105 protein-coding genes, 2 other RNA genes and 3 pseudogenes (1 of these 110 cut by a window edge) are annotated in these 113,095 nt (G+C 64.1%); 71 read left to right on the forward strand and 39 right to left on the reverse strand.

What is annotated here, in order from left to right:
* A pseudogene (locus tag DPM33_RS23790) lies at positions 1-721 on the forward strand (IS630 family transposase); the annotation flags it as partial.
* Positions 722-752: 31 nt separating this feature from the next.
* On the opposite strand, the gene DPM33_RS23795 reads toward DPM33_RS23790, so the two are convergent.
* The 3 genes from DPM33_RS23795 to DPM33_RS23805 all read right to left on the reverse strand — a co-directional run bounded on the left by DPM33_RS23795 (position 753) and on the right by DPM33_RS23805 (position 3,299).
* Positions 753-1,133, reverse strand: a complete 381-nt coding sequence (locus DPM33_RS23795; protein ID WP_112099854.1) for a hypothetical protein — start codon at positions 1,131-1,133, stop codon at positions 753-755.
* A 13-nt stretch (positions 1,134-1,146) separates the two neighbouring features.
* The gene (locus DPM33_RS23800; RefSeq protein WP_112099855.1) at positions 1,147-2,325 is read right to left on the reverse strand and encodes a lytic murein transglycosylase; all 1,179 of its coding nucleotides are present in this window, start codon (positions 2,323-2,325) and stop codon (positions 1,147-1,149) included.
* 182 nt (positions 2,326-2,507) lie between these two features.
* Positions 2,508-3,299 carry a glycoside hydrolase family 25 protein gene (locus DPM33_RS23805; protein ID WP_112100031.1) on the reverse strand — a complete coding sequence of 264 codons (792 nt, stop codon included), beginning with the start codon at positions 3,297-3,299 and terminating at the stop codon, positions 2,508-2,510.
* A gap of 288 nt (positions 3,300-3,587) precedes the next feature.
* Between DPM33_RS23805 and DPM33_RS23810 the strand changes: the two genes are divergently transcribed.
* Positions 3,588-4,970, forward strand: coding sequence for a serine hydrolase domain-containing protein (locus DPM33_RS23810; protein WP_112100032.1), 1,383 nt, complete (start codon positions 3,588-3,590; stop codon positions 4,968-4,970).
* A 31-nt stretch (positions 4,971-5,001) separates the two neighbouring features.
* On the opposite strand, the gene DPM33_RS23815 is transcribed toward DPM33_RS23810, so the two are convergent.
* From DPM33_RS23815 to DPM33_RS23835, 5 genes are all read right to left on the reverse strand, one after another.
* Positions 5,002-5,310, reverse strand: coding sequence for a HigA family addiction module antitoxin (locus DPM33_RS23815; protein ID WP_112099856.1), 309 nt, complete (start codon positions 5,308-5,310; stop codon positions 5,002-5,004).
* Positions 5,311-5,318: 8 nt separating this feature from the next.
* Complete coding sequence (locus DPM33_RS23820) at positions 5,319-5,615, reverse strand: type II toxin-antitoxin system RelE/ParE family toxin (RefSeq protein WP_112099857.1); 297 nt, start codon at positions 5,613-5,615, stop codon at positions 5,319-5,321.
* A 136-nt stretch (positions 5,616-5,751) separates the two neighbouring features.
* Complete coding sequence (locus DPM33_RS23825; protein WP_112099858.1) at positions 5,752-6,414, reverse strand: class I SAM-dependent methyltransferase; 663 nt, start codon at positions 6,412-6,414, stop codon at positions 5,752-5,754.
* Entirely contained in the window at positions 6,411-7,709 is a 1,299-nt protein-coding gene (locus DPM33_RS23830) for a BtaA family protein (protein ID WP_112099859.1), read from the reverse strand. The genes DPM33_RS23825 and DPM33_RS23830 overlap by 4 nt, the downstream gene beginning before the upstream one ends.
* Positions 7,710-7,752: 43 nt before the next feature.
* Positions 7,753-11,385: a hydantoinase B/oxoprolinase family protein gene (locus tag DPM33_RS23835; RefSeq protein WP_112099860.1), complete on the reverse strand. Its 3,633-nt coding sequence runs from the start codon at positions 11,383-11,385 to the stop codon at positions 7,753-7,755.
* Positions 11,386-11,562: 177 nt separating this feature from the next.
* Between DPM33_RS23835 and DPM33_RS23840 the strand changes: the two genes are divergently transcribed.
* From DPM33_RS23840 to DPM33_RS23870, 7 genes are all read left to right on the forward strand, one after another.
* Positions 11,563-11,769: a hypothetical protein gene (locus DPM33_RS23840; RefSeq protein ID WP_112099861.1), complete on the forward strand. Its 207-nt coding sequence runs from the start codon at positions 11,563-11,565 to the stop codon at positions 11,767-11,769.
* Positions 11,770-11,899: 130 nt separating this feature from the next.
* Positions 11,900-12,619, forward strand: coding sequence for a J domain-containing protein (locus tag DPM33_RS23845; protein WP_112099862.1), 720 nt, complete (start codon positions 11,900-11,902; stop codon positions 12,617-12,619).
* Positions 12,616-13,383, forward strand: a complete 768-nt coding sequence (locus tag DPM33_RS23850) for a peptidoglycan recognition protein family protein (RefSeq protein ID WP_112099863.1) — start codon at positions 12,616-12,618, stop codon at positions 13,381-13,383. Before DPM33_RS23845 ends, DPM33_RS23850 begins: the two co-directional genes overlap by 4 nt.
* Positions 13,384-13,568: 185 nt before the next feature.
* The gene (locus DPM33_RS23855) at positions 13,569-14,270 is read left to right on the forward strand and encodes a lytic transglycosylase domain-containing protein (protein WP_112099864.1); all 702 of its coding nucleotides are present in this window, start codon (positions 13,569-13,571) and stop codon (positions 14,268-14,270) included.
* A gap of 158 nt (positions 14,271-14,428) precedes the next feature.
* Positions 14,429-14,825, forward strand: an RNA gene (gene rnpB, locus DPM33_RS23860) — RNase P RNA component class A.
* 157 nt (positions 14,826-14,982) lie between these two features.
* Complete coding sequence (locus DPM33_RS23865; RefSeq protein ID WP_112099865.1) at positions 14,983-15,267, forward strand: type II toxin-antitoxin system ParD family antitoxin; 285 nt, start codon at positions 14,983-14,985, stop codon at positions 15,265-15,267.
* On the forward strand, positions 15,264-15,545 hold the full coding sequence (locus tag DPM33_RS23870; RefSeq protein WP_245442346.1) for a type II toxin-antitoxin system RelE/ParE family toxin: 282 nt from the start codon (positions 15,264-15,266) through the stop codon (positions 15,543-15,545). The genes DPM33_RS23865 and DPM33_RS23870 overlap by 4 nt, the downstream gene beginning before the upstream one ends.
* 22 nt (positions 15,546-15,567) lie before the next feature.
* On the opposite strand, the gene DPM33_RS23875 is transcribed toward DPM33_RS23870, so the two are convergent.
* Complete coding sequence (locus DPM33_RS23875; protein WP_112099866.1) at positions 15,568-16,683, reverse strand: cystathionine gamma-lyase; 1,116 nt, start codon at positions 16,681-16,683, stop codon at positions 15,568-15,570.
* A 392-nt stretch (positions 16,684-17,075) separates the two neighbouring features.
* Here DPM33_RS23875 and mraZ point away from each other — a divergent pair, with 392 nt between their 5' ends.
* From mraZ to DPM33_RS23980, 21 genes are all read left to right on the forward strand, one after another.
* Complete coding sequence (gene mraZ, locus DPM33_RS23880; protein WP_112099867.1) at positions 17,076-17,534, forward strand: division/cell wall cluster transcriptional repressor MraZ; 459 nt, start codon at positions 17,076-17,078, stop codon at positions 17,532-17,534.
* Positions 17,531-18,547, forward strand: a complete 1,017-nt coding sequence (gene rsmH / locus DPM33_RS23885) for a 16S rRNA (cytosine(1402)-N(4))-methyltransferase RsmH (RefSeq protein ID WP_112099868.1) — start codon at positions 17,531-17,533, stop codon at positions 18,545-18,547. Before mraZ ends, rsmH begins: the two co-directional genes overlap by 4 nt.
* 4 nt (positions 18,548-18,551) lie before the next feature.
* A complete protein-coding gene (gene ftsL / locus DPM33_RS23890) occupies positions 18,552-18,947 on the forward strand; it encodes a cell division protein FtsL (protein ID WP_112099869.1) in 396 nt (131 codons plus the stop codon).
* Positions 18,944-20,668: a peptidoglycan D,D-transpeptidase FtsI family protein gene (locus DPM33_RS23895; RefSeq protein WP_112099870.1), complete on the forward strand. Its 1,725-nt coding sequence runs from the start codon at positions 18,944-18,946 to the stop codon at positions 20,666-20,668. The genes ftsL and DPM33_RS23895 overlap by 4 nt, the downstream gene beginning before the upstream one ends.
* 54 nt (positions 20,669-20,722) lie before the next feature.
* Entirely contained in the window at positions 20,723-22,177 is a 1,455-nt protein-coding gene (locus DPM33_RS23900; protein WP_112099871.1) for a UDP-N-acetylmuramoyl-L-alanyl-D-glutamate--2,6-diaminopimelate ligase, read from the forward strand.
* Positions 22,174-23,607, forward strand: a complete 1,434-nt coding sequence (locus tag DPM33_RS23905) for a UDP-N-acetylmuramoylalanyl-D-glutamyl-2,6-diaminopimelate--D-alanyl-D-alanine ligase (protein WP_112099872.1) — start codon at positions 22,174-22,176, stop codon at positions 23,605-23,607. Before DPM33_RS23900 ends, DPM33_RS23905 begins: the two co-directional genes overlap by 4 nt.
* 26 nt (positions 23,608-23,633) lie before the next feature.
* Complete coding sequence (mraY, locus tag DPM33_RS23910; protein ID WP_112099873.1) at positions 23,634-24,716, forward strand: phospho-N-acetylmuramoyl-pentapeptide-transferase; 1,083 nt, start codon at positions 23,634-23,636, stop codon at positions 24,714-24,716.
* An 11-nt stretch (positions 24,717-24,727) separates the two neighbouring features.
* Positions 24,728-26,131, forward strand: a complete 1,404-nt coding sequence (gene murD / locus DPM33_RS23915; RefSeq protein WP_112099874.1) for a UDP-N-acetylmuramoyl-L-alanine--D-glutamate ligase — start codon at positions 24,728-24,730, stop codon at positions 26,129-26,131.
* Positions 26,131-27,282, forward strand: a complete 1,152-nt coding sequence (ftsW, locus tag DPM33_RS23920; protein WP_112099875.1) for a putative lipid II flippase FtsW — start codon at positions 26,131-26,133, stop codon at positions 27,280-27,282. The genes murD and ftsW overlap by 1 nt, the downstream gene beginning before the upstream one ends.
* 6 nt (positions 27,283-27,288) lie before the next feature.
* Positions 27,289-28,413 carry an undecaprenyldiphospho-muramoylpentapeptide beta-N-acetylglucosaminyltransferase gene (gene murG / locus DPM33_RS23925; RefSeq protein WP_112099876.1) on the forward strand — a complete coding sequence of 375 codons (1,125 nt, stop codon included), beginning with the start codon at positions 27,289-27,291 and terminating at the stop codon, positions 28,411-28,413.
* Positions 28,410-29,816 (forward strand): UDP-N-acetylmuramate--L-alanine ligase, encoded by a 1,407-nt coding sequence (gene murC, locus DPM33_RS23930; protein ID WP_112099877.1) that lies wholly within the window; start codon positions 28,410-28,412, stop codon positions 29,814-29,816. Before murG ends, murC begins: the two co-directional genes overlap by 4 nt.
* The gene (murB, locus tag DPM33_RS23935; protein ID WP_112099878.1) at positions 29,813-30,778 is read left to right on the forward strand and encodes a UDP-N-acetylmuramate dehydrogenase; all 966 of its coding nucleotides are present in this window, start codon (positions 29,813-29,815) and stop codon (positions 30,776-30,778) included. The genes murC and murB overlap by 4 nt, the downstream gene beginning before the upstream one ends.
* Before the next feature lie 455 nt (positions 30,779-31,233).
* Entirely contained in the window at positions 31,234-32,160 is a 927-nt protein-coding gene (locus tag DPM33_RS23940) for a D-alanine--D-alanine ligase (protein WP_112099879.1), read from the forward strand.
* Positions 32,148-33,092, forward strand: coding sequence for a cell division protein FtsQ/DivIB (locus DPM33_RS23945; RefSeq protein WP_112099880.1), 945 nt, complete (start codon positions 32,148-32,150; stop codon positions 33,090-33,092). Before DPM33_RS23940 ends, DPM33_RS23945 begins: the two co-directional genes overlap by 13 nt.
* Positions 33,089-34,396 (forward strand): cell division protein FtsA, encoded by a 1,308-nt coding sequence (gene ftsA, locus DPM33_RS23950; RefSeq protein ID WP_112099881.1) that lies wholly within the window; start codon positions 33,089-33,091, stop codon positions 34,394-34,396. The genes DPM33_RS23945 and ftsA overlap by 4 nt, the downstream gene beginning before the upstream one ends.
* A gap of 67 nt (positions 34,397-34,463) precedes the next feature.
* Positions 34,464-36,137, forward strand: coding sequence for a cell division protein FtsZ (ftsZ, locus tag DPM33_RS23955; RefSeq protein WP_112099882.1), 1,674 nt, complete (start codon positions 34,464-34,466; stop codon positions 36,135-36,137).
* 400 nt (positions 36,138-36,537) lie between these two features.
* Positions 36,538-37,485, forward strand: coding sequence for a UDP-3-O-acyl-N-acetylglucosamine deacetylase (gene lpxC / locus DPM33_RS23960; protein ID WP_112099883.1), 948 nt, complete (start codon positions 36,538-36,540; stop codon positions 37,483-37,485).
* A 302-nt stretch (positions 37,486-37,787) separates the two neighbouring features.
* Positions 37,788-38,657: an outer membrane protein assembly factor BamD gene (locus tag DPM33_RS23965; protein ID WP_112100033.1), complete on the forward strand. Its 870-nt coding sequence runs from the start codon at positions 37,788-37,790 to the stop codon at positions 38,655-38,657.
* 219 nt (positions 38,658-38,876) lie between these two features.
* A complete protein-coding gene (recN, locus tag DPM33_RS23970) occupies positions 38,877-40,550 on the forward strand; it encodes a DNA repair protein RecN (protein WP_112099884.1) in 1,674 nt (557 codons plus the stop codon).
* A gap of 134 nt (positions 40,551-40,684) precedes the next feature.
* Positions 40,685-42,889: an NAD-dependent DNA ligase LigA gene (ligA, locus tag DPM33_RS23975; protein WP_112099885.1), complete on the forward strand. Its 2,205-nt coding sequence runs from the start codon at positions 40,685-40,687 to the stop codon at positions 42,887-42,889.
* Positions 42,889-43,581: a DUF2461 domain-containing protein gene (locus DPM33_RS23980; RefSeq protein ID WP_112099886.1), complete on the forward strand. Its 693-nt coding sequence runs from the start codon at positions 42,889-42,891 to the stop codon at positions 43,579-43,581. The genes ligA and DPM33_RS23980 overlap by 1 nt, the downstream gene beginning before the upstream one ends.
* A 28-nt stretch (positions 43,582-43,609) precedes the next feature.
* Here DPM33_RS23980 and DPM33_RS23985 read toward each other — a convergent pair whose 3' ends face one another.
* Positions 43,610-44,368 carry an SDR family NAD(P)-dependent oxidoreductase gene (locus tag DPM33_RS23985; protein WP_112099887.1) on the reverse strand — a complete coding sequence of 253 codons (759 nt, stop codon included), beginning with the start codon at positions 44,366-44,368 and terminating at the stop codon, positions 43,610-43,612.
* 330 nt (positions 44,369-44,698) lie between these two features.
* Here DPM33_RS23985 and DPM33_RS23990 point away from each other — a divergent pair, with 330 nt between their 5' ends.
* Both DPM33_RS23990 and DPM33_RS23995 read left to right on the forward strand, forming a co-directional pair.
* Positions 44,699-45,427 (forward strand): AzlC family ABC transporter permease, encoded by a 729-nt coding sequence (locus tag DPM33_RS23990; RefSeq protein ID WP_112100034.1) that lies wholly within the window; start codon positions 44,699-44,701, stop codon positions 45,425-45,427.
* Entirely contained in the window at positions 45,424-45,720 is a 297-nt protein-coding gene (locus DPM33_RS23995; protein WP_112099888.1) for an AzlD family protein, read from the forward strand. Before DPM33_RS23990 ends, DPM33_RS23995 begins: the two co-directional genes overlap by 4 nt.
* A 303-nt stretch (positions 45,721-46,023) precedes the next feature.
* Here DPM33_RS23995 and DPM33_RS24000 read toward each other — a convergent pair whose 3' ends face one another.
* From DPM33_RS24000 to DPM33_RS24010, 3 genes are all read right to left on the reverse strand, one after another.
* Complete coding sequence (locus DPM33_RS24000; protein WP_112099889.1) at positions 46,024-47,868, reverse strand: aminopeptidase P family protein; 1,845 nt, start codon at positions 47,866-47,868, stop codon at positions 46,024-46,026.
* A 103-nt stretch (positions 47,869-47,971) separates the two neighbouring features.
* Positions 47,972-48,844, reverse strand: coding sequence for a 50S ribosomal protein L11 methyltransferase (locus DPM33_RS24005; RefSeq protein ID WP_112099890.1), 873 nt, complete (start codon positions 48,842-48,844; stop codon positions 47,972-47,974).
* The gene (locus tag DPM33_RS24010) at positions 48,844-49,428 is read right to left on the reverse strand and encodes an SCO family protein (RefSeq protein ID WP_112100035.1); all 585 of its coding nucleotides are present in this window, start codon (positions 49,426-49,428) and stop codon (positions 48,844-48,846) included. Before DPM33_RS24010 ends, DPM33_RS24005 begins: the two co-directional genes overlap by 1 nt.
* A gap of 207 nt (positions 49,429-49,635) precedes the next feature.
* On the opposite strand from DPM33_RS24010, the gene DPM33_RS24015 reads away from it, so the two are divergent.
* From DPM33_RS24015 to DPM33_RS24030, 4 genes are all read left to right on the forward strand, one after another.
* Positions 49,636-50,142 carry a cytochrome b gene (locus DPM33_RS24015; protein WP_112099891.1) on the forward strand — a complete coding sequence of 169 codons (507 nt, stop codon included), beginning with the start codon at positions 49,636-49,638 and terminating at the stop codon, positions 50,140-50,142.
* Between the two features lie 141 nt (positions 50,143-50,283).
* A complete protein-coding gene (locus DPM33_RS24020; protein WP_112100036.1) occupies positions 50,284-50,712 on the forward strand; it encodes a CreA family protein in 429 nt (142 codons plus the stop codon).
* 59 nt (positions 50,713-50,771) lie between these two features.
* Complete coding sequence (locus DPM33_RS24025; RefSeq protein ID WP_112099892.1) at positions 50,772-51,413, forward strand: DapH/DapD/GlmU-related protein; 642 nt, start codon at positions 50,772-50,774, stop codon at positions 51,411-51,413.
* A 328-nt stretch (positions 51,414-51,741) separates the two neighbouring features.
* Positions 51,742-52,236 carry a low affinity iron permease family protein gene (locus DPM33_RS24030; RefSeq protein WP_167449197.1) on the forward strand — a complete coding sequence of 165 codons (495 nt, stop codon included), beginning with the start codon at positions 51,742-51,744 and terminating at the stop codon, positions 52,234-52,236.
* A 7-nt stretch (positions 52,237-52,243) separates the two neighbouring features.
* Here DPM33_RS24030 and DPM33_RS24035 read toward each other — a convergent pair whose 3' ends face one another.
* A complete protein-coding gene (locus DPM33_RS24035) occupies positions 52,244-53,110 on the reverse strand; it encodes an SDR family NAD(P)-dependent oxidoreductase (protein ID WP_112099893.1) in 867 nt (288 codons plus the stop codon).
* 174 nt (positions 53,111-53,284) lie between these two features.
* On the opposite strand from DPM33_RS24035, the gene DPM33_RS24040 reads away from it, so the two are divergent.
* Entirely contained in the window at positions 53,285-53,566 is a 282-nt protein-coding gene (locus DPM33_RS24040) for a hypothetical protein (protein WP_112099894.1), read from the forward strand.
* A gap of 4 nt (positions 53,567-53,570) precedes the next feature.
* Here the strand turns inward: DPM33_RS24040 and DPM33_RS24045 are convergent, their stop codons facing one another.
* Positions 53,571-54,146, reverse strand: coding sequence for a TMEM175 family protein (locus DPM33_RS24045; RefSeq protein WP_112099895.1), 576 nt, complete (start codon positions 54,144-54,146; stop codon positions 53,571-53,573).
* A 137-nt stretch (positions 54,147-54,283) separates the two neighbouring features.
* On the opposite strand from DPM33_RS24045, the gene DPM33_RS24050 reads away from it, so the two are divergent.
* The gene (locus DPM33_RS24050) at positions 54,284-55,492 is read left to right on the forward strand and encodes an MFS transporter (RefSeq protein ID WP_112099896.1); all 1,209 of its coding nucleotides are present in this window, start codon (positions 54,284-54,286) and stop codon (positions 55,490-55,492) included.
* Between the two features lie 3 nt (positions 55,493-55,495).
* Here DPM33_RS24050 and DPM33_RS24055 read toward each other — a convergent pair whose 3' ends face one another.
* The 3 genes from DPM33_RS24055 to DPM33_RS24065 form a co-directional block, all read right to left on the reverse strand.
* Positions 55,496-56,968, reverse strand: coding sequence for an MATE family efflux transporter (locus DPM33_RS24055; protein WP_112099897.1), 1,473 nt, complete (start codon positions 56,966-56,968; stop codon positions 55,496-55,498).
* Positions 56,969-57,059: 91 nt separating this feature from the next.
* On the reverse strand, positions 57,060-58,478 hold the full coding sequence (locus DPM33_RS24060; RefSeq protein ID WP_245442357.1) for an esterase-like activity of phytase family protein: 1,419 nt from the start codon (positions 58,476-58,478) through the stop codon (positions 57,060-57,062).
* A 334-nt stretch (positions 58,479-58,812) separates the two neighbouring features.
* Positions 58,813-59,838 carry a LacI family DNA-binding transcriptional regulator gene (locus tag DPM33_RS24065; protein ID WP_112099899.1) on the reverse strand — a complete coding sequence of 342 codons (1,026 nt, stop codon included), beginning with the start codon at positions 59,836-59,838 and terminating at the stop codon, positions 58,813-58,815.
* A 195-nt stretch (positions 59,839-60,033) separates the two neighbouring features.
* Between DPM33_RS24065 and DPM33_RS24070 the strand changes: the two genes are divergently transcribed.
* The 5 genes from DPM33_RS24070 (at position 60,034) to DPM33_RS24090 (ending at position 64,979) form a co-directional block, all read left to right on the forward strand.
* A complete protein-coding gene (locus DPM33_RS24070) occupies positions 60,034-61,065 on the forward strand; it encodes a Gfo/Idh/MocA family protein (protein WP_112099900.1) in 1,032 nt (343 codons plus the stop codon).
* Complete coding sequence (locus DPM33_RS24075; RefSeq protein WP_112099901.1) at positions 61,062-61,970, forward strand: sugar phosphate isomerase/epimerase family protein; 909 nt, start codon at positions 61,062-61,064, stop codon at positions 61,968-61,970. The genes DPM33_RS24070 and DPM33_RS24075 overlap by 4 nt, the downstream gene beginning before the upstream one ends.
* An 83-nt stretch (positions 61,971-62,053) precedes the next feature.
* Positions 62,054-63,061 carry a substrate-binding domain-containing protein gene (locus tag DPM33_RS24080; RefSeq protein ID WP_112099902.1) on the forward strand — a complete coding sequence of 336 codons (1,008 nt, stop codon included), beginning with the start codon at positions 62,054-62,056 and terminating at the stop codon, positions 63,059-63,061.
* 83 nt (positions 63,062-63,144) lie between these two features.
* Complete coding sequence (locus tag DPM33_RS24085; protein WP_112099903.1) at positions 63,145-63,933, forward strand: ATP-binding cassette domain-containing protein; 789 nt, start codon at positions 63,145-63,147, stop codon at positions 63,931-63,933.
* Complete coding sequence (locus DPM33_RS24090) at positions 63,933-64,979, forward strand: ABC transporter permease (RefSeq protein ID WP_112099904.1); 1,047 nt, start codon at positions 63,933-63,935, stop codon at positions 64,977-64,979. Before DPM33_RS24085 ends, DPM33_RS24090 begins: the two co-directional genes overlap by 1 nt.
* A 6-nt stretch (positions 64,980-64,985) precedes the next feature.
* Here DPM33_RS24090 and DPM33_RS24095 read toward each other — a convergent pair whose 3' ends face one another.
* Positions 64,986-67,643 (reverse strand): ATP-dependent helicase, encoded by a 2,658-nt coding sequence (locus DPM33_RS24095; protein ID WP_112099905.1) that lies wholly within the window; start codon positions 67,641-67,643, stop codon positions 64,986-64,988.
* Positions 67,644-67,848: 205 nt separating this feature from the next.
* On the opposite strand from DPM33_RS24095, the gene DPM33_RS24100 reads away from it, so the two are divergent.
* Positions 67,849-70,164, forward strand: coding sequence for a glucose/quinate/shikimate family membrane-bound PQQ-dependent dehydrogenase (locus tag DPM33_RS24100; protein ID WP_112099906.1), 2,316 nt, complete (start codon positions 67,849-67,851; stop codon positions 70,162-70,164).
* 1 nt (position 70,165) lies between these two features.
* On the opposite strand, the gene DPM33_RS24105 is transcribed toward DPM33_RS24100, so the two are convergent.
* Positions 70,166-70,600, reverse strand: a complete 435-nt coding sequence (locus DPM33_RS24105; RefSeq protein WP_112099907.1) for a hypothetical protein — start codon at positions 70,598-70,600, stop codon at positions 70,166-70,168.
* A gap of 200 nt (positions 70,601-70,800) precedes the next feature.
* Here DPM33_RS24105 and DPM33_RS24110 point away from each other — a divergent pair, with 200 nt between their 5' ends.
* Positions 70,801-71,688: a dienelactone hydrolase family protein gene (locus DPM33_RS24110; protein ID WP_112099908.1), complete on the forward strand. Its 888-nt coding sequence runs from the start codon at positions 70,801-70,803 to the stop codon at positions 71,686-71,688.
* Positions 71,689-71,696: 8 nt separating this feature from the next.
* On the opposite strand, the gene DPM33_RS24115 is transcribed toward DPM33_RS24110, so the two are convergent.
* The 3 genes from DPM33_RS24115 to DPM33_RS24125 form a co-directional block, all read right to left on the reverse strand.
* Complete coding sequence (locus DPM33_RS24115) at positions 71,697-72,140, reverse strand: response regulator (protein WP_112099909.1); 444 nt, start codon at positions 72,138-72,140, stop codon at positions 71,697-71,699.
* A complete protein-coding gene (locus tag DPM33_RS24120) occupies positions 72,137-73,276 on the reverse strand; it encodes a sensor histidine kinase (protein WP_112099910.1) in 1,140 nt (379 codons plus the stop codon). The genes DPM33_RS24115 and DPM33_RS24120 overlap by 4 nt, the downstream gene beginning before the upstream one ends.
* 144 nt (positions 73,277-73,420) lie before the next feature.
* Positions 73,421-74,344, reverse strand: coding sequence for an EamA family transporter (locus DPM33_RS24125; RefSeq protein WP_112099911.1), 924 nt, complete (start codon positions 74,342-74,344; stop codon positions 73,421-73,423).
* An 88-nt stretch (positions 74,345-74,432) separates the two neighbouring features.
* Between DPM33_RS24125 and DPM33_RS24130 the strand changes: the two genes are divergently transcribed.
* Positions 74,433-74,909: an Lrp/AsnC family transcriptional regulator gene (locus DPM33_RS24130; RefSeq protein ID WP_112099912.1), complete on the forward strand. Its 477-nt coding sequence runs from the start codon at positions 74,433-74,435 to the stop codon at positions 74,907-74,909.
* A 27-nt stretch (positions 74,910-74,936) separates the two neighbouring features.
* Here DPM33_RS24130 and DPM33_RS24135 read toward each other — a convergent pair whose 3' ends face one another.
* Positions 74,937-75,134 carry a hypothetical protein gene (locus DPM33_RS24135; protein ID WP_095815615.1) on the reverse strand — a complete coding sequence of 66 codons (198 nt, stop codon included), beginning with the start codon at positions 75,132-75,134 and terminating at the stop codon, positions 74,937-74,939.
* 144 nt (positions 75,135-75,278) lie between these two features.
* Positions 75,279-75,764, reverse strand: coding sequence for a thioesterase family protein (locus DPM33_RS24140; RefSeq protein WP_112100038.1), 486 nt, complete (start codon positions 75,762-75,764; stop codon positions 75,279-75,281).
* Positions 75,765-75,925: 161 nt separating this feature from the next.
* On the opposite strand from DPM33_RS24140, the gene DPM33_RS24145 reads away from it, so the two are divergent.
* Both DPM33_RS24145 and DPM33_RS24150 read left to right on the forward strand, forming a co-directional pair.
* The gene (locus DPM33_RS24145; RefSeq protein ID WP_112099913.1) at positions 75,926-77,344 is read left to right on the forward strand and encodes an FAD-binding oxidoreductase; all 1,419 of its coding nucleotides are present in this window, start codon (positions 75,926-75,928) and stop codon (positions 77,342-77,344) included.
* A gap of 2 nt (positions 77,345-77,346) precedes the next feature.
* Positions 77,347-77,844, forward strand: coding sequence for a hypothetical protein (locus tag DPM33_RS24150; protein ID WP_167449198.1), 498 nt, complete (start codon positions 77,347-77,349; stop codon positions 77,842-77,844).
* A gap of 29 nt (positions 77,845-77,873) precedes the next feature.
* On the opposite strand, the gene DPM33_RS24155 is transcribed toward DPM33_RS24150, so the two are convergent.
* A complete protein-coding gene (locus tag DPM33_RS24155) occupies positions 77,874-78,842 on the reverse strand; it encodes a Dyp-type peroxidase (RefSeq protein ID WP_112099915.1) in 969 nt (322 codons plus the stop codon).
* A gap of 204 nt (positions 78,843-79,046) precedes the next feature.
* Here DPM33_RS24155 and DPM33_RS24160 point away from each other — a divergent pair, with 204 nt between their 5' ends.
* Positions 79,047-82,973, forward strand: coding sequence for an AsmA family protein (locus DPM33_RS24160; RefSeq protein WP_112099916.1), 3,927 nt, complete (start codon positions 79,047-79,049; stop codon positions 82,971-82,973).
* A gap of 18 nt (positions 82,974-82,991) precedes the next feature.
* On the opposite strand, the gene DPM33_RS24165 is transcribed toward DPM33_RS24160, so the two are convergent.
* A complete protein-coding gene (locus DPM33_RS24165) occupies positions 82,992-83,426 on the reverse strand; it encodes a MarR family winged helix-turn-helix transcriptional regulator (protein ID WP_112099917.1) in 435 nt (144 codons plus the stop codon).
* Between the two features lie 200 nt (positions 83,427-83,626).
* On the opposite strand from DPM33_RS24165, the gene DPM33_RS24170 reads away from it, so the two are divergent.
* Positions 83,627-85,429, forward strand: a complete 1,803-nt coding sequence (locus DPM33_RS24170; protein WP_112099918.1) for a chloride channel protein — start codon at positions 83,627-83,629, stop codon at positions 85,427-85,429.
* 9 nt (positions 85,430-85,438) lie between these two features.
* On the opposite strand, the gene DPM33_RS24175 is transcribed toward DPM33_RS24170, so the two are convergent.
* The 4 genes from DPM33_RS24175 to DPM33_RS24190 form a co-directional block, all read right to left on the reverse strand.
* Positions 85,439-85,666: a ribbon-helix-helix domain-containing protein gene (locus DPM33_RS24175; protein ID WP_112099919.1), complete on the reverse strand. Its 228-nt coding sequence runs from the start codon at positions 85,664-85,666 to the stop codon at positions 85,439-85,441.
* A gap of 8 nt (positions 85,667-85,674) precedes the next feature.
* Positions 85,675-85,872 (reverse strand): DUF4169 family protein, encoded by a 198-nt coding sequence (locus DPM33_RS24180; RefSeq protein WP_112099920.1) that lies wholly within the window; start codon positions 85,870-85,872, stop codon positions 85,675-85,677.
* 8 nt (positions 85,873-85,880) lie between these two features.
* Complete coding sequence (locus DPM33_RS24185; protein WP_112100039.1) at positions 85,881-86,411, reverse strand: SspB family protein; 531 nt, start codon at positions 86,409-86,411, stop codon at positions 85,881-85,883.
* A gap of 116 nt (positions 86,412-86,527) precedes the next feature.
* Positions 86,528-87,211, reverse strand: a complete 684-nt coding sequence (locus DPM33_RS24190; protein WP_112099921.1) for a TetR/AcrR family transcriptional regulator — start codon at positions 87,209-87,211, stop codon at positions 86,528-86,530.
* Positions 87,212-87,423: 212 nt separating this feature from the next.
* On the opposite strand from DPM33_RS24190, the gene DPM33_RS24195 reads away from it, so the two are divergent.
* The gene (locus DPM33_RS24195) at positions 87,424-88,629 is read left to right on the forward strand and encodes a multidrug effflux MFS transporter (RefSeq protein ID WP_112099922.1); all 1,206 of its coding nucleotides are present in this window, start codon (positions 87,424-87,426) and stop codon (positions 88,627-88,629) included.
* 222 nt (positions 88,630-88,851) lie between these two features.
* Here DPM33_RS24195 and ssrA read toward each other — a convergent pair.
* Positions 88,852-89,212, reverse strand: a transfer-messenger RNA (tmRNA) gene (ssrA, locus tag DPM33_RS24200).
* A gap of 168 nt (positions 89,213-89,380) precedes the next feature.
* Here ssrA and DPM33_RS24205 point away from each other — a divergent pair.
* Both DPM33_RS24205 and DPM33_RS24210 read left to right on the forward strand, forming a co-directional pair.
* Entirely contained in the window at positions 89,381-89,692 is a 312-nt protein-coding gene (locus DPM33_RS24205) for a DUF2853 family protein (RefSeq protein ID WP_112099923.1), read from the forward strand.
* 144 nt (positions 89,693-89,836) lie between these two features.
* Complete coding sequence (locus DPM33_RS24210; RefSeq protein WP_112099924.1) at positions 89,837-90,631, forward strand: thymidylate synthase; 795 nt, start codon at positions 89,837-89,839, stop codon at positions 90,629-90,631.
* Between the two features lie 15 nt (positions 90,632-90,646).
* On the opposite strand, the gene DPM33_RS24215 is transcribed toward DPM33_RS24210, so the two are convergent.
* Positions 90,647-90,856: a TOBE domain-containing protein gene (locus DPM33_RS24215; protein WP_112099925.1), complete on the reverse strand. Its 210-nt coding sequence runs from the start codon at positions 90,854-90,856 to the stop codon at positions 90,647-90,649.
* A 167-nt stretch (positions 90,857-91,023) separates the two neighbouring features.
* Here DPM33_RS24215 and modA point away from each other — a divergent pair, with 167 nt between their 5' ends.
* The 4 genes from modA to DPM33_RS24235 all read left to right on the forward strand — a co-directional run bounded on the left by modA (position 91,024) and on the right by DPM33_RS24235 (position 94,081).
* Complete coding sequence (modA, locus tag DPM33_RS24220) at positions 91,024-91,818, forward strand: molybdate ABC transporter substrate-binding protein (RefSeq protein ID WP_112099926.1); 795 nt, start codon at positions 91,024-91,026, stop codon at positions 91,816-91,818.
* Positions 91,819-91,840: 22 nt separating this feature from the next.
* Entirely contained in the window at positions 91,841-92,545 is a 705-nt protein-coding gene (modB, locus tag DPM33_RS24225; RefSeq protein WP_112099927.1) for a molybdate ABC transporter permease subunit, read from the forward strand.
* Positions 92,542-93,654, forward strand: coding sequence for a molybdenum ABC transporter ATP-binding protein (gene modC / locus DPM33_RS24230; protein ID WP_112099928.1), 1,113 nt, complete (start codon positions 92,542-92,544; stop codon positions 93,652-93,654). Before modB ends, modC begins: the two co-directional genes overlap by 4 nt.
* 85 nt (positions 93,655-93,739) lie before the next feature.
* Positions 93,740-94,081, forward strand: a complete 342-nt coding sequence (locus DPM33_RS24235; RefSeq protein WP_112099929.1) for a winged helix-turn-helix domain-containing protein — start codon at positions 93,740-93,742, stop codon at positions 94,079-94,081.
* 309 nt (positions 94,082-94,390) lie between these two features.
* Here DPM33_RS24235 and cobF read toward each other — a convergent pair.
* Positions 94,391-95,146 (reverse strand): annotated as a pseudogene (cobF, locus tag DPM33_RS24240) (precorrin-6A synthase (deacetylating)); the annotation flags it as partial.
* A gap of 141 nt (positions 95,147-95,287) precedes the next feature.
* Here cobF and DPM33_RS24245 point away from each other — a divergent pair.
* The 6 genes from DPM33_RS24245 (at position 95,288) to DPM33_RS24270 (ending at position 100,955) form a co-directional block, all read left to right on the forward strand.
* Complete coding sequence (locus tag DPM33_RS24245) at positions 95,288-96,307, forward strand: DUF4424 domain-containing protein (RefSeq protein ID WP_112099930.1); 1,020 nt, start codon at positions 95,288-95,290, stop codon at positions 96,305-96,307.
* Positions 96,307-96,825, forward strand: coding sequence for a dihydrofolate reductase (locus tag DPM33_RS24250; RefSeq protein WP_112099931.1), 519 nt, complete (start codon positions 96,307-96,309; stop codon positions 96,823-96,825). Before DPM33_RS24245 ends, DPM33_RS24250 begins: the two co-directional genes overlap by 1 nt.
* Before the next feature lie 141 nt (positions 96,826-96,966).
* Positions 96,967-98,076, forward strand: coding sequence for an FtsH protease activity modulator HflK (gene hflK, locus DPM33_RS24255; protein WP_112099932.1), 1,110 nt, complete (start codon positions 96,967-96,969; stop codon positions 98,074-98,076).
* Entirely contained in the window at positions 98,076-99,038 is a 963-nt protein-coding gene (gene hflC, locus DPM33_RS24260) for a protease modulator HflC (protein WP_112099933.1), read from the forward strand. Before hflK ends, hflC begins: the two co-directional genes overlap by 1 nt.
* 5 nt (positions 99,039-99,043) lie before the next feature.
* Entirely contained in the window at positions 99,044-99,232 is a 189-nt protein-coding gene (locus DPM33_RS24265; RefSeq protein ID WP_112099934.1) for a DUF2065 domain-containing protein, read from the forward strand.
* A 205-nt stretch (positions 99,233-99,437) separates the two neighbouring features.
* Positions 99,438-100,955, forward strand: coding sequence for a DegQ family serine endoprotease (locus tag DPM33_RS24270; RefSeq protein WP_112100040.1), 1,518 nt, complete (start codon positions 99,438-99,440; stop codon positions 100,953-100,955).
* 45 nt (positions 100,956-101,000) lie between these two features.
* On the opposite strand, the gene DPM33_RS24275 is transcribed toward DPM33_RS24270, so the two are convergent.
* The gene (locus DPM33_RS24275) at positions 101,001-101,573 is read right to left on the reverse strand and encodes a GNAT family N-acetyltransferase (RefSeq protein ID WP_112099935.1); all 573 of its coding nucleotides are present in this window, start codon (positions 101,571-101,573) and stop codon (positions 101,001-101,003) included.
* Complete coding sequence (gene serB / locus DPM33_RS24280) at positions 101,570-102,457, reverse strand: phosphoserine phosphatase SerB (RefSeq protein ID WP_112100041.1); 888 nt, start codon at positions 102,455-102,457, stop codon at positions 101,570-101,572. The genes DPM33_RS24275 and serB overlap by 4 nt, the downstream gene beginning before the upstream one ends.
* Here serB and miaA point away from each other — a divergent pair.
* Both miaA and DPM33_RS24290 read left to right on the forward strand, forming a co-directional pair.
* The gene (miaA, locus tag DPM33_RS24285; protein WP_112100042.1) at positions 102,447-103,391 is read left to right on the forward strand and encodes a tRNA (adenosine(37)-N6)-dimethylallyltransferase MiaA; all 945 of its coding nucleotides are present in this window, start codon (positions 102,447-102,449) and stop codon (positions 103,389-103,391) included. The two genes, serB and miaA, sit on opposite strands and share 11 nt — an antisense overlap.
* 125 nt (positions 103,392-103,516) lie before the next feature.
* Positions 103,517-104,308 (forward strand): GGDEF domain-containing protein, encoded by a 792-nt coding sequence (locus DPM33_RS24290; RefSeq protein WP_112099936.1) that lies wholly within the window; start codon positions 103,517-103,519, stop codon positions 104,306-104,308.
* A 160-nt stretch (positions 104,309-104,468) separates the two neighbouring features.
* On the opposite strand, the gene DPM33_RS24295 is transcribed toward DPM33_RS24290, so the two are convergent.
* A complete protein-coding gene (locus DPM33_RS24295) occupies positions 104,469-106,301 on the reverse strand; it encodes an ATP-binding protein (RefSeq protein WP_112099937.1) in 1,833 nt (610 codons plus the stop codon).
* Between the two features lie 150 nt (positions 106,302-106,451).
* Between DPM33_RS24295 and DPM33_RS24300 the strand changes: the two genes are divergently transcribed.
* The 3 genes and pseudogenes from DPM33_RS24300 to DPM33_RS37100 form a co-directional block, all read left to right on the forward strand.
* Positions 106,452-107,018 (forward strand): helix-turn-helix domain-containing protein, encoded by a 567-nt coding sequence (locus tag DPM33_RS24300; protein ID WP_112099938.1) that lies wholly within the window; start codon positions 106,452-106,454, stop codon positions 107,016-107,018.
* Positions 107,019-107,023: 5 nt separating this feature from the next.
* Complete coding sequence (locus tag DPM33_RS24305; RefSeq protein ID WP_112100043.1) at positions 107,024-107,332, forward strand: hypothetical protein; 309 nt, start codon at positions 107,024-107,026, stop codon at positions 107,330-107,332.
* A 20-nt stretch (positions 107,333-107,352) separates the two neighbouring features.
* Positions 107,353-107,451: pseudogene (locus DPM33_RS37100) on the forward strand (GNAT family N-acetyltransferase); the annotation flags it as partial.
* On the opposite strand, the gene DPM33_RS24315 reads toward DPM33_RS37100, so the two are convergent.
* Positions 107,443-108,327 carry a LysR family transcriptional regulator gene (locus tag DPM33_RS24315; RefSeq protein ID WP_245442353.1) on the reverse strand — a complete coding sequence of 295 codons (885 nt, stop codon included), beginning with the start codon at positions 108,325-108,327 and terminating at the stop codon, positions 107,443-107,445. The pseudogene DPM33_RS37100 and the gene DPM33_RS24315 overlap by 9 nt on opposite strands.
* A gap of 111 nt (positions 108,328-108,438) precedes the next feature.
* On the opposite strand from DPM33_RS24315, the gene tmpA reads away from it, so the two are divergent.
* Positions 108,439-109,590 carry a 2-trimethylaminoethylphosphonate dioxygenase gene (gene tmpA / locus DPM33_RS24320; protein ID WP_112099940.1) on the forward strand — a complete coding sequence of 384 codons (1,152 nt, stop codon included), beginning with the start codon at positions 108,439-108,441 and terminating at the stop codon, positions 109,588-109,590.
* Positions 109,587-110,177 carry a (R)-1-hydroxy-2-trimethylaminoethylphosphonate oxygenase gene (gene tmpB / locus DPM33_RS24325; RefSeq protein WP_112099941.1) on the forward strand — a complete coding sequence of 197 codons (591 nt, stop codon included), beginning with the start codon at positions 109,587-109,589 and terminating at the stop codon, positions 110,175-110,177. The genes tmpA and tmpB overlap by 4 nt, the downstream gene beginning before the upstream one ends.
* 200 nt (positions 110,178-110,377) lie before the next feature.
* On the opposite strand, the gene DPM33_RS24330 is transcribed toward tmpB, so the two are convergent.
* Positions 110,378-112,180 carry an NAD(P)/FAD-dependent oxidoreductase gene (locus DPM33_RS24330; protein ID WP_112099942.1) on the reverse strand — a complete coding sequence of 601 codons (1,803 nt, stop codon included), beginning with the start codon at positions 112,178-112,180 and terminating at the stop codon, positions 110,378-110,380.
* A 443-nt stretch (positions 112,181-112,623) separates the two neighbouring features.
* Between DPM33_RS24330 and DPM33_RS24335 the strand changes: the two genes are divergently transcribed.
* Positions 112,624-113,095: the beginning of an acetolactate synthase 3 large subunit gene (locus DPM33_RS24335; protein ID WP_112099943.1), read on the forward strand. The gene runs 1,310 nt beyond the window's last position; only the first 472 of its 1,782 coding nucleotides appear in the window; the start codon lies at positions 112,624-112,626; its stop codon lies beyond the right edge, outside the window.

Here is a 113,095-nt window from a genome sequence, read left to right on the forward strand (position 1 = left end):
GACGCCGCATCTGACGCTGCACGGTCTGAAGGATGAGTTGGCCGATCGCGGGGTCAAGGTCTCGCACAATGCGGTATGGCAATTCCTGCGCCGCGAGGGGCTGAGCTTCAAAAAAAACGCTGTTCGCCCTTGAACAGGCACGTGCCGATATTGCCCGTCGGCGCCAGCGATGGCGATCCTGGCAGACAGGCCTCGATCCGCAGTGCCTGGTCTTCATCGACGAGACCTGGATCAAGACCAACATGGCTCCGCTGCGCGGCTGGGGGCCGAAAGGCAAGCGGCTGCGCGGCCTGGCTCCACATGGCCACTGGCGCACACTGACCTTCCTCGGCGACTGCGCTGCGATCGGCTCGCGGCGCCTTGCGTCTTCGACGGGCCAATCAACGGCCAATGCTTCCGCGCTTATGTCGAGCAGCAGCTCGTCACTGTGCTAAAGCCGGGCGATATCGTCATCATGGACAATCTTGGAAGCCACAAGTCAGCGGCCATCAGGCAATTGATCAAGGCCGCCGGCGCCAGGCTCTGGTACCTGCCGCCCTACTCCCCGGACCTCAATCCCATCGAGCAGGCCTTCGCCAAGATCAAACACTGTATGCGCCAAGCGCAGAAACGCACCGTCGAGGACACTTGGCGCCACATCGGCCACCTCGTCGAAACAATCGAGACAGCCGAATGCAGCAACTACTTCGCAAACGCCGGATACGCTTCCGTCAAAACGTGAAAGAGTCTAGGAACATACCGGAGACGGCGGACTACCAGCCTAGCATCTTCACGAAGGCATCGAATTTCTCGATTCCGGACGATGCGGGATAGCGCCTGGTAAATTCGGCCGGTTTGAAGGGCATTGACCGGTAGTCGAATTCCCATTCGCGCTCGGCGAAGTGATAATCCATTCGCAGGTTTTCGCGGTCGAGTTCGATAGGATTGTTCACGCTCACGACCAGCGTGTGCATCGAGGTGAGGGCGTGGAATCTGCCCTCCGCATATGCGGAACGTATGTGGCGAACCAAGTCGACCATCGACTGCTGATCGAACGCGGTCGCTGTGAGAGAGGTATAGAACGCCTCGATCTCGGCCTCGGCGACGCGGTAAGCCGGGTGTAGCTGTTCTTTGAGTCGAAACGGCCCATTCACCGCTCCTGAATGACTACAGCTTCGCCAGCAAGTCCGGCGTCGGCCAGCCATCGACCGGCAACCCGAGCCGCATCTGCTCCTTGCGGATCGCTTCGCGCGTGTTGGTGCCCAGAATGCCGTCGACCGTGCCGACGTCATAGCCCTTGGCTTCGAGCTTGGTCTGCAGCGCCTTCATCTGGTCGCCGCTGAGGCCCTGCTCGGGCGTGCGCGGATCGAATTGCGGCGCGCCGGCAAGACGTGTGGCAAGCACGGCCGCGGTCAGCGCATAGGTGAAGGACTGGTTCCATTCCAGATAGACGTCGAAATTGTCGTAGGTCAGGAAGGCGGGGCCCTTGCGGCCCATCGGCAATGCCAGGCCGGCCTTCAACCCGTTGTCGATGAGCGGGTTGCCGTTGGGTTCGGTAACACCCCACTCAGCCCATTGCGACAGCGGCAGTTTGTTGGTGCGGCCGGTCTGGTCCCACGGCATATCGTCGGGGACGCGCACTTCCTGGACCCAGGGCTGGTCGCGCTTCCAGCCGCGCGACATGATCTTGTTGGCCGTCGTCATGATGACGTCGGGCACGCTGCTCCTGAGATCGACCTTGCCGTCGCCGTCGCCATCGACGCCCTCGGCAAGGTAGTCGGTCGGCAGGATCTGCGTCTGGCCGATCTCGCCGGCCCAGGCGCCCTCGACGTCGGCCGGCAGCACGCCGCGGTCGATGAGCGTCAGCAGCGGCACCAATTGCTGCCGGAAGAGCTCGGGCCGGCGGCAATCATGCGAGAGCGTGACCAGCGCATTCAGCGTGTGGAAATCGCCTTGCACGGCGCCAAAATCGGTCTCCAGCCCCCAGAAGGCGGCGATGATGGCCGGCTGGACACCGAATTCCTTGTCGGCGCGGGCGAAGACGTCGGCATATTTCTTCAGATTGGCGGCGCCCTGCTTCAGGCGATAGCCAGAAATCATGCGGTTGGAGAATTCGGTGAAGGTCTGGGTGAAGACGCCCTGGGCACGGTCGCGCGCCAACGCCCGCTCGTCGATGGCGGCGTCTTCCAGCGCGTCTAGGCCGACGGCGCCGACGCCGGCCGCCTTGGCTTCGGCAGCCACGCCCTGCTTCCAGGCCCCGAAGTCGCCACCGCATTCCTGTGCCGCGGCGGGCAGTGCAAACACGCCGACAAACAGCGCCGCCAGGATTTCAACGCGCAATCGCATCGCTTCCCTTTCGAGACCGGCGCATGGCCCCATCGTGACCCCGGACCGGGATCGGACAGGCGCATGCGAGGATTTCAAAGCTCAGGAGCCGCCAGGCACTCGGACGAGTGCGCTGCTCCAGATTACCAGCGGTTGCATGTTTCGCCGCCCGCCGTGTCGAAAAGCAGGCGGGAGATCGGATGTCAACGGGTGTTCTGCCGCAGCCACTTCTTCCAGGCAGCTTCCGAGCCGTTGAAGACGTTGATGTCGGATTTGCCGGTCATGCCGGGCACGATGCCGGTTCCGGTGTACTGCCAGAACGTGAAGGGATGGCTGCCATATTTCTCACGCGGGTGGCCCGCGACCGAGCGCAGCCAGTAGGGATAGCCGCGGAAGGTCGCCAACTGGTTGTCGTCGAAGAAGTCGATGGAGGTGTAGATGATCGGCTTCTTGCCGTAATGCCGCCCGACGATTTCGAGGAAGGTGGTCATCTCCGCGCGCACCGTCGCCGGGTCCGGCCGCAGCCTGCAGGTCGGCGATTTCGGGTTCCATTCCATGTCGAGCACCGGCGGCATCGCCGACGGGTCTCTCGGAACATTGGCGATGAACCAGCGCGCCTGGGTCTCGGCGGGCGTGCAGAAATAGAAGAAATGATAGGCCGCGCGCGGAATTCCGGCGGCACTGGTGCGCGCCCAGTGCTCGTTGAAATATTCGTCGAAGCGGTCGCCGCCTTCCGTCGCCTTGATGAAGGCGAAGGAGATCCCGCTGGCCCTGGCCGCCGGCCAGTCGACCGAGGTTTGGTATTTGGAAACATCCGTGCCGTGGATGGCGTAGTTCCACGGCGCGCCGCTGTCCCATTCGTGCGGCTTGGAGTCCTCGAATTTGGGCGCGCGCACGGCAACCGTCTGCGCGGAAGGCGACAGCGGCGAAAGATCGTCCACCGTTGAGCAGGCGCCCAGCAGCGTCAGCATCAAGATGGCCGCAAGACGGCGCATGGCATTCCCCAAGCCGGGTTCAGCCGGCCGCTGATGGGTCTTTGCAGATGGCCGTTGCTTGCGCAGGCCCCCTCCGGACGGTCGCCCCACAGGACCGCCCTAAGCCTCATTGTCTGTCCGTGTCGTTGTCCCAAAACCGCTGCGCACTTTTGGGCGACATGAAACCAGTTGATCGCCGAACATGGTTGATAATCCATTGACGGTGCTCGACGACGCAGATGATTTTGCGGAGGCAATGGCGGCAAATCGATGACATAAATCGTGCCGGCGAATCCAAAGGCGGAAAAGATGCGGGCTGTCGTGAAGTTCATCAAATGGCTGCTCGGCCTCGTGGTCCTGGCGGTGGCAGCACTTTTTGCCTGGCTCTATTTCGCGCCGCCGGAACTGATCCGCGTCGGCTCCGGCTATTCGGCCAAGATCGTCTGCTCGAACGTCTTCATCGCCGGACGCGACGCCAACCAGGTCCTGGCCGTCGACGTGCAGGCGCCCGGCCATCCGTTGCTAAAGCTGATGAAAGTCTCCGTCGACAAGGAGAGAGGACTGGTTTCGGCCGGCCTGCTCTGGGTGCTCGGCAAAAGCGTCGCGGTGGAGCGCGACGGTGTCGGCTGCGCCTCGGTTCCCGACGGCGACACCGGCAAGGCACGGCAGACATCGCTGCATGCCGGCCCGGTGGATGCAACACAGCCGAACGCGCTTTGGCCCGAGGGTGAGCAGGTAGATCCTTCGCAGAACCCCGAGATCGCAAAAATCGTCGACGACGCGGCTATGACCGGCACCGGCATGCGGGCGATTGTGGTGGTGAAGAACGGCCGCGTCGTCGCCGAGCGCTATGGTGACGGCTTTTCGGCCAAGACGCCGCTGCTCGGCTGGTCGATGACCAAGACGGTGAATGCCGCGATCGTCGGCACGCTGGTCAAGGACGGCAAGATCGCCGTCGACGCCAAGGGTCTGTTCGCGCCGTGGAAGGCCGACGGGCGCGCCGCCATCAGCCTTGCCGACATGATGGCGATGTCGAGCGGGCTGGAGTTCAACGAGGATTATGGCGACGTCGCCGACGTGACGCGCATGCTCTATCTCGAGCCGGACATGGCGCGTTTCGCCGAGGCGAAGCCGCTGACCGGCGAGATCGGAAAGGTGTTTTCCTATTCGAGCGGAACGGCGGTGATGCTGTCGCGACTGTGGCAGGACGCGGTCGGCGACAAAGCCAAGGCACTGGCCTGGCCGCGGGCGGCGCTGTTCGAGCCGCTCGGCATGCACAGCGCCGTGCTCGAAACCGACGAGCAGGGCACCTTCGTCGGCTCGTCCTATCTCTACGCCACGGCGCATGACTGGGCGCGCTTCGGCCAGTTCCTGCTGCAGGGGGGAACCTGGAACGGCAACCAGATCCTGCCCAGCGGCTTCGTCGACTGGATGCGCAAGCCGGCGGCGGCCTCGAAGGTCTACGGCAAGGGTCAGCTCTGGATCGAGGGACCGGGCGACGAGGAAAAGCCTGGCGCGGGCGCGGCCGCCGGCCTGCCTAAGGATACCTACTGGATGGAGGGCCATGACGGCCAGACGGTGGCTATCATCCCGTCGGAGCATCTGGTGGTGGTGCGGCTCGGATTGACGCCGGCCAAGCTCGGCTATCGTCCACAAGCGATGGTGGGCGCGCTGGTCAAGTCGCTGCACTGAGGCATGTGATCGACAGGCGCCGCCAGCTTGTCTATGCGGCGGTCGGCAAAGGTTTGGCGCGATCCACACGCGCCCGCTCGTCAGGCGAGTTCATGACTTGCCAAAGATCGTTGCGGCGCTGGACGTTCAGCCAGAAATCCGGGCTGTTGCCAAACACTCTCGCCAAGATGAGCGCGGTTGCCGCGGTAACGTTGCGGCGGTCGTTGCACAGTTCGTTCACGTGCTTGCGCTGGACGCCCATCGCCTCGGCCAGAGCCGCCTGTGTCAAGCCGAGCGGCTGCATGAACTCTTCCGTGAGGATTTCGCCAACGGTTGCGGGCTTGCGTGCAGTCATCAACATGTCTCACCTCACTTATAGCTATGGTCGTCGAGATAGATGTCCGACGCCTCACCCCGGCTGCCGTCCCAGCGAAAGACCAGCCGCCATTGCTTGTTGACGCGGATGGAATGACAGCCTTCGAGATTGCCGCGCAGCTTCTCGAAATGATTGCTGGGCGGCACCCGCAAATCCTGGTCAGTCGCCGCATCGTCGATCATCTGGAGCTTGCGGAACAAGCGGCTTTCGAGATCGGATGGAATGTTGCGAGAGCGGGTATCGTCCACAAAGAAAGTCCGCAGCCATCCATCTCTGAAGCCGACGATCATCACATGCGCCCGAATGCTGAGCTAATGTACCACTCTTTGGGTCATTCGACAATGCGAACTGTAGCAGCTCCTCTTGCTCCCCCTCACGGCAGGCTGGAACAACGGGCTTTCTTGGGCCGAGGCCCCAAAAGCAGGGTCAGATGATCTTGATGACCGCCAGCCACGCATAACCGCGATAAAGCGTTCTGAAGCGGAAGGTTGCGCCGGCGCGCTGCGATTCCGATTCAAGCACGTCGCGCAGCGCGGCGCGCGGCGTGACATGGAATTTCCGCAGCCAGCCGCGCAGCAGGGAGCGGAACCAGCGCGGCAGGCCTTCCTGCTGGCCGAAATCGACAACATGCAGCGAGCCGCCAGGCGCGAGCGCGGCAATCGCGGCTGAAACCGTCTTCTCCCAGCCGGGGATCATCGACAGCGAATAGGAGACGAAGACGCGGTCGAAGCGCTCGATGCCGAAGAGAGCCTTGGCGTCAAAATCAGTGGCGTCGCCGCGCGCCAGGTTGACCTTGTTGGACAAGCCTTCGCGAGCGGTGGCCGCGCCCGCCGTTTCCAGCATCTCGGCGGAGATATCGAGGCCGAAGAAGTGGGCGTCCGGATAGCGACGGGCGGCGAGCACGATGTTGCGGCCGGTGCCGCAGCCGAGCTCCAGCACGGTGCCGCCTTGCGGCACGTCCAGCCCGTCGATCAGCCTGTCGCGGCCAAGCAGGTAGTATTTGCGGGTCAGGTCGTAGATGTGGCGCTGCCAGCGGTAGACGCCGTCCATCAGTTCGGCATGGCCGGCCGGCAGCTCCGTCGTGCTCATGCGGCGCGCTTTACATAGAGGTGGAAGCCGCCATAGATCGCCGAGCGGTCGCGGGCCGAATATTCGCGCGAGGCCTCGCTCTCGTAAGTCCATTGGTCGAGCAGCGAATTGGAAAGGCGGCCAGGCAGCAGGCTGGGCTCAGCCGCGGTGCGGAAGATGACGCGCGCACCGGTGGAAGCCGTGCGGGTGATCTCGGTCCATAGATCGTTGAGCAGGTCGTCGGTCATCCAGTCCTGCGCGTCGAGCAGCACGAAGCGGTCTACCGTGCCCGCATCCTTGGCGGCCAGGAACTTGATCAGATTGGCGTGGTGGATGGCGACGCGGTCGATATTGTCGCGGATCGTCTTGTAGTTGCGCTGTTCCAGATAGGCGGGCAGCGCTGCTTCGCCGGGTTGCGGATAGCGGCGGGCGAAGGCCTGCCAGGCGAAATAGTTGTTTTTCAGCGGGAAGTCGCAGGCGAGCTTTTCCAGCCGCGCCATCAAGACGCTTGCCATCGAGCCGTCGCCGGAGGTGATCAGCGAGTCATACTGCGCCGGCGGAATGCCGAGGCCGAACAGCGAGGCCTTGCGCGACGTCGCCCAGCGCAACAGCTTCTTGTCGAAGACCGGCGCCAGCTCCTCGTTGAAGAAGCGGCGCTGCTCGCCGATGTTCTCAGCCTTCATGATGCCGGCCGGGTCGACGCCGAACAGCTTGCCGACGCGATGGCCCATGGCGATGAAGAGGCCGAGCAGGCCGGTCTGGTAGAAGTTGCGGTCGAAGACCGAGATGCGGCGGCGGCCGCGCCAGTTGCGGCGCTCCCAGTAATGGCGGCTGACCGCATCCAGATGCGGCGCGATGAAGCGGTCATAGGCGTCCGAATTGTGGCTGGTTCCAGCGGCGCCGAAGAAGCGGAACAGGTCGCCCTGCGACGGCAAATGGCGCACCGCCTCCAGCTTCATGCGGTTTAGCGCGATGTGGGCGGCGTTGAGATCGACGGCGTCGATCCTGGCCGGCGAACGGGTCAGGTAGGCCAGAATGTTGCAGCCGCCCGAGGCGATCGTGACGACCCGGTGGCCGGCGCCGAGCTGCATGGCCTCCATGTCGACATCCGGGTCCTCCCAGATCTGCGGATAGACCAGGCCGGAGAACAGGAAGGCAAAGAGCCGCTCGGAAATGCCGTCCTTCGACAATGCGCGGTTCTGATAGACGGCCTTTCCGACTTCCTTGCCTCGACGATAAACGAGTTCTCCGGATACGTCCGACATGGAAAGGTGATTCCCCGTTTGCGTTGGCGCAAGCGGGTAGCGCAGCGTCATGACAGGCAGGTGACAGCCTGTTGACGGCAGGCTGACGCGAATTTCACACTTTTCCGAACGCTCCGGGCGTCGGCGTGGTGACGATGACGGCTTCGCCGGCATCGAGCGTGGTCTGGTCGCAGGCTTTCAAGACGTCGATTGAGCCGTCGTTGCGCCTGACCTTGGTCGAGCCGGCCTCGCCATCGCCGCCACCGTCGAGGCCCTGGGGCGGTCGGTTACGGTGGGAGGACAGGATCGCGCATTCCATCTTTTCGAGAAAGCGGATGGTGCGCTTCGTGCCGTCGCCGGCGTTCCATTTGCCCTTGCCGCCGGAGTTTTCACGGATGTGGAAGTCCTCCAACACCACCGGGAAGCGCAGTTCCAGCACCTCCGGGTCGGTGAGGCGCGAATTGGTCATGTGGGTGTGGACGCCGGATGTGCCGGCAAAGCCGCGTCCCGAGTTCATCCGGCCGGCCGGCGAGCCGGAGCAGATGGTCTCGTAATACTGGTATTTCCTGTTGCCGAAGGTGAGGTTGTTCATCGTGCCTTGCGCGTTGGCGATCGCCCCCATCGCGCCGAACAGCGCATTGGTGACATGCTGCGAGGTCTCGACATTGCCGGCAACGACGGCGGCGGGGTAGACGGGCTTCAGCATCGAGCCGTCGGGGATGACGATGTTGATCGGCCTCAGACACCCGGCGTTCATCGGGATCATGTCCTCGACCATGACGCGGAAGGCATAGAGCACGGCGGCGCGGGCGACCGGCTCGGGCGCGTTGAAATTGTTCTTCTCGACCTTCGAGGTGCCGGTGAAGTCGACAGTCGCCTCGCGCTTTTGCCGGTCGACGGTGATCTTCACCTTGATCACCTGGCCGGTGTCGGTGGGATATTCGTAAGCCGCGCTGTCGGGAAGCCGCTCGATCACGCGACGAACGCTTTCGGCGGCATTGTCCTGGACATGGCCCATATAGGCCTCGACGACATCGAGGCCGAAATGCGCGACCATCTTGCGCAGCTCCGCCACGCCTTTTTCGTTGGCGGCGATCTGCGCCTTGAGGTCGGCGACGTTCTGGACGGGATTGCGCGCGGGATAGGGGTGGTCGGTGAGCAGGGTCTCCAGTTCCTTCTCGCGGAAGCGGCCGCGATCGACGATGCGGAAATTGTCGAACAGCACGCCTTCCTCATCGACCGTCGTGGCAAGAGGCGTCATCGAGCCCGGCGCGGTGCCGCCGACATCGGCGTGATGGCCGCGCGAGGCCGCCCAGAACAGGATCTCTTTGCGCGCATCATCGAAGACGGGTGTCACCACCGTGATGTCGGGCAGGTGAGTGCCGCCATTGTAAGGCGCGTTGAGCGCGAAGACGTCGCCGGGGTGGATGTCGCCGGAATTCAGGCGGATGATGGTTTCGACGGAACGGTCCATCGAGCCCAGATGCACCGGCATGTGCGGCGCGTTGGCGACCAGCGCGCCATGGCGGTCGAAGACGGCGCAGGAGAAATCGAGCCGCTCCTTGATGTTCACCGAATAGGCGGTGTTCTGCAGCGTCACGCCCATCTGCTCGGCGATCGACATGAAGAGGTTGTTGAAGACTTCCAGCATCACCGGATCGGCCTCGGTGCCGAGCGCGGCGGCACGCGCCTTTCGTTCCGTGCGGCGGATCACGACGTGGTTGAGGTTGGTGATTTCGGCGCGCCAGCCCGGCTCGACGACGATGGTCTGGTTCGGCTCGATGATCAGCGCGGGGCCAGCGATGGTGTGGGATGGCCGCAGGTTTTCGCGGCGATAGACACCGGCCTCATGCCAGCGGCCTTCGGTGTAGAGGCGCCGGTTCTCCAAGGGCCTGGCCTCGGTCCTTGCCGGTCCGGCAGGCGTGTAGGCTTCGGCCTTGTCCTGCCGGGCGGCGTCCATGCCTTCGACGGCGACGGTCTCGACGACGATCGGCTTGTCGTCATAGACGAACCCGAATTGCGCCTTGTGCGCGGCCTCGAAATCGCTTCTGGCGCGGAAGATCGAGCCATGCTCGAAATTCACCGGCAGTGCCGTGTCGGTGCCGTCATAGCGGATATGCAGTACAGGCTTGGTTGAAACCACGTCCTCGGCAATGCCCTGCTCGCCAAGCTCGGCGATCACCTCGCTGCGCAAGGCCAAGATCAGTGCCTCGATAGCCGCACGGGATTCCTCGGCAAGCGGCTGCAGCAAACCCTGCTGGCGGGAGGCGAAGACCGACGACAGGCCGATGCCGTAAGCGGAGAGCAAGCCGGAGAAGGGGTGGATGAGCACGGCTTCCATGCCGAGCGCATCGGCAACAAGGCAGGCATGCTGGCCCCCGGCGCCGCCGAAGCAGTTCAAGAGATATTCCGTGACGTCGTAGCCGCGCTGCACCGAGATCTTCTTGATGGCGTTGGCCATGTTCTCGACGGCGATGGTGACGAAACCCTCGGCGACCGCCTCGGGCGTCCGGCCATCGCCGATTTCGGCGGCAAGTGCCGTGAATTTCCCGCGAACCGTGCCGACATCGAGCGGCTGGTCCTGGCCGGCGCCGAAAATCGCCGGGAAGAAATCGGGCTGCAATTTGCCGAGCATGACATTGGCGTCGGTGACGGCGAGCGGGCCGCCGCGCCGGTAGGCGGCAGGGCCAGGATTGGCGCCGGCGGAATCGGGGCCGACGCGGAAGCGGCCGGCCTCGTAATGCAGGATCGAACCGCCGCCGGCGGCGACCGTGTGGATGCGCATCATCGGGGCGCGGATGCGCACGCCGGCCACCTCGGTGTCGAAGGCACGCTCATATTCGCCGTCGTAATGGGCAACGTCGGTCGAGGTGCCGCCCATGTCGAAGCCGATGACCTTTTCGAAGTCGGCGAGCCTGGCTGTCTCGACCATGCCGACGACCCCGCCCGCCGGTCCCGAAAGCAGTGCGTCCTTGCCCTGGAACATGTCGGCGGCGGTGAGTCCGCCCGAGGACATCATGAACATCAGGCGCGGGCCGGCGCCCAGTTCGCTGGCCACCCGTTGCACATAGCGCGAGAGGATCGGCGACAGATAGGCGTCGACCACGGTGGTGTCGCCGCGGCCGACCAGCTTGATCAGCGGCGAGACCTCGTGAGAGACCGAAATCTGGCTGAAACCGATCTTGCGGCAGACTTTTGCCACGGCTTTTTCGTGTTCCGGGTATTTCCAGGCATGCATGAAGACGATGGCAACCGCGTCGATGCCGTCGGCCTTGGCCTGTTCGATCGCCGGGCGGCAGGCTGCGATGTCGAGCAGGCGCTCGACGCAGCCATCGGCGCGCACGCGCTCGTTGACCTCGATGACCCGCTCATAGAGTTGCTCGGGCAGGATGATTTCCTTGGCGAAGATATCCGGCCGCGCCTGGTAGGCGATACGCAGAGCGTCGCGAAAACCCTTGCTGATGAGGAGCAGCACACGATCGCCCTTGCGCTCGAGCAGCGCGTTGGTGGCAACGGTGGTGCCCATTTTGACGTCGCCGATCGCGTCGCCGGAAATGGCTGCGCCGGCGTTCAAGCCCAACAGGTCACGGATGCCCTGGATAGCGGCATCCGCATAGGCCTCGGGATTCTCGGACAGAAGTTTCCGAGGGTGCAGCCGGCCTTGCGGGTCACGGCCGATGATGTCGGTGAAAGTGCCGCCGCGGTCGATCCAGAAGTCCCATTTCTCTGTCCCCGCTGCTACCGGCATTCTGCTTATCCATTGTGTTTTCAAGCGTATGTTCTGTTAGTTCGGGATATCGGCGCCAGCAATCGCAAGTTGGTGTTACACATCGAAATGCATCGTTACGAAACCGGCCGGCCTATTGGTGCATTTCCTATGCGACCGCTCACCGAAACGTGAGCGTGTGTTGAAGGAGAGATTACCATGAAGAAGCTCATTCTGGCGTCTTTGTCGGCGCTCGCCCTGTTGGGGATCGCGGCTTGTAGCGACAGTGGTACCGACAAGACTACCACCCAAAGCACCAACCCTCCGGCCAACGAGCAGCCGATGAAGCCGGCTTCGCCCGACGCTTCGAAGCCCGCTGAACCGGCTCCGGCAACAAATCCGGCTCCTGCCGCGCCTGCGCAGTGATAGCCGATCAAAGATCCAAAGGAAGGCCGGCATTGCCGGCCTTCTTTTTTGCGCCTGACCGAATAATGGCTGTCACCTGCGGCATCGTCCCGGCTTGATAGAACCGCCCGGTTCGCTCTATGAAGCCGGCATGTCGATTTGGGACCGCCTTGGCGACTTCATCGCTCGTGTTTCGTCATCGGCGTCCTCGGGCGTCGCGGATGTCGTCGAAGCCGTGCGTACCGTGTTTTCCGGCGACCCGGATTTGCGCCGGCGCGTCGCCTTTTCGGTGGCGATGATCGCGCTCTCGGCCAAGATGGCCAAGGCCGACGGCATCGTCACGCAGGACGAAGTGCGCGCCTTCCAGGAAATCTTCGAAGTGCCGCCAAGCGAAACACGCAACGTGGCGCGCCTCTACGACATTGCCCAACAGGATGTTGCCGGGTTTGAGATCTACGCCCAGCGCATGGCGCAACTGTGCGGTTCCGGCCATGCGAACTGCATGATGCTGGAAGACATCCTCGACGGCCTGTTCCACATTGCCAAGGCGGACGGCCTCATTCATGAGCGGGAAGGGCAGTTCCTGCATCGGATCGCCGAGATTTTCCGCATCGACGAGGCGCATTACGAGGCGATCCTGTCGCGGCACGTCAATCTGGGTGCCGCCGATCCTTATGTCGTCCTGGGCATCGAGCGCGGCAAGCCGTTCGAGGAAATCAGGAAACGCTATCGCAAGCTGATCTCGGACAATCATCCCGATAGGCTGATCGCGCGCGGCCTGCCGCAGGAATTCATCAAGATCGCCACGACCAGGGTGGCGGCGATCAACGCCGCCTATGAGATGATCGAGCGGGGCCTCAGGCACGCATGAGCGGCTTCCTGCCCGACCAGCCAGGTGCCGAGGTCCGGGTGTCGCCGAATTTCGGTCCGCGCCGCGAGACGCTCCGGCCCGACATGATCGTCCTGCATTATACCGGCATGGCGACGGGCGAGAGCGCCGAGGCGTGGCTGTGCGATCCGGCAAGTGAAGTGTCCTCGCATTATCTCGTTCATGAGGACGGCCGCATTATCCAGATGGTGCGCGAGAGCGATCGCGCCTGGCATGCCGGCAAGAGTTCCTGGTTCGGGCGAACCGACATCAACTCCTGCTCGGTCGGCATCGAGATCGTCAACCCCGGGCATTCGCTGGGCTACCAGGCCTTCCCGAGGCGGCAGATCGGCGCAGTGATCGATCTATGCGCGGGTATCGTGGGCCGCTATTCCATTCCTGCTGCAAGGGTGCTCGCGCATTCGGACGTGGCGCCGGGCCGGAAGGTCGACCCGGGCGAAAAATTCCCCTGGAGGACGCTGTTCGTCGCCGGTGTCGGTCACCTGGTGCCGGCGGCGCCGATAAGACCGGGCGCTACGCTGAAGGCCGGCGACACCGGCCCCGATGTCGAAGCGCTGCAGTCGATGCTGGCGCTCTATGGCTATGGGGTCGAGATCTCGGGCAATTACGACCGGCAGACGGAAATCGTTGTGGCGGCGTTCCAGCGGCATTTCCGGCGGCGCCTGGTCGATGGCGTGGCGGACAATTCGACGATCCGCACGCTGCAGAGGCTGCTGGCTTCCGCACAGGCGCTTCCGGAAAAATAGCCGCGACAAGTTCCTTAAATTACAATCTGTCACCTAAAGTGAATTGCGCCGCCTTCATTGCCGCCAATTCCACCGCCAAATGCCTCTCCCGCAAGTCGTCGGGCCTCTATCCTCCCGGATGATCCGATATTGAATTGGCGCAGCTGCGTGAAGTTCTTCGCGCGGTTCTAACAGAACAGGAATACATGCAAAGATTGACCGTTGTAGCGGCAGCTGTTGCTGCCGGAGTGATGAGTTTTGCCTTCAATCAAGCCAACGGTGCTCCGCTGAGCCCCAGGGCGGACAACGGCCTCGCAGCCGCTCCCGTGACGACAAAGGCGAGCGCCAAAACTCCAAAAACCGCGAGAGCCGCCCCGGCAAGAGTGCAGAAGGCCGCCGCAACCCGGGTGACAAAATCGACGGCCAAACGCGCCAAGCGCGGCAGAAAGGCCATCGATCTCACCACGACCGCCTCGATCAACCCCGGCAAGACCGCCGCGGCGACGCCCGCTGCCGCCGGCGACGGACAATATTCGGCGATCATTGCCCGCTATGCCGCGAGCTATGGCGTGCCGGTGTCGCTGGCCACGGCCGTCATCAAGATCGAAAGCAACTTCCGGCCGAACATGGTCGGTGGCGCAGGCGAGATCGGCCTGATGCAGATCAAGCCGGCGACGGCGCGCATGATGGGTTACACCGGCTCGGCCAAGGGACTGTACGATCCCGACACCAACATCAAATACGGCATGAAGTACCTTGCCATGGCGCGAGATCTCGGCGGCGGCAGCACCTGCGGCACGATCCTCAAATACAATGCGGGTCATGGCGCGACGCGGATGAACCCGATTTCGGCCGCCTATTGCAGCAAGGTAAAGGTGCAGATGGTGGCGCTGGGCTCGCCGGCCTGAGGCTTATCCACTGAGGCGGATTTGGGCCGCGTGTGTTCATTATCCACTCGTTGTCCCAAAGCCGCCGAGCGCCCTCCGGCCCGGCCTGAGAGCGTTGAATAGGACAAGTCAGCTTTTTCGTTTGCGTTTTCAGGCGGGAATCCCTTTATACGCGGCTGCCAGCTGGCCGGGCGGCCGCACCCGCGAGAGCCGAAAGGCTGCGGGTGAGGAAAGTCCGGGCTCCATGGAGACACGGTGCCGGCTAACCGCCGGCGGGGGCAACCCCAGGGAAAGTGCCACAGAAAGCAAACCGCCACGGCATCCGCCGCGGTAAGGGTGAAAGGGTGGGGTAAGAGCCCACCGCGCGACTGGCAACAGAAGCGGCAAGGTAAACCCCACCGGGAGCAAAACCGAATAGGGGCGGTACGAGGGGAAACCTTCGAGGGCTGTTTCCGGCCCACCGCCCGGGTAGGTTGCGTGAGGCGCATGGCAACATGCGTCCAAGATGAATGGCCGCCACGTTCTCGCCGCGAGGCGAGGGCCATACAGAACCCGGCTTACAGGCCAGCTGGCATTTTTCCAAAGTTTCGATAGCTCCCCGAAATCAAAATGTTACGCCGGAAGGCGTGACTTTTGATTCAGCGTTTGGGTGCAATCCTCTACTACCGCAGCCACCTGTTCCTTGAAGGCGGTGCGATTAAATCGTACCATGACTGAAACACAGGAGCGCATCATGGGTCACGTCGACAAACGCAGCATCACGCTTTCCCCGGAATTGGCGGCCGCTGTGGACGACGTTGTCGCGGCCGGCGAATACGCCTCGGCCAGCGAGGTGATCCGCGATGCGCTCAGGCTATGGAAGGAGCGACGCGACCTGCTCGGCTATACTGTCGAGGAATTGCGCAAGCTAGTGCAGGAAGGGATCGACAGCGGGCCGGCGCTGGATGGGCCGTCGGTCATCGAACGAGCGCGCGCCAAATATCACAAGATGGCTGAAGCGAAAGGCTTCGAAGAGTGAGATATCGGCTGCTTCCTCAAGCGGCGGTCGATCTCGAAGACATCGGCGACTACATCGCCAGCCATAGTCCCAATGCCGCGGTCCGTTTCGTGGATGCAATGGAGAGGAGGTGGAGCTTGCTCGCCCTGCATCCTTTTTCAGGTGCTCCGCGCGACGATATTGCGCCTGGTATCCGCCATCTGGTCGTTGGTGAATATCTTACCTTGTACCGGGGTCAGTCACGATGCGATCGAAATCGTCCGCATATTGCATGGCCGGCGCAAGATCGAAGCGGATGACATGAATTCGTGACAGGTCTGCTCAGCCAGCAATCTCGTCCAGCGACGCCTCGATCGCCTGCCACAACTCTTCGACCGGCTCGCAGCCGATCGCCAGGCGAACGAAGCCCGGCGGCACGGCATCGCCGCGTTTCGAGCGCCGCTCGGCTGACGTATGCACGCCGCCGAAGGAAGTCGCCGATTCAATAAGCGGGCAATTGTCGATGAACGCCTCGGCCTGTTGCTCGGAGGCGAGTTCGAACGAAATCAGGAAACCGAAGCGCTCCATCTGGGCACGCGCCAGATTGTGCGATGCATCGCCCTCGAGGCCGGGAAAGCGCAGGCCACTGACGGCGCGATGATCCTTCAGCCGCCGGGCGATCGTTTCAGCCGACGAGCACATGCGGTCGAAGCGCACTTCCAGCGTTTCGAGGCCGCGATGCACGAGCCAAGCCTCGAACGGTCCGGGGATGCCGCCGGCCGTCTCGCGCCAATCCTTCACCCTGGCGACGATATCGGGATTGCGGCTGGCGACATGGCCGAAGAGCACGTCCGAATGGCCGTTCATCGCCTTGGTATCAGCCGAGACCACGATGTCGGCGCCAAGATCGAGCGGGCGCTGGCCGAAAGGCGTCATCGTCGTGTTGTCGACGATCAAGATCCCGCCTTGCGCATGGACGGCCTTGGCGACGGCGGTGATGTCGCAGATGTCCAGGCGGGGGTTCGACGGACTTTCGACAAAGACCGCCCGATAGCCGGCGAAGCCGCCATCGAGCATGCTTGTGGTCGGCCGTACGTCATAAGCGACGCCGAGCGGTTTCAAGAAACGCTCGGCCAGGGCCCGCGTCGTGTGATAACCGTCCGACGGCAAGAGGATGCGGTCGCCCGATTTGAGCAGCGCGAAAAAAGCCGCTGAAATCGCGGCCATTCCTGAAGGAAAAACAACGCATTGCGCAGCCTCCAGATGGCCTAGCGCATGTTCGACCGCATGCCAGGTCGGGTTGCTGAAGCGGCCATACTGATCGAAGCCGGTCGCGTCGCCCGGCGCGTGGAAGATCGAGGCCATGGTCAGCGGCAAGGGGATAGGGTCGCCCTTGGCGAAATCGGCGCTGCGCAGGTGGGCAAGTGTCGCGGCGCGTGACTTCGCATTGTCTGGCATCAACTTGGTCCTTGGTTAGTCAGAAAGGCGTGGCCGACGCTATGCGCGCCGGCTGTTAGCAGCAAGCCGCGTCTTTTTGGGCCAGAGGGCTCTAAACGGTTCGTTAGGCTTAATGGAGGATAAAGACGAGACATGCCTTCAGCCTGCGCTTTCTGGTTGTGGCACGCGTGTTTGTGATGCCTGTTCCCGTTGACGCCCATAGTGCCCCATGATATCCCATTTACATCAAGCTTTCGTTCCGCGTCAGGGTGAAGCGTACGCCAATCGGGCAGTCGCGGCGGCTGTGCGTTTGTCGGTTTTCGCCTCGGTGAATGAAGCGATCTATCGCGAGCGCGGGGGCGCGCAGAGCAACATGGGAAGGGGTGCGGCGGCGGAAGCGGCTGTAGCGTTCATTGGACCGATTTCTGTCAAATGCGGTGAACAGGATCGACGCGAAGGGGCGGGTGTCCGTTCCCGCGCACTTCCGCGCCGTGGTGCAGAAGCGGGGTTACGCCGAGCTCTACGCGTTGCGCTGCCTGGACCTGCCAGCCATGGATGTCGGCGGGCTCGATCTGCTCGACCGCTACGAGCAGCGGATCGCGCTGGAAGACCCGTTCCAGCAGACTGCGGACGACATGTCGTTCTTCTGTCACGGCGACGGGACGTTTCTGAAGCTGGACCAGGACGGCCGGATCACCATGACCGATTTCATCCGCGAGCATACGGGCATCGCGAACGAGGTGGCCTTTGTCGGCCGTGGCAATTTCTTTCAGGTTTGGGAGCCGGGACGGCTTGCCGCCTATGGGGCGCAAGCGCGGACCAGGCTGTTGCAGCTTCGGCAGGGGACGAAGCCTGGGGAGCGATCGGAATGATGGCTGGCCACGGCGATGATCCTCACGCCGTTGGCGGACTGGCCCGTCACATTCCGGTCCTCCTTGCCGAGGTGCTGGACGCGCTCGCGCCGAGGGCGGGCGAGACGATCGTCGACGGGACATTCGGCGCCGGCGGCTACACCAGCGCCATCCTCGACCGAGGCGCCTCCGTCGTCGCCATCGACCGCGACCCGGACGCAATCGCTGCGGGCAGGGCACTCGAGCAGCAGGCCGGCGGCCGGCTGAGGCTTGTCCAGGCGCCGTTCTCGACACTGGACGAGCATGTCGAGAGCGCCGATGGCGTCGTGCTCGACATCGGCGTTTCGTCCATGCAGCTCGATCAGGGCGAGCGTGGCTTTTCCTTTCGCTCCGACGGACCGCTCGATATGCGCATGGCGCAGGCAGGCTTGAGCGCCGCCGATGTCGTCAACAGCTTCAAGGCAGGCGACCTTGCCCGCATCTTCGGCTTTCTCGGCGAGGAACGTCATGCCGGCCGCATCGCGCGCATGATCGAGAGTCGGCGCGAGAAGAAGCCCTTCGAGCGTACGCTCGATCTCGCCGACGCCATCGAAACGCATATCGGGCGAGGGCCGAAGGACAAGATCCATCCGGCGACGCGCGTTTTCCAGGCGCTGCGCATCTTCGTCAATGACGAGCTTGGCGAGCTGGCGAGAGCGCTGCTGGCTGCCGAGCGGGTGTTGAAACCCGGCGGACGGCTTGCCGTGGTGACGTTCCATTCGCTGGAAGACCGTATCGTCAAGCGCTTCATCGCCGATCGTTCCGAGGCGGCCAGCGGCTCGCGCCACATGCCCGATGCACCCGTGCGCGTCGCGACCTTCCGGAAGGCCGGCGGCGGCGTAACGCCGGGAGAGGCCGAGACAGCGGCCAATCCACGCGCCCGCTCGGCCCGGCTGCGCGCGGCGATCCGCACCGAGGCGCCGGCGCGCACCGGCGATTTTTCGATTTTCGGCCTTCCAAAGCTTCCCGCCGTCGAGCGGCCGGGGGAGAGGTGAGCACGTGTTTCGTACCAGCGACATAGTCCTGATCGCCGTCATGGTCTCGGCCGCGGCCCTGACCTACAAGACCAAGCGCGAAGCCGAAGAGCAACTGGCGGCGGTGCAGAAGATCCAGGCGCAGATCCACTATGAGGAGGAAACGATCGATCTCCTCAAGGCCGACTGGAGCCTGCTCACCCAGCCGTCGCGGCTGCAGAAGCTTGCCGACGTCTATAAGAGCCAGCTCGGGCTGGAACCCGTCAACGCGCACCAGATCGGCGGCCTCGACGACATTCCGGTGAAGCCGTTGACAATCGAGGATCTGTCCTCGCAGCCGCTTGGGGGGATGGCCGACAACTCCGGCAAGGAGCCTTCGGACGACAAGGATCCGGTCGTCACCGGGAGCACCGTGCAATGATCGGCAGGCTTCCAAGGATCGGCAACCTGTTGAAGCGCCGCAACAAAGCAGCCGAGGACGGCTCGATCGTCGTCGACGCCGCCCGCAAGGCGACCGGTGGCAAAGCCAAGACACGCATCGTCATGACGATGGCGGTGTTCTTCACCATCTATTCGACGATTGCCGGCAGGCTCGTCTATCTCGGCATGCAGAATCCGGATCTTTCGGGCGGCCCGGAGAACCGGGTGACGGCGTCGCGTCCGGATATCGTCGACCGCAACGGCGAGGTGCTGGCGACCGACATCAAGACGGCGTCGCTGTTTGCCGAGCCGCGCCGCATCGTCGACGCCGACGAGGCGATCGAGAAATTGTCGACCGTGTTGCCGGAGATCGACTACGAGCAGACCTACCGCAAGCTCAAGAGCGGCGCCGGCTTCGTCTGGCTGCAGCGCCAGCTGACGCCTAAGCAGCAGGCCGACATCATGGCGCTGGGCGTCCCCGGCCTCGGCTTCCGCACTGAAAAGCGCCGCTTCTATCCGAGCGGCGAGACGTCGTCCTACATCGTCGGCCTCACCAACATCGACAACCAGGGCATTTCCGGCATGGAGAAGTATATCGACGAGCAGGGGTTGAGCGACCTGCAGGCGTCGGGTCTGGCGGTGGCCAAGGATCTCAAGCCGGTCAGGCTTTCGATCGATCTGCGCGTCCAGCATGTGGTACGCGACGAGATCGCCGCCGGCCTGGAGCGCTACCGCGCCATCGGCGCCGGCGCCGTCGTGCTGAACATCAAGACCGGCGAAGTGATGGCCATGGCCTCCGTGCCGGATTTCGATCCGAACAATCCTTACAACGCTCAGGAAAAGGACCGGCTGAACCGTATGTCGGCAGGCCTTTACGAGATGGGCTCGACCTTCAAGAGCTTCACCTCGGCCATGGCGCTCGATTCCGGCAAGGCGACGATGAACAGCCGCTTCGACGCTTCGCATCCGATCCGGGTCGGCCATCAGGCCATTCATGACTTCCATGGCAAGAACCGAGTGCTGTCGCTGCCGGAGGTGTTCCTCTATTCGTCCAACATCGGGTCGGCCAGGGAGGCAGAGCTGGTCGGCATCGAAGGGCACCGCGAATTCCTGCATCGCCTTGGCATTCTGGAAAAGATGCAGACCGAACTGCCGGAGATCGCCCGTCCGACCGAGCCGAAGGTCTGGAAACAGGTCAATTCGTTCACCATCGCTTTTGGCCATGGCGTGTCGACGACACCACTGCAGGCGGCCGTCGGCTGCGCGGCGCTGATGCAGGGTTATCTGATCGAGCCGACCTTCCTTGTCCGCACCGAGCAGGACGCAATGGCGGTGGCCAAGAAAGTGGTCAGCGACAAGACGGTCGAAGGCATGCGCTACCTTTACACGCTCAACGCCGAAAAGGGCTCGGCCAGAAACGCCAGGGTTCCCGGCTACCGCGTCGGCGGCAAGACCGGTACGGCCGAGAAGGTCATCAACGGCCGCTACTCGAAGGACTTGAACTTCAATACCTTCGTCGCCGCCTTCCCGATGGACGATCCGCAATTTCTGGTGTTTACGATCGCCGACGCCCCGCACCCGGAAAAGCCCGGCATGACGGACGTTGCCGCCAACAATGCGGGGGTTATCGCCGGCAATATCATCAGGCGTTCGGCGGCCATGCTTGGCGTGAAGCCAGATTTCAGCCATGAAAATGGTGCAACGCTGGTTTCCTATCAGTGATTCTTGGGGCGCGCCGGCAACTGCGCGCTATTTTGTTGCGGTGAACGGGACTCAATGCATCTAAAAGATCTAGCCGGTGTCCTGCCTGTCGAGGGAACAGCTTCCCCCGATCTGGAGGTGACCGGACTTTCCTCCGATTCCCGCCAGGTAAGACCGGGTGTGGTCTTCTTCGCGCTCGCCGGCAGCAAGGCAGACGGCTCGACCTATGCGGCCGATGCCGCCGCCCGCGGTGCGGCGGCGATCGTCACCGGCAAGGGCACGGCAGTTTCAGGCCTATCGATCCCGGTCATCTCCGTCGACGATCCGCGCCAGGCGCTGGCGCTCAGCGCGGCGCGCTTCTTCGGCCGCCAGCCGCAGACCATGGTCGCCGTTACCGGCACCGCCGGCAAGACGTCCGTCGCGGCTTTCACCCGCCAGATCTGGGAGCAAGCGGGTTTTGCCGCCGCCTCGATCGGCACGACCGGCGTGGTGGCGCCCGGCCGCAACGAATACGGCTCGCTGACGACGCCCGATCCGGTGGCGCTGCACCAACTGCTCCGGGAACTGGCGGATGCCGGCGTCACCCACGCCTCGATGGAGGCCTCGAGCCACGGTCTCGACCAGCGCCGCCTCGACGGCGTGAACCTCGCGGCCGGCGCCTTCACCAATCTCGGCCGCGACCACATGGACTACCATCCGACCGTCGAGGATTATCACCGCGCCAAGCTGCGCCTGTTCGACACGCTGCTGCCCAAGGGCGCGCCCGCGATCGTCTTTGCCGACGATCCGTGGTCGGAGCCGACGATCAAGGCCGCTAAGGCGGCCGGGCTGAAGGTGCTGACCGTCGGCCGCCATGGCGATTTCCTGACGCTGAAGCGTGTCGAGCATGAGCGCCATCGCCAGCGCGCCGAGGTCGAGGCCGACGGCGAGCTCTACGAGGTCGACCTGCCTTTGGCCGGCGATTTCCAGATCGCCAACGCGCTGGTCTCGGCCGGCCTTGCGATCGCAACTGGAGCACCTGCCGGCAAGGCCTTGGCAGCATTGGAGAAACTGAAAGGCGCGCCGGGCCGGCTAGACCTCGTCGGCACCACCGGCGCCGGCGCTCCGGTCTATGTCGACTACGCGCACAAGCCGGACGCCCTGGAAAACGTGCTGACCTCGGTCCGGCCTTTCACCACCGGCCGCGTCGTCGTGGTGTTCGGCTGCGGCGGCGACCGCGATCGGGGAAAAAGGCCGATCATGGGTGAGATCGCGACCCGGCTTGCCGATATCGTCATCGTCACGGACGACAATCCGCGTTCGGAAGTGCCCCAAACCATCCGCGCTGCGATCCTTGCCGCCGCGCCTGGCGCCGTCGAGATCGGCGACCGCCGCAAGGCAATCCACGAGGCGGTGGCGATGCTTAGCGCCGGCGATACGCTGATCGTCGCCGGCAAGGGGCACGAGGAAGGCCAGACCATCGGCAGCGAAACTTTCCACTTCTCCGACCATGAGGAAGTGCGCGAAGCGCTGAAGGAGCGCGCCGCATGAGCCTGCCGTGGACGTCGGAAGCGCTGGTCGAAGCCATGGAAGGCAGGCCGATCGGCTCGCTGCCGCAAGGCATCACCGGCATTTCGATCGACAGCCGCAGCCTGGAGCCGGGCAACGCCTTCTTCGCCATCAAGGGCGAGGTGATGGACGGTCATGATTTCGCGACCGCGGCGGTGAAAGCGGGAGCGGCCGTGCTGGTCGTCGCCGAGGGCAAGCTGCCCTCGCTCGGCCGGCTGACGGCGCCGATGATCGTCGTTCAGGATGTGCTTGCGGCGCTCGAGAAACTAGGCGTTGCGGCCCGCGCGCGCTCGAAGGCGAAGATCATTGCAGTCACTGGCTCGGCCGGCAAGACGACCACCAAGGAAGCGCTGCGCCATGTGCTGTCGGCCGTTGGCAAGGTGCATGCTTCGGCGCAGTCGTTCAACAATCATTGGGGTGTGCCGCTGACGCTCGCCCGCATGCCTCAGGATTGCGACTACGCGATCTTCGAGATCGGCATGAACCACCCGGACGAGATCAGGCCGCTGGTCAAGATGGTCAGGCCGCATGTCGTCATCGTGACGATTATCGCCGCCGCCCATCTCGGCTTTTTCAAGAATCTCGATGAGATCGCCAAGGCGAAGGCGGAGATTTTCGAGGGCCTGGAGCCCGGCGGCGCGGCTGTGCTCAACCGCGACGATCAGCGCTGGAAGCTGCTCGAGAAAATGGCGAAGGAAGCCGGTGTCGAGCATATCTTCGGTTTCGGCGAAAACGCACGGTCGACCTTCCGTCTTGCCAACTGTGAGCTTCACCCCGACCATTCCGATATCACCGCCAAGATCGGCAAGCAGGACGTTGCGGCGCGCATCGGCGCGCCTGGCCGTCACATGGTGCAGAATGTGTTGGCCGTGCTGGGAGCCGCAAAGCTTGTCGGCGCCGATCTCGAAAAAGTGGCCGCCGCACTTGCCGATCTCGCGGCGGAACGCGGGCGTGGCCGGCGCCATGTCCTGCATCATCCAAACGGGTCGATCACGCTGATCGACGAGAGCTACAACGCCAATCCGGCGTCGATGGCGGCGGCCATGGCGCTGCTCAACGCAACGCCGGTCTCGGGCGAGGGCAGGCGGATCGCCGTGCTCGGCGACATGCTGGAGCTCGGCAGCCATTCGGCAAAGCTGCACGCCGCACTTGCCGAACTGATCGTCGGCACCGGCACGCGCAACGTCTTTCTCGGCGGCCCGGAAATGCAGGCGTTGGCCGAGGTTTTGCCCGCCGATGTCCAGACCGAGTATCGGTCAGGCGCAGATGAGCTGAAGCCGATCGTGATCTCGGCGCTCAGGCCCGGCGACGTGGTGATGGTCAAGTCGTCGAAAGGCATCGGGTTTTCAAAGCTGGTCGAGGCGTTGCTCGGCAAATTTCCGGCGGAAGCCGCAAACATTGGACCGACCTAGGTCGGGCTCCGGGGGACGGAAAGACCATGTTCACACTGCTCGTCGATTTCGCGGATCGGATCTCGTTCTTCAACGTCTTCCGCTACATCACCTTCCGCACCGGCGGCGCGCTGATCACCTCGGCGCTGATCGTCTTCATCTTCGGGCCGACGATCATCAACTCGCTGCGCCTGCGGCAAGGCAAGGGGCAGCCGATCCGCGCCGACGGCCCGCAGACCCATTTCAAGAAAGCGGGAACGCCGACCATGGGCGGCCTGATGATCCTGTCCGGCATCATCGGCTCGTCGCTCCTATGGGCGAACCTTTCCAGCATCTATGTCTGGGTGGTGCTTTTCGTCACCCTCGGCTTCGGCTCGATCGGTTTTTACGACGATTATCTCAAGGTCACCAAGCAGTCGCATCTGGGCTTTTCCGGCAAGGCGAGACTGGCGATCGAGTTCATCGTCGCCGCCATTGCGGCGTGGGTGATCATGCACAACGGTCAGGCGCCGTTCTCATCGTCGCTGACCTTCCCCTTCGCCAAGGAGTTCCTGATCAATCTCGGCTGGTTCTTCGTGCCGTTCTCGTGCTTCGTCATCGTCGGCGCTGGTAACGCGGTGAACCTGACCGACGGCCTCGACGGCCTGGCGATCGTGCCGATCATGATCGCGGCGGCGTCCTTCGGCGTCATCGCCTACCTCTCGGGCAACGCGGTGTTCGCGGAATATCTGCAGATCCACTTCGTTCCCGGCACCGGTGAACTCGCCGTCGTGCTCGGCGCGGTGATCGGCGCCGGCCTCGGTTTCCTCTGGTTCAACGCGCCGCCGGCCGCGATCTTCATGGGCGACACAGGCTCGCTGGCGATGGGCGGCCTGATCGGCACCATCGCGGTCGCCACCAAACACGAGATCGTGCTGGTCATCGTCGGCGGCCTGTTCGTGGTCGAAATCCTCTCGGTCATCATCCAGGTCGGCTACTTCAAGATGACCGGCAAGCGCGTCTTCCTGATGGCGCCGATCCATCACCATTTCGAAAAGCTCGGCTGGACCGAAAGCCAGGTGGTGATCCGCTTCTGGATCATTGCCGTCATCCTGGCGCTGGTCGGCCTGTCCACCCTCAAGCTCAGATAGGACGCTCCCGTTTGATCCCCGCCGCTTCCTTTTCAGGCAAACGCGTTTCGCTCTTCGGGCTTGGCGGTTCGGGGATTGCGACCGCGCATGCGCTGATCGCGGGCGGCGCCGAGGTGCTGGCCTGGGACGACAATCCCGACAGTGTCGCCAAGGCAGCCGCCGCTGGCATTGCGACCGGCGACCTGCGCGCCGCCGACTGGCAGCACTTCGCCGCCTTCGTCTTGTCGCCCGGCGTGCCGCTCACGCATCCGAAGCCTCATTGGACCGTGGAACTGGCGCGCGGCGCCGGCGTCGAGGTGATCGGCGACATCGAGCTGTTCTGCCGCGAGCGCATCAACCGCGCGTCGGCAGCACCCTTCATCGCGATCACCGGCACCAACGGCAAGTCGACGACGACGGCGCTGACGGCGCACATCCTGAAGTCGGCGGGCCGCGACACGCAGATGGGCGGCAATATCGGCCGCGCCATCATGACGCTCGATCCGCCCGAGCCAGAGCGGTACTATGTGGTCGAGTGCTCGTCCTACCAGATCGATCTCGCGCCCTCGATCAACCCGACCGCCGGCATCCTGCTCAACCTCACGCCCGATCATCTCGACCGACACGGCACGATGGCGCATTACGCCTCGATCAAGGAGCGGCTGGTCGCCGGCTCGGACACGGCGATCGTCGGCGTCGACGATTCCTGGGGCGCCCAGATCGCCGACCGGCTTGAGCGGGCCGGGCGACAGGTCGTCCGCATCTCCAAGCGCCTGCCGCTGACTGACGGCTATTTCGCCGACGGCACAAATCTGATGGAAGCCGTGCATGGCCGCTACAGCCGCGTCGCCTTCCTCGAAGGCATTGGCTCGCTGCGCGGCCAGCACAATGCGCAGAATGCGCTGGCCGCCGTCGTCGCCTGCCTGAAGGTCGGACTCGAACTCGGTGAGATCCAGGCCGGGCTCGAAAGCTTCCCGGGACTGGCGCATCGCATGGAACAGGTCGGCCGCAAGGACCATGTGCTGTTCGTCAACGATTCCAAAGCGACCAATGCCGATGCGGCGGCGCCCGCGCTGTCGAGCTTCCCCAACCGCATCTACTGGATCGCCGGCGGCCTGCCCAAGGAAGGCGGCATCGAGCCGCTGCGTGGTTTCTTCCCGCGCATCGCCAAGGCCTATCTGATCGGCGAGGCGGCGCCCGCCTTTTCGGCGACGCTCGGCGAGGCCGTGCCCTACGAAATATCCGGAACGCTGGCGGCGGCGGTCGAGCACGCCGCCAACGACGCGGCAAACGATAGCGGCGGCGAGGCCGTGGTGCTGCTATCGCCGGCCTGCGCCAGTTTCGACCAGTTCAAGAATTTCGAGGTTCGCGGCGAAGCCTTCAGGCAAGCTGCGACTGCTATTGATGGGGTGAAACCCATCGGAGGGCCACGTTGATGCAAAGCCGTCTCGACAAAAGTCCTGTCGCAACCTGGTGGTGGACGATCGATCGCTGGTTCCTGGCGGCATTCCTGTCGCTGATGGGGCTGGGCATCATCCTGTCCTTCGCGGCAAGCCCCGCGGTCGCCGAGCGCATCGGCCTCACCAGCTTCCACTTCGCCACCAGGCAGATCATCTTCACCATCCCCGCGCTCATCGTCATGCTTGCGGTTTCCTTCCTGCAGGCGCGGCAGATAAGGCGCATGTCGCTGGTGATGCTCTGCATCATGCTGGTGCTGATGGTGGCGGTCCTCTACATCGGCGTCGAGGTCAAGGGCGCGCGCCGATGGGTGTCGCTCGCCGGCCTTTCCATCCAGCCATCCGAGTTCCTGAAGCCGGCCTTCGTCGTCATCTGCGCCTGGCTCTTTGCCGAGCACAAGCGCCAGCCCGACATTCCCGGCAATCTGTTCGCGCTCCTGCTTCTTGTCCTGGTGGTCTCTCTTCTGGTCGCTCAGCCCGATCTCGGTCAGACCATGCTCGTGACGGGCACCTGGGGTGTCATGTTCTTCATGGCCGGCCTGCCGTGGCTGTGGATCATGGCTCTCGGCATCACCGGGGCAAGCGGTCTGTTTGCCGCCTATACGGTCTTTCCGCATGTTGCCGCGCGTATCGACAAGTTCCTCACCGGCGAAGGCGACACCTTCCAGGTCGACATGGGGCGCGAAGCGCTGATCAATGGCGGCTGGTTCGGTGTCGGTCCGGGCGAGGGCACGGTGAAGCGGGTCATCCCGGACAGCCATGCCGACTTCGTCTTTTCGGTCGCGGGCGAGGAGTTCGGCCTGATCATGTGCTTCTTCATCATGTCGATCTTCGCCTTCATCGTGCTGCGCGGCTTGAACATCGCCCTCAAGGAGCATGACGACTTCACCCGCTACGCCGTCGGCGGGCTGGTCACCGTGTTCGGCCTGCAATCGGCCATCAACATGTGCGTCAACCTGCAACTGATGCCGGCCAAGGGCATGACGTTACCCTTCATCTCCTATGGCGGCTCCTCGCAGATCGCCATCGCCGTCTCGATGGGCATGGTGCTGGCATTGACACGCAAGCGGCCGGAAAAGCGCAAGCAGATGGGCTTCGTCCTGGCGCAGCGCGCCACGCCGGCGGAATGAGGCGGGATGGCAAAGGGTGTCATCCTGCTTGCTGCCGGTGGAACGGGCGGACATCTGTTCCCGGCCGAGGCGCTTGCGCATGAGCTGATCGAACGCGGCTGGAAGGTGCATCTTGCCACCGACCGTCGCGCCGAGCGCTATTCCGGCCAGTTTCCCGCCGCCGACATCCACGCGATCCCGTCGGCGACACTGGGCTCGAAGAATCCGGTCGCCGTGACCTCGGCCTTCTGGAAGATCTGGCAAGGCGTGCGCGAAGCAGGACGCGTCATCGCCAGGATCAAGCCTGACGCGGTCGTCGGCTTCGGCGGCTATCCGACGCTGCCGCCGCTCTATGCCGCGACAAGGCGCAGGGTGCCGACGCTGATCCATGAGCAGAACGCGGTCATGGGCCGCGCCAACAAGGCGCTTGCCAGTCGCGTCGATGCGATTGCCGGCGGCTTCCTGCCGGAGGGTGCAAGCGCGGAAGGTGCAAAGACGGTGACCACCGGCAATCCGGTCAGGCCGCAGGTGCGCGAGGCGGCGAAGACGCCTTACGTGGCATCGAACGAAGGCGAGCCATTCCGCTTCCTGGTGTTCGGCGGCAGCCAGGGGGCGCAATTCTTTTCCGATGCCGTTCCGGCGGCGATCGCGCTGTTGCCGGAAGACCTGCGCAAGCGGCTGACGATCACCCAGCAGGCGCGCGCCGAGGATGTGGCGCGGGTGAAGGCCGCTTACGCCGATCTCGGCGTCGACGCCCAGGTCTCGCCCTTCTTCACCGACATGGCGGCGCGCATGGCGGCGGCGCATCTGGTGATGTCGCGCTCCGGCGCCTCGACGGTTTCGGAAATCGCCGTCATCGGCCGGCCGGCGTTGCTGGTACCTTACCCACACGCGCTCGACCACGACCAGGCGGCGAATGCCGCCGCACTTGCCGCCGCGGGCGGCGCCGAGCTTCATCCGCAGTCGACGCTGTCGGCCGAACGGATTGCCGAGCTGGTCGCCGGGCTGATCAAGGATCCGAACCGGCTGGCGACCATGGCCGCCGCGGCCCGCTCCGCCGGCAAACCCGACGCGGCGCGGTTGCTCGCAGATCTGACAGAGGCTATTGCGTCCGGCAAAACGGTCTCAGATTACAGGAGGACGCGCGCATGAAGATGCCGCAGACGATCGGCCTCGTGCATTTCATCGGCATCGGCGGCATCGGCATGAGCGGCATCGCCGAGGTGCTGCACAATCTCGGCTACAAGGTGCAAGGTTCCGACCAGGCCGACGGCGCCAACGTGCAGCGGCTGCGCGACAAGGGCATCGAATGCTTCGTCGGCCACAGGGCCGAAAATCTCGGCGAGGCCGAAGTCGTTGTCGTCTCGACCGCGATCAAGAAGTCCAACCCTGAGCTAAAGGCCGCGCGCGAAAAGCTTTTGCCGATCGTGCGCCGGGCCGAGATGCTGGCCGAGCTGATGCGCTTTCGTCAGGCGGTCGCCATCGGCGGCACGCATGGCAAGACGACCACCACCTCGATGGTGGCGACGCTGCTCGAAGCCGGCGGGCTCGACCCGACCGTCATCAATGGCGGCATCATCAACGCTTACGGCACCAATGCGCGCATGGGCGACGGCGAGTGGATGGTGGTCGAAGCCGACGAGAGCGACGGCACGTTCCTCAAGCTGCCGGCCGACATCGCCGTCGTCACCAACATCGATCCCGAGCATCTCGACCACTATGGCAGCTTCGACAAGGTGCGCGAAGCTTTCCGCCAGTTCGTCGAGAACGTGCCGTTCTACGGCTTCGGCGTGATGTGCACCGACCATCCGGAAGTGCAGGCGCTGGTCGGCCGCATCGAGGACCGGCGCGTCATCACCTATGGCGAGAACGCGCAGGCCGACGTGCGCTTCTCCAATCACCGCATGCAGGGCGCGACCTCGGAGTTCGATGTGGTGATCCGCGACCGCAAGGGGCGCGGCACCTCGATCATCGAGGGGCTGCGGCTGCCGATGCCTGGTCGGCACAACGTGTCCAACGCGACTGCGGCGATCGCGGTCGCGCACGAGCTTGGCCTGTCGGCTGAAGCGATCAAGAAGGGGCTGTCGTCGTTTGCCGGCGTCAAGCGACGCTTTACCCATACCGGGTCCTGGAACGGTGTCGAGGTGTTCGACGATTACGGCCACCACCCGGTCGAGATCGCGGCGGTGCTGAAGGCGGCGCGCAGCGCGACCAATGGGCGGGTGATCGCCATCGCGCAGCCGCATCGCTTCACCCGCCTGCACGATCTCTTCAACGAATTCTCCGTCTGCTTCAACGACGCCGACACGGTGATGGTGGCGCCGGTCTATGCGGCAGGCGAGGAGCCTATCGAAGGCGTGACCTCCGACGCGCTGGTGTCGCGCATCCGCTCCGGCGGCCACCGCGACGCGCGCTTTATCGACGGCCCGGCGGCGATCGCGCCGGCCATTCGCGAGCTGGCCAAGCCCGGCGATTTCGTCGTGTTCCTCGGCGCCGGCAACATCACGCAATGGGCCTATGCGCTGCCCAAGGAACTCGGTGGTACGCCCTCATGATGCGCGGCCAGGATCTCATCGACAAGCTTGGCGACCGGCTTGCCGGCCTGCGCGGCCGCATCACGCCGAACGCCGAAATGGACAAGATCACCTGGTTCCGGGCCGGCGGCCTGGCGGAGGCGCTGTTCCAGCCCGCCGACGAGGAAGACCTGGCGGCCTTTCTGCGCGCGGTGCCGGAAGAGGTGCCGGTCATGGTGGTTGGCGTCGGCTCGAATCTTCTGGTGCGCGACGGCGGCATTCCGGGTTTTGTCGTCAGGCTCTCGGCCAAGGGTTTTGGCGAGGCCGAAGTTGTTTCGTCGATCGGCATCAAGGCGGGTGCTGCTACGCCCGACAAGCGCCTCGCAGCGGTTGCCTATGAGGCCGGGATTGGTGGCTTCCATTTCTATCACGGTATTCCCGGCGCCGTTGGCGGGGCGCTACGAATGAATGCGGGTGCCAATGGCGTCGAGACGCGGGAGCGCGTGGTCGAGGTGACTGCGCTGGATCGCAAAGGCAATATCCACACGTTGCTCACCGACGATATGGGCTACGCCTATCGTCATTCGTCCGCGCCCACCGGGCTGATCTTCACCTCCGCCATTTTCGAAGGGTTTCCGGAAGACAAGGCGGCAATCAAGGCGGCAATGGACGCCGTGCAGAACCATCGCGAGACCGTGCAGCCGATCCGCGAGAAGACCGGCGGCTCGACCTTCAAGAATCCGGAAGGCACTTCGGCCTGGAAGGAGATCGACAAGGCCGGCTGCCGCGGGCTGATGATCGGCGGCGCGCAGATGTCGCCGATGCATTGCAACTTCATGATCAACACCGGCACCGCGACCGGCTACGACCTCGAATATCTCGGCGAGACGGTGCGGGCGCGCGTGCTCGAGAAATCCGGCATCCGGCTGCACTGGGAGATCAAGCGCCTCGGCAATTTCAGGCCAGGTCACGCTGTGCAGGAGTTCCTCGGACAGCTCCTTTGAGGTGCGTTGACATCCAGGTGATGCCGGCCTGCAAACGGCGGCCTCCTGCGCTTCCGGTGCTCACGTACTTTTAGTACGCTCCGCTCCGGTTCTCGGATGCCACCGTTTTCGGCTCGTCCTGACCTGAATCTCAACGCACCTCAGCGCTTCGTGAAGTTCACGTAGTACTTGAACTTCGGCGCTCCGCGGCGACGTCAACCGTTGCTGCAAAGACTCAACGACACACTTTTCTCCGCTGTTTTCGCGGAAAGTGAATCTCTCGGAATCATAGGCACTTGCCAGCGAATCAACTCTCTGATTCTCTGCCCTAAAGCGTTTCCTGATTTGAGTCGTTCGGCGCGTTCAGTCGCGTTTTCCGTCTGGGGGGCAACCTGCCGGAAGACTCGGACTCAATGCTCGGGAATGTGATGCGGGAATATCGGTTGCAGGCCCGGCGTGAGAGGGGATGACGGGAAATGAAGAAGAAGCATGTGGCTGTTCTCCTCGGTGGATTCTCCTCGGAGCGGCCCGTGTCTCTGTCCTCGGGGAAGGCATGTGCGGATGCGCTCGAGAATGAAGGCTATCAGGTCACCCGCGTCGATGTTTCGCGCGATGTCGGGTCTGTGCTCGCCGAACTCAAGCCCGACGTTGCCTTCAATGCGCTGCACGGCCCGTTCGGCGAGGATGGCACCATCCAGGGAATTCTCGAATATCTCGGAATTCCCTACACCCATTCGGGCGTGCTCGCATCGGCGCTGGCCATGAACAAGGAGCAGGCGAAGAAAGTCGCCAGGGCGGCCGGCATTCCGGTCGCGGAATCCAAGGTGGTCAACCGCTTCGCCATCCATAACAAGCATCCGATGAAGCCGCCCTATGTGGTCAAGCCGGTCAACGAAGGGTCGAGCTTCGGCGTCGTCATCGTGCATGAGGGGCAGTCGCATCCGCCGCAGGTGATCGGCTCGACGGAGTGGAAATATGGCGAGATCGTCATGGTCGAGCGCTACGTGCATGGACGCGAATTGACCTGCGCGGTGATGGGCGATGTGGCGCTCGGCGTCTGCGAGATCATTCCGACCGGGCATTCCTTCTACGACTACGATTCAAAATACGTTCCCGGCGGATCAAAACACGAAATCCCTGCTAAAATTTCACCGAATATTTACCAAAAAATACAGACACTGGCCCTCAAGGCTCATCTTGCCATCGGTTGCCGGGGCGTCTCCCGGTCGGACTTCCGTTACGACGACCGCCACTCCGAAAACGGCGAGGTTGTCTGGCTTGAGGTCAACACCCAGCCGGGCATGACGCCGACGTCTCTGGTGCCTGAGATTGCCGCGCAAGCGGGGCACTCGTTCGGCGATTTGTTGAGTTGGATGGTGGAGGACGCTTCGTGTCTGCGTTGAGGTGGGGGCAGGGTGATGGCGGCGGCGCGGCTGGTTTCGCGCTGTTCGGCATGTCGCTGTCATTCGACCGTTTCGTGTTGCCGCGTCAGCTTCGCCGGCCGGTGCGGGTGCTGGGGCGCCTGTGCGGCGGCGAGTATGAGGCGCCGCGCTTTTCCGCGGCGATCCTTTCCGCCGCGCTCATCGCGTCCAGCAGCGCCTATGGCGCTTATCTCGGCGGCTACACCGACAGTATCGTGCAGGGCATCACGGCCCGTACAGGCTTTGCAGTCGACCAGATCAAGGTGGTCGGCAACCGCCAGACGTCCGAAATCGACGTGCTCGACCGGCTCGGTCTCGACGGCTGGACCTCGCTGATCGGCTTCGATGCCGAAGCGGCGCGCGAGCGCATCGCGACGCTGCCCTGGGTCGAGGGCGCGGCGGTGCGCAAGATCTATCCGCACACGCTGGAAGTTCGCATCGAGGAGCGCGAGGCCTTCGCGCTCTGGCAGCAGGGGGCTTCGGTGTCGGTCATCGAGCGGTCGGGTGAAGTGATCGTGCCGTTCTCGGGCGGTAAGCAGACGCAGCTGCCGCTGATCATCGGCACGGGCGCGCCGGCAATGGCGCCGGCCTTTTTCGAGAAGATCAAGCGCTATCCGGCACTCGCGGCTCGGATCAAAGGCTATATCCGGGTCGGCGAGCGGCGCTGGGATTTGAGGCTTGAAAACGGCATCACGATCAAGCTGCCGGAAGACGGCGAGGACCAGGCGGTCGCCGAGCTCGTCAAGATCGACCATGACAACGGGCTTTTGACGCGCGACATCGCCGCCGTCGACATGCGGCTCCCCGACCGGCTGGTCGTGGAGCTTTCGCCGGAAGCCGCGACGCAGCGCGAAGCAGCGCTCAGCGACAAGCCGAAGAACCTGGCCAAGCGCAAGGCGGGGACAAAGATATGAACTGGCTTGGCGGCAGTGCCGATGCTTCTTCGCGCCGGTCGGGCACGCTCACGGTGCTCGATGTCGGCTCCAGCAAGGTTTGCTGCGTGGTGGCGAAGCTCAAGCCGAACGAGGACGGCAAGCTGCTGCGCGGGCGTTCGCACCGCATCCAGGTGATCGGCATCGGCCATCAGAAATCGCAGGGCGTGAAGTCGGGCGTGGTGGTCGATCTCGACCGCGCCGAACATGCCATTCGCCTGGCCGTCGACGCGGCCGAGCGCATGGCCGGGCTTACGGTCGATTCCCTCATCGTCAACATGACGGCGGGCCGGCTGAAGAGCGAAGCCTTCTCGGCGACCATCAATCTCGGCGGCCATGAGGTCGAGGAGGTCGACATCAAGCGCGTGCTCGCCGCCGGCGCCAAGCAGGCACTGAGGGCCGAGCGCGAGGTGATCCATTCGCTGCCGGTCGGTTTCTTGCTCGATGCCGAGCGCGGCATGCGCGATCCGCGCGGCATGGTCGGTGATGCGCTTGGCGTCGACATGCATGTGCTGACGGGCGATGCGGCACCGATGCGCAATCTGGAGCTTTGCATCAACCGTTCGCATCTGTCTGTCGAGCGCATGGTGGCGACGCCCTATGCCAGCGGGCTTGCCTCGCTGGTCGACGACGAACTCGAAATGGGCGCCGCCTGCATCGACATGGGTGGCGGCACGACGACCATTTCGGTGTTCTCGGAAGGCAAGTTCGTCCATGGCGACGCCATAGCCATCGGCGGCAACCATGTGACGCTCGACATGGCCAAGGGCCTGTCGACCTCGCTCGATGCCGCGGAGCGGCTGAAAGTGATGCATGGTTCGGCGCTGCCCGGCAGCGCCGACGACCGCGACCTCGTTTCGATCCAGCCGATCGGCGAGGAAGGCGACGTGCCGCTGCAGATCCCGCGCTCGGTGATGACGCGCATCATCCGCGCCCGCATCGACGAGACGCTGGAGCTTCTGCGCGACCGGCTGAACAAGTCCGGCTACGGCAATGCCGTCGGCAAGCGCGTCGTGCTGACCGGCGGCGCCAGCCAGCTCTCCGGCCTGCCGGAAGCGGCGCGCCGCATTCTCGGGCGCAATGTGCGCATCGGCCGGCCGCTCGGCGTGGCGGGCCTGCCGGAAGCGGCCAAGGGACCGGCTTTCTCGACCCCGGTCGGACTGATGATCTATCCGCAGATGGCGAGCTTCGAGAGCCATTCGGCGAAAGGACTTTCCGGTTTCAGGATGACCGGGACGGGCGGAAAACTGCATCGCATGAGTCAGTGGTTGAGAGACAGTTTTTAATTTGACGGGGACAGCCCCATAGGCGGCCGCAGCGGCGAGGCGGCGGGAAAGGCAAAGGACGGAGACAATGACCATCAATCTGCAAAAGCCGGACATCACCGAGCTTAAGCCCCGCATCACCGTGTTCGGTGTCGGCGGCGGCGGCGGCAATGCCGTGAACAACATGATCACAGCCGGCTTGCGCGGCGTCGAGTTCGTGGTGGCCAACACCGATGCTCAGGCGCTGACCATGTCGAAGGCCGAGCGGCTGATCCAGCTCGGCGCGCATGTCACCGAGGGTCTCGGCGCCGGCTCGCAGCCGGAAGTCGGCCGCGCGGCGGCGGAAGAGTGCATCGACGAGATCATCGATCACCTGTCCAACACCCATATGTGCTTCGTCACCGCCGGCATGGGCGGCGGCACCGGCACGGGCGCTGCTCCGGTCGTTGCCCGCGCGGCGCGCGAGAAGGGCATCCTCACCGTGGGCGTCGTCACCAAGCCGTTCCACTTCGAAGGCCAGCGCCGCATGAAGACGGCCGACATGGGCATCGAGGAATTGCAGAAATGCGTCGACACCCTGATCGTCATCCCCAACCAGAACCTGTTCCGGCTGGCCAATGACAAGACCACCTTCGCCGATGCCTTCGCCATGGCCGACCAGGTGCTCTATTCTGGCGTTGCCTGCATTACCGACCTGATGGTCAAGGAAGGCCTGATCAACCTCGACTTCGCCGACGTCCGTTCCGTGATGCGCGAGATGGGCAAGGCGATGATGGGCACTGGCGAGGCTTCGGGCGAGGGCCGCGCGATGGCCGCGGCCGAAGCCGCGATCGCCAACCCGCTGCTCGACGAGACCTCGATGAAGGGCGCCAAGGGCCTGCTGATCTCGATCACAGGCGGCCGCGACCTGACCCTGTTCGAAGTCGACGAAGCCGCGACCCGCATCCGCGAGGAGGTCGACCAGGACGCCAACATCATCCTGGGCGCTACTTTCGACGAGGAGCTGGAAGGCGTGATCCGCGTGTCGGTCGTCGCCACCGGCATCGACAAGTCGGCCGCCGAAATCGCCGCGGCGCCGATCTCGATCCGCGCGCCGCAGAAGCCGGCCGCCCGTCCGGTGGCTCCGGCCGCTGAAATCCGCCCGGCGCCAGTGCAGCAGCAGGCCTACGAGCCCCGCGCGGTCGATCCGGTCGCCGAGGCAATCCAGCTTGCCGAGGCAAACGCCGCCGCCATGGCGCAGCCGCGTCAGGCCCCGGTCGACGACTTCCGGCCGCAGAGCAAGATCTTCCAGGCTCCGCCGGCGCAGCCGCAGCCACAGCCTGTGGTGCCGCAGCAGGTCATGCAGCAGCCCGCGCCGCAGCGCGAGATGCCGCAGCGCGAGATGCCGCAGCCGGTGGCCGCGGCGCCGCAGCGCATGCCGCGCGTGGAAGATTTTCCGCCGGTGGTAAGGGCCGAGGTCGAAGCCAAGACCCGCCCGGCGGATCATGAGAACAGCGGTCCGATGGGGCTGATCAAGCGGCTGACCAACGGCCTTACGCGCCGCGAGGAAGAGCCGGCCCGGCTCCAGCCGGCCCAGCCGCGCGAACCGAAGCTGCGCCAGGCCGCGCCGGAAATGCGCCGTCTCGCCAGCCAGGATCCGCAGCTCTACGCGCCGCGCCGGGGCCAGCTCGACGAGCAGGGCCGGCTGACGCCGCAGGCCCGCACGGTCCAGGAAGACGATCAGCTGGAGATTCCGGCGTTCCTGCGCCGCCAGGCCAACTGATTTGATCGGCAGGTCGCCGATCGTCGATACAGCGTGCCGCTGATCGTCGATACAACGTACCGTTGATCGTTAACGATATATAACGGTTGTTAACAGGCAGACGACAAATCGTCTGCCTGTTGCTTTTTAAAGCGTATTGAAAACAATGCGTTACGGGCCTGTCCTCGCGTCTTCCCGTGGTTACACGAGGTAAGAAACCGTGATTTGGAGTCTCCGGGGCGGGCCATTATCTTCGCCTCGGACTAAAGTCGGCTTGCCGGGATTCGGGGAGTAGCACTGCCTGCCGATCAGAAAGAGCCGCATGCTCTTGCTTATTTTGCCGCCTTTGCGCGAGCGCCAGACCATCCATCTGGCTGCAAGATACCCAAGGCCGATCGAGCGGACGCAAGCATTAGGGCGCATGGGGTTACTCTTGCACGACTATCAGACGACAGTGAAATCGCGCGCGACGCTGACTGGCATCGGCGTCCATAGCGGCACCCCAGTCACCGTTCAGTTCCTGCCGGCCGACGCCGACACGGGTATCGTCTTCCATCTTTCGAATGGCAGCGGGAGCGGCGAGTTCCGTGCTCTCGTCGCCGAAGTCGGTGCCACCGATCTTTGCACGATGCTCGGCGATCCGGCAGGCGAGCATATCGGCACGGTCGAGCACCTGATGGCCACGGTGTTCGGTCTTGGCATAGACAACCTCGTCATCGAGATCGACGGTTCGGAAGTCCCGATTCTCGACGGCAGCGCCATGGCCTTCGTCGAAGCCATCGACCAGGCGGGCATCGAGACGCTGGCCGTGAAGCGGCGCTATATCCGCGTCGTCAAGCCGGTGCGCGTGGAAGCCGGTGCGTCCTGGGCGGAGTTCCGCCCCTATGACGGCACGCGCTTCGAGGTCGAGATCGATTTCGAAAGCCCGGCGATCGGCCGCCAGCAATTCGCCTCCGACATCAACCCCGACATCTTCCGCCGCGACATCGCGCGCGCCCGCACCTTCGGCTTCATGAAGGATGTCGAGCGGCTGTGGGCCGCCGGCTACGCGCTCGGCTCGTCCCTGGAGAATTCGCTGGTCATCGGTGACGACAACCGCGTCATCAATGTCGGGGGGTTGCGCTATCCCAATGAATTCGCCCGCCACAAGACGCTCGATGCGATGGGCGATCTGGCATTGGCCGGCGCGCGCTTCATCGGGTGCTTCCGTTCCTATCGCGGCGGCCACCGGATGAACGCCTCGGCATTGCGCCGGCTGCTTTCCGACCGGACGGCTTTCGAGATCGTCGAGACGCGGCGCCGCGAGCGCGGCCGCGTCGCCGAGATGATCGCCGTCAGCGGGCCGGTCTACGCGCCCTGGGTCATCTGAGGCGGTTTCGCGTCACAGACCTCGGCCGCGGCGTTTCCAGGCCTTGCAGCATGTAACGGTTCCTTTGCCACCTTCTGGCAGGGTTTGCGAAGGATATCGCAAGACGCGGCCGCCGGTTTGATCCGGGGCCGGGTGGTGTGGTAATAATACATCACCGGGGCACCAAATCGCGCTCAGATCGCGGCGTCCGGCAGCCGCCACAAAAATGTGCGATTGGCCGGACATAGCGTTGCCGGGCAAGGGGATAATGGTTTATGGCTTCGGCCCGGACCGAAACGACGCCGAAGGGGCGGAATTCAAACATGTTTTTTTCGCGAGTTGGTCAATCGGTAGCGCCGCGTCGAGGTGTTTTGTTGGCGCTGTCGGTGGTTGCTCCCACGCTCGTGCTGTCGGCCTGCATGTCTTCCGAGAAGGATGTCAACCTGGCGACCTACGTCGACCAGACCGAACCGGCCGACGTTCTCTACAACCAGGGCTTGGCCAACATGAATGCCGGCCGCCTCGATGAGGCGAGCAAGAAGTTCGACGCCGTCGACCGCCAGCATCCCTATTCCGAATTCGCCCGCAAATCGATGGTGATGGGCGCTTTCGCCGATTATCGCGGTGGCAACTATGACGAGGCGATCGGCACCGCGAAGCGCTATCTGACGCTTTATCCGTCGACCGACGAGGCCGCCTACGCGCAATACATCATCGGTTTGAGCTATTACCGGCAGATCAAGGACGTCACCCAGGACCAGAAGGAAGCGCGCCAGACCATACAGACCATGCAGGAACTGGTGACGCGCTGGCCGGACTCCGAATATGTCCCCGACGCCAAGGACAAGATCCGCTTCGCCAACGACCAACTCGCCGGCAAGGAGATGCAGATCGGCCGCTACTATCTCGAGCGCCGCGATTACATCGCCGCCGTGAAGCGCTTCCGCACCGTCGTCGAGAACTATTCCAACACCCGCCATGTCGAGGAGGCGCTCGCGCGCCTGACCGAGTCCTACTATGCCATGGGCCTGACGTCGGAAGCGCAGACGGCCGCCGCGGTGCTCGGCAACAACTATCCTGACAGCCAGTGGTACAAGGATTCCTACAAGCTCCTGCAGAGCAACGGGCTTGCGCCGCGCGAAAATGCCGGGTCGTGGATATCCAAGGCCGGAAAGCTGATCACCGGCGCCTGAAGCTTGCGGACTGGCTGAGGCGTATGTCGCGCTTTTCGGATTGATCCGGCGCAAAAACAAAAAGATAGTGCGGCGCTGCGACTCCCTATGGTCGCATGCCACTTGAGGTGTCGCGCTTGAACGGGCCGATGCGACGCGCTCTACGTGTCTTGTCTTTTGCGCGTGTCGTTGTCCAAACCGGGTCCAATTTGGGCGACATGCAATAGGTCCGGGTTCCCGATGCTGTCCAGACTATCGATCCGCGATATCGTCCTGATCGAGAAGCTGGACATCGACTTCCTGCCTGGCCTTTCGGTGCTGACCGGCGAGACCGGCGCCGGCAAATCCATCCTGCTCGATGCTTTGTCGCTGGCGCTCGGCGCGCGCGGCGATGCCTCGCTCGTCCGCCATGGCGCCGCGCAAGGGCAGGTGATCGCAGTGTTCGACGTGCCGCGCAACCATCCGGCGCGCGCGCTGCTTGCCGAGAATGCCATCGAGGATGATGGCGACATCATCCTGCGCCGCGTACAGACGGCCGACGGCCGCACGCGCGTCTTCGTCAACGACCAGCCCTCCAGCGTCACGCTGATGCGCGATGTCGGTCGCGCGCTGGTCGAGATCCATGGCCAGCATGACGAGCGCGCGCTGGTCGACCCCGGCGCGCATCGCGAATTGCTGGACAGTTTCGGCGGCCACCTGGGCGCCGTGCGCGGTACGGGTGAAGCCTGGCGCTACTGGCGAAACTGCGAGCAGGAGCTCTCCCGGCACCGCGCCAAGGTCGAGGCGGCGGCGCGCGAGGCCGACTATCTGCGCGCCTCCGTCGCCGAACTCGCCAAGCTCGACCCGCAGCCGGGCGAGGAAACGGAGCTTGCGGACCTGCGCGCGCAGATGATGCGCGTCGAAAAGATCGCCGCTGAAATCCATGACGCGCAGGATGCGCTGTCCGGGCCGTCCTCGCCCTTGCCGCAGCTTGCCAGCCTGCTGCGGCGGCTGCAGCGCAAGGCGGGCGAAGCGCCGGGCCTGCTCGACGATGTGGTGAAATCGCTCGACGAGGCGATGATCTCGCTCGATGCGGCGCAGTCCGGCGTCGAAGCAGCGCTTCGCGCCACCGAATATGATCCGCAGCGGCTGGAGAAGGCGGAAGAGCGGCTGTTTGCGCTGCGCGCCGTTTCGCGCAAGCACAATGTCCCGGTCGACGATCTGGCGCAGCTGCGCGACACGATGGTGGCCGATCTTGCCGATCTCGATGCCGGCGAAGGGCGCCTGCATGCGCTGGAAAAGCAGGCCGCCGCCGGGCGCGAGGCCTATGATATTTCAGCGGCACAGCTCTCGTCGCTGCGCCATGCGGCGGCGGCGGGCCTGACCAAGGCGGTGATGGCGGAACTGCCGGCGCTCAAGCTCGAACGGGCCGAGTTCATCGTCGAGATGGTAAGCAATGCCGAAAGCCGCATGGAAGAAGGCATCGACCAGGTCGAATTCTGGGTGCGGACCAATCCGGGCACCAGGCCGGGACCGATGATGAAGGTCGCCTCCGGCGGCGAACTCTCTCGCTTCCTCCTGGCGCTGAAGGTGGCGCTCGCCGATCGCGGCTCGGCGCCGACCCTGGTCTTCGACGAAATCGACACCGGCGTCGGCGGCGCGGTTGCCGACGCCATCGGCCAGCGGCTGGCGCGGCTGTCGAAGCGGGTGCAGGTGCTTTCGGTGACGCATGCGCCGCAGGTGGCGGCACGCGCGGCAACGCATTTCCTGATCTCGAAATCCGGCGGCAAGGACCGCGTCGCCACCGGCATCGCCGAAATGGACCGCGCCGCGCGCCAGGAAGAGATCGCCCGCATGCTGGCCGGCGCCACCATCACGGACGAAGCGCGTGCCGCCGCGGAACGGCTGCTGCGCGAGAATACCGCGGCCGCTTAAGATTTCTGGACGCTGGCAGGCTGAGTCAGCAGATGGCTGCATCTTGCTGTTCAGGAATGATTTTTGCGCAAGCCGACTTCATGTCGGCGAATCCTGATTTATAGTGGCCCGCCATAATTCGAGGACCGCGTTTCATGTCGGAAAAACCAGTCGAGTCGCTGAGCAAAGGCGAGGCCGCGGAGGAGCTTAAGCGGCTCGCGGCGGAGATCGCCGAGCACGACCGGCGCTATCACACCGAGGACGCGCCGACGATCTCGGACGCCGAATATGACGCGCTGGCAAGACGCAACCTCGCCATCGAAGAGCGTTTCCCCGACCTCCTTCGTGACGATTCGCCGTCGCGGCGGGTCGGCGCGCCGCCGGCGGAAGGCTTTGCCAAGGTGCGGCATGCGGTGCCGATGCTGAGCCTCGCCAAGGCCTATACCGACCAGGACGTCACCGACTTCATCGAGCGCGGGCGGCGCTTCTTCGACCGCGACAAGGACCTCGACATCGCCTTTACCGCCGAACCGAAGATCGACGGGCTGTCGGCCTCGCTGCGCTACGAGAACGGCATGTTCGTGCAGGGCGCGACGCGCGGCGACGGTGCCGTCGGCGAGGACATCACCGCCAATCTGAAGACCATTGTCGACATCCCGAAGACGCTGAAGGGCTCGGGCTGGCCGGAAACGATCGAAATCCGCGGCGAGGTCTACATGACCTATGCAGAATTCGAGGCGCTGAAGCAGCGCTCGGCGGCGGTCGGCGGTCAGGATTACGTCAATCCGCGCAACACCGCGGCAGGCTCGCTGCGCCAGAAGGATCCGTCGGTCACCGCCAGCCGCAACCTGAAATTCTTCGCCTATGCCTGGGGCTACACGACAGCGGACCCCGCGCCGACACAGTTCGAAGCGGTGCGGAAATTCGGCGAATGGGGCTTCAAGATCAGTCCGCTGATGGTGCGGGCGCGATCGGTCGAGGACCTGATCGATCAATATCACCGGATAGAGGAGCAGCGTTCCTCGCTCGGCTACGACATCGACGGCGTCGTCTACAAAGTCGATCAGCTCGAGCTGCAGCGCCGCTGGGGCTTCGTCACCGGCGAGCCGCGCTGGGCGGTCGCCCACAAATTCCCGGCCGAGCAGGCGATGACGACGGTCGAGAAGATCGACATCCAGGTCGGCCGCACCGGCACGCTGGCGCCGGTGGCGCGGCTGGCGCCGATCACGGTCGGGGGCGTGGTGGTGGAGAACGTCACGCTTCACAACGAGGATTACATCAAGGGCTTCGACAGCAACGGCCAGCCGATCCGCGACGGCATCGACGTGCGCATCGGCGATACGGTGGTCATCCAGCGGGCTGGGGACGTCATCCCACAGATCGTCAGCGTCGTCGTCGACAAGCGGCCGGCTGCTGCCGTGCCTTACGAATTCCCGCATAGCTGCCCGGTCTGCGGCTCGCCGGCGACGCGCGAGATCAACGAGAAGACCGGCAAGGAGGATTCGCGGCGCCGCTGCACGGGTGAGCTGATCTGCGCCGCCCAGGCCATCGAAAGGCTGCGCCATTTCGTGTCGCGCGGCGCGCTCGACATCGAAGGCCTGGGCGCCGAAAACATCGACCTCTTCTTCAACTCCGGGCTGGTGAAGACCGCCGCCGATATCTTCACGCTGAGGGATCGCCGGCCGGCCGTCACCAGGGCCTTGGCCGAGCGGCGCGAGGAACAGGCGCGGCTGCGCGAGGAAGCATCGGGCAAGACGCGCAAGAATGTGCGCGGCGTCGAGGAGCGCAACTATGAAGGCCTCGACAAATTGTTCGCGGCCATCGACGCGCGCCGCGAGCCGGAGCTCGACCGCTTCATCTTCGCGCTCGGCATCCGCCATATCGGCGAGACGACGGCCGCTGTGCTTGCCCGCCAGTTCTCGACCATCGAGGAGCTGATCGGCGTCGGCAAGGAGACGGCAAAGGCGGAAGATCCGCACACGGTGTTCCCGTCGATCAACGGCATCGGCGACACGGTAATCAACGCGTTGCGCGACTTCTTCGGCAATGAGCGCAATGACGACGTGCTGGACGCCTTGCTCGCGCAGGTTCACCCGAAGCCCTATGTCATGGAAATCTCGGACGACAGCGAGGTTGCCGGCAAGACCATCGTCTTCACCGGCACGCTGGAAAAGATGACGCGGTCCGAGGCCAAGGCAATGGCGGAACGGCTCGGCGCCAAGGTGGCGGGCTCGGTGTCGGCCAAGACCGATCTGCTGGTGGCCGGGCCGGGAGCGGGTTCCAAACTGAAACTTGCCGGTGAACTCGGCGTCGAAGTCATCGACGAGGATACCTGGCTGCAGCGGGTCGGCAAGGCGTGATGGCCAGTACGTTCAAAGGGTTCGGCTCAAAAGCCATCCCGTTCTTCAAGGCGCTCGACTTCCACCAGAGCCGTGAGTGGTTCCAGGAGAACCGCGACCTCTTCGACCGCGAACTGCACGGGCCGTTCTGCGATCTCGTCGAGACGCTTAGCGAGCGCTTCGAGGCGGCGAAGCTCGGCTTGCGTGGCGACCGCAAGAAATCACTATTCCGCATCAATCGCGACGTGCGCTTTGCCAAGGACAAGCGACCCTACAACCGGCATCTGTCGGCGATCCTCTCGCCTGACGGCACCAAGATGTCGCAAGGCGTCTTCTATGTGCATATCGGGCTGGAACGCTGCTTTGCCGGCGTCGCCTGGTGGCAGCCTGCGCCCGAACTGCTGCAGGCGATGCGCAAGGCGATCGTGACCAAACCGGCCGCGTTCCGTGGCATGGTCACTTCGCTCAAAAAGGCCGACCTGGAGCTCGATCCGGAGGATCGGCTGAAGCGGCCGCCGCGCGGCTTCGAGGACGTTGGCGACGACGACCTCGCCCAGGCGGTGCGCAACCGGCATTTCGTGGTCCGGCACGACATCGACCCCGCGACGATCCATTCTGCGGCGCTGGTCGACGATCTCGTCGACTTCACCTTGCGTGCCAAGCCGCTGCTCGACTGGGGCAGGGCGATCCAGGGCACGGCCGTCAAGGCCTGACGCCGACGTTGCGGGTCTGGCTAAGCGCCTACATCCGCATCAGCAGGCCGCCGTCGACGGCGAGTTCGATCCCGGTGATGTAGCTGGCCGCGTCCGAGAGCAGGAAGAGCGCGGCATTGGCCATGTCCTGCGGCGTGCCGATGCGGCCGAGCGGGGTGTAGTCCGCCACGGCGGCACGTTTCTCCTCGGTGTCCCAGCGCGCCTGCAGCGGCGTCAGCGCCATGCCGGGGCAGATCGCGTTCGAGCGGATGCGCTCGCCGGCAAGCTGCATGGCCAGCGATTTGGACAGCGCGCAGACGCCCGCCTTGGACGCCTGGTAGGCGTCCTGCGGCTTGGGGTCGCCGCGATACCATTGAATGGTCGAGAAATGCACCATGGCTCCGCCGCGGCCGCCGGCCCGCATTTGCGGGACGACCGCGCGTGCCGTGTGCACGAAGGACTTCAGATTGATGTTGAAGACCTGGTCCCAGACGTCGAGATCCATCTCCAGAGCCGACTTGTCGCGGCCGAACCAAAGCACGCCGGCGACGTTGGCGAGATAGTCGATGCCGCCACGCTCGCGGCCGGCGGCGCCGATGGTCCGCTCGACGAAAGCGGCGTCGGTCAGGTCGCCCTGCGCGAAGGTCAGCCTGTCATCATAGGCGGCAAGCGAGGCGGGGCGCGACTTGATGTCGATGGCGGTGACGGAAGCGCCGGCATCGAGCAGCGCCAGCGTGATCGCCTCGCCCATGCCGCCGCCCGCTCCGGTGACGACCGCATGCCTGCCGGTGAAATCAAAGACGATCATTCATTACCCCTCTTTTGTGCTGATCTTGGCACCGGGTTTGATAGCTCGACAATAGGGGCGGGTGGAAAATCCATTATCCGGCAACAGCCTTTGCGGAGGCTCTCGAACGCTTCCCGATTTGTCACCGGCCACAGCGCGGGCGATCAGTTCCGCTGATCGTTGGGTCAAGCGAATTGGTGTGACATTGAAGGCGACGCTCCCTAAATCAGGCCGCTCTTGAAGCGCGTCGCGCTGAACGAATCCAGGCGCCGCACTTTAAGTCTTTTGTTGATGCATGTCGTTGTCCCAGAACCGCTGCATACTCTGGGCGACATGCATTAGGAGTGGATGATGACGGCGGAAGCAATCTCTGAGGGCAGAACCGGCGGCGATTTCTGGGACGGCGTGCGATTGTCGATGCCGGTCGTCGTCGCCTCGGCGCCATTCGCGATCTTGTTCGGGGCTTTGGCCGTCGACAACGGTTTTTCCGTCCTCGAAGCCTTCCTGATGAGCGCACTGATCTTCGGCGGCGCCAGCCAGATGGTCGGCATCGAACTGTTCGGCCAGCATGTCGCGCCCTGGCTGGTCGTGCTGTCGATCTTCGCGGTGAATTTCCGCCATGTGCTCTATTCGGCCGGCCTCGGCCGGCGCATCGCGCATTGGCCAGTGCTGCAGCAGGCGCTGGGCTATTTCATCATGACCGATCCGCAATACGCGGTCGCCGAGGCGAGGGCGCAGTCCGGCCAGCCCGTCGGCTTTGCCTGGTATCTCGGCCTTGGCCTGCCGGTCTACGTGTTCTGGGTGATCGAAAGCGGGCTCGGCGCCGTCTTCGGCAGGCTCATTCCCGATACGCACGCGCTAGGCATCGATTTCCTGCTGCCGATCTATTTCCTCGGCCTGGTGCTCGGCTTCCGCAAGCGGCCATTGTGGCTGCCCGTGGTTCTGGCGAGCGCCATTGCCTCCATCATTGCCTACGGAACCGTCGGCTCGCCTTGGCATGTCTCCATCGGCGCCATTGCCGGCGTGCTGCTCGCAATGATCCTGCCACCGCATCACAGCGGCGTGGGCAAGCGGCCATGAGCACGACCTTCTGGATCATCCTTGCCGGCGCTGTCACCACCTACTTTACCCGGGTCGGCGGCCACCTCGTCATCTCGCGCTTCGACACCATCCATCCGCGCGTCGAGGCCGGCCTCAACGCCGTGCCGGCGGCAGTGCTCACGACGCTGGTCGCGCCGGAGCTGCTGCATGCAGGACCGGCGGAATGGGCGGCGCTGATCGTCACCGTGCTGGTGTCGCTGCGCGGCGGCTTGATGGCGATGTTTTTGGCTGGCGCGGCGATGTTGATACTGGCGCGGCAATTTGTGGGGTAGGAATCCTGCCTGACGATAGTTTCGAACAGTAGGCGCCGCTGGTCGACCCCCACTCCGTCTCGGCTTCGCCGAGACACCTCTCCCCCGATCGACGGGGTAGAGGAAAGGCGCCAAGCTTTTTGCCGTCAACGCTCGTCCAGCAGGGCTCCCTTCCTTTCCCTCCGGAGGGGGGAAAGGTGGCGCTGCGAAGCAGCGACGGATTGGGGGAACCACCTGGCAATCAAGCCGTCGGTCTATCAGTCACGCCAGTCACAGAAGATGTGTGTATGGCGTGGCCCGTAAACGGCGAGAAAGAAGCTACTCTCAAATCTTCGCGTCGTGCGGCAGCGGTGCCGTCGCCTTCTCCAGCCAGGCCAGCGTTTCGCCGTCGACCATCGGGCCGATCTCGGCCAGCACCCAGGCGTGATAGCGGTCTAGCCACTGCAACTCGTCCCGGTGCAGCAGGTCGCTGCGGATGAGCCGCTTGTCGATCGGCGCCAGCGTCAGCGTCTCGAAGCCATGCATGGCGATGTCGCCGCCTTCGATTTGCTCCGCCGGCGTGACCAGGATCAGGTTCTCGATGCGAATGCCGTAGGCGCCTTCCTTGTAGTAGCCCGGCTCGTTGGACAGCATCATGCCGGCAAGCAGTTTCTCGGTGCCGGTGCGGGCGATGCGCTGCGGACCTTCATGCACGGCGAGGTAGGAGCCGACGCCGTGGCCGGTGCCGTGGGCGAAGTCGCAGCCGTGCTTCCACAGCGCCATGCGGGCGATGGCGTCGATTTCCGAGCCGCGCGTGCCGGCGGGGAAACGCAGCGTCGATATACCGATCATGCCCTTCAACACCAGGGTGAAGCGCTCGCGCATCTCTTCGGTCGGCTCGCCGATCGGCACGGTGCGGGTGATATCGGTGGTGCCGTCCTGGTATTGGCCGCCGGAATCGAGCAGGAACAGCTCGCCGCTTTCAAGCTTGCGGCTGGTGGCGCGCGAGACGCGATAATGCATGATCGCGCCGTTCGGGCCGGCGCCGGAAATGGTGTCGAAGGAGACGTCGCGCAGTGGCATCTGCGTTTCCTCGCCGGTCCGCCGGCGCATCTCCTCGAGCTTGGTGACCACGGCGATTTCGTCCAGCGAGCCAGGCTGCTGGCGGTCGAGCCAGCAAAGCAGCTTGGCTACCGCGGCGCCGTCGCGACGATGCGCTGCGCGGCTGCCGGCGATCTCGGCCTGGTTTTTCGTCGCGCGCGGAATGCGCGCGGGATCGGCGGCCAGGACGACGGTGCCGCCATTGTCCTCGACCAGCATGCGCAGCTTTTCCGCCGCCAGAACCGGATCGAGCGCTATTTTGGCTCCACCCTTTGCAAGGTCGATGATTGCACCTTCGAACGCATCCGGATCATGCGGATCGGAGAGTTGGGTGAGATAGGCCGCGACCTGGCGCGGGAATTTGCGCTGGTCCATAAACAGCTGATGCTTGCCGTCGGCGGCGAGGATGGCGAAGCCCAGAGCCAGCGGCGTGTGCGGCACGTCGCCGCCGCGGATGTTGAAGGCCCAGGCTATCGAAGAGGGATCGGTCAGCACTGCGTGAGTGGCGCCGTCCTTCTCGATCGCGCTTGCCAGGCGCACCAACTTGTCCTTGGCGAGTTCGCCAGCGAGGTTTTGCGGATGGATCTCGACAGGCGCGCGCGGCGGCTCCGGCTGATCCTTCCAGATGATGTCGATGGGGTTCCTGTCGAGCGGCACCAAGGTCGCGCCGGATTGCTCCGCCGATGCCTTCAGCGCCTTGACCTCGCCGACCGTATGCAGCCAGGGATCGAAGCCGAGCCTCGCGCCCTTGCCGAGATTGTCCTTGATCCAGCTGGCCGGCGGATTGTCGATGAGGCTCTCGATGGTGAAGATCGACAGGTCGACCTCGTTGCGCACCTGCAGCGTGTAGCGGCCGTCGACGAAGATGAAGGCGCGGTCGCGCAAGATGATGGCGACGCCGGCCGAACCGGAAAAGCCGGTCAGCCATTTCAGCCGCGCCGAGCGGTCGGCGACATACTCGCCCTGGTGCTCGTCCGCGCGAGGAACGATGAAGCCGTCCAGGCCGTTCTCCGCCAACCATTGCCGCAGCAGCGCCACGCGCGGCTTACCGACGGCAGGATCACCAGCGGAATCAAAGGTCTGGAACATTTCTGGCGTCTCCCTCGATTGGCTTGCCGCGACCGTAGCGCATGAACTTGAAAACCGGAATCGATTTCGGCAATGCCAGGCGCGGCTGGCCGGCGAGCCGGCCTCAGCGCTTGAGGTGGATGGTCACCCAGCCTTCGCGATGCAGCGTGCGAACGTGACGAAAACTCTGGCCGACATAGGCCGAGATCACCGCGTCGCGTTGCCGGTCGAGGATGCCGGAGAGCACCAGCGAACCGCCGAACCTGATGTGCTTGGCCATTTCGGGCGCGAGCCGCATCAGCGGGCGCGCCAGGATGTTGGCGACGATCAGGTCGAAGGGCGCGCGCCTGGCGAAGATCGGGTGATGGAAGCCGGGCGCCGTCACCGTCTCGACCAGCGCCTTGACGTGGTTGAGGCGGGCATTGGCGGCGGCGACGCGAACGGCGACCGGATCGATGTCGGTCGCCAGCACCGGGATATGCGCGAGCTTGGCAACCGCGATCGCCAGCACCGCGCTGCCGGTTCCGAGGTCGAGCGCGTTGCGCGGTCTTTCGCGCAGCACCACCTGCTCCAACATTTCGAGGCAGCCGGCGGTCGTGCCGTGATGGCCGGTGCCGAAGGCAAGACCCGCCTCGATCTCGATGGCGAGATCGCCGCTGTGGCGTTTGGCCCGGTCGTGCGAACCATGAACGAAAAAGCGGCCGGCGCGGACCGGCTTCAGGCCCTCCAGCGAGCGCGACACCCAGTCCACGTCAGGAAGGACCTCGCGCTCTACGGGTTTCGGCAGACCGAGACCGGCGAGGAGATCCTTGACCCGCGCTTCGACGGGATCGACGTCGCCGTCGGCATAGAGCGAGACTTCGTGGATGTCTTTTTCCTCGTCGAGCTCCAGCACGGCGATCGGCAGGCCGTCGTCCTCGAAGGCGGTGTCGAGCGCCGCGAAGATGCGGTCAGCCTCGACCTTGTTGGCGGTGAGATGGAGCCTTGTTTGGCTCATCAGCTTTGCCCACCGGCAGCCAACCGCTTCAGCTTGGCGACGGCGGTGTCGGCGCTCTCGCCATAGGCGATGGTGCCGGCGAAATCGCCCTTGGCGTTGAGCAGGAGCACGGAAGCCGTATGGTCCATCGTGTAGTCGCCGTCGCCGGTGTCGACCTTCTTCCAGTAGATGCCGAAGGCCTTGGCCATGGCGTGCACCTTGTCCGGATCGCCGGTGATGCCGGTGATGCGGTCGGAGAAGTTGCTGACATAGGTGTTCATCGTCTCGGGCGTGTCGCGCTCCGGATCGACGGTGACGAAGTAGGCATTGAGGTTCTTGCCGCTGTCGCCCATCGTCTTCAGCCAGCCGGCCAGCTCGAACAGGGTTGTCGGGCAGACTTCCGGGCAATGGGTGAAGCCGAAGAAGACGACGCTCGGATGGCCTCTGAAGGCCGCCTCGGTGATCGGCGCGCCTTTCTGGTCGACCAGCGTGAAGGGCGCGCCGAAGGGCTCGCCGCTGTATAATTTCCTGTACCATTGGAACGTCATCACGCCAGTGATCGCGACCATCAGCACCAAAATGCCAACGAGAATGAACCGCATGATAGGCGAGGGTTGGTTGGCCATTTCAGTCTGCCGTGATTTGGCGTTGAAGATTTTTCATCCACCATAAATGCCGCTGAGGCTACCTCAAAGATGTCGCGTTGCCGCAATCGGCTGGACAGGTCGCGGCGCGGAGCCTTACCGATCCTCAATTTGAACGGCTTTGCTTCCCACCTATCTTCCACAAGACTTTGATGATGGAGCAACTCGATGGCCGGCACGCCTGTATCGTCCTATTCGAAGACCCAGATATGGCTGCATTGGAGCATCGCGGCGCTCATCCTGGTCCAGTTCGTCGCTCATGACGGCATGGAGCATGTGTGGCGCGCGCTGCGCCGCGGGCAGGAGGCCGCCGCCGGCGATTGGCCGCTGGCCTATCTGCATATCGTGCTCGGCCTCGCGGTGCTGGTTCTCGCCGCCGGGCGGCTTTGGCTGAGGGCGACACGCGGCGTTCCACCGGTGTCGGGCATGGAACATCCGGCGCTGCGGCTGGTCGCCAGGCTGACGCATCTGGTGATCTACGCGCTCATCTTCATCGTGCCGCTTTCCGGCGCCGCTGCATGGTTCCTGCAGGTGCCTGGCGCGGGCCTGGTGCATGTCCTCGGCAAGAACGTCCTTCTCTATGTGGTGCTGCTTCACACCGCCGGCGCGCTCGTCCAACATTTTGTCCTCAAGTCGAATGTGCTCAGGCAGATGCTGGCCTTACGCCAGGCATAGCCTCTTCGCGCTTACCAGGCGGCTTGCAAAAGCCATGGTGCTGTCCCACCTGACATCGGCAAACGCCAACCGAGGAGGCAACCTTTGCGAAAACTGATCGGCGTATTCGCCGCATGTCTTACCCTCAGCGCCGGCGCGGCCATGGCCGACGAGGTGGGCAAAGTGGGTGTCGACTGGGTCGGCAACGACATCATGATCGATGCCATCAAGGACCCGAAGGTCGACGGCGTCACCTGCCATGTCGCCTATTTCGACCGTAGCATCATCGACCGGCTGCATAAGGGCAACTGGTTCGAGGATCCCTCCGATTCCTCGATCTCGTGCCGCCAGACCGGGCCGATCACCATCGGCGACATAGATATGGGCGAGGGCGGCGAGGAAGTGTTCAAGCAGGGCCTCAGCCTGATCTGGAAGAAGCAGGTGGTGAACCGCATCTATGACAAGAAGAACGAGACGCTGATCTATCTGTCGCATTCGCGCCAGGTTCAGAATGGCTCGGCCAAGATGTCGGTCACGACCGTGCCGCTCTACGGCCAGAACGTGGTCTGGACGAAGGGCAAGCCGCAGTAGGTTCGAGCGGAATATCTGTCCCGCTTGCGGCAGCAATCGCTCGGGCGTAAAGCCCGAGCATGGACCGTCCTGAAAACCTCGTTCTCAAGGACCCGGAGCCGCGCATTCATCCGACCGCGGAGCTGAAGGCGTGCAGGCTCGGCCGCTATGCCTCGATCGGCGAGCGGGTGATCCTGCGCGAGGTGACGGTCGGCGACTTCTCCTATTTCGAGCGCCACTCGGAAGCGATCTACACGACGATCGGCAAGTTCTGCTCGATCGCCGCCAACAGCCGCATCAACGCGCTCGAACACCCGATCGAGCGGCTGACTCAGCACAAGGTCAGCTACCGGCCGAACGAGTATTTCCGCTGGCTGGGCGTCGACACGGAATTCCGCGCGCGGCGGCAGGGGAAATCGGTCAGCGTCGGCCACGATGTCTGGATCGGCCATGGCGCGGTCGTCATGCCGGGCGTCACGATCGGCAACGGCGCCGTCATCGGCGCCAATGCCGTGGTGACGCATGACGTCGCGCCCTACGCGATCGTCGCCGGCATTCCGGCAAAGCCCTTGCGCCAGCGTTTCTCAGCCGACATCGCGGCGCGCATCGAAAACCTCGCCTGGTGGGACTGGGCGCCAGAGAAACTGGCCAGGGCCATTCCCGACATGCAGGCCATGCCGATCGAGGATTTCCTCGATCGCTGGGAAGATAATACTCACTGACGGACAGGGAACGCCGTCAAGAATCATGACGGCGCCGTCTGGATGCTACGCTTGCTCTTGGGAATTGTTGCCCCTTCCGCCATGCGGGGGTGGCGCGGCGGAAGGGGCTAGAGGTAGACCGCCGTGAAGCGGAAGGAACAGGCTTTTTTGCCTGCGCCGGCACTATCGCAAACAAATCGATAAGGTGTTTCTTCGCGCGGCTGCGCTTCTTGCGTGTGTCCGATTGCGGCTGCGTGTAGCCAAGAAAATCCAACCTTCGGGAACCCGAGGCGGCGGCAGCTTGTTTCTTGGCAGGTGTCCGCTCATCCACGATTTTCGAAGGACTTACATGATCGAGAGGGTTTTCACCACGATAGCCAACCGGGTGGCGCATCTGGCAGGCCTGCCGCCGACCTTCGCCATCTGCGTGCTGATCGTGGTCGTATGGGCGGCAAGCGGCCCGATCTTCGGGTTTTCCGACACCTGGCAACTGGTCATCAACACCGGCACCACCATCGTCACCTTCCTGATGGTGTTCCTGATTCAGAACACACAGAATCGTGACGGCGCGGCAGTTCAGGCCAAGCTCGACGAGCTGATCCGGGTCAGCCGCGCGCATAATCGTTTCATCGGCATCGAGCACTTGACGGAATCGGAGGTCGAGGAGATCCGCGACAAATGCGAACGAGCAGCCAAGCGGCATGATCGGCAGATTGCCGAGATGGCGGCCAAGAAGGCCGTGTCAGGCAAGAAAACTTCCAAGGACGATCGCAAGATCGCCGATGCCGCTGCAAAGAAGACGGTCGCGGCGAAGGACGGTTCAAAGAAGAAAGCGGCCGCTTGAGCGGATGTCAGCGGTTCATGAAGGCGGCGAAGGCGTCCTTGTGATCGGGATGCCAGCGCGACAGAGCAGGGCGGTTCTCGATGATGTCGCCGATTGCCCAGGCCATGCGCTTCTCATCCACCGGCCGCGCGACATCGTTGTCGGGGCAAAGGATATAGAAGTCGTCGTCCAACAGCGACGCCAGCATGAAGTCGATCACCTGCTCGCCGGTCCAGGCGCCGGCGGGCTTTTCGGTCGCGCCTTCGGTCAGGCCGGTATAGGTGAAGCCTGGGATCAGCAGATGCGCCGAAACCTTCGCCCCGGGCTCGTTGCGCAGCGCATGCGCCAGCCCTTCGGTAAACGTCTTCACGCCGGCCTTGGAGACGTTGTAGGCGAGATTGCCGGGCGGCGTGGTGATGCCCTGCTTGGAGCCGGTGTTGATGATCAGGCCCGGCTTTCCGGCAGCGAGCATGCGCGGCGCGAAGGCCTCGACGCCATGCACGACGCCCCAGAAATTGATGTCGAGCAGCCGCTTCCAGGCATCGCGGTTCTCCCATGGCTTGCCCGGGTTGTTGCCGACGCCGGCATTGTTCATCAGCACCGACACCGCGCCGAAGGCGCCGTGAGCGAGATCCGCCAGCCGGTCGACCTCGTCGGCCCGGGAGACATCGGTCGGGATCGGCAGGACGGCATCCTTGCCGGCGATCGCTGCGACAGCCTCTGTCGCCTGGTCGAGGCGCACGCCGCCGATATCGGCCAGCACGGTCTTCACGCCCATCGCGGCGAAGCGTTTTGCGGCGGCAAGGCCGATGCCGCTGGCGCCGCCGGTGACGACGGCGACATTGCCGGAAGCGAAAGCGGGCAGGGTGGTCTGGATGTCGGCGTCGCTGGTCATTATTTTCATCCTCGTTCGGGTCGGGCCGAACTTAACGCGAGGCGCCGCCGAGGCAAGGCCGGTTCGTCATGACGGGTTGACGGCGTAGCCGCAACGGGTTGACGGCAAGAGCCGCTACGGGTTGACCAGTGCCGCGCCTGCCGCGCATGTTGTCCTCAAAAAGGAGCTCGGCATTTGACCGACTGGATCGGAATCCTGAAAGAGCAGACCGCCAACGGCGACCAGATGGGCCGCGAGGTACCGAAGATGCTCGCCAATCCCGACATCGACGAAGCGCAGGTGAAGACGCTGTTTTCAGCGCTGGAGAAGCAAGCGGAATTCGCCGAGAAGCTGCGGCTTGCCTTGGAGAAGTTCGGCCACGACTTCCCGATCATCAAGGCGGCGGAACGGCTGGAGGAACGCTACGCCGACCTTGCCGCCTCGGCGGCCGAGAAGCTGCAGGCGCTGCGGAAATAAAGCGCTATTTCCCGACCAGCCGCTCGAAGCGCTTGTCCGGCGCGAACCAGACGGCCGCCACCGCCACGTAGATCGCCACGCTGATCCACTGGTTGAAGAAGCTCAGCAGGACCGCAACGATGTAAAACGCCAGCGAGATCTTGCCCTTCTCGTCATGGCCCACCGCCTTGGCAAAGGTCGTGTCGGCGCCGTGCAGATGGCGCAGCTTGAAGACCAGGATGGTGTAGGCGACGGCGCAGAGCACGAGGTCGATGCCGTAGACGGCGACCGGCACCGGCGCAAAATGGTTCTCGCCCATGAAAGCAGTGGTCACCGGCATCAGCGACAGCCAGAACAGAAGGTTCAGATTGGCCCACAGCACACGTCCGTCGACGCGCTGCACGGTGTGGAACATGTTGTGCAGATTGTTCCAGTAGATGCCGACATTGATGAAGGACAATACGTAGCAGAAGAAGATCGGCCACAGCGGCAGAAGAGCCGAAAAGTCCTCGCCATGCGGCACTTTCAGCTCCAGCACCATGATGGTGATGATGATGGCGACGACGCCATCGGTGAATGCTTCGACCCGTCCCTTGCCCATGATTCCTCCCTCGCTATGGCAGACGTTACGGGAGGATGGAACGCCTGACCATCCTGCCGGAATTGTCAGGAGGGGATTCGGTGGTCGGAGCAGCGCCACTATATAGGCGTTGGGGTTGCAACCGCCGGAGGTCGCCAATGACCAGCTACACCCAAACCATGACGCGTGACAGCGAGCTTGGCGGAGGCGCCGCGAAGGCCGCCGTCGCCGCCATGATAGCCGCGCTTTTTGCCGGCAGCACCGCGCTGACGCCACTCTACGTGATCTACAAGCAGGCCTTCGGCTTCTCGCAGATCACGCTGACGCTGGTCTATGCCGTCTACGTCGTCGGTAATCTCGCGGCGCTGCTGTTTTTCGGCCGGGTGTCGGATGTCGTCGGCCGCCGTCCCGCCGGGCTTGCCGCGATGGCCATTGCCGTGGTCAGCGCGCTGCTTTTTCTCTTGGCCGAAAACCTTGCCTGGCTCGATATCGCCCGCATTCTCAGCGGCCTTGGCATCGGTGTCGGCGCGGGCGCCGGCACCGCCTGGCTTGCCGAACTGATCGAAGGCAAGGACAAGTCACGCGCCGCCGTTATCGCCACCAGCACCAACTTCATCGGTCTCGGGGTCGGCGCGCTGGTGTCGGGGCTGCTCGCCCAGTACGCGCCCTGGCCGCTCAGGCTGACATTTGCCGTCTATCTCGTCCTGCTCGCGCTGGTCACCCTGCTGATCTGGCGCACGCAGGAAACTGTGTCCAGGCCTGGACGCTTCTCCGACGTCTCGCTGCGGCCACGGCTTTCGGTGCCCGATGACATCCGCGCGCAATTCGTGGCGCCGGCAGTAACCGGCTTCGGCGCCATGGCGCTGGTCGGCTTCTATGCGGCGCTGGCGCCGAGCATCCTGGCGCAGCAACTGCATGCGACGAACCATGCCGAAGCCGGCGGACTTTTCTTCGAGCTGTCGATGGTGGCGGCGGTGACCATCGTCGGCACCACGTGGCTCACCAGCCGCTCCACCATGCTCGCCGCGCTGGTGCTGATGATCCCGACCGTGGCCTTGATCGTGGCGGCGCAGGTCTATGCCTCGATGTCATTGATGATCGCCGCGACGGCGGTCTGCGGCGTGGCGGCGGCGCTCGGCTATCGCGGCGGCCTGCAAGTGGTGAACCAGATCGCGCCGGCCGACCGCCGCGCCGAGGTGGTCTCGGCCTTCTTCATCTGCTGCTTCTGCGGCAATGCGCTGCCTGTGATCGGCATCGGCATCCTATCGAACCTGGCCAATGCGACCGTCGCAAGCCTGGCCTTTGCAGGCATGATCACGGTTTTCTCGTTGGTGGCGCTGGGTTTCGGCGCCAAATACGCGCGGTAGATTTCACCCAGCGGATGTCTCGGACGCAAGACTGGCGCGCTGGCGCGGGACGCCAAGGCCGGTGTCCGGTGGCTCGCCGGCGGCTGGCCGGTCCTCGATCATGTGCATGGTGCGCCAACGGCCGAAGCGGTAATAGGCGGCGGCGAGCAGCAGCGAGGCGATGGAGCCCGCCGGAAAGCTCCACCACAGCGCCTCCTGACCGATCCAGTTCCTGAAGAAATAGGCAAAGCCGGTGCGCACGATCAGCACCGAAACGATCAGGATGATCAGCGGCGGCATGACGGCCCCGGTGGCGCGCACCGTGGCGAACAGCACGATGGTGACGCCGAACAGGATGAACGACCACGACGCCGCCTTGTTGATGTGGGCGGCGATGTCGATCGCGGCACTGTCGGTGCCGAGGAACAGGCCAAGCACCGGACGGTCAAAGACGAACAGCAGCGCCACCAGCGCGCCCGTCAGGACCAGGTTGAAGCCGACGCCGGACGCGGCGACCTTGCCGATGCGGTCCCAGCGCCCGGCGCCGACATTCTGCGCCGCCATCGAGGAGACCGCGGCGCCGATCGCGAGAGCCGGCATCTGGATGTAGGTCCAGAGCTGCGCTGCGATGCCATAAGCGGCGGCGACCTGCGACCCGTAGGAGTTGACGATGCCCATAATCGTCAGCGCAGCCACGGAAATGACGATCATCTGCAGGCCCATCGGAATGCCCTTGAAGACGACGATGCGCAGCAGGGCCGGATCGGGTTTCAGCAGAGCGAGGTCGGCGCCTGCCAGCCGCAGCGGATGCTTGCGGGCATAGAGCACGATCAGGATGGCGATGACGCTGACCGTCTGGCCGACAAGCGTCGAGGTGGCCGAGCCGGCGATGCCGAGTTCGGGGAAGGGGCCGATGCCGCGGATCAGCAACGGATTGAGCACGACGTCCAAGACGACCGCGAGCGCCATGAAGATTAACGGCGTGCGCGAGTCGCCGGCGCCGCGCAGCACGGTCATGACGAAGGACAAAAGGTTCATCATCGGCACGGCGACGAAGATGATGCGCAGATAGGCGCGCGCCAGAGTCAAGGCATCCGCCGGCGTGCCGAGCTCGGTCAGGATGGCGTCGACCCAGATCCAGCCGCAGACGGCGAACACCGCCGAGACCAGGAAGAAGAAGCTGGCGCTGGTGCCGACGATGCGCCTCGCCTTGGGCAGGTCGCGGGCACCGACCGACTGCGCCACCAGGATGGTCGCCGCCATGCCGACGCCGAAGACGGTGCCGATGATCAGGAACAGCACCAGATTGGCGTTGGAGGTGGCCGTCAGCGCCGCTTCGCCGAGGAAGCGGCCGACCCAGACGGCGTTGATCGAGCCGTTGAGCGACTGCAGCACGCTGGAGCCCAGCACCGGCAGCGCGAACAACAACAGCGTGCGCGGGATCGGGCCGCTGGTCAGGTCGCCGACGCGCGGCCGGGCGGGCTTGTCATCATCCATGGCGGGTACCGGAAATGAGTCAGGCCCGCGATGCTATCGCAGGCCTGAGATACATGCACCCTTTTCCGGGCGAGCCAGATGGCCAGGTGACTTACTGGGTGGTGTTTCCTGAAAGGCCAGGCAGCGTGACCTGATAGACCAGGAAGGTGGTGTCGACATCGGCGCCATCCTCGGCCTTGTACGAAGCGCCGACCTGGAAGCCGTCCTGGGTCAGGAAGTCGTTGTCGTTGGCGACGAACAGGAAATAGTCGTCGGGCAGCTTCGGATCGAGCACCGGCGCCAGCGACATCGCCTCCCACTTCTCCGAGAGGTTGTTCTTGTCGTTCGGGGCGCCATTGTGCAGGCCGAAGCGGCCAAGCTCGGCCTTTTCGTTGATGTCGATGAACGGCGTCAGCTTGGCAGCGATCACCGACGGATCGAGCACGCCCTTCGGCGCGACCGGCTTGTCGGCGGCATCGAACGGGCCGTTGGCGATGTCGGTCGCGGCGGAGAGATCGACAATGTTGATCTTGCGATAGAGCGACTCGTCGCCCTTGAGGCCTTGGCCGTTGCCGCTGTCGCGCGCCAGCATCAGGAAGCTCTTGTCGGAGAGCGCGACGATCTCGCTCTGCGCGGCCACCTTGGTCTTGCCCTTGGCGTCCTTGAACACCGGCAGCGGCACGACATATTCATGCGCCAGCTTGAGATGGGCGAGGTCGGAAGCGTCATAGACCAGCGCACGGGTGTTCTGGCGCGTCGCGCCGGAATCGCCGCCGTCCTGACGGGTCGCCGACTGCAGCACGGCGATCAGGAACTTGCCGTCCGGCGTCATCGACATGCCTTCGAGACCCTGGTTGTTCTGGCGGCCGGTCTCGGGATCCTTGGGATCGGGCCCGGCCGCGCCCGGGCCTGGATTGTCGGAAGCGAAGTTCGGCTTGCCATGGCGCATCGGCACAAGTGCGGCCGGCGGCTGCGTAGCCGACATCAGGCGGCCTTCGGCCGAGAAGCGGTAGATGTTGGGGCCATACTCGTCGGAGATGAACATGGTGCCGTCCGGCAGGCGCACGATCGCCTCGTCGTCCAGCGCCAGCTTGCCATTGTCGGCCTGCGGCAGGATCGGCATGTCGCCAGCGGCCGGGCGCACGCCGTTCAGCGGGTCGAGGCCGGTCGTGTCGGCGCCCTTGTCGTCGGTCAGAAGCATGGTGTCAGCCAGCGTCGCCTTGACGCCCGACTGTTCCTGACCGGCGGCGGGCGCGGCGCCCGGCACGGTCGGGCTCAGCTCGATCGCGATCGTGTTGAGGCGGGCGCGATAATCGGTGGTGCCGGCGACGTTGTAGCCGCGATCCGGCAGCAGCCAGAGCGAACCTTTGTAGCCGGCGCCGTCGCGCGACCAGCCCTTGGTGTCGATCGCCATGCCGGAACCGGAACCGAAGGTCTCGCCGAACTTGTCCTTCTGGCTGGCCGGAATGCGACCGATGCCGACGAGCCCCTTGTTGACATAGGCAACGCCGTCGGCCAGCGCCGGCGTCATGGCGGTGAACAGGGCAAGTGCCGCGCCGAGCGCGACGGTTCGGTTGAGATGTTTCATCGATATCCCCTTCGTGACGAGCAGAGCGGCCAATGGCTCAAGAGGGCGTGGCACCGACGATGCGGCCAGCCCTTGCCGTCGAGCGGTCTAGGACTTGAACGTGATGGTTGCGTGACAGTTTTCCCTTCTCCCCTTGTGGGAGAAGGTGGATCGGCGCGCCAGCGCCGAGACGGATGAGGGGTGTTCCAGCGGAGTGAGACGCTGGTGTCATCTGGAACACCCCTCATCCGTCGCCTTCGGCGACACCTTCTCCCACAAGGGGAGAAGGAAAAGGCGCTCAATCACTCTCTCTTGCGACCAGCTCCAGCGGCCAGACCTCGCGGATGATGCGCGGCCCTTCCGGGCCGGCGAAGGCGGGAAGGGAGGCGAGCAGCATCTCGGCCAGCCGCCGGCCCATCGGATCCAGCGACGGTCGGAAAGCGGTCAGCGCCGGCGAGAAGTAGCGGCAGAGCGGCGTGTCGACGATGACGATCACCGCGATGTCGTGGCCGGGCCTGATGCCCATCTCGGCCAGTGCCTTGCAGCCGCCGAGCGCCATGGCGTCATTGTTGAAGACGATGGCTGTCGGCCGGTCCTTGGAGAGCATGACGCGCGGCGTCACCTGGTAGCCGCCGGTCTCGTTGATGAAGCCGTCGGCGATCAGGCCGGGGTCGACTTCGATGCCGTGCCGCTTCAGCGCCTTGCGGTAGCCGTCGAGGAACAGGTAGCCGAAGTTGAGATCAAGCGAAGGGCGGATGGCGGCAATGCGGCGGTGGCCGCGCGCGACCAGCCGGTCGACGGCTTCATTACCCGCCCTCTCGAAATCGATATCAAGCGAAGGATAGGTGTCGCCGCCGGATTGACTTCGGCCAAGCGTGGCGAAGGGAAAGCCGGCCTTGCTGAGATAGTCGATCCGATCGTCTTCACGCCGTGTATTGGCCAACACGACTGCGTCGGCCCGGCGCGTCTCAACCACGCGGCGCAGTCTCTCCTGCTGATATTGGCCGGGCTCACCCATGACGACCATCAGATCCAGGTCATACTCGGCGAGCCGCGCCTGCAGACCGGTCAGGAACGGGATGAAGAACGGCTCGCCATATTGCTGGTCGCCGGGATGCGGTTGCAGCATGAAGGCGATCGAGCGGGTGGCGCCTTGCCTGAGACTGCGGCCGGATTGGTTGGGCGAATAGTTCAGCTCTCTCGCCGCTTCCAGAACGCGCCGGCGGGTCTCGGCATTGACGTCGGCACGGCCGTTCAGCGCGCGCGACACTGTGCCGATCGAAATGTTCAGATGACGCGCAAGGTCGTGAATGCTGGACGCCAAGAGCCACTCTCCCCCGCCTTGGCTAGCACCGGCTGCCGCTCAGGCCAAGGCTTCGGGACGATTTTCGCGAACAGCCGGTTGACATTCTACGTCATCGGGTGTGTTCTCGTAAACGTTTACGGAAAAACGTTTACGGTGATGCCGTGGATGCCGTGAAACCCGGCCTGGAGGGGCCGGGCGGAGGAGGAGCGCTGGATGATGAAGGTCGTCCTGGTCGGGTGCGGAGCCATGAGCAGGCACTGGCTCGACGCCATGCGGCAGATCGACGGGCTGGCAATTGCCGGGCTGGTCGACCTCGACGCCGAGCGGGCGCAGGCGAGGGCGCGCGAGTACGATCTTTCCGGCGCCGTCATCGGCACCAGCCTCGACGCCGTCCTCGATCAGACCAAGCCTGATGCCGTGTTCGATGTCGTGGTGCCGGCAGCCCGCCGCGCGGTCGCGCTTTCGGCCTTCGCTCACAATTGCCATCTGCTCACCGAGAAGCCGCTGGCCGACAGCCCGGACAATGCGCGGGCCATCATCGCGGCGGCTCGCCGCGCCGGCCGCGTCCACGCCGTGGTCCAGAACCGGCGCTATGTCGCCAATGTCCGGCGCATTAGGCGCTTCCTCGACTCGAGCGCCATCGGCAAGCCGACCAGCATCCATGCCGATTTCTTCGTCGCGCCGCATTTCGGCGGCTTTCGCGAGGATATGCGCCACGTGCTGCTGCTCGACATGGCGATCCACACCTTCGACGCCGCGCGCTACATGGTCGCCGGCGAGCCTGCCAGCGTCTATTGCCAGGAATGGGAGCCGGCCAATTCCTGGTACCGGCAGGGATCGTCGGCCAGCGCCGTCTTCGATCTCGGCGGCGGCAAGGTCTTCACCTATGCCGGCTCCTGGTGCGCCGACGGTTTTCGCACGAGCTGGGAGGGCAGCTGGCGCATCGTTGCGGAGCGCGGCAGCGTGATGTGGGACGGCCACGACGGGTTGAGGGCGGAAGTGATTGCGTCCGGCCGCGACGGCATCATCGACAAGACGCAAGCCGTCGAGGTGCCGCCGCTCGATCCCGCCGACCGCGTCGGCGGCCATCTCGGCATCATCCAGGATTTCATGCAGGCGATCGAGACCGGCACCGAGCCGGAGACGCGCGGCGCCGACAACATCAAGAGCCTGGCCATGGTGTTCGGCGCGATCGAAAGCGCCGAGACCGGAGGGCGCGTGGCGATCAGACAGGAAGCAGAATGATGCCCAACCCGCTTCTCGACATCAGGATCGGCACCATGGTGCGAGCCAATCTCGACGACCCGGCTGCCTATATTCGGCAGATCCTGCCGCTTGGCTTCGAGAGCATCCAGCCCTTCTTCTGGCAGACGCTGGGCGGCAAGGATCTGCCGCGGCTGGCCGGCCAGATAAGGGAAGCGATCGGCGATGCCGACGTGACCGTGTCGTCGATCGGCGTGTTCGGCAATCCGCTGGAGAGCGGCGAGCTCGATCGCGGTGTGCTCGCGGCCTGGGAAACGGTCATCGACAACGCGCATCTGTTTGGCACTACGACGGTCAGCGGCTTCACCGGGCGCCTGCGCGGCAAGAAGCTGACCGACAGCCTGCCGCGCTTCCGCGAGGTGTGGGGGCCGCTGGCCAGGCGCGCCGCCGACAAGGGCGTGCGCATTGCCTTCGAGAACTGCGCCATGGACGGCAATTGGGCGAGCGGCGACTGGAACATCGCCCACAATCCGGACGCCTGGGAGCTGATGTTCAACGAATTGCCCAACGACAATCTCGGGCTCGAATGGGAGCCTTGCCACCAGCTCGTCTACTTGATCGACCCGATCCCGCAGATCCGCAAATGGGCGCCGCGCATCTTTCACGTTCACGGCAAGGACGCGACCGTGCGCTGGGACGTGATTCGCGAGCATGGCGTGTTCGGTCGCCTGCCTTTCGTGCAGATGCGCACGCCGGGCTTCGGCGACAGCGACTGGACGCGGGTGATCAGCGAATTGCGGCTCGCCGGCTACAAGGGCGCCATCGACATCGAGGGCTGGCACGACCCGGTCTATCGCGGCGACCTCGAGATCACCGGCCAGGTCCGGGCGCTGGAATATCTCAAGCAATGCCGGGGAGGGAACAGCTACCTGCCCAACCCGGTTTGAGTGCCGGCCGGCGGGAGGAGCCGGCCGATCCGAGCAACTGTTGAAAACCCTCCGATGCGAGGGACCAAAAGGGAGGAACGTGCATGAGCATGACGACCAGAAGGACTGTTCTGCGCTCGACCGTCGTGGCGGCCGCCACGGCGCTCTGCGCCTCGATTTCCACCTTGCCGGCAAAGGCGCTCGACGCCCAATGGTGCAAGGACGTCCACATCCGCTTCTTCGTCGGCGGCGCCGAGGGCGACGCCTTCGGCACCATCGTCTATAATGGCGCCAAGCAGGCGGCGGCCGATCTCGGGCCGAAGGTCGACTACATCTTTTCCCAGTGGGACGTCGAGAAGATGGTGCAGCAATTGCGCGAGGCGGTCGCGGTCAAGCCGCAAGGTATCGCCATGATGGGCCATCCAGGCGACGCCGCGATCATGCCTTTGGCCGAACAGGCGCATAAGGACGGCATCAAGATGATGTACCAGAACGTTCCGGTGCCGACGGTGGTGGCGGCGTTCGGCGGCGGCTATGTCGGCGCCCAGCAGGAGCAGCAGGGCCGCGCGCTCGGCGCCGAGGCGTTCAAGTTGGCCGGGCTCAAGGCCGGCGACAAGGCGATCATGATCGGCCCGTTCGAGAACGAGAGCCGCGGCGCGCGCGAGCGTGGGACCGTCGCCGCGCTGAAGGAGGCCGGCGTCGACGTCGTTCAGATTAATTCGCAAACCGAATGGGCGGCCGATCCCAATCTCGCGATCCCGCCGATCACTGCCGCGCTGCTCAACAATCCCGGCGTCAAGGCGGTCGGTTATCCCGGCGGGCAGATGCTCGGCAATGTCGCCACCTATATGCAGGCGGCGGGCAGGAAGCCTGGCGACATCTTCAATTTCGGCTTCGACACCAGCCCGCAGATCGTCGAGGCCTTCAAGGGCGGCTGGGTGCAGCTGACGGCCGACCAGCAGCCGTTCATGCAGGGCTACCTGCCGATCCTCAGTCTCTGCCAGCAGGTGGTACTCGGTCTTGCGCCGATGAATGTCGACACCGGCGCCGGCTTCGTCACGCCGCAGAACTACGAGATCGTCTCAGAGCTCGCCAAGCAGGCGCTGCGCTGACCTCCCAGGCCGCCGGCCGGACCCAACCCGGCCGGCGGGACCGCCGGCGAATAAGCCGAACAGACATTGCAAGCGAGGATCGCATGGGCGAACGCATCATCGAACTGCGCGACATCAAGAAATCCTACGGCCAGGTCTATGCGCTGGGCGGCGTCAACCTCAGCGTCGATCGCGGCGAGGTGGTCGGGCTGATCGGCGACAACGGCGCCGGCAAGTCGACGCTGATCAAGATCCTGTCCGGCGTGGTCAAGCCGACCAGCGGCGACATACTGGTGCGCGACAAGCCGGTCAACGGATGGAGCGCGGCGCGCTCGCGCGATGCCGGCATCGAGACGGTGTTCCAGGACCGGGCCCTGGCCGTGCAGCAGACGATCGTGCGCAACATCTTCATGGGCCGCGAGCTGACCGGCTCCATGGGCTGGCTGAAGGTCAACAAGGAGATCGAGGAGGCGAGCCGGCTGATGCGCGAGATCGGCTTCACCTCGAAAGTGTTTACGCCGCACTCGATCGTCGGCCAGCTCTCGGGCGGCGAGCGCCAGGGCGTGGCGATCGCGCGCGCCATCTACAAGCAGGCGGAGCTGATCATCCTCGACGAGCCGACGACGGCGCTGTCGCTGACCGAGACCGCCAAGGTCTTCCACTTCGTGCGCCAGGTGCGGGCGAGCGGCCGCTCGATCCTGTTCATCGGCCACAACATCCACCACGTCTTCGACATCGCCGACCGCTTCGTGGTGCTCGACCGCGGCAAGGTGGCGCTGACGGCCGACCGCAGCGAGGTCAAGTCGGCCGAGGACCTGATCAACTTCATGGAAGACGTGGCGCATCCCGGCGGCTTGCCCGGGCTGCACGACGGCGCGGAGCAGAGAGCGTGATGAGCAAGGCCATGGAACCCGATCTGCAGACTCCTCTGGGAAGAACAAGCGGCCAGGTGGGCAAGGAATGGAGCCATCCGTCGAACCACTGGCTGCGCGGCTTCGTCCTCGATAACCGCGCCTCTCTCGGCACGCTCGCGGTGTTCATCGTTATGATGGCGGTGTTCATGATCGCCAACCCGACCGTGTTCACCACCTGGTATCTCTACAGCTCGGTGCTGACGACGCTGCCCGTCGCGCTGTTCGTGGTCGTGCCGCTGGTCTTCGTCGTCACTTGCGGCGAGATCGACCTGTCGTTTCCGGCGACCATGGGCTTTGCCTCCTGGGTCTTCGCGCTGGTCGTGCAGGCCGGCTACGACCCGTTCCTCGGCATTGCGGCGGCTGTTGTCACCGGCACGCTGCTCGGCTTCCTGGTCGGCTCGCTGGTCGTCTATGGCGGGCTGTCGTCGCTGATCGCCACGCTCGGCATGAATTTCCTGCTGCGCGGCCTGATCCAGATCATCAACGAGGGCAAGTCGACGTCGTTGAGCAGCCTTGCCGATAGCTGGGCTTACAAGATCTTTTCCAGCCAGTTCTGGGGCATCCCGGTGCAGATATTCTGGGCGATCGCCTTCGTCGTCTTCGCGGCGCTGCTCTACAACCGGCACCGCTTCGGCGCGCAGGTCAAGGTGGTCGGCGACAATCCCGACAGCGCCAAACAGATGGGCATCGACGTCAAGCTCGTGCGGGTCAAGGTGTTCGTCTTCACCGGTATCGGTGCCGCCATCGCCGGCACGTTTTCGGTGATGATCAACTTCACCTGGTGGCCGACGGCGGGCGACGGCTATCTGCTGCCGGTGCTGGCGTCGGTCTTCGTCGGCGGCACGCCGACCTGGGGCGGTATCGGCACCGTCGTTGGCGGCGCGATCGGCGCGGTCACGGTGTCGTTCATCCAGACCGGCGTGGTGGCGGCGGGCCTAAGCGGCTTCTACGTGCAGTTCTTCAACGGGCTGATCATCATCCTGTCGCTGCTCGGCCATAAGTGGAACCAGGCACGATACCGGTGAGAGAGCTCACACCGGCGCGACGAACCCGTCCAGCACGCGTTTCTGGCCGGCTTTGTCGAAGTCGATGGTGAGCTTGTTGCCGTCGATCGCCGAGATGTTGCCGTTGCCGAATTTCTGGTGGAAGACGCGGTCGCCGACGTTGAAGGCCGACGGCGTGTCGGCAACGGATTTGGCGACCAGCTCGCCCTCGATGGTGCGGCCTTTCACGCTGGTGCGCCCCGCGCCGTAGCCGCTATCAGTCTCGCCATAGCCGATGCGCTCGACCTGGTGGCCGGAGCGGGTGCCCCAGTTTCGGTCGGTCGCCTCGGTGCGGTTGGCCTGGGCGCGCTGCCAGCCGGGCGTGGCATAGGTGTTGGAGAAGCTGCCCTGGTCCTTGGCGCCGATATTGTCGAAGCGCGAGGCGCCATAGGGGTTTTGCCGGCCGCCGCCGCCGCGCCCTGAGGCAAATGAGCCGCCGCCATAGGGATTGCCGTAGCCGCCGTAGCTGTTGCCGGCCTCGGCGATCTCGACATGGGTTTCCGGCAGTTCGTCGAGGAAGCGCGACGGGATCGTCGATTGCCACAGGCCGTGGATCAGGCGGTTGGAGACGAACCAGATGTGCAGGTTCTTCTTGGCGCGCGTCAGGCCGACATAGGCGAGGCGGCGCTCCTCTTCGAGGCCGGAGCGGCCGCCTTCATCCAGCGCGCGCTGATGCGGAAACAGGCCTTCCTCCCAGCCGGGTAGGAAAACCGTCTCGAATTCGAGGCCCTTGGCCGAATGCAGCGTCATGATGCTCACCGCATCTTGCGACTCGCCCTGCTCGGCCTCCATGACCAGCGCCACATGCTCGAGGAAGGAGCGGAGCGATTCATACTCCTCCATGGAGCGGATCAGCTCCTTGAGGTTTTCCAGCCGCCCGGGCGAGTCCGCCGAACGGTCGTTCTTCCACATGTCGGTGTAGCCGCTCTCTTCCAGAATGGTCTCGGCGAGCTCGGTGTGCGGCGTGGTCTCCAGCGCCTTCTGCCAGCGCTCGAAATTGGCCGCGACCTCGCGCAGCGCGGCGCGTGGCTTGGGCTTCAGCTCATCGCTTTCGGCAAGCGTCGCGGCCGCCTCCAGCATCGGGACGCGCAGCGCGCGCGCGGTGTCGTGGATCTGGCGGATGGTGGCTTCGCCGAGGCCGCGCTTCGGGGTGTTGACGATGCGCTCGAAGGCGAGATCGTCGCCGCTGTTGGCGACGACGCGGAAGAAGGCCAGCGCATCGCGGATTTCCAGCCGCTCGTAGAAACGCGGGCCGCCGATGACGCGGTAGTTCAGGCCGAGCGTGATGAAGCGGTCTTCGAAGGCGCGCATCTGGAAGGACGCGCGCACCAGGATCGCCATGTCGTTGAGATTGTGCCGATTCCCTTGTTTATCGGGGCGCTGATAGGCCTCGATAGCGTCGCCTATGGCGCGCGCTTCCTCTTCCGAGTCCCAGGCGGCATGGACATGCACCTTGTCGTCCTCGGGGTCATTTCGGTCGGTGAAGAGCGTCTTGCCGAAGCGGCCCTCATTGTGGGCGATGAGGTGCGAGGCCGCGCCCAGTATGTGCGCGGTGGAGCGGTAGTTGCGCTCCAGGCGGATGATGGTGGCGCCCGGGAAATCCTTGTCGAAGCGCAGGATGTTGTCGACCTCGGCGCCGCGCCAGCCATAGATCGACTGATCGTCGTCGCCGACGCAGCAAATGTTGACTTTGTTTCCGCTCACGGCCGCGCGCTCGCTCCACTCGCTGGCCTCCGCGGGGGCGGCCTGACCGGCCGACGCCCGGTCGGGCTTGCGGCCTTCGGCCGACGGGGCGCGCCCAGCGCTGGGTCTCTGCGCCAGCAGCCGCAGCCACATGTACTGCGCGGTGTTGGTGTCCTGGTATTCGTCGACGAGGATGTATTTGAATTTGCGGTGGTATTCCTTCAGCACGTCCGGATAGGCGCGGAAGATGCGGATCGGATGGTAGAGCAGGTCGCCGAAGTCGCAGGAATTCAGCGTCTGCAGCCGCTCCTGATAGGCCTTGTAGAGCTGGCGGCCCTTGCCGTTGGCGAAGCTGCGCGCGTCGCCCTCGGCAATCTCGTCGGGCCCGAGGCCCTTGTTCTTCCAGTTGTCGAGCATCTGGGCGAAGGTCTTGGCCGGCCAGCGCTTGTCGTCCAGCCCTTCGGCCTGGATCAATTGCTTGATCAGCCGCACCACGTCGTCGGTGTCGAGGATGGTGAAATCGGATTTCAGCCCGGCGAGCTCGGCATGTCTGCGCAGCAGCTTCACGCCGATCGAGTGGAAGGTGCCGAGCCACGGCATGCCCTCGACATTGCCTTCGCCGATCAGATGGCCGATGCGCTGCTTCATCTCGCGCGCCGCCTTGTTGGTGAAGGTGACGGCGAGGATTTGCGACGGGAAAGCCCTGCCGGTGGCAAGGATGTGGGCGATGCGGGTGGTCAGCACCCGCGTCTTACCGGTGCCGGCGCCGGCCAGCACCAAAACCGGACCTTCGGTAGTTTCCACCGCGAGCCGCTGCTCCGGGTTCAAACCTTTCAGATAATCGGGCGCGCTGTTCTGGCCGCTGCGCGCCGCCATGGCGCGCGCGGCTATGCCGGATGGGGCCGCCGCCGGCCGCGCATTCGGTTCATCGAAAAAAGGCATGTCCTCGGAAAAGCCCGACATCGCTCCCGAATGTAGTGATTCGGCAGCGAAAGGCCAGAACTGTCTACGTTTTGTTCTAGTTTCGCGTGTCCCGGGCCAACTTGACAGCCGGGGCGGGCAGGGGAAAGCTGGCGACAGGGCAGGGACGGCATGCCGTTACCTGAAAGCCGCTTCAGACTTTTCCTGGAATTGCTCGAAAGCGTGCAACAGTCGAAGGAGTATCATCTTGGCTGTGACCATCACCTCCCTCGTCCTCTTCCTCATCGGTCTCATTCTCGGCGGTGGCGGCATCTGGCTCGCGGTGCTGGGCGGCAGCTGGTATTACCTGATCGCCGGCCTGGTCTTCCTGATCACCGCCTGGCTGCTGTTCCGGCGCAGGTCGACCTCGCTGTGGCTCTACGCGTTCCTCGTGCTTGCCACGCTCTGCTGGGCGGTCTGGGAAATCGGCTTCGACTGGTGGCAGCTCGGTCCACGCGGCGGCGTCATCGTGCTCATCGCGCTGTGGCTGCTGACACCAGGGGCAAGACGCGGCTTGCGCGGGCCGGACGCGCGCGCGCCGCTGATCCTGGCCGTGCTCGCCTCGCTTGCGGTCGCCGGCTATTCGATGACGGCCGATCCCAAGGATATCGGCGGCACGCTCGGCACCGACAAGGTGACGACGGCGGCCAATCTCGGCGGCGACATGCCGACCAGCGAGTGGCACTTCTACGGCCGCACGCCATTCGGCCAGCGTTACTCGCCGCTCGATCAGATCACGCCCGACAATGTCGCCAAATTGCAGCCTGCATGGACCTACCGCACCGGCGATGTGAAAGGCCCCGACGATATCGGCGAGACGACCTATCAGGTGACGCCGCTGAAGATCGGCGATGCGCTCTTCATCTGCACGCCACATAATTTCGCCATCGCCATCGATGCTGCGACAGGCAAGGAAAAGTGGCGCTACGACCCGAAGATCAAGCTCGATCCCAACCGCCAGCACCAGACCTGCCGCGGCGTATCCTACTATGCCGACGCCAAGATCGCCGCCGGCCAGCCATGTGCGGCGCGCGTCTACCTGCCGACCTCCGATGCCCGGCTCATCGCGCTCGATGCCGCGACCGGACAGCTTTGTCCGTCCTTCGCCGAGAGCGGCATGCTGAACCTGATGGCCAACATGCCCTATCCGAAGTCGGGCTATTACTATTCGACCTCGGCGCCGCTGATCGTCGGCGGCAAGATCATCGTCGGCGGCGCTGTCAACGACAATTACTCGACCGAGGAGCCGTCGGGCGTCATCCGCGCCTTCGACGTCGATAGCGGGGCGCTGCTGTGGAACTGGGATTCCGGCAATCCGGATGTGACGACGCCACTGCCAGCCGGTCAGACCTATACCCACAACTCGCCCAACATGTGGTCGACCGCCAGCGCCGACGAGAAGCTCGGCCTGCTTTACGTGCCGCTCGGCAACCAGACACCAGACCAGCTCGGCATGAACCGCAGCGCCAATGTCGAGAAATTCTCCTCCTCGATCACCGCGCTCGACCTCAACACCGGGCAGCTGCGCTGGGTTCGGCAGACGGTGCATCACGACCTGTGGGACATGGACGTGCCGGCGCAGCCGTCGCTGGTCGACATCACCACGGCCAACGGCGTGGTGCCGGCGCTGGTCGGGCCGACCAAGCAGGGCGATCTCTATGTACTCGACCGGCGAACCGGCGAGCCGATCATTCCGGTGAAGGACGTGCCGGCGCCCGGCGGCGCGATCGAGGGCGATCATGCCTCGCCGACGCAGCCGGCGTCCGATCTTTCGTTCAATCCGAAGCCGCTGACCGGCGCCGACATGTGGGGCATCACCATGTTCGACCAGTTGGCGTGCCGGATCGAACTGAAGAAGCTGCGCTATGAGGGGCGCTACACGCCGCCTTCGCTGCAGGGCTCGCTGATCTATCCCGGCAATTTCGGCGTCTTCAACTGGGGCGGCGTCGCGGTCGATCCGGTGCGGCAGGTGATGTTCGGCATGCCGACCTATCTCGCCTTCACCTCGAAGCTCATTCCGCGCGCGGACGTGCCGCCACCCGGCGACAACACCAAGGGCAGCGAGCAGGGGCTGAACCGCAACGAGGGCGCGCCTTACGCGGTGGTGATGGGGCTGTTCCTGTCGCCGCTCGGCATTCCCTGCCAGGCCCCGCCCTGGGGCTATGTCGCCGGCGTCGACCTCAAGACGGGAAACATCGCCTACAAGCACCGCAACGGCACCGTCTACGACATGACGCCATTGCCTCTGCCGCTCAAGGTCGGGGTTCCGGGCATCGGCGGGCCAATGATCACGGGGGGCGGCGTCGCTTTCCTGGGCGCCGCGGTAGACGATTATCTGCGCGCCTACGACCTCACCACGGGCAGGCAGCTCTGGCAGGCGAGGCTGCCGGCGGGCGGACAGTCGACACCGATGACCTATGCTGTCGCCGACGGCCGCCAGTTCGTCGTCATCGTCGCCGGCGGCCACGGCTCGGTCGGCACCAAGCCGGGTGACTATGTGATGGCCTACACGCTGCCGAAGTAGTTCAAAGCCCGAGATGGCCTCTCAGGCTCGGCACCTGGTCCAGCACCTGGTTGGTCAGATCGGGGCCGGCGGCGGCTTCAGCCTGCTTGATCAAGGTCTCGCCGGCCTGGCGGATTTGCGCCATGTCGAGGCCGGACTCTTTAAGCGCCGCGATGCCGTTGATGAGCGCGCCGGCCTTTTCGCCGAGCACGCCGCCAAGCGCGCCCTGCAGCGACGACAACAGGCCGCCGCCCGAACCGGCCGCGCCGGCGGCCATCACATTGTATTTCTGCGCCAGCGCGTCCGCGCCGGGGATCTGGGCGAAGAAGGACGAAACGCTGGTGCCTTCGGCCTCGTGCTCGAGCACGGAAAAGATGGTGCCGACGACCTTCTCGGTGGTGGGCTCATCGAGCCCTGCCTCTTGCGAAACGGTGTTGACGATGTCCTGGACATTCATGGCGTTTCCCCTTTCGTCCTTTGGATCAAAGCTGCACCGGCAGCTTTCCTCCCTAATGTGACAGCCCCATCAAGGCTTTCGGAAATGACCAAAATGTGATGAGCGAGGCGCGGCTCTCCGGATCGTCATCGCCGCGTGACTGGACCGTATGGAACTCCACCCTATGTTGCGGATCAAGCCGCCCAATCATCGAGAGAGCCATGACCGAATTCGTTGCCAAGCCCGTCATCACGCAGGCGATGATCGATGCCTATGACGAATATACGCATCTGACGCTCGACCGGCGCCGCTTCATGGAGCAATTAACGAAGCTGGCGGGATCGGGCGCCGCGGCGGCCGCGATCGCGCCGATGCTGGCGGCGAATTCGGCCCAGGCGGCGATCGTTGCAGAGAACGATCCGCGCGTTAAGGGCGAGGACATCACCTATCCCGGTTCAAGCGGCGAGATGAAGGCCTATCTGGTCAGGCCGGCCGGCCAGTCCGGCAAGCTCGGCACCGTCATCGTCATCCACGAGAACAGGGGTCTCAACCCGCATATCCGCGATGTCGCCCGGCGCGTGGCGCTGGAGGGATTCGTGGCGCTCGCGCCGGACTTTCTGTCGCCGCTCGGCGGCACGCCGTCCGACGAGGACAAGGCGCGCGACATGTTCGGCAAACTCGATGCTGCCGAGGTCGCGGCCGACGGCGTGGCGACGGTCGCCTATCTCAAGGGCCTCAAGGAGGGCAACGGCAAGGTCGGGGCGGTCGGCTTCTGCTGGGGCGGCGGCGCGGTGAACCAGCTTGCCGTCCACGCGCCCGACCTTAGCGCCGGCGTCGCCTATTACGGCATGCAGCCCAAAGCGGAGGATGCCGCGAAGATCAAGGCACCGCTGCTGCTGCACTATGCCGGCCTCGACAGCAGGACAAATGCCGGCATCGATGCCTACAAGAAGGCGCTCGACGCCGCGCATGTCGAATATACGGTCCATGTCTATGACGGCGCCAACCACGCCTTCAACAACGACACCTCGGCCGCGCGCTATGACAAGAAAGCCGCCGATCTCGCCTGGGGGCGGACCGTCGCGTTTCTGAAAGACAAGCTGGCCTGACGGTTTCGTCAGGCAGGCGCCCAGACCGTCGCGAAGGCCGGGGACAGGGTGAATCCGGTTGGCAAGGCCGAGGATGGAGGCGGGCGCCGCACGCCTTCCTGCAGATAGCGCAGGGCCGACATCAGGCCGTTCATCGTGTAAGGCTTCGAAATCACGCCGACCGCGCCTGCGAAGTTCTCGGGAATGCGTTTCGGATTCGCAGTCATGAACACGACCATCGGCTGGCCGGACCGCCGAATATGCTCGGCGACGTCCAGTCCCGTCGGACCGTCCGAAAGATGGATGTCGACAAAGGCGATGTCGGCCGCGCTGGCGTCAACCATCGTTTTCGCTTCGTCCGACGACATGGCCCAGCCGACGACCCTGTGGCCCGCTTCCTCGATCAGGCTTTCCAGTTCCATTGCCAGAAGCGCTTCGTCTTCGACGATGAGTACTTTCAGTGGCTCGCTCATGGCGCGTCCCCTTCGTGTTGAGGCCCGTTCGGCATTTTTATAACAACTTGCGTACCCGGACTTGTGTTCCGCCATTCGACATCGGCGTGAAGCTGACGGCCGAGTTGCCGGATGAGCCTCATGCCGAAGGTGCCGTCGCCTGCGTTCCCGTCCATGCCGGCGCCATCGTCGGACACTTCGATGATCAGATGCCCGTCCGGTTGGCTCATCTTGACGCCGATGCTGCCCGGCATCGTTTCGTCCCTGAAGGCATGCTTCAGCGCATTGGTGACGAGCTCGTTGACGATCAGCGCCACCGGTGTCGCCTTGTCGGCTGGAACGACGATCGGCTCCAGGTCGAGTTTCGAACTGATCTGCGACCGGCCGGAAGCGGCAAGCAGGTCGGAGACGAGGTCCCTGGCGAAATCCGAGACGTCGAACTTGCTCACATCCTTCGACTGGTAAAGCCTGCGATGCACGGTGCTCAGCGCCTCGATGCGTTCCAGCATCGTGGTCAGGGAGTTTTTGACGGCCTCGTCGCTGATGGTGCGGCTCTGCATCAGGATCAGCGACGAAATCATCTGCAGGTTGTTCTTCACGCGGTGGTCGACCTCATGCAGCAGCGCGGTCTGCGTTTCGAGCGCGGCTTCGAGTTCCCTGGTACGCTCCTTCACGGCTTCCTCGAAGCGCTCCTTGTCGGCGGCAATGCGCCGTTCGGACAGCTTGCGGTCGGAAACGTCGAGCTGCGAGGCAAAGAAAAACAAGAGCTCGCCTTTGTCGTTGGAGACGGGACTGAGATAGAGCGCGTTCCAGAAGGTGGAACCGTCCTTTCGGTAATTCAAAAGGTCGATGCTGATGTCGGTGCCGTCGGCGACCGCCGCGCGAACCTCAGCCACGGCTTCCGCATCCGTCTCGGGGCCCTGTAGGAAACGGCAGTTCCTGCCGATGATTTCATCGCGAGCATAGCCGGTCAGCCGCAGGAACGAGTCGTTCGCAAAGACGATCGGATTGTCCGGCTTTCGCGGATCGGTGATGATCATCGACATGCGCGTGGCCCGAATGGCCGCTGCAAAAGGATCGCCCTTGCCCTGCTCGGCGTGCAGATCATCCGTCATGTGCCAGGCGTCTGGCGATTCCCTTGTACGGTTTCCGTCCATTGTTCAACTCCAAGCCAGTATTCGCCGCCACAACGGCGCTGGCTTGGAATTGGTTCAATCCCGGGTTTTGTTGCCGCGGGAGGAAAAGTGAAGGAACAAAATCGCTGTTTTTGTAAGCGCTTGAGCGGAAGTTGTTTTTCTAACCTAATGCGGCATTGGCCTATGCATGGCGACGCCGACGATCACCATTGCGATACCTGCGCAGCCGTTGATGTCAGGCAACTGGCGCAGAACGATGACGCCGATGAGCGTTGCCGTCAGCGGCAGCAGCGACAGCATCAGCGCGAAGCTCGCGCGCGGCAGTCTGGCCATCGCAAGCTGGTCGCAGACGTAAGGGATGACCGAAGAGCAGACGCCGACGCCGATCGCGGCGATGAGCAGTTGCGGCGACGAGAAGGCCGGCAGCGCCTCGCGGAAGCCGATCGGCAATACCACAAGGAACGCAATCGCCATGGCCGTGCCGAGGCCGGCAATGCCGATGCCAGCCCGGGCGACGCGGTGTCCGATCACGATGTAGCCGACGAACAGGGCGCCATTCAGAAAGGCCCAGAACAGGCCGATTGGATCGCTCGACCATTTGACGTCGATGAGCAGCAAGGTGCCGGCAACGGCAATGGCCAGCGCCGCGACATTGCGCCGGCTGCGCAGGCCGACGAGCGCCACCGCGATCGTGCCTACGAATTCGATCGCCGCCACCAGCGAAATCGGGAGCCGGTCGAGCGCCAGATAGAACGAACAGTTCATCACCGCCAGGCAGGCTCCGAAGGCCAGCAGCAGGAGTTGATTGGCGCGCTCGGCGCGGGCGAAAACGCGCCAGGGTCTGGTCAACGGGGCGAAGATGAGAGCGGCTGTGGCGATGCGCAGCCAGGCCATGCCGAGCACGCCGACCTGGTCGAAAAGCAGCACCGCGAAGGCCGGTCCGAGATAATGGAACACCGCGCTGATGCAGAACCAGACATGCGGCGGCAACACGTCGGCCAATCCAGCGGGGCCGGCAAGGGCAGGGCGCGCGGTCCCGGTATCATCGGAGGCCTGCTTTGCGGCTGGAATTTGCGTTTGATCGTTCATGCCCGCATTATCGCAGGCGAAAATCGCCAGTTACATGTATGATCGGTAGTTGGGCAGGTTAATTTCTTTCTGATGGAAGAGAAAAAAGTTGAAAAGCCTTCGAAATGAAAATGCCGATCTGGATGCGATGGATCTGAAAATCCTGCGGCTGCTGGAAAAGGATGCGCGCATTAGCACGGCGGAACTGGCGCGCGCGGTCGGGCTGTCTGCGCCGAGCGTCGCGGAGCGCATCCGCAAATTGCAGGAGAGCGGCGTGATCGAGGCCTATACGGTCAGGATTAATCCGGCGGCGCTCGGGCTGAAATTGTCGGCATGGCTGAGGATCAGGCCGGTGCCGGGGCAGCTTTCGGTGGTGGCGGACATCATCCGCGACTTGCCGGAAATCGCGCAATGCGACCGGGTGACCGGCGAGGACTGCTTCATCGCACTCGCCCATGTCGGCTCGGTAGGCGAGCTCGAGCGCGTGATCGACCGGATCATTCCCTATGCGATGACCAACACCGCGATCATCCAGTCGTCACCGATCGAGCCGCGCTCGCCGCTCGGCGGGTTCAGACAGAAGTGATGGAGCAGCGATAGGGGGTAAAACGGATCAGGCGTGGCCGCGCCTCATGCGCGCCTGGGTCAGAATCGCGCGCCAGCGGATCATGTCGAACGGAATCGGTTCGTTGTTGTTGGCGATGTGGAAGATCTCGTTGTTGACGTTCTTCAGCGATCGCCAGAAATCATAGTCGGTGATGCGTGGATCGGCCGCCAACCGCTCCACTTCGACCTTGATGTCGGTTTTCATGCACTGTCCTCGCACCGCATTCCGCCAGCCGCCCGCGCGCAACCCGGTACGGCGGTTTTCGAACGCGTCACCGAGTCGTTCAACAGACTCACGTGACTTGTTCACGTTAAAACCTTGGTAAGGTTAACGCGGGCGCGGAGGTTTTCAAGCGCTCTTGCGTTTGATGCCGATCGAGCGGCCGGCGCGCTCCGGCATCGGCAGTCCGGCATGGGCGGCGCGCATGGCCTCGACCTCGGCCATCACTTCGGCGGGGAAGGGGGCCACTCTCGGTCCTTCCATGTCGACATGCAGCGACAACGATTCGGAGGTCGCCGCCAGCCAGCCGTCGACGTGACGGATTTCCTGGTAGGCGCGCAGCCGCTTCTCGTCATGGTCGATGAGCTGGAACGAGACGTTGACCTTGTGGTCGAGATGCAGCTCCTGCACGTAGCAGACATGAACCTCGGCCGTGTAGATGGTGAGGCGCCGCTCTTTGGCGTAGTTCGGCCCCATGCCCATCAGCTCGAACGCCTGGTCCGAACAGCGGTCGAACAGCACGTTGTAATAGGCCATGTTGAGATGGCCGTTATAGTCGATCCATTCCTTCTCGATCGCCATTGGGCCGGAGATGATCGGAGCGGGGATCGTCATTTTGGTTTCCTTGTCGCTGGACAGGCGTCGCCAGTAAGGGTTCTCGTCGTTCTGGCGCAATTGCCGACGGAAAACTGCTTCACACTTTTCCTGGAATTGCTTTAGGCATCATCCATAGCTGCATTACAAGGGTGGCCACTGGTCCATTCGCGGAGGAATTCATGGCTTTGAGCGACCTCAACCCGGTCGAGCGCAACGAGGAAGGCATCGCCGCGGTGCTCGGCATCCTCAAGCAGCAATTCGGCGAGCGCTTCCAGACCGGCGAGGCGATCCGCGGCCAGCATGCGCACACCACCACCTATATCCCGACCCAGGCGCCGGACGGCGTTGCCTTCGCCGAGACGGCGGCGGAAGTGCAGGAGATCGTGCGCGCCTGCGCTGCCCACCGCGTGCCGGTGATCGCCTTCGGCGTCGGCTCCTCGCTCGAAGGCCATACCAACGCGCCGGGCGGCGGCATCTCCGTCGACACCTCGCGCATGAACCGCATCCTGTCGGTCAATCCGCAGGACCTCGACTGCACAGTCGAGCCCGGGGTGACGCGCGAGGATCTCAACCGGCATCTGCGCGACACCGGCCTATTCTTCCCGATCGATCCCGGCGCCAATGCCTCTCTGGGCGGCATGGCGGCGACGCGCGCCTCCGGAACCAATGCGGTACGCTACGGCACGATGCGGGAAAACGTGCTGTCGCTTACCGCCGTGATGGCCGACGGCGAGACGGTGACGACCGGCAAGCGCGCGAAGAAAAGCTCGGCCGGCTACGACCTGACGCGGCTTCTGGTCGGCTCGGAAGGCACGCTCGGCATCATCACCTCGCTGACGCTGAGGCTACAGGGCATCCCGCAGGCGATCTCCGGTGGCGTCTGTCCCTTCCCCAGTCTGGAGGCGGCCTGCAACACGGTGATCGCGACCATTCAGATGGGCATCCCGGTGGCGCGCATCGAACTGGTCAACGCGCTGCAGATGCGGGCGATGAAGAATTATTCCAAACTCGACTATCCGGAGAGCCCGTGCCTGTTCGTCGAGTTCCATGGCAGCGACGCCGGCGTCGCCGAACAGGCCGAGACCTTCGGCATGATCGCCGAGGAGCAGGGCGGTGGGCCGTTCCTCTGGACCAGCGTCGCCGAGGAGCGGACAAAACTCTGGAAGGCGCGGCATGACGCCTATTGGTCGTCGCTGACGCTGCGTCCTGGCGCCAAAGGGCTTTCGACGGACGTCTGCGTGCCGATCTCGCGGCTTGCCGAATGCGTCACCGAGACCGAGGCAGACATTGCCGAGATGGGGCTGGTAGCACCGATCGTCGGTCATGCCGGCGACGGCAATTTCCACGTGCTGGTGCTGATGGATGTCGACAATCCGGATGAGATTGCGCTGGCCGAAAAATTCGTCGCCAGGCTCAACATGCGCGCGATCGCCATGGAAGGCACCTGCACCGGCGAACATGGCGTCGGCCAGGGCAAGGTGGGTTTCCTGCGCCACGAGCTCGGCCATGGCGTCGATGTCATGCGCACGATCAAAAAGGCGCTCGATCCGCTCAACATCATGAACCCGGGCAAGATCTTGCCGGGCGTCGGCCACTAGGAATGTCATCGGCTGAAAGCCTAGTGCCCGTCGACCTGCCGTCATCGTCGGCTGGCGCTTCATTGCCGCATGTTTTCGCGGATGAAGAGCGGCTGTTGATCGCCTACATCGTCAACGTTCCGGATCCGTCTTTTGACGGCACCAATCCGCGCTCGATTTCGGCACGTACGGAGGGGGAGACCGTCGCAATCCTGACGGTGGCCCCTTATGTCGCACTCCAATTCGGCCCGCCGAACGACGAGGCCCTGAGCGGGCATCGGCTTTACGCGCTCGGCCTGCAACACTATTCCGCGTTCGAAGTCGTCAATTCGTCCTGGGTTGCCTCTTTGGAAGAGGCGAACCGGGTTCACCCGCGCCATATGCCGGAACTGTTTTCAGGCCGGCGGCACTTCATTCTCACCTTCCATGATTCGACCCTGGAATTCATAGCTAGAGATTTCCAGTTAAGCCTGCGAGAAGGATCGGTGCTGAAGGCTTTGATCGCAGCGGTGAACGGCTGATCGCCGGGCCGCAGCGCGCCTGCGGCCGCTTATTCTTGTGCTCCTTCCACAAGCTTCTGTAGCATGGGCCGTGTCGGCGCGAAGAAGGTCGTGCCGGTGTGCGGGGTGGAGAAGTCGAGCAGCCGGTCGTAGGCGCCGGGCGGCTCGCCGACATACATGCGCTGCAGCATCTTTTCGATCACCCACAGATAGCGCGTGTAGCCGATGAAATAGGTGCCGAACTCGTTCTGCCCCGGGCGGCCGAACGGCATGTTGTCGCGCAGGATGTCGAATTCATTGCCGGCGTCGTCCTCGATCGTGGCCAGCGACTTGTGCGACTTGCGCGGCTTGTCGTCGTCATCGATCTCGATGTTGTCGATCTTGGTGCGGCCGATGATCTCTTCCTGGACATGCGTCGGCGTTTTGCCCCAGGCGGCCATGTCGTGCAGGTATTTCTGCACCACGACATAGCTGCCGCCGGCAAAGTCGTCATCCTCGTCGCCGACCAAAGCGGAGGCGGGCAGGTCGAGGCCAGTCGGATTGGCGGTGCCGTCGACGAAACCGAGCAGGTCGCGCGCGTCGAAATAGCGGAAGCCCGAAACCTCGTCGACGACGGTGACGCTGCCGCCAAGACTGTCGAGCAGGATGCGCTCGAATTCGAAGCACATGTCGGGCCGTTCGGCGCGGATGTGGAAGAGGAGATCGCCGGGCGTTGAGGGCGCCGAATGGACCGATCCCTTGACCGGCGCGAAGGGCTTCAGCTCAAGCGGCCGTCGGTCCGGCGAAAGGCGCGCCCAGAGGCCGGCGCCGATGCCGGCGATGCAGGACAGCCGGCCGGACAGGTCGCGGAAGCCGACATTCTTGACCAGGTCGTCCAGCGCGCCGAGCACCGAAGCCACTTTCGAGAGAGATGCGTTATCGCTGCCAACCGTGGCGACCAGGAAAACAGCCGCCGAGGAGAGCGGCGCATCGACGCTCTGCGCATCGATCGGCACTCTGTCCCAGTTTTTGCCTGACATGGGGAATGCTCCGTGCTGGGTTGAGATGCGACGGCCAGGGACATGACCGCTGGGGCGAGATCGTCGGGAAAAAGATATCGCGAGCACGAGCGGTCGCGCAACAGCGGACATTGCCGGTAACTATTGGCAGTCGCTAATGGAATTGCCTCTTTATCGACACGCGGATGCGGGTAGAGTGCGGCTGACTTTCGACTTGGGAAACAGATGCTCGCCCGCCTGTTCGTGATCTTCGGTGGCCTGTTCGTGCTGGTGCTGTGCGCCGCGCTGGTGGTGCCGTATTTCATCGACTGGACGGGTTACCGGAGCGATTTCGAGCACGAGGCCAGCGCCATCCTTGGCCGCAAGGTGACGGTGAAGGGCGATGCGACGGCGCGGCTGTTGCCGTTTCCCTCGGTGACATTCTCCAATGTCGAGGTCGCGGGCGGGCCCGAAGGCCAGCCGGCGATGACGGCCGAGACCTTCTCCATGGATGCGGAACTGGCACCATTCCTGCGCGGCGAGGTGCTGATCTTCGACATGCGGCTGGTGCACCCCAGGGCGACCATCGACGTTGCCGGCAACGGCACGGTCGATTGGGCGCTCCGGCCCTCGGCGCCGTTGGATCCCGGCCAGATCGCGATCGAAAAGCTGACCATAACCGAAGGGCAGGTCGAGCTGCGCCATGCCGCCGGCGGACGCCGTCACCTGATCTCCGAGATCAACTCGACGATTTCCGCCAAAGCGCTCATCGGACCCTGGCGCATGGACGGAACGCTGCGGTTCGATGGCATGCGCACGGACGTGTCGGCTTCCACCGGCAAGCTCGAGGCCGACGGCCAGATGCGGCTCAGGCTGAAGGCGGATCCCGACGCCTATCCGCTGATCATCGAAACCGACGGCAATGCCGGCATCGTCAAGGGCGCGGCGGTCTACTCCGGCCAGTTCAAGATTTCGGGCGCCGACCGGAATTCGGCCGAGCTGCGCGGCAATGACGGCGAGCCGGTCAAGATCAGCACCGGCAAGCCCGATCCAGGCTTCCGGTTCAACGGCAAGTTCGCGCTCGACCACCAAAAACTCAATGTCGACGAGTTTCGTTTCGAGACCGGGCCGCTCGACAATCCCTACACCGCCGATGGCAAGGCCTCGGTCGATCTAGGCCTGAAGCCGCATTTTGCCGTCGAGGCGAGCGGCGCGCAGGTCCAGTTCGACGAGGCCGTCGGCGGCGCCGCCGGATCGGGCTTTACGCTCGACCAGCGCATCGCGGCCTTCGAGCAGACGCTGCAGCACATGCCGAAGCCGACGATACCCGGCACGCTCGAAGTCAGGCTGCCGGCGGTGGTGGCGGGCGACACGACGGTGCGCGACGTGCGACTGTCGGCCGAGCCGGTCGAGGGCGGCTGGTCGGTCAAGTCGCTTGCCGCGACGCTGCCTGGCCGCACGACGCTCGAAGCCGACGGCATGCTGAGTGTCGAGGACCATTTCGGCTTCACCGGTTCGTTGCTGCTAGCCGTCGGGCAGCCTTCCGGCTTTGCCGCCTGGCTGTCGAAAGATGTCGACGAGGCCATCCGCCGGCTGCCCGCGGCAGGCTTCAAGGCCAAGGTCGATCTCAGCGAGAACCGGCAGTCCTTCAGCGATCTCGAGCTCATCCTCGGCAAGGCGAAATTCGCCGGCAGCATCGATTCCAGCCAGCCGGACGGCGCCAAGCCATCGGTGCTGATGCGGCTGACCGGTGGCGAGATGGACCTTGACGGGCTCGCTGCCTTCGCCTCGATCTTCATTAGCGACAAGGGCGCCAACCGCTTTTCGGATCGCGATCTCGATTTCCAGATCAAGGCAGGGCCGGTCAGCGCCGTCGGGCTCACCGCCGACACGGTCGATACGGCGCTGCGGCTGCGTGAAGGCCTGCTCGAGATCGACAGACTGTCGATCGGCGGCCTCGCCGGCGCCTCGATCAGCGCTACCGGCCGGGTCAAGGATTTCCCCCAGAGCCCGACCGGCAAGCTCAGCGCTTCCGTCGTGGCGGTGGACCTGAAACCGCTGATCGACGTCGCGGCCCAGCATTATCCCGACAATGCCGGGCTCAAAGGACTGGCCAGCCGCGCGGCCGCCTATCCCGAACTGTTCCAGGACGCGCGCATCGATCTGTTGACCAGCGCCGCCGACAATGGCGACGGTAGCACAGGGCTGGCGCTCTCCGCCCAGGGCAAGGCCGGCGGCTCGGCCTTCTCGGCTTCGCTTTCCGGCAAGGGAACGGCGGACAAGCTCTCCGAGGCGCCGGTAGCGATCACCTTCAACGCCCGCAACGACAATGCCACGACGCTGCTTGCGCTTTACGGGCTGCCGGCGCTGCCGCTCGGCATGCTCGGCCACGCCAGCACCGACATCTCGGCGAAAGGCTCGGTCGCCGGCGGTCTCGCGACCAGCTTCAACCTTACGGCCGACGACTTCAAAGCGAGCTTCGACGGAACGGTCGCCGAGACGGAGCAAGGCCCAACCGCCAAAGGCAAGCTCAATCTCGACGCCGCCGACATCGAGCCATGGCTGATGACGACGGGCGTCGGCCTGCCCGGCATGGGAACCGGCACGTCGACATCGCTGGCCGCCGACGCCGATTTCGGCAACGGGCTTCTGGTGCTGAGCGGCCTGACAGGGTCGATCAACAAGGCGGCAGTGTCCGGTGACGTCAACATCGACGCCAAGGACGGGCTGCCACATCTTGCCGGAGCGCTGGCGCTCGACGAACTCGACCTCGATCCGCTGGCGGTCTCGCTGTTCGGCGACCAGTCCTTCGCTCCCGCCAAGGGCGGATGGCCGACGACGCCGTTCAGCCAGAAGTCGACCCTCCCGTTCAACGCCGACCTCGATCTCAACACGTCGTCGCTCGCCGTCGGGCCATTCGCCACGGCGCATGACGCTTCATTCTCGCTGAAGCTCGACGGCGAAGGCATCCACGTCTCCGACCTCAAGGCGAAGCTCTACGGCGGCGATCTGACCGGGCTGTTCGACCTCAAGAACACGGAGGGCACCGGCCTGTTCTCCGGCCAGATGCGGCTCGCCGGCGGCGATCTTTCCGCCGGGCTTCCCGGCGCCGGCATCGGCGGCGGTGGCGACCTTTCGGCGGCGCTGTCGACCAGCGGCAAATCGGTCGATGCCATGATCGCCGCCCTGTCGGGATCCGGCACCGCGGCGCTGAAGGGATTGAAGGTGGACGGCATCAATCCGGACGGCTTTGCCGCCATGATCGCCAAGGCCGACGTGATCGGACGCGACATCGACGCGGCGAAGACGGCGGACTTCGCGCCGCAAATCGCCGGGCAGGGCAGCTTCGCCGCCGGCGATGTGGATGTGGCCTTCACCGTCGCCAACGGCACGGTGCGGGCGCCGCCGATCAGCCTCGACAATTCCGGCGCGACGTTGTCCGCCGACGTGACGGCCGATCTCAACACCAGCACCGTCACGGCAAAAGGGGCGCTGACCTATCGTCCCGGCGACGAGGCGCTGGTCGGTTCCGAACCGGCCGTCAATTTCAGCTTGGCCGGACCGCTCGGGGCGACCGCGCTTCAATTCGACAGCGGTCCACTGGCGCAGTTCCTGACGCAGCGCGCGTTGGAGAAGGAACAGCAGCGGGTCGAGGCGATGCAGGCGGCGCTGCTGGAGAAGCAGCGGCTGCGGCGCGAAGTGCGCTATTACGCGTCGCTGCAGACCGAGCGCGAGAACGCGGCCGAGGAGTTGCGCCGGCAGGAGGAAGAGGCGCGGCAGAAGGCCGAGGCGGAAGCCAAGGCGAAAGCCGAAGCGGAGGCGCAGGCAAAGGCTGAAGCCGACGCGAAGGCCAAAGCGGACGAAGAGGCGAGGGCCAAGGCGGAAGCCGACGCCAAGGCCCAGGCCGAGGCGGACGCCAAAGCCAAGGCCGATGCGCAGGCGCAGGCCGAGGCCGAGCAGCGAGCCGCGGACGAGGCCGCCAAGGCGCAGGCAGCGGATCGGAAGAGGGCGGAGCAGGCCAAGCTGGAAGCGGAGCGCAAGGCGGCTCAGCAGGCGCCTAAGGCCGACCAGTCGCTACCCGGCGTCAACGACGGCTCGAGTCCGGCGCCGGCGAAGCCGAAGGCCAATCCGTTCACCATCGACAATCTGTTGAAGTCGCTCGACGGCGGTTGAGCTTATCCAGAGCGCGCTCTAGGACTCTTCCTGACGCGAGAGCAGACGTCGCAGCATCGGCTCGATGCGCGAAAGCTCGTCGAGATGCGCGGCCGACAAGTCGGCCAGGTGATCGTCCGCCAAAGGGGTGAGCTGCAGCAGTACGCGCCGGTGATCGTTCTTGTCCTGATCGCGGGTGACCAGGCCCGCCTCGGCAAGGCGGTTCACCAGTTCCACAGCGCTGTGATGGCGGATGCGTAGCCGTTCCGCGAGATCGCCCACCGCCACCGGTCCGCCGTCCGGAAATCCCTTGATCGCCAGCAGCGCCTGGTGCTGGCGGGGCGTCAGGCCGGCCTCATTCGCCTGGATCTGGCTGAATTCGAGGAAGCGGCGGATCAGATATCGGAACTGGGAGAGCCGCTGGTAGTCGGCCTGGCTGATGGCTGGACGGGGTTTCTTCGGCGGAGACGTCATTTTTCGACTTATGGCTGTTTCCCGTTAAAGCTCAACTCTTTTGAAAGCGCGGGTGAAGGGTCGAGGCTGACGCGATCCTTGTCCAAAATGACGCGGATCGATGATCGAAAACGGGCTTGAAGCATTATATCGTATTACGATATGAAACCACCGAAAACAGGGCGACCCCTTTGCGCCGCCAGAAAGCCCGGGCTCCCACAATGAAATCCGCTAACGCCGGCAACGGTCATCTTCGCGACTTCACGACCGATCCTCGCGTGCTCGTCATCGCCGCCATCGCCGTCGTGGTCGCGACCGCCGGACTGTTCGCCGGCATCGTGCTGTTGAAGCTCATCCGGCTCGCCACCAACATCGCCTATTTCGGCCAGTTCTCGCTGGCCGAACTGAGGCTCGCGGACACGCCGCTTGGGCTTGCCGCGGTAGTCGTGCCGGTGGTCGGCGCGCTGATCATCGGCCTTATGGCGAGGTTCGGCAGCGAGAAGATCCGCGGCCACGGCATTCCCGAAGCGATCGAGGCGATCCTGCTCGGGCGCTCGCGGCTCGACGCCAAGGTCGCGGTGCTGAAACCGCTGTCGTCGGCGATCTCGATCGGCTCGGGCGGACCGTTCGGCGCCGAAGGCCCGATCATCATGACCGGCGGCGCCATCGGCTCGCTGATCGCGCAGATGCTGCCGGTCAGCGACAATGAGCGCAAGACGCTGCTGGTCGCGGGCGCGGCCGCCGGCATGACGACGGTGTTCGGCACGCCGATTGCGGCCATCATGCTTGCCGTCGAGCTGCTCCTGTTCGAATGGACGCCGCGCAGCTTCATTCCGGTCGCGGTCGCCGCGATCGTCGCCGAAGTCGAGCGCACCTTGCTGCACCTGCCGGGACCGATCTTTCCGTTCTCGGGGACCATGGAGGCATCGGTCACCGGGCTGGGTGGCTGGGTGCTGATCGGTATCTGCGCCGGGCTGCTTTCAGGCCTGCTGACGCAATTGGTCTATGCCTGCGAGGACGCTTTCCTGAAGCTGCCGATACACTGGATGTGGTGGCCGATGATCGGCGGCCTGGTGGTCGGGATCGGCGGTCTGATCGAGCCGCAGGCGCTTGGCGTCGGCTACGACAACATCGCCGACATGCTCGACGGCCGCACGGTGGCCACCGCCGCGCTGCTGCTTCTGGTGGTGAAGGCCATCATCTGGTCGGTCGCGCTGGGGTCCGGGACCTCGGGTGGCGTGTTGGCGCCGCTGCTCATCATGGGCGGCGCGATGGGCGCGGTGCTGTCGGGCATCCTGCCCGAAGCGAGCCCCGGCTTTTGGCCGCTGCTGGCGATGGCGGCGACCATGGGCGGCACCATGCGGGCGCCGCTGACCGCGACCTTCTTCGCCACCGAGCTCACCGGCAACACGCATGTTCTGGTGCCGCTGATCGCGGCCTGCGCCACCGCCCATGCGGTGACCGTGTTGTTGATGAAGCGCTCGATCCTGACCGAGAAAGTGGCGCGGCGCGGGCATCACATCATTCGCGAATACCGCGTCGATCCCTTCGCGCTGACCAGGGTGCGCGAAGTGATGACGACCAGGGTCGAGAGCGTGCCGGCGACGATGACGCTGCATGGCGCTGCAACCTTCCTGACCGCGCCGGACACGCGGCATCCGAGCTTCCCGGTGATCAATGAAGCGGGACATGTGCTGGGGGTCATTGATCCGCCGGCGATCCTGCGCTGGCGTCGTAACGGCAAGCATCGCAAGGCGACGCTCGGCCAATTGCTGGCCGGCAGCAAGATCACGCTGGCGTACCCGGACGAATATTTGGAGGCGCTTTCCGACAAGCTGCTTTTAGCCAATGTCTCGCATCTGCCGGTGGTCTCGCGCGAGGACGAACGGCTCGTCGGCTATATCGGCTGGAAAGACATGATGCGGGTGCGGTCGAAAAAGCAGGCGGAGGAGCGCGACCGCACCGCCTTGCTCAGCTTCGGCGCCAAGCGCGAACCGCAACAAAGCGTCGGCGATCCGGCTTAAAAACCATTCTCAGGACGTCGCGCCGCCGCGCTTTGCCCAGGCGAGCACGTAGAGCCGCAGCGCGGACGACAGGTTCGCGTCGCGGGTGCGCGTCTCGTCGATCTCGGCGACCAACGCCGCGAGCGACAGCGAGCGCTCGGCGGCGATGGCGATGAGATCGTCATAGAAGGGCTGTTCCAGGGAAAAGCTGGTGCGGTGACCGCGGATCGTTACCGAACGTTTTTCGACCGCGGCCATTGCAGCACTCAGCGCTTGCCGGGATCGTCGGGTTTTTCACGGCGGTGGCCGGCGACGAAGTTTTCGGTCTTTTCGGATGTCAGGCGGTCACGCTCGCGCTCCGCCTTCGAGCGGCCAAAGAGGACCCGGTTCTCGCCGGCCTGGCGTTCTTTCTCGATGCGAGCTTTCTGCTTGCGGGCCTGGCGGAGATTGATGATCTCGCCCATGGTACCGCCTACTTCTTGCGGAAGGAGTCGAGCGAAACGACGTCGGCGCCCTTGCCGCCAGTCTCGGCGACCGCCGGCTTCTTCTCGGCCTCGGCAGCCTTCTTCTTCGTTTCGGCCTTCTTCTCGGGCACGACCGCGATCGGTTCGGCGACTGGAGCCGCGGCCTCGTCTTCGACGCCCTCCGTCTTGACGTCGAATTCGAGTTCGAAATTGACCGACGGATCGTAGAAGCCGCGCACGGCGGAAAAGGGGATTTCGAGCTTTTCCGGCACGTCGGAGAAGGAAAGCCCGACCTCGAAGCCGGCATCCGTCACCTTAAGGTCCCAGTACTGGAACTGGATGACGATGGTCATCTGCTCGGGATAGCGCTCACGCAGCCTGGACGAGATGCGCACGCCCGGCGCGCCGGTCAGGAAGGTGATGAAGAAATGATGATTGCCCGGAAGGCCGGTGCGCGCGACTTCGGCCAGGACCTTGCGCATGACGCCGCGCAGAGCCTCCTGGGCCAGAATGTCGTAGCGGATGTGGTCGTCGGCCATGTGATGGTCGGATTCCGTTGAATCGTCCGCATAGCTGTAATCAAGCTTGGGCGCGGCGTAAACCGCATATAGGCGCAAAGCCGTGAGGCCAAGAGGGGTGTCGGCGATTTGATCGCTCAGGCGTGAACGAGCGCCGCCGGTTTGCCGGCTGGCAATTTCTTCCTGCCGAAGGCGCTGAGAAAGGTCCGCACGCCGTTTGTGGCGGAGCGCAGCACCTCTTCCTCGGTCGGCGTGCCGCCCAGCATGAAGGTGATCTGAAGCTCGGCATTGACGAGGGCGAGGAACTGACGCGCGGCGACGTCCGGATCGCCGATCGACAGGTGACCGGCGAAGGCAAGCCGGGCGAAACGGGCGGCAAGCGCCGACCATGTGCGGCCCGGACCCTGTTCGCGCCATTCTGCGAACAGTTCCGGGTAACGTTCGCCTTCGGCCTGGATCAGCTTGCGCAGGAAACGGCCGTCGCGGTTGCAGATGCAGTTGCGGTTCATGCGCACCGCAAAGGCGATCAGGTCGGATTCGAGATCGGCGGGCTGGTCGGGGAAGGTTGCGATGGTGGCGAAGATGCCGGCATTGCAGCGCTCGGTCAGGTCGCGCACGACGGCGACGAAGAGTTTTTCCTTGTCGCCATGATGGTTGTAGACGGTCTGCCGCGACACGCCCGCCGCGGCCGCGATCAGGTCGATATTGGCGCCGGCATAGCCTTCCCGGCAGAAAACAGAAGCAGCAGCGTCGACCACCGACACGCGCTTGGCCTCATGGCTGCGTGGCGGGAAAGTGTCAGGAGAAACGCCGTGCTTCATGAAAATCTATATAGCGGTGATTGACGAATTGGACAAGGCTGTCTAAATTTGTGGACACAACAAACGGAAATCCGCACTTACGGGGCGAAGAAATTTGTCCTCACGAGACGAACAAGTTCGCTCTTGAACGTAGGATTTCCGCGGGATGGAACGTCCTGGGTTCAAACGCCGGTCTTTCGCGGCAGCAACCAGATCCGAAAAAGAGCCTTATCATGAGTCCCAAATTCCTCCGCATCGCGGTCGTGCTCGGCTTGTTGTCCGCAATCGGCCCGTTTGCGATCGATATGTATCTGCCTGCGCTGCCTTCCATCGGCCAGGACCTGCATGCCGGCACCGCCGCCGTGCAGATGAGCCTTCTGATCTTCTTCCTGTCGATGGGTTTCGGCCAGATCGCGGTCGGGCCGATCTCCGACATGGTCGGACGCAAGGTGCCGCTTTACGCTGGTCTGGCGCTGTTCATGGTCGGCGGCGTCGGCTCGGCCATGGCGCCCAACATCGAGTGGCTGATCGCTTTCCGCTTCCTGCAGGGCCTCGGCGCCAGCGCCGGCATGGCCATTCCGCGCGCCATCGTGCGCGATCTGCATACCGGCAACGAGGCCGCCAAGCTGATGTCGCTTTTGATGCTGGTGTTCTCGGTCTCGCCGATCCTCGCGCCGCTGACCGGCAGCCAGATCATCGAAAGCTTCGGCTGGCGCGCCGTATTCTGGACGGTGACGGGCGCGGCTGCACTGGCCACGATACTGCTCGCCACTTCGCTCAAGGAGACACGGTCGGCCGAGGAACGAGCCAACTCGTCCTTCGGCACGGCTTTGGCCGGCTACCGGCATCTGATGGGCGATCGAAATTTCCTCGGCCTTGTCGCGATCGCCGGTTTCGGCATCGCGAGCTTCTTTGTCTATCTGTCGAGCTCGTCTTTCATCCTGATCGACCATTACGGCCTGTCGCCGTCGGTCTACAGCGTGTTCTTCTCGATCAACGCGGTTGCCTTCATCGGCATGTCGCAGCTGACCGGGCTGCTCGCCGATCGCTTCGGACTGAAGCGCGTCGTCTGGGTGGCGGTGACCGGCTATGCCACGGTGATGGTGGCGCTGTTCGCGATCATGGCGTCCGGCGTCGACCGGCTCGATGTGATGGCGGCGCTGCTCTTCGTCGGCTACGGCTTCCTTGGCCTGGTCATTCCGACCACCTCGGTGCTGGCGATGGAAGAGCATGGCGAGATCGCCGGCACGGCCTCGGCGCTGATGGGCACGCTGCATTTCGCCATCGGCGCGCTCGCCATGGGCGTCGCCGGAATCTTCTTCGACGGCACGCCACTGCCGATGGTGGCCGGCATCACGCTCTGCGCGGTGATTTCCTTCACGCTGGCCAAGCTCACGCTCGGCCGCGCGCGCGAAGCGGTCGAAGCACCGGCGGAGTAAGTTATCGCCGACAAGAATAGGAAAGGCCGGGTTGATCCCGGCCTTTTTCGTTTCAGGCCCTTCACTACCCGCGCAACCGGAGCCGCATCTTCGTTCGCGGCCTGTTATCCCATCGATAGTCCCCGTTTGAGAACAGCCGCGTTTGACCGGCCTTGCCGCTGCCATCAAGCGCCGGACGAGCCTTGGCCGTTCGGTTAATGGGGAAGAATTAAAACGGGGAAAGGTGGAGGTTTCTGTTGCCAGGTACCTCCGAACCCCGCCTAGAAGTGCGAACCGCTAGGACTTGATTTGAAGCGTTCGCGCCGCATTAAGCAGCGAGACGAGCTTCCGCATAGTTGTCGTTGGCAACTATAAGTTTAGCCCGATGACGGTGGTACAATGCCGGGCAAAAGTACGATCTTTACACCTTCGTCGATCCTATTTCGCCCCCAGCAAAAGCCGCTCCGTCAGCCAGAGCGGTTTTTGGTGGAGGCGCCGGGTACCGCCCCCGGGTCCGAACGGCTTATTTCATCGCCTGTTTATCGCCATAGTCGGTCAAGCCGACGAAGCGAATATAGGGAGCGATGACGGAAAAAGAAAGGCCAAACCGGCGCTTATCCGGTTATGCCAAACTGCGCAGCCAAGGGTTGACTTGCGCGCTGACACAATCAAATCTCGCCCACGGTGAGGAGTATCTGACCTAGCGCACAAGTTGCGCGACGCGCCGCAACCCTCATCGACCGGATCCGCGGCGCCGACGAGGGGAAGTTTGATGGCCGACTATCTAGCGGACGTGAAGAAATACGACGCCGGCGCCAGCGCCGACGCGGTCGACAAGATCGTCAAGCATCTGGGCATTGCGCTCAGGAACCGCGATTCCTCGCTGGTATCCTGCACCGACCCGAAGGAACTCGACCGCGTGCGGGAGAACTGGATCGGCAAGAAGCTCGGCGTCGCCGATGCCGCCAAGGCCAACGCGTCGATCGAGAAGACCTGCAAGGCGATGCATGCGGACAACACCAAGAGCCGCGTGACCTTCTATTATCTGGTCGCCAAAGACCTCGGCAAACTCGGCTCGCTATAAGGCGTAGCCATCCGGCAGCCGGCGCGAAACCGCGCCGGCGCCGTGGGTTTCCTAATGCGGTCCACATCTGCCGCCTGCTTTGCGGTGTTCGATTGGCTGCCAGTCGGGTATGATCGCCTGTAAGCCCGAATCGAGGCAGAGTTGATGCGCCAATATCTCGACCTTTTGAAGCATGTGCTGGAGAATGGCGCCGACCGCGGCGACCGCACCGGAACCGGCACGCGCTCGGTGTTCGGCTACCAGATGCGTTTCGACCTGTCGCGCGGCTTTCCGGTCACCACCACCAAGAAGCTGCATCTGAAATCGATCATCCACGAGCTTTTGTGGTTCCTGGCCGGCGACACCAACATCAAATATCTCAACGACAACGGCGTCAGCATCTGGGACGAGTGGGCCGACGAGAACGGCGATCTCGGCCCGGTCTACGGCAAGCAGTGGCGTTCATGGCCGGACGGCCATGGCGGCGAGATCGATCAGATTGCGAATCTTTTGAAGGAGATAAGCAAGAATCCCAATTCGCGCCGGCTGATCGTCTCGGCCTGGAATCCGGCCGAGGTCGAGGCGATGGCGTTGCCGCCCTGCCACTGCCTGTTCCAGTTCTATGTCTCGCAAGGCCGGCTCTCCTGCCAGCTCTACCAGCGCTCGGGCGACATATTCCTCGGCGTGCCGTTCAACATCGCGTCTTATGCCCTGCTCACCATGATGGTAGCGCAGGTTACCGGACTGAAGCCCGGCGACTTCGTCCACACGCTTGGTGACGCGCATCTCTATTCGAACCATTTCGAACAAGCGCGCGAGCAGATGCGTCGCACGCCCAAGGCCCTGCCGACGATGTGGATCAATCCGGAGGTGAAGGATCTCTTCGCGTTCCGTTTCGAGGATTTCCGCCTCGAAAATTATTTTGCCGACGCCAACATCAAGGCGCCGATAGCGGTATGAGTCAGCCTCGCCGGCTCAGTCGATGCCGACCATGACGTCCGAGGCCTTGATCACCGCATAGACCTGCTTGCCTTTTTCGAGCGTGAGGTCGGCGACCGCCTCGTTGGTGATCGACGCGGTGAGGATGGCGCCGCCGCCGATGTCGATCCTGACATGCGAGGTGGTGGCTCCCTTGACGATATCGGCGACCTTGCCCTTGAGGATGTTGCGGGCGCTGATCTTCATGCGTCTCTCCTTTGAGCCTCGCTGTGCCGTCTCGCACTCATCGTAGGCTGGGACCACGCTTGCGCACAATGCCAAGGCCGGCGAAAAGCCTTCCCTTGTTATGTTCATCCGGATATATCGGTCCGAGGCTTTGGGCCGTACGGATTTTGAAACCAGGGAGAGATTTGATGAGGGGCAAGGGTTTTGGATTGAAGGCGATCGCGGTTGGCGGTCTGACGGCAATGCTGATGGCCGCCATGCCCGCGGCCCATGCCGACGATAAGGTGATCGTGTTTGCCGCGGCGAGCCTCAAGGACGCGCTCGACGCGGTCAACAAGGCCTGCGAGCCGGAAGTCGGCGAGGCCGCCACCGTTTCCTATGCGGCGAGCTCTGCGCTGGCCAAGCAGATCGAAGGCGGCGCGCCGGCCGACATTTTCGTCTCGGCCGACCTCGACTGGATGAAGTATCTCTCCGACAAGAAGCTGACCAAGCCGGATACCGAAGTGAAGCTGCTCGGCAACCAGATCGTGCTGGTGGCGCCGAAGGACTCCAAAATCGAGACCAAGATCGAGAAGGGCTTCGACCTTGCCAAGCTCATCGGCGACGGCAAGCTCGCCATGGGCGATTTCAAGGCCGTGCCGGCCGGCAAATACGGCAAGGCGGCGCTGGAATCGCTCGGCGTCTGGTCGTCGGTCGAAGGCAAGGTCGCGCAGGCCGAGAATGTGCGCGCGGCGTTGAAGCTGGTGTCGACCGGCGAGGCGCCGCTGGGCATCGTCTACGCCACCGATGTGCATGCCGACAAGGGCGTCAAGGTGGTCGGCACCTTCCCGGAAGATTCGCATCCGCCGATCATCTACCCGATTGCCCAGACCGCGGATTCGAAGGACAAGGATACGGCTGCCTTCCTGAAATGTGTCGAGTCGGCCAAGGCCGCCGAGCTCTTCAAGGAGCAGGGTTTTACGGTGCTCGCGCCGAGCAACTGAGAAAGACCGCGCAAACGCTGACATGAACTGGCTGCTGGACCTCACTCCCGACGAATGGAATGCGGTCCGGCTGTCGATCAAGGTGGCGACGGTGGCGATGATAGCCAGCCTGCCGCCCGGCATCCTGCTTGCGCTCCTGCTGGCGCGAGGGCGGTTCTGGGGAAAGACCCTGCTCAACGGGCTGGTGCATCTGCCCCTGATCCTGCCGCCGGTGGTGACCGGCTACCTGCTCCTGCTCACCTTCGGTCGGCGCGGCCCGGCCGGCGCCTTCTTGGCCGAGCATTTCGGCATCGTCTTTTCCTTCCGCTGGACCGGCGCGGCGCTGGCCTGCGGGGTCATGGGCTTTCCGTTGATGGTGCGGGCGATCCGGCTGTCGATCGAGGCTGTCGACCGCAGAATCGAGGCGGCGGCCGGCACGCTTGGCGCCAATCCGCTCTGGGTGTTCGCCACCATCACCCTGCCGCTGATCCTGCCCGGCCTGATTGCCGGCGCGATCCTTTCCTTTGCCAAGGCGATGGGCGAATTCGGCGCCACCATCACCTTCGTCTCCAACATCCCCAACGAGACGCAGACTTTGCCCTCGGCGATCTACACCTTTACCCAGGTTCCAGGCGGTGATGCCGGGGCGCTGCGGCTGACACTGATTTCGATCATCATCTCAATGGTCGCGCTCATCGCCTCCGAAGTGCTGGCGCGGCGCGTCGGCCGGCGGATGGACATCGAATGACGCTCTCGGTCGACATCCGCCATAGTCTGGGCGATTTCGCCTTGGAAGCGCGTTTCGAGAGCGCCGGACGGCTGACCGCGCTGTTCGGGCCTTCCGGTTCGGGCAAGTCGACGCTGATCAACCTGATCGCGGGCCTGCTCCGTCCGAACAAGGGCCGGATCGCTGTTGACGGGCGCGTGCTGGTCGACACCGAGGCGCGGATCTTTGTGCCGATGCACAAGCGGCGGATCGGCATGGTTTTCCAGGATGCGCGGCTGTTCCCGCATATGAGCGTCGCCGGCAATCTGCGCTACGGCCGCTGGTTCACGCCGGCTTCCGAGCGCTACGCCAAGATGGATGCGGTGGTCGATCTGCTCGGCATCGGCCATCTGCTCGACCGGCGGCCGGCGAAACTGTCGGGCGGTGAAAGGCAGCGCGTCGCCATCGGCCGTGCCCTGCTTGCCAGTCCGAAACTGCTTCTGATGGACGAGCCGCTCGCCTCGCTGGACGAGGCGCGCAAGGCCGAGATCCTGCCCTATATCGAGCGGTTGCGCGACGAGACGAAGATCCCGATCGTCTATGTCAGCCATTCCGTCGCCGAGGTGGCGCGGCTGGCGAGCGACGTCGTGGTGCTTTCGCAAGGCAAGGTCGCGGCCTCAGGCCCGACCGAGGCCATCATGCAGCGGCTCGACCTGTTGCCGGCGGAAGAGCGCGGCGAAGGCGGGGCAGTGCTCGACACCAAGGTTCTGCGCCACGACCAAGCCTTCGGCATGACGGTGCTCGGTTCCCAGGCCGGCGAGATACGCGTGCCGCGACTGGCCCGGCCGGTCGGAGCCACGGTGCGGCTGCGCATCCGCGCCCGCGACGTCATGATCGCAACCGAGCAGCCGACCGGCCTCAGCGCGCTCAACATTCTGGCGGGGACGATCACGGCGGTCAGGCCGGGCATCGGGCCGACGGTGGAAATCGCCATCGACTGCAACGGCGCGATCGTGCTGGCGCGTATCACCGAACAGTCCAAACACACGCTCCGTCTGGCGCTTGGCCGCCAGGTCTTCGCCGTCATCAAGACGGTGAGCTTCGACAGCGCGACGACCGGGGCAGGCCTGCCGGTCGAAGCGGATGGTTGACGAAAGAGCAATATCGCTATGTTGATTTGGAATAGCGATACGGCGGCAGAGAGGCTAATCTCGACATGACCGCGGAGGATAGGACATGCCATCGCTGAGCTTGCGGATAAACCTCGACCCCGATGGCCGGATTGGCCCGGGCAAGATCGAGCTTCTCGAGCAGATCGCCGCCTTCGGCTCGATCTCGGCCGCGGCGCGCGGCATGGAGATGTCCTACAAACACGCCTGGGACCTGGTCGAGGACATGAACCGCGTGTTCGGCAAGCCGCTGGTCGCGGCGCAGACCGGCGGCAAGAAAGGCGGCGGCGCGCAACTGACTTCGGTGGGTTTGGCGGTCGTCAGCCGGTTTCGGGCGATAGAGCGGGCGGCGGCCTCCGCCGCGGCCGTGCACATGCAGGCGTTGCAGTCGGAGATAGATGCCGGGTGAGGGTGATGATACTCAACCCGAGCTAAAGCATCGTCAGATCTGCTTTGCCTGCATCAACTCGCGATCGTCGATGTAAAGGCGTGGAAATACTCCCTTGAATGGCCATATCAGAAGGAGATCTTCGGTCTGTTCGATCTCTACGGTTCCGTTCCCAAGAGACTGGCCAAACAGCCGAATCTGGACCTCCTTGTGTGGAGGGACGAGATACTGTTCTCCCCATGGCTCCATGACAATTCTGACCGGACGTTCACTGCTGTTTTTATACTGGATGGTTTGGACAAGGCGATTAGGCTGATCCTCAGGCTCGCCTGGCTCCCGCAGCAGATAGGTGTCCATGATCCAGCCCTTCTTCCGGCGGGCTTCTTCACGGATTCTCTCAATCTTCGCGCCGACGTCGCCGAGGCGGCCTGAGACAAGAATCTCGTCCGGGGTGCCGAGATAGGCGCCCCAGTGGACGACCAGATCCTGGTCGGCCAGCGTGTTGAAGGCGCATTTGCCGTCGAGCAGGACAACCGCGCTGCCGGCATTTTGCGGCATGCCTTCCTCGGTCAGGCGGCGGCCGGTGGTGATCAGCACAGGGTCGCCGATGCGGTTGAGCGCGGTCGCGTGGCTGGCGGCGAGCGCCTGGATCGCGGTGATGCCGGGGATGACTTCGAGCTCGAAACCGACATTGGCTCTCAGGCGAACGCGTTCGAGGATGCGCAGCGCACTGTCATAGAGCGACGGATCGCCCCAGATCAGGAAGGCGCCGCAGCCATCTTCGGCAAGCTCGTCGCGGATCAGGCTCTCGTAGATTTCCGCGATCGCTTCATGCCAGTCGTCGACGGTCACACGGTAGGACGATGTCGGCTCGGCCCGAACCGGCACGTCGAACTCGACCCGGCGCGATTTCGGATTGGTGACGAAGCGGTCGCAGATCTGACGGCGCAAATCGGCGAGATCGTTCTTCTTCGCTCCCTTGTCGGGAATGAACAGCACGTCGGCGCGGTTCAGGCCGTTGATGGCCTGGACCGTCATGTGGTCGGGATTGCCGGCGCCGATGCCGATGACGAGAAGCTTGCGCATGGCGATCTCCTGCCCGATCGGCGGCGCTGTGTCCAGAAGTCCCGGCGGCCGGCGAGGAAGGGCTTTGAAACACCGTCTCGAAACGGGTAGATGGAGGGGATCATTCGGTTGGTCCCGGTACCGCCGTCGAGGAGGGGGTCCATGTTACGCACCGTATTGACCGCAGCGCTGGCAGTCTTGGCCGCTCCGGCCTTCGCCAACGATTCCGTCGCCGAGCTTGGCACCGGCGGCCTGATCCTGTCGCGCAGCGACGCCGTCGCCATGCAAAGCGAGGACCTTTTCATCTCGCCGGAGAAGGTGACGGTCGACTATGTGTTCCACAACAACACCGACAAGGATGTCGATGCGATCGTCGCCTTCCCGATGCCCGACATTTCGGGCGATCCCGAAGAAATGCCGGCGATCCCGGAGAACCAGAGCGACAATTTCCTCGGCTTCGAGGTGACCATCGACGGCGCCGCCGCCAAGCCGCAGCTCGAACAGAAGGTTTTTGCCCTCGGCATCGACATCAGCGCCGACCTGAAGGCGCAGAACGTGCCGTTCAACCCGTTCGGCAATGCCGCGAAGGCTGCGCTGGCGAAAGTGCCGAAAGCGGTTCTGCTCGATTGGGAGAACCGAGGCATCGTCATCGAGGATCCGGAAACGGATACCAGCCAGGGCGCCGAGCCGGCCTACACGCCGTTCTGGCAGCTGCGCTCGACCTATTGGTGGCGCTCGACCTTCCCGGCCAACAAGGACGTCCACGTCTCGCATCGCTACAAGCCGAGCGTCGGCGGCACCTCCTCGGTCAGCTTTTTCTCCGAGGGCCAGTTCCAAAGCCCGCAATACGATAGCTACAAGACCCGCTATTGCATGGATCAGACATTCGAGAACGCCGTGCACAAAGCGGCAAAGGCCAATCCGGACGGCTATCCGAAATATTACGAGAACCGCATCGCCTATATCCTGACCACAGGCGGCAATTGGGCGACCGGAACCATCGGCAATTTCAAGCTGACCATCGACAAGGGCAATGCCGGCAATCTGGTTTCCTTCTGTGGCGACAATGTCCGCAAGGTCGGCCCGACGACATTCGAGATGACGGCCAAGGACTTTTATCCCGAGCACGATATCGACATCCTTCTGCTCGTGCCGTCCGACAGCGGCGGGAATGGCGGCTGATGGACATCGCGATCTACGTGGCAATCGCCGAAAATGGCGTGATCGGACGCGAGGGCGGCCTGCCATGGCGGCTTTCCTCCGATCTCAAGCGCTTTAAGGCCGACACGATGGGCAAGCCGATCATCATGGGCCGCAAGACCTATGAAGGCATCGGCCGGCCGCTGCCGGGTCGGCTCAATATCGTGGTGACGCGCGACAAGGCCTGGCGCGCCGAGGGTGTCGAGGTCGCACACTCGCTGGGTGACGCGATCGCGCTGGCCAAGGTGCGCGGCCGCTGCATGGCGGGCGCGGAAGAGATCTGTGTGGTCGGTGGCGGCGAGATCTATGCCCAGGCGCTGCCGCTCGCCGACCGCCTGCATGTCACGCATGTGCTGGCCAGCATCGACGGCGACGCGCATTTCCCGCCGATCGATCCAAATGTCTGGCAAGTCGTCCGCGTCGAGGATTTTCCGGTCGGCGAGAAAGACAGCCACGAGACACGTTACACCGTCTACGAACGCCGTCGCGACGCTTCGTAACGACGACAAACGGTCGCTGCCGGGCCAAATCGGACGGTTGCGGTGGCACATCGCGTTGAAAGCGCGCCAAGGCGTCCCTATAGATGAACGACATTAGGACTGCGCCGTGAGGCCCGAGGGAACCGAAGCGAAAGGACATTCATGCCCTGGAACGACAAAAGCGGCGGCGGCGGCCCATGGGGCGGCGGCGGCAATCAGGGGCCCTGGGGGCAGGGACCGAAAGGGCCGAGCGGCCCGCAAGGTTCGCCTCCCGATCTTGAAGACATCATTCGTCGCGGCCAGGACAGGCTGCGGCGCGCGTTGCCTGGCGGCGGCGGCGCCAGTCCCGCCGTGCTCGGGCTGATCGCGCTCGCCCTTATCGTGCTCTGGGCCTTCAAGGCGATCTACACCGTGCAGCCCGACGAGGTTGCCGTCGAACTGCGCTTCGGCCAGCCGAAGACCGAGCTTTCGCAGCCGGGCCTGCATTTCCACTGGTGGCCGATCGAAACGGTCGAAACGGCCAAGATCTCCGAGCAGCTCGTCAGCATCGGCGGCGGCACGACCAGCGGCTCCGGTCTGATGCTGTCCGGCGACCAGAACATCGTCAACGTGCAGTTCTCGGTCGCTTACCAGGTCTCCGATCCCAAGGCCTATCTGTTCGACGTTTCCGATCCCGACGGCATGCTGACCCAGGTCGCTGAAAGCGCGATGCGCGAAGTCGTCGGCCGGCGTCCGGCGCAGGACATCTTCCGCGACGATCGTCAGGGCATCGCAACGGCGGTGCGCGAGATCATCCAGGGCACACTCGACGGCTACAAGACCGGCCTTCAAGTCAATGCGGTCTCGATCGAGGACGCAGCGCCGCCGCGTGAGGTGGCCGATGCGTTCGACGAGGTGCAGCGCGCCGAGCAGGACGAGGACAAGTTCGTCGAGCAGGCCAACCAGTACTCCAACCAGAAGCTCGGCCAGGCACGCGGCCAGGCGGCGCAGGTCCGCGAGGACGCAGCCGCCTACAAGAACCGCGTCGTGCAAGAGGCGGAAGGCGAGGCGCAGCGCTTCATCTCCGTCTACAACGAATACGCCAAGGCGCCCGACGTCACACGCAAGCGCCTCTATCTCGAAACCATGGAGAGGATCCTGAAGGACTCGAACAAGGTCGTCGTCGAGCAGGGCAACGGTCAGGGCGTGCTGCCTTACCTGCCGCTGCCGGCATTGCAGCCGAAGGCGCCGCCGGCGCCGGCGCTAGGCGCCACGACGGGAGGTAACCAGTGATGGCCAACCGTCTTCCCATCATCGCCGTCATCGCGGCTGTCCTGTTGTTCCTGCTCTACTCCTCGATCTTCGTGGTCAATGCCGGCCAGCAGGCGATCGTGCTCAGGTTCGGCGAGATCATCGACGTCAAGAACGAGCCCGGGGTCTACTTCAAGGCGCCGTTCGCCTTCTTCGACGCCGACAGCGTGCAAATGGTCGAGAAGCGCGTGATGCGCTTCGACCTCGACAACATCCGCGTCCAGGTGTCGGGCGGCAAGTTCTACGAAGTCGATGCCTTCATCGCCTATCGCATCTCGGATCCGCGCACCTTCCGCGCGGCGGTGTCCGGACAGGTGGAACTGGCCGAAGCCCGGCTGAGGACGCGTCTCGATGCGGCGCTGCGCCGTGTCTACGGCCTGCGCGACTTCGAGGCCGCGCTCTCCGAGGAGCGCGGCGTCATGATGCGCGAGGTGCGTGATCAGCTTCGCCCCGATGCGACCTCGCTCGGCCTGGACATCGAGGATGTGCGCATTCGCCGGACCGACTTGACGGCGGAGGTCTCGCAGCAGACGTATGACCGCATGAAGGCGGAGCGCCTGGCGGAAGCCGAACGGCTGAGGGCCCGCGGCAACGAGGCGGCGCAGCGCATCAGGGCGCGGGCCGACCGTGAGGTCGTCGAGATCGTCGCCGAGGCGCAGAAGGAATCGGAAATCCTGCGCGGTGAGGGCGATGCCCAGCGCAGCGCCACTTTCGCGGACGCCTATAAGCGCGATCCGTCTTTCTTCGATTTCTACCGCTCGATGAATGCCTACGGAACGGCGCTGGACAACACCGGAACGACGATGGTGCTCTCGCCCGAGTCCGAGTTCTTCCGCTACTTCCGCGATCCGGAGAGCAAGCCTCAGCCCGGACAGCCGGCGGCACCGCAATCCGGAGCGGCGCAACCGGCGGCGCCGGCCGCGCAACCCAGCACCGCCCAATAGCGGCGGTGCAGGATTTCATCGCTGCGATCGGCCTGGTCCTCGTGATAGAGGGCCTGGTCTATGGCGGGTTTCCGGGTCTCGCCCGGAAGCTGGCGACGGAAGTGCTGTCGATGCATGAAAATGCGCTGCGGATCGGTGGGCTGGTGGCGATCGCCGTCGGCGTCGCGATTGTCTGGCTGGTCCGCGGCTCATGAAATTCTAATTGAAGAACAGGGCATGATGTCGTCTGAAAACCGCTTCACACTTTTCGGCATCATGCCCTAGTGCCACGGCAATTGACGATTTATCCTTCGCCGATGGCCGCAGCCGCAAACGTGCCGTATTTTTTGCCAACATGAACCGGACTGGCGTTTTTGCGGAAGCGCGCCTTTCCTTTCTCAAAAAGACCGGGAGGCCATGATGATATCCGACACCCTGTTGCGCGCGGCGCGGCGCACTTTCCTTGCCGGCGCCACGGCGTTCGTGGTCGGCATTGTTGCCGTTCCGTCCTTCGTCACGCCGACGATCGCCTCCGACGGGCCGCCCTCGGTCGCCGATCTTGCCGAGCACCTGCTTGGCGCGGTGGTCAACATCTCGACCTCGCAGACGGTGAAGGGCACGGAAGGGCCCGGCGCGGTGCCGATGCCGCAACTGCCGGAGGGCTCGCCATTCCAGGATTTCTTCGACGATTTCTTCAAGAACCGTGGCGGCGACAAGGGCGGAACCGCGCAGAAAGTGCAGTCGCTCGGCTCCGGCTTCGTCATCGATGCCGAGCAGGGCATCGTGGTGACCAACAACCACGTCATCGCCGATGCCGACGATATCGAGGTCAATTTCTCCGACGGCATCACGCTGAAGGCGAAGCTGATCGGCACCGACACCAAGACCGATGTCGCCGTGTTGAAGGTCGAGCCCAAAGGCCACAAGCTGACGGCGGTGAAGTTCGGCGATTCCACCAAGATGCGCGTCGGCGACTGGGTGATGGCGATCGGCAACCCTTTCGGCCTCGGCGGCACGGTGACGGTCGGCATCGTTTCGGCGCGCAACCGCGACATCAATTCCGGCCCGTATGATGACTTCATCCAGACCGACGCCGCCATCAACCGCGGCAATTCCGGCGGTCCGCTGTTCAATGCCCAGGGCGAGGTCATCGGCATCAACACGGCGATCATCTCGCCATCGGGCGGCTCGATAGGTATCGGCTTCTCCATCCCCTCGCAGCTTGCCGCGGGCGTCGTCGACCAGCTTCGCCAGTTTGGCGAGACGCGGCGCGGCTGGCTTGGCGTGCGCATTCAGCCGGTGACGGACGACATCGCCGAAAGCCTCGGCATGGCAACCGCCAAGGGCGCGCTGGTGGCCGGCGTCATCAAGGGCGGCCCGGTCGACAATGGGTCAGTGCAGGCCGGCGACGTCATCATCAAATTCGACGGCAAGGACATCCACGAAATGCGTGACCTGCCCCGCGTCGTGGCGGAAAGCCCGGTCGGCAAGGCGGTCGACGTCATCATCGTGCGCAAGGGCGTCGAGCAGACCGTCAAGGTGACGCTCGGCCGGCTCGAGGACGGCGAGAAGCTGGCCAGCAGCGAGAACGGCAACACCGACCAGGGCAATGGCGACAAGGCGACCCCGCCGGTGTCGACGGCTTCCGTGCTAGGCATGACGGTCGGCGAGCTCAACGACCAGACCAGGCAGAAATTCGGCATCGCCGCCGACGTGTCGGGAGTGGTCATCACCGATGTCGCCAAGGATTCGGCCGCGGCCGAGCGCGGCATCCAGCCCGGCGAGGTGATCACCGAGATCGCGCAGGAATCGGTCGGCACGCCGAAGGATGTGATGGACCGGATCGGCGCGCTGAAGGAGCAGGGCCGCAAGAATGCCCTTCTGATGTTGGCCTCGAAGACCGGCGAATTGCGCTTCGTGACGATCCGGATGGATTGATTCCGGAAACGCGCCCAAATAACTGGACTTCAACGAAGAGGGCGGCTAGCGAGCCGCCCTTTTTCGTGCCTGCCAATCCGCACGCGACAGCCGGTAAAGGACATGGCGCTTGAGATGCGGATGGCCGTCCGGAATGTCGGGATGGTCGAAGTCGCTGGCCGGGTCGGCGCTCATGCCGAGGCGTTTCATGACGGCGGTCGAGCGATGATTGTCGGCCACGGCGAAGGAGACGATCTCGTTGACGCCCAGCGTCTCGAAGCCGTAGGCGAGCCAGGCCTCCGCCGCCTCGGTGACATAGCCCTTGCCCCAGTATTCCGGTGCCAGCCGCCAGCCGATCTCTATCGTGCCGGCCGGCAGGGAGGGCACATGATCGGTTTCGAGGAGGCCGACGAAGCCGATGCACTCGCCGGTGGCCGCGATCTCGGCGGCGGCAAAACCATAGCCGTCCTCGGTGATCCAGGATCGGAACTCATCCATCTTGGCGTCAGCCGCGGCGCGATCGCGGCGGAACGGGAAGAACTCCATCACGCGCTCGTCGGAGTTGATACGGTGGAACAGCCCACGGTCGCGCTCTTCCCAGTTGCGCAGGATCAGGCGCTCGGTGCGGATCGGCTTCATTCAGTGAACTCATCCCGGCGGTAGCCCTGCAGGTAGAGCAGCGCGGTCAGGTCGGCGTGATCGATGCGGATGCGGGCCTGCTCCGCCACCGCCGGCTTGGCGTGCAGGGCGACGCCGGTACCGGCAAGACGGATCATGTCGAGATCGTTGGCGCCGTCGCCGACCGCGACAGCGTCCTCGGTCGTCAGCCCGAGCTTTGCGGCGATGTCGAGCAACGCTTCGGCCTTGGCGGCGCGGCCCAGGATCGGCTCGGCCACCATGCCGGCGAATTTGCCGCCGTCCTCGATCAGTCGGTTGGCCCGGTTTTCCTGAAAGCCCAGCTTGGCGGCGATGCGGCTGGTGAAGACGTCGAAACCGCCCGAGACCAGCGCCGTCCAGGCGCCATGGGCTCGCATCGTCCGCACCAAGGCCCGGCCGCCGGCGGCGAGCGTCAGCCGGTTGGCGATGATGCGGTCGACCACCGCGGTGTCGAGGCCTTTGAGCAGGGCGACGCGCTCGCGCAGGGCCGGCTCGAAAGCGATCTCGCCATTCATCGAGCGCGCGGTAATCGCCGCCACATGCTCCTTGACGCCGATTTCGTCGGCGAGCTCGTCGATGCACTCCTGATCGATCATCGTCGAATCCATATCGGCAAGCAGGATCTTCTTCCGCCTGCCTTCAGCGGGTTGAACGATGACGTCCACGGGCTCGGAAGCCAGTGCCGCGCGCAGATTGGCGGTCATTTCGCCGATATCCGGCGCCTGCGGCAATACGAGATCGCAGGCAACGTCTTCCGCCAGCCAACGAACGGCGCTTGCACCGGCGGCCCGCAAGGCCATATTCGCAAGCGAGGCCGGCACGGCGCGGGCTTCTGGACGGGACACTAGCGTGGCAATCAGCGGCATCGAGACTTCCGGCAGGCAAGCGGGCGAGGGCCGCATCAAGAACGCGATCCTGATAGCCGGGCCGACCGCCAGCGGCAAGTCGGCGCTGGCGCTCGATCTCGCGGAACGCGGTGGCGGGGTCATCGTCAACACCGATTCCATGCAGGGCTACTCGGTGCTCGATGTCTTGACGGCGCGGCCGAGCGCCGCCGAAATGGCGCGCGTACCGCACTTCCTCTACGGCCATGTGCATCCCTCGACAGCCTATTCCACCGGCGCCTGGCTGCGCGATGTGACGAAGCTGATCGAAGACGGCGTCCTGCCGGGTCGCCCGGTCGTTTTCGTCGGCGGTACCGGGCTCTACTTCCGCGCGCTGGCCGAAGGCATATCGGATATGCCGGACATTCCAGCGTCCGTGCGTGAGCGCTGGCGCTACGAGCTGAAGGAACAAGGGGCTGAAAGGCTGCATCGCCTGCTGATGCATGAGGATTCGGCTGTCGCCATGCAGCTCAGGCCGACCGACGGTCAACGCATCGTGCGCGCGCTCGAGGTGCTCGACGCCTCGGGACGGTCGATCCTGGAATGGCAGGCGGCGCGCGGCCGCCCGCTGATCGACCGCGATAGCGCGCGCTTTCTGGTCATCGAGCCCGACCGGGAGCAACTGGTGCGGCGCATAGAGGCGCGGTTCGACCGGATGCTCGACAAGGGCGCGCTCGACGAAGTGCGGCAGCTTATGGCGCTCGACCTCGACCCGGACCTACCGGCGATGAAAGCGATCGGTGTGCGCGAACTGCGGGCGGCGATGGCTGGACAGTCCGGTTTTCCCGAGGCGATCGAACGCGCCAAGATCGCGACCCGGCAGTATGCCAAGCGCCAGTCGACCTGGTTCCGGCACCAGCTGGGCGCGGAGTGGCGCAGGCTGCGGCCGGGCGATGAACCGGCAGTCCACGACTGACTAATACCATTTTCAATCAAGGCCTTAAAATGCCTGGTTCTAATTCTCGCCAAGGTTGTTCGGGTTAACCGTCCGTAAGGTCAGCCGTGCCATAACCTCAGGGGTTACAGTGCCGCGGGGAGTAGATGCGTTTCCATAAGGCGGAATCCGCATTTTTCGTGTTTATTTTCGTGATCCTGGCCGCCGGCCTGGTGACCTTCCATGCCTATGGCCAACTGCAGGACATCGCCTCCGACACCGATGCCGCGTCGCGCCTGGCAAGGATCATCTATCTCAACAAATTGCTGTTCGTGACCGGAGCGCTGCTCGCCGCCTCGCTGTCCTTCGGCATCTTCTTCATCTATCCGTTGATCCGCGGTCAGGTGCGGGAAGAGGGCAAGCTCAGGGCTATGACGGTGTCGCTCAGCGCGCGCTCGCAAACGCTCGAGCAGGCGGCACTCACCGACGGCCTGACCGGCATGCAGAACCGCCGCTATTTCGACGACGCGCTGCGCGAATATCTGCACGAGTTCCGCCGCATCGACAGGCCGGTCGGGCTGATGATCCTCGATCTCGATCATTTCAAGCAGGTCAACGACACGCATGGCCATGATGTCGGCGACGAGGTGCTGAGGGCCGTCGCCACCTGCCTGAGGGGCATGACGCGCTATCACGACGTGGTGGCGCGGCTGGGCGGCGAGGAGTTTGCCGTCGTCACCCCCAACATGGATGTCGAGCTGCTTGCCAGGTTCGCCGAACGCATCCGCAAGGCGATCGCCGGCATGTCTATCCTGTCCGGCAACGTGCGGCTCAAGGTCACCACCAGCGTCGGTCTTGCCGTCTGGGACCATAAGGAGAGCGCGGAGGATTTCTACCGCCGCGCCGATCGCCAGCTCTATGAGGCGAAGAAGCAGGGCCGCAACCGCGTCTGCGCCTAAAATTCCGACATGAATTCATGAGGCCGGTCGACTGACGCGCCTTTCTCGACTTCCGGTGCTCACGGACTGACTGTCCGCTCCGCTCCGGCTTCTCGAAAGCCACGTCATTCGATCCGGCCTGATGAATTCCTGTTCGGAATTTGGCTGTGAGGTTGGTCGATCAGTCGTTCAACTGGCGCATGCCGAAGGTCGAAGGCTTCAGACCGTAGCGCGTGTCGAAATCGTCGTCGGGCTGTCCTCGCGAGGCGGAGGCTGGCTTCTTATAGTCCGGATCGCCGGCTTGCCGGGTCGAGTCCACCGCCTCGGCGAAGGCCATGGACTGGGTCGGCTTCGGCACGTTGCGCAGCCGCTCGACGACCATGGCGAGGTCGACGTCGTTGCCTAGCTCGTCCTGTTCGGCCTGTTCGCCTTTTGCCGTGCCGGGGATGAATTCCTGCGCCAGCTTTTCGAACTTCAAGCGCATGGTCGTTGCCACGCCTTCGCCGAAGGCGATGGCTTCGCGCTGACCCATCGACGACAGGAACGCCAGCGTCGAGGCCGAAGAGTCGGCGATCGCCGAGCGGATGATCGCCTGGTCCTGCTCGTTGGCGAGGCGCATTGCGAAGAAGGTCGAGCATTGCGACAGGATGGTTGGATCTAGCTCGCCCGGGCGCTGGGTGACGACGCCGAGGTAGCAGCCATATTTGCGGCCTTCCTTGGCGATGCGCGACAGCGCGTGCCTCGTCGGCGCGAAGCCGAGGCGCGGATCGGCCGGCATGTAGCGATGCGCTTCCTCGCATAGCAAAAGCAGCTTCAGCCGGCCCTCGCTCCACAGCGCCAGGTCGAAGGCCAGGCGCGCCAGCACCGAGCACACCGAGTTGACGACTTCCGAAGGCATGCCCGCCATCTCGAAGCAGGTCACCGGTCGGCCGTGGCTGGGGACGCGGAAAATATTGCCGATCGTTTCGTGGATGGTGTCCTCGATCAGCCGCGAATTGAACATGAAGCGATAGCGCGGGTCCGCGGCCGCCGATTCGATGCGCGTCTTCAGCGACTTCAATGTCGGGCGGTCGTTCTTGCTTTCCAGCATGCCCATGCGCTCGTCGATCTGCTTGATGAGATCGGCGATGCGATAAGGCACCGGCGTGTCGGCGGTCAGCGCGTCGCTGCCGCGCCTGATGTAAGTCCCGGAATTCGGGTTGCGGTAGAGGTTCTTGGCGGCCGGTATCAGGTCGCGCAGCGCGTCGACCTCTTCCGGCACCGTCTCGCGCCCGCGAAACAGCACTTCGGCGAATTCTTCCAGCCTGAACATCCAGAACGGCAGGTCGAGCGTCTTGGAATCGACCTTGACGCAATATTCCGGCAGCGAGGCGGCAAACTCGTTGTGCGGGTCGAGGATGAGCACGCGCAGGTCCGGACGCGCCTCGATCGTCTTGCGCAAGAGCAGCGAGACCGCGGTCGATTTGCCGACGCCGGTGGTGCCGACGATGGCGAAATGGCGCGCCAGCGTGTCGTCGATGGCGATGTTGGCGTCGATCGATTCATCCTGGGACAGCGTGCCGATGGTTACCGAATGGCGCCCGGCCAGATCGTAGACAGCCTGCAGGTCGCGGGTGCGGATGCGATGGGCTACGGCGCCGATATGCGGATAGGTGGTAATGCCGCGGTCGAAGAAAGGTTTGGCGCCGGGCTCGGCGCTGTCGCGCACTTCGCCGACCAGTTCGACGCTGACCTCGATCGGATTCTGCCCGTCGTGATTCCAGGCGCGATCCGACTTGCCAATGGCGTAGACGAGGCCGACGGTTCGTGTCGACCCGAGATTGATGGAGATCATCTTGCCGACTGTCCAAAGGCCGGTGACCGCGCCTTCGATGTCCTCGGCATGGGCGCTGATGGTGGCGCGCGCGCCGTCGCATTGCACGACATTGCCCAGAATGCGCTTGTCGTTCTGTTGGATGTTGCGGCGTTCCTGCGAGGTCGGTTCTCCAACGGAAGCTTCGCGTTCAACAAACATATGCCCTGGTCCCATTCCCCTGCAGCAGGACCCTATCCAATCGGGGTTAAAGTCAGGTGATGTCGAATGGTGTAGGCGGTGTTAAGCCAGCCGCGACAATTCGATCGAACAGCCTCTTCCCAGCTAGTGCAATTTCGATATATTGGACGAATGGATGATATATCGAATGACATTAGCGCTACGATCGGCAGACGGGTCCGCTCCGAAAGGACGGTGAGGGGCTGGTCGCTGGCCGAGCTCGCCGGGCGCTCGGACGTGTCGAAGGCGATGCTGAGCGCCATCGAGCGCGGCACGACCAGTCCGACAGCGGCGCTGCTGGTGCGCATCGCGGCGGCCTTCGGCATGACGCTGTCGACGCTGATCGCCCGGGCCGAGATGCAAGGCGGCGGCGTTTCGCGCAAGGGCGAGCAGCCGGTCTGGCAGGATCCGGCAACCGGCTACATCCGCCGGCATCTGTCGCCGGCATCGCAGATGCCGCTCGAGCTGATCAGGGTCAGCCTGCCGGCAGGCGCCAGGGTGAGCCTTCCGGCCGCGTCCTACGCCTTCATCAAGCAGCAGATATGGCTGATCGCGGGAAGGCTCGATTTCACCGAGGGCGATGTGGTGCACAGGCTGGAGCCCGGCGACTGCCTGGCGCTGGGCGCGCCGTCGGACTGCGTCTTTCATGCTCCCGGGCCGGAGGCGGCGGAATATCTCGTGGCGCTGGTCAGGGATTGATCGCGGTGCCTCGCCGACCAAAACGCTCGCACAATGGCGGGCCGCCGCTCGACGACTATGACGGCCCGCCCTGGGGAAAGGGCGACGCCTATATTTTCCTCGCCTGGCGCGCCGCCCATGACGAGGCCTGGAAGGCGCCAAGCCATGCCGTCATGCTGATGCGGCTGGAAAGGGCCGAGCGGCTCGGGCTGACCTATGAGGAATATACGCTCGAGATCCTGGAGCGCGGCCGCCATCTCAGCGAGGACGACGCCGAGCGCATCGCCGAAATCAAGCGGGCGCGACGGCGCAAGCGGATCAGCCATTTCGAATGACCTTGTGCCCGATGCCAACTGGTGAGATCCCGGACTTCGCCCTGAAACCGCATGGCGGGCTGACCGGCACTCTCATCTACTGGAAGCGGATAGGAACAGCGGCCCGCGCGCTATCTTGAATTTTCGGCAATTCGCGACAGGAGCCAGCGGCGAAAATCCTGCTCGGCGCCGGACAGCCGCGATGATGACGGTCTTGTCAGGAAATGGCCCGATGGGCTCGACAGCTCGAAATCCGAAAGCCTGACGAGCGTATTGTCCCTGAGCGCGGCGTCGACCAGCGGCCGGGAGCCCAGCAGTGCTCCGGCGCCGGCCTTCGCCGCTTCCATGGCGGCGACGAAACTGTCGAAGCGATGCGAGCGCCGGGAATGGCCGGCAAGCGCCGCGGCCGCAAACCATTCAGCCCACATCTCGCGCGCGCCGGCGACCAGAAGCAACGGCAACGATGTCCAGTCACCATCGCGGGCGAGCGTCGGCGCCGCGACCGGGACAAGCCGCTCGACGGTCAGCCGGTCGGCTTCGCGCCCGGGAAAGGATCCGTTGCCGAAGCGTATGTCGAGCGCCGAGCCCGGCTGGTCGTAGTCGGTCGGCCGGTGGATGGTCACCAGGTCGAGCCTGACCCGCGGCAGCGCCTTGGCCAGGTCGGGAAGGGCCGGGACCAACACCAGCAGCGCGAAGGAGATGGGAACGCGGATGCTGACGGTCTGTACGGCGCGAGGCTCGAACAGCTCGTTCGTGCTGTTGCCGATGGTCGCGAATGCCGACTGGATGTGGGGCAGGTAGGCCGCGCCCTCCGGTGACAGGGCCACGCCGCGCGCTAGCCGCGCGAACAGTCGCGTCTTGAGTCGCTCTTCCAAAAAGCGGATGTGCTGGCTGACGGCGGCCTGGGTGAGCCCGAGCTCGGTCGCCGCGGCGGTGAAATTCGACAGGCGCGCGGCTGCCTCGAAACTGCGCAGCCAGTCGAGAGGAGGCATCGTATCGAACGCCTTTCCAGCCATCAGAAATTCAGTGCCATTACCCGAAAAACGATAATTTGAATTATGCCTTCAACGACGTCAGTTTGCAATCCGTGCTCGCAACGGCGAGTAGAAGATGGGAGTTTCCGGAACATGCTGACAAGGGTAACGCTGGGCGACGGTGGGCGAACGATCGAGCTTGGCTGGCAGGATGGAGCGAGTAGCCGCTTCCATGCCATGTGGCTGCGCGACAATGCGCTCGACGACAAGACGCGCAGTGCCGGCAACGGCCAGCGGCTGATCACCATCCTCGATATTCCCTCCGAGACGCGGATCGGCGCGGCCGCGATCAAGGGCGAGGTGCTCGAAGTCACCTTCGTTCCGGAAGGCAAGACCGTCGGCTTTCCCGCAGGCTGGCTGTGCAGCCATGTCTACGACTGCCAGGAGGCTCGCCAACCTGGCTGGACGGGCGGCGACATACGGCGCTGGACGAAAGCCATGATGCAGAATTCCGTGCCGCGCGCGGCCTATACCGAGGCCAGCCGCGACGGCAATGTGCTGCGGCAATGGTTGGCCGCGGTGCGCAGTTACGGCTTTGCCGTCATGGACGGCCTGCCCGCCGAATCCGGCGCGCTGTGCAAGGTCGCCGATCTCTTCGGCTATATCAGGGAGACCAATTACGGGCGCTGGTTCGAGGTGCGCGCCGAGGTCAATCCGAACAATCTCGCCTACACCAATCTCGGGCTGCAGGCGCATACCGACAATCCCTACCGCGACCCGGTGCCGACGCTGCAGATTCTCGCCTGCATCGAGAACACGGTCGAGGGCGGCGAATCCAGCGTCGTCGACGGGTTTGCTGTGGCGGCAGCGCTGCAGGCCGAAAACCCCGAGGGCTTCCGGCTGCTCTGTTCCTATCCGGCGCGCTTCGAATATGCCGGCTCGTCGGGCGTGCGGCTGCAGTCCAAGCGGCCGATGATCGAACTCGGGCCCGATGGCGAGCTGATCTGCATCCGCTTCAACAACCGCTCGCTGGCGCCGGTCGTCGACGTGCCGTTCGCCGAGATGGACACTTACTACGCGGCCTATCGCCGGTTCGCCGAACTGATCGAGGATCCGGCTTTCGAGGTGACCTTCAAGCTCGAGGCGGGGCAATCCTTCATCGTCGACAACACGCGCGTCATGCATGCGCGCAAGGCGTTTTCGGGCAGCGGCAAGCGTTGGCTGCAAGGCTGCTACGCCGACAAGGATGGCCTGCTGTCGACGCTGGCCGCGATCGAGCACGGTTTCAAGGAGGCTGCCGAATGAACCCGAGCGAATTGAACGCCGGCAACATCGTCGAGTTCATCGCCGACATCTTCGAGCGCCGCGGCGCCGAATCCTATCTTGGCGAACCGGTGACCATGTCGGAGCATATGCTGCAGGGCGCGTGGCTGGCCGAGCAGGACGGCGCGCCGGAAGAACTGGTGGCGGCAGCACTGCTGCACGACATCGGCCACTACACCAGCGAGTTCGGCACCTATTCGCCCGACGACGTCGAGGACAAGCACCATGACGAGGCGGGCGGCGAGGTGCTTGCGCCTTTCTTTCCGCCGGTCATCGTCGAATGCGTGCGGCTCCACGTCTCGGCCAAACGCTATCTGTGCGCTACCGATCCGACCTATTTCGGCAAGCTGTCGCCGGCCTCGGTGCACACGCTGTCGCTGCAGGGCGGGCCGATGAGTGCCGAGGAAGTGGCCGAGTTCCGCAGCAATCCATTCCACGACGAAGCGGTGCGCGTGCGCATCTGGGACGAGGGCGGCAAGGTCGCCGACATGAAGACGCGCGCCTTTCGGGACTACATGCCGTTGCTGGAGCGCGTGGTGAAAAAGTTCGCGGCGGAAAAGGCTGCGTAGAGGGCGGCGCAGCCTGGAGGGAGAGCTATGTGTTTCTGCTTCGACGGCGAACACGCATTGGTGACATATCAGCCGGATGGATGCAGAGAATTCCTGCCGGCCGAAAGCGCTGGCGCATCAGATGAAGGCAGAGCATTGTCGACCGTTCAGCAAAGGCGAGGCAAGCGCGACGCCTTTGCTGGAAAGGGTTCGGAAGTCGTCTATCCCTTGTGATGAACTTCTTGCAGTCCATAGACCGGCGTCGCGATGCCTTCCTGCCTGGCCTTCAGCTGCAGCGACAGGAACTGCGAATAATGGCGCGACTGGTGCAGGTTGCCGCCGTGGAACCAGAGCGCTTCCTGCTGCGTCGGCTTCCACATATTGCGCAGTTCGCCTTCCCAGGGGCCGGGATCCTTGGTGGTACTCGAACCCAGGCCCCAGCATTTGCCGACCTTGTCGGCCACCTCTTTTGAGATGAGATCCGCCGCCCAGCCGTTCATCGACCCGTAGCCGGTCGCGTAGACGATGAGATCGGCCGGCAATTCGGTGCCGTCGCTGAGCAGCACCGAATGCGCCTTGATCTCCGTAACGTCGACGCCGCTCTTCAGCTTGATCGAACCGTCGATGATCAGCTGCGAGGCGCCGACATCGATGTAGTAGCCGGAGCCGCGCCTCAGATATTTCATGAACAGGCCGGACTCGTCATCGCCCCAGTCGAGCATGAAGCCAGCCTTCTCCAATCCTTTATAGAAGGCCGCGTCGCGCTTCTTCATCTCGGCATAGGCCGGGATCTGGAACTCGTGCAGGATCTTGTAGGGCAGCGAGGCGAAGATCAGGTCGGCCTTGGCGGTGGTGATGCCGTTCTGCACCGCCTGCTCGGAGTAGAGCGAGCCCAGGCCGATCTCCATCAACGTGTCCGATCTGGAGATATGGGTGCTTGAGCGCTGGACCATGGTGACGTCGGCGCCGGCTTCCCAAAGCGCTGCCGATATGTCGTGAGCGGAGTTGTTCGAACCGATCACCACTGCCTTCTTGCCGACATAGGCGTCGGGGCCGGGATGCTGCGAGGAGTGGTGCTGGTCGCCCTTGAAGTTTTCCATGCCTTTGAATTTGGGCAGGTTGGCCTTGGCGGACATGCCGGTGGCCAGCACCAGCTGCTTTGGCTTCAGCGTGATGTCCTTGCCGTCGCGACGCACCACGACGGTCCATTCCTTCTTCTTGTCGTCATAGGACGCGCTCCTGGCCTCGGTCGACGACCAGTAGTTCAGCTCCATGACCTTGGTGTACATCTCCAGCCAGTCGCCGATCTTGTCCTTGGGCGAGAAGACCGGCCAGTTCCTGGGGAAGTCGATATAGGGCAGGTGATCGTACCAGACCGGGTCATGCAGGCAGAGCGACTTGTAGCGCTTGCGCCAGCTGTCGCCGGCGCGCTCGTTCTTCTCGACGATGATGGTCGGCACGCCGAGTTGCCTGAGCCGCGCGCCGAGCGCGATGCCGCCCTGGCCGCCGCCGATGATCACGGTGTAGGGCTGCGTCTTGAAGCCGAGTTCCGCCGCTTCCTTCTCGCGCTCTTCCTTCCAGGTTGGACGGTTCTTGCCGGAGCCGTGCTTGGCGCCCATCGGCCGCGCGAAACCCGCCGGCTCTTCATGGCCTTTCAATTCGGCCATGGTGGTCAACAATGTCCAGATCTTGCCGTCCTTCAGCCTGATATGGCCGAAGCCGCGCGCCACCTCCGTCTCGAAGCTGATCCAGCCGTCGATAAGCCCGTCCGTCTCGGTGGCGTCCTCGCCCTTGGCGATGGCGAAATGCGAGGGCTTCGTCTTCGACAATTGGCTCTTCAGCATGTCGCGGACCTGGTCGCGGCCCTCCATGGTCTTGATGTTCCAGGTGAAGGTGACGAGGTCGCGCCAGTAGCAGTCTTCCTGGAAACAACCGACGGCCTTGTCTATGTCGCCGGCGGCAAGGGCGCCGCCGAATGTATCGAGCAGGTCGGACAGCTTTTTGTTGGGAGCTTTGTCGAGCATGAATTTCCTCCGGGATTAGCAACGCTTCTTGGTCGAGCGGATGTGACCGGGCGGGGCGGTCCGGCATGGACGAAGTATCCCGTCAAAAGCTTCGCCGCGTCACGCCCTCCAATAGTTTGACGTATTTTCAAGGCCTTATCGGAAACCCGGTCGGCTATTGCCGGTCAATGGCCGGAGCGAACGCTCTACAAAAGCCGCCAGCTTCATTCGCGTTCATGCCATTCAGATTGACCGTTGACAGGGGCGCGAAACCAACCTTATTGTCCGCGACCATGAAAACGGCACTCATTCTCGTAGGCAGGCGCGTGGGCAAGGCGGTGTAACCGCCGGGCGAAAACCTCCCATGCGCATCACACAGGCTCCCTCGGGGGCCTTTTTTATTGCCTGAAATCCAACTAAACGACCAGCAAACGCCAGACGGCGGACAGTACGGGACCAGACCGATGAGCAATGGACAGAACGAGCGGCGCGAAATGACGGGCGCCGAAATGGTGGTGCAGGCGCTGAAGGACAATGGCGTCAAGCATGTCTTCGGGTACCCGGGCGGCGCCGTTCTCCCGATCTACGATGAAATTTTTCAACAGGACGAGGTCGAGCACATTCTGGTCCGGCACGAGCAGGGCGCCGGCCACGCCGCCGAAGGCTATGCGCGCTCGACCGGCAAGGCAGGCGTGCTGCTGGTCACGTCCGGTCCCGGCGCCACCAATGCGGTGACACCGCTGCAGGACGCGCTGATGGATTCCATTCCGCTGGTCTGCCTCACCGGCCAGGTGCCGACCTCGCTGATCGGCTCCGACGCCTTCCAGGAATGCGACACGGTCGGCATCACGCGGCCCTGCACCAAGCACAACTGGCTGGTGAAGGACGTCAACGAGCTCGCCGCCACCATCCATGAAGCCTTTCATGTCGCGACCA

Origin of the sequence: Mesorhizobium hawassense (assembly GCF_003289945.1) — a bacterium.
GTDB classification, from domain to species: domain Bacteria; phylum Pseudomonadota; class Alphaproteobacteria; order Rhizobiales; family Rhizobiaceae; genus Mesorhizobium; species Mesorhizobium hawassense.

Bases quoted from the DNA above. Each gene is read 5' to 3' on its own strand.
- DPM33_RS23800 (WP_112099855.1), bottom strand. From the start codon at position 2,325: ATGCGATTGCGCGTTGAAATCCTGGCGGCGCTGTTTGTCGGCGTGTTT.
- DPM33_RS23805 (WP_112100031.1), bottom strand. From the start codon at position 3,299: ATGCGCCGTCTTGCGGCCATCTTGATGCTGACGCTGCTGGGCGCCTGC.
- DPM33_RS23810 (WP_112100032.1), top strand. From the start codon at position 3,588: ATGCGGGCTGTCGTGAAGTTCATCAAATGGCTGCTCGGCCTCGTGGTC.
- DPM33_RS23815 (WP_112099856.1), bottom strand. From the start codon at position 5,310: ATGTTGATGACTGCACGCAAGCCCGCAACCGTTGGCGAAATCCTCACG.
- DPM33_RS23820 (WP_112099857.1), bottom strand. From the start codon at position 5,615: ATGATCGTCGGCTTCAGAGATGGATGGCTGCGGACTTTCTTTGTGGAC.
- DPM33_RS23825 (WP_112099858.1), bottom strand. From the start codon at position 6,414: ATGAGCACGACGGAGCTGCCGGCCGGCCATGCCGAACTGATGGACGGC.
- DPM33_RS23830 (WP_112099859.1), bottom strand. From the start codon at position 7,709: ATGACGCTGCGCTACCCGCTTGCGCCAACGCAAACGGGGAATCACCTT.
- DPM33_RS23835 (WP_112099860.1), bottom strand. From the start codon at position 11,385: ATGCCGGTAGCAGCGGGGACAGAGAAATGGGACTTCTGGATCGACCGC.
- DPM33_RS23840 (WP_112099861.1), top strand. From the start codon at position 11,563: ATGAAGAAGCTCATTCTGGCGTCTTTGTCGGCGCTCGCCCTGTTGGGG.
- DPM33_RS23845 (WP_112099862.1), top strand. From the start codon at position 11,900: ATGTCGATTTGGGACCGCCTTGGCGACTTCATCGCTCGTGTTTCGTCA.
- DPM33_RS23850 (WP_112099863.1), top strand. From the start codon at position 12,616: ATGAGCGGCTTCCTGCCCGACCAGCCAGGTGCCGAGGTCCGGGTGTCG.
- DPM33_RS23855 (WP_112099864.1), top strand. From the start codon at position 13,569: ATGCAAAGATTGACCGTTGTAGCGGCAGCTGTTGCTGCCGGAGTGATG.
- DPM33_RS23865 (WP_112099865.1), top strand. From the start codon at position 14,983: ATGGGTCACGTCGACAAACGCAGCATCACGCTTTCCCCGGAATTGGCG.
- DPM33_RS23875 (WP_112099866.1), bottom strand. From the start codon at position 16,683: ATGCCAGACAATGCGAAGTCACGCGCCGCGACACTTGCCCACCTGCGC.
- rsmH (WP_112099868.1), top strand. From the start codon at position 17,531: ATGATGGCTGGCCACGGCGATGATCCTCACGCCGTTGGCGGACTGGCC.
- DPM33_RS23895 (WP_112099870.1), top strand. From the start codon at position 18,944: ATGATCGGCAGGCTTCCAAGGATCGGCAACCTGTTGAAGCGCCGCAAC.
- DPM33_RS23900 (WP_112099871.1), top strand. From the start codon at position 20,723: ATGCATCTAAAAGATCTAGCCGGTGTCCTGCCTGTCGAGGGAACAGCT.
- DPM33_RS23905 (WP_112099872.1), top strand. From the start codon at position 22,174: ATGAGCCTGCCGTGGACGTCGGAAGCGCTGGTCGAAGCCATGGAAGGC.
- mraY (WP_112099873.1), top strand. From the start codon at position 23,634: ATGTTCACACTGCTCGTCGATTTCGCGGATCGGATCTCGTTCTTCAAC.
- ftsW (WP_112099875.1), top strand. From the start codon at position 26,131: ATGCAAAGCCGTCTCGACAAAAGTCCTGTCGCAACCTGGTGGTGGACG.
- murG (WP_112099876.1), top strand. From the start codon at position 27,289: ATGGCAAAGGGTGTCATCCTGCTTGCTGCCGGTGGAACGGGCGGACAT.
- murC (WP_112099877.1), top strand. From the start codon at position 28,410: ATGAAGATGCCGCAGACGATCGGCCTCGTGCATTTCATCGGCATCGGC.
- murB (WP_112099878.1), top strand. From the start codon at position 29,813: ATGATGCGCGGCCAGGATCTCATCGACAAGCTTGGCGACCGGCTTGCC.
- DPM33_RS23940 (WP_112099879.1), top strand. From the start codon at position 31,234: ATGAAGAAGAAGCATGTGGCTGTTCTCCTCGGTGGATTCTCCTCGGAG.
- ftsA (WP_112099881.1), top strand. From the start codon at position 33,089: ATGAACTGGCTTGGCGGCAGTGCCGATGCTTCTTCGCGCCGGTCGGGC.
- ftsZ (WP_112099882.1), top strand. From the start codon at position 34,464: ATGACCATCAATCTGCAAAAGCCGGACATCACCGAGCTTAAGCCCCGC.
- lpxC (WP_112099883.1), top strand. From the start codon at position 36,538: ATGGGGTTACTCTTGCACGACTATCAGACGACAGTGAAATCGCGCGCG.
- DPM33_RS23965 (WP_112100033.1), top strand. From the start codon at position 37,788: ATGTTTTTTTCGCGAGTTGGTCAATCGGTAGCGCCGCGTCGAGGTGTT.
- recN (WP_112099884.1), top strand. From the start codon at position 38,877: ATGCTGTCCAGACTATCGATCCGCGATATCGTCCTGATCGAGAAGCTG.
- ligA (WP_112099885.1), top strand. From the start codon at position 40,685: ATGTCGGAAAAACCAGTCGAGTCGCTGAGCAAAGGCGAGGCCGCGGAG.
- DPM33_RS23980 (WP_112099886.1), top strand. From the start codon at position 42,889: ATGGCCAGTACGTTCAAAGGGTTCGGCTCAAAAGCCATCCCGTTCTTC.
- DPM33_RS23985 (WP_112099887.1), bottom strand. From the start codon at position 44,368: ATGATCGTCTTTGATTTCACCGGCAGGCATGCGGTCGTCACCGGAGCG.
- DPM33_RS23990 (WP_112100034.1), top strand. From the start codon at position 44,699: ATGACGGCGGAAGCAATCTCTGAGGGCAGAACCGGCGGCGATTTCTGG.
- DPM33_RS23995 (WP_112099888.1), top strand. From the start codon at position 45,424: ATGAGCACGACCTTCTGGATCATCCTTGCCGGCGCTGTCACCACCTAC.
- DPM33_RS24000 (WP_112099889.1), bottom strand. From the start codon at position 47,868: ATGTTCCAGACCTTTGATTCCGCTGGTGATCCTGCCGTCGGTAAGCCG.
- DPM33_RS24005 (WP_112099890.1), bottom strand. From the start codon at position 48,844: ATGAGCCAAACAAGGCTCCATCTCACCGCCAACAAGGTCGAGGCTGAC.
- DPM33_RS24015 (WP_112099891.1), top strand. From the start codon at position 49,636: ATGGCCGGCACGCCTGTATCGTCCTATTCGAAGACCCAGATATGGCTG.
- DPM33_RS24020 (WP_112100036.1), top strand. From the start codon at position 50,284: ATGGCCGACGAGGTGGGCAAAGTGGGTGTCGACTGGGTCGGCAACGAC.
- DPM33_RS24025 (WP_112099892.1), top strand. From the start codon at position 50,772: ATGGACCGTCCTGAAAACCTCGTTCTCAAGGACCCGGAGCCGCGCATT.
- DPM33_RS24030 (WP_167449197.1), top strand. From the start codon at position 51,742: ATGATCGAGAGGGTTTTCACCACGATAGCCAACCGGGTGGCGCATCTG.
- DPM33_RS24035 (WP_112099893.1), bottom strand. From the start codon at position 53,110: ATGACCAGCGACGCCGACATCCAGACCACCCTGCCCGCTTTCGCTTCC.
- DPM33_RS24045 (WP_112099895.1), bottom strand. From the start codon at position 54,146: ATGGGCAAGGGACGGGTCGAAGCATTCACCGATGGCGTCGTCGCCATC.
- DPM33_RS24050 (WP_112099896.1), top strand. From the start codon at position 54,284: ATGACCAGCTACACCCAAACCATGACGCGTGACAGCGAGCTTGGCGGA.
- DPM33_RS24055 (WP_112099897.1), bottom strand. From the start codon at position 56,968: ATGGATGATGACAAGCCCGCCCGGCCGCGCGTCGGCGACCTGACCAGC.
- DPM33_RS24060 (WP_245442357.1), bottom strand. From the start codon at position 58,478: ATGACGCCGGCGCTGGCCGACGGCGTTGCCTATGTCAACAAGGGGCTC.
- DPM33_RS24070 (WP_112099900.1), top strand. From the start codon at position 60,034: ATGATGAAGGTCGTCCTGGTCGGGTGCGGAGCCATGAGCAGGCACTGG.
- DPM33_RS24075 (WP_112099901.1), top strand. From the start codon at position 61,062: ATGATGCCCAACCCGCTTCTCGACATCAGGATCGGCACCATGGTGCGA.
- DPM33_RS24080 (WP_112099902.1), top strand. From the start codon at position 62,054: ATGAGCATGACGACCAGAAGGACTGTTCTGCGCTCGACCGTCGTGGCG.
- DPM33_RS24085 (WP_112099903.1), top strand. From the start codon at position 63,145: ATGGGCGAACGCATCATCGAACTGCGCGACATCAAGAAATCCTACGGC.
- DPM33_RS24090 (WP_112099904.1), top strand. From the start codon at position 63,933: ATGAGCAAGGCCATGGAACCCGATCTGCAGACTCCTCTGGGAAGAACA.
- DPM33_RS24095 (WP_112099905.1), bottom strand. From the start codon at position 67,643: ATGTCGGGCTTTTCCGAGGACATGCCTTTTTTCGATGAACCGAATGCG.
- DPM33_RS24105 (WP_112099907.1), bottom strand. From the start codon at position 70,600: ATGAATGTCCAGGACATCGTCAACACCGTTTCGCAAGAGGCAGGGCTC.
- DPM33_RS24110 (WP_112099908.1), top strand. From the start codon at position 70,801: ATGACCGAATTCGTTGCCAAGCCCGTCATCACGCAGGCGATGATCGAT.
- DPM33_RS24115 (WP_112099909.1), bottom strand. From the start codon at position 72,140: ATGAGCGAGCCACTGAAAGTACTCATCGTCGAAGACGAAGCGCTTCTG.
- DPM33_RS24120 (WP_112099910.1), bottom strand. From the start codon at position 73,276: ATGGACGGAAACCGTACAAGGGAATCGCCAGACGCCTGGCACATGACG.
- DPM33_RS24125 (WP_112099911.1), bottom strand. From the start codon at position 74,344: ATGAACGATCAAACGCAAATTCCAGCCGCAAAGCAGGCCTCCGATGAT.
- DPM33_RS24135 (WP_095815615.1), bottom strand. From the start codon at position 75,134: ATGAAAACCGACATCAAGGTCGAAGTGGAGCGGTTGGCGGCCGATCCA.
- DPM33_RS24140 (WP_112100038.1), bottom strand. From the start codon at position 75,764: ATGACGATCCCCGCTCCGATCATCTCCGGCCCAATGGCGATCGAGAAG.
- DPM33_RS24145 (WP_112099913.1), top strand. From the start codon at position 75,926: ATGGCTTTGAGCGACCTCAACCCGGTCGAGCGCAACGAGGAAGGCATC.
- DPM33_RS24150 (WP_167449198.1), top strand. From the start codon at position 77,347: ATGTCATCGGCTGAAAGCCTAGTGCCCGTCGACCTGCCGTCATCGTCG.
- DPM33_RS24155 (WP_112099915.1), bottom strand. From the start codon at position 78,842: ATGTCAGGCAAAAACTGGGACAGAGTGCCGATCGATGCGCAGAGCGTC.
- DPM33_RS24160 (WP_112099916.1), top strand. From the start codon at position 79,047: ATGCTCGCCCGCCTGTTCGTGATCTTCGGTGGCCTGTTCGTGCTGGTG.
- DPM33_RS24165 (WP_112099917.1), bottom strand. From the start codon at position 83,426: ATGACGTCTCCGCCGAAGAAACCCCGTCCAGCCATCAGCCAGGCCGAC.
- DPM33_RS24170 (WP_112099918.1), top strand. From the start codon at position 83,627: ATGAAATCCGCTAACGCCGGCAACGGTCATCTTCGCGACTTCACGACC.
- DPM33_RS24175 (WP_112099919.1), bottom strand. From the start codon at position 85,666: ATGGCCGCGGTCGAAAAACGTTCGGTAACGATCCGCGGTCACCGCACC.
- DPM33_RS24180 (WP_112099920.1), bottom strand. From the start codon at position 85,872: ATGGGCGAGATCATCAATCTCCGCCAGGCCCGCAAGCAGAAAGCTCGC.
- DPM33_RS24185 (WP_112100039.1), bottom strand. From the start codon at position 86,411: ATGGCCGACGACCACATCCGCTACGACATTCTGGCCCAGGAGGCTCTG.
- DPM33_RS24190 (WP_112099921.1), bottom strand. From the start codon at position 87,211: ATGAAGCACGGCGTTTCTCCTGACACTTTCCCGCCACGCAGCCATGAG.
- DPM33_RS24195 (WP_112099922.1), top strand. From the start codon at position 87,424: ATGAGTCCCAAATTCCTCCGCATCGCGGTCGTGCTCGGCTTGTTGTCC.
- DPM33_RS24205 (WP_112099923.1), top strand. From the start codon at position 89,381: ATGGCCGACTATCTAGCGGACGTGAAGAAATACGACGCCGGCGCCAGC.
- DPM33_RS24210 (WP_112099924.1), top strand. From the start codon at position 89,837: ATGCGCCAATATCTCGACCTTTTGAAGCATGTGCTGGAGAATGGCGCC.
- DPM33_RS24215 (WP_112099925.1), bottom strand. From the start codon at position 90,856: ATGAAGATCAGCGCCCGCAACATCCTCAAGGGCAAGGTCGCCGATATC.
- modA (WP_112099926.1), top strand. From the start codon at position 91,024: ATGAGGGGCAAGGGTTTTGGATTGAAGGCGATCGCGGTTGGCGGTCTG.
- modB (WP_112099927.1), top strand. From the start codon at position 91,841: ATGAACTGGCTGCTGGACCTCACTCCCGACGAATGGAATGCGGTCCGG.
- modC (WP_112099928.1), top strand. From the start codon at position 92,542: ATGACGCTCTCGGTCGACATCCGCCATAGTCTGGGCGATTTCGCCTTG.
- DPM33_RS24235 (WP_112099929.1), top strand. From the start codon at position 93,740: ATGCCATCGCTGAGCTTGCGGATAAACCTCGACCCCGATGGCCGGATT.
- DPM33_RS24245 (WP_112099930.1), top strand. From the start codon at position 95,288: ATGTTACGCACCGTATTGACCGCAGCGCTGGCAGTCTTGGCCGCTCCG.
- DPM33_RS24250 (WP_112099931.1), top strand. From the start codon at position 96,307: ATGGACATCGCGATCTACGTGGCAATCGCCGAAAATGGCGTGATCGGA.
- hflK (WP_112099932.1), top strand. From the start codon at position 96,967: ATGCCCTGGAACGACAAAAGCGGCGGCGGCGGCCCATGGGGCGGCGGC.
- hflC (WP_112099933.1), top strand. From the start codon at position 98,076: ATGGCCAACCGTCTTCCCATCATCGCCGTCATCGCGGCTGTCCTGTTG.
- DPM33_RS24270 (WP_112100040.1), top strand. From the start codon at position 99,438: ATGATATCCGACACCCTGTTGCGCGCGGCGCGGCGCACTTTCCTTGCC.
- DPM33_RS24275 (WP_112099935.1), bottom strand. From the start codon at position 101,573: ATGAAGCCGATCCGCACCGAGCGCCTGATCCTGCGCAACTGGGAAGAG.
- serB (WP_112100041.1), bottom strand. From the start codon at position 102,457: ATGCCGCTGATTGCCACGCTAGTGTCCCGTCCAGAAGCCCGCGCCGTG.
- DPM33_RS24290 (WP_112099936.1), top strand. From the start codon at position 103,517: ATGCGTTTCCATAAGGCGGAATCCGCATTTTTCGTGTTTATTTTCGTG.
- DPM33_RS24295 (WP_112099937.1), bottom strand. From the start codon at position 106,301: ATGTTTGTTGAACGCGAAGCTTCCGTTGGAGAACCGACCTCGCAGGAA.
- DPM33_RS24300 (WP_112099938.1), top strand. From the start codon at position 106,452: ATGGATGATATATCGAATGACATTAGCGCTACGATCGGCAGACGGGTC.
- DPM33_RS24315 (WP_245442353.1), bottom strand. From the start codon at position 108,327: ATGGCTGGAAAGGCGTTCGATACGATGCCTCCTCTCGACTGGCTGCGC.
- tmpA (WP_112099940.1), top strand. From the start codon at position 108,439: ATGCTGACAAGGGTAACGCTGGGCGACGGTGGGCGAACGATCGAGCTT.
- tmpB (WP_112099941.1), top strand. From the start codon at position 109,587: ATGAACCCGAGCGAATTGAACGCCGGCAACATCGTCGAGTTCATCGCC.
- DPM33_RS24330 (WP_112099942.1), bottom strand. From the start codon at position 112,180: ATGCTCGACAAAGCTCCCAACAAAAAGCTGTCCGACCTGCTCGATACA.